The organism is Inquilinus sp. 2KB_23, from assembly GCF_052115705.1.
GTDB lineage: Bacteria > Pseudomonadota > Alphaproteobacteria > DSM-16000 > Inquilinaceae > Inquilinus > Inquilinus ginsengisoli_A.
Map to the genome: position 1 here is coordinate 1 of NZ_JBFRHF010000002.1, position 114,345 is coordinate 114,345.

The 114,345-nt window shown below is 66.7% G+C and carries 103 protein-coding genes and 1 pseudogene; 67 read left to right on the top strand and 37 right to left on the bottom strand.

The window, feature by feature from the left end:
• Positions 1 to 204 (top strand): hypothetical protein (locus tag AB4112_RS02270; protein WP_441716919.1); only part of this gene is annotated, 204 nt, incomplete at its 5' end.
• Between the two features lie 370 nt (positions 205 to 574).
• Here AB4112_RS02270 and AB4112_RS02275 read toward each other — a convergent pair.
• Positions 575 to 1,126, bottom strand: coding sequence for a TetR/AcrR family transcriptional regulator (locus tag AB4112_RS02275; RefSeq protein WP_441716921.1), 552 nt, complete (start codon positions 1,124 to 1,126; stop codon positions 575 to 577).
• Between AB4112_RS02275 and AB4112_RS02280 the strand changes: the two genes are divergently transcribed.
• The 7 genes from AB4112_RS02280 to AB4112_RS02310 all read left to right on the top strand — a co-directional run bounded on the left by AB4112_RS02280 (position 1,125) and on the right by AB4112_RS02310 (position 9,449).
• A complete protein-coding gene (locus AB4112_RS02280; protein ID WP_441716923.1) occupies positions 1,125 to 2,963 on the top strand; it encodes an ABC transporter substrate-binding protein in 1,839 nt (612 codons plus the stop codon). The genes AB4112_RS02275 and AB4112_RS02280 overlap by 2 nt on opposite strands.
• Positions 2,964 to 2,969: 6 nt before the next feature.
• On the top strand, positions 2,970 to 3,902 hold the full coding sequence (locus AB4112_RS02285) for an ABC transporter permease (protein WP_309796760.1): 933 nt from the start codon (positions 2,970 to 2,972) through the stop codon (positions 3,900 to 3,902).
• Positions 3,899 to 4,771: an ABC transporter permease gene (locus tag AB4112_RS02290; RefSeq protein ID WP_309796758.1), complete on the top strand. Its 873-nt coding sequence runs from the start codon at positions 3,899 to 3,901 to the stop codon at positions 4,769 to 4,771. The genes AB4112_RS02285 and AB4112_RS02290 overlap by 4 nt, the downstream gene beginning before the upstream one ends.
• Before the next feature lie 4 nt (positions 4,772 to 4,775).
• Entirely contained in the window at positions 4,776 to 5,798 is a 1,023-nt protein-coding gene (locus AB4112_RS02295) for an ABC transporter ATP-binding protein (protein WP_309796756.1), read from the top strand.
• Positions 5,795 to 6,802 (top strand): ABC transporter ATP-binding protein, encoded by a 1,008-nt coding sequence (locus tag AB4112_RS02300; protein ID WP_441716927.1) that lies wholly within the window; start codon positions 5,795 to 5,797, stop codon positions 6,800 to 6,802. Before AB4112_RS02295 ends, AB4112_RS02300 begins: the two co-directional genes overlap by 4 nt.
• Positions 6,803 to 6,838: 36 nt before the next feature.
• Entirely contained in the window at positions 6,839 to 8,200 is a 1,362-nt protein-coding gene (locus AB4112_RS02305) for a serine hydrolase domain-containing protein (RefSeq protein ID WP_309796753.1), read from the top strand.
• 85 nt (positions 8,201 to 8,285) lie between these two features.
• Positions 8,286 to 9,449: a M20 aminoacylase family protein gene (locus AB4112_RS02310; protein WP_309796752.1), complete on the top strand. Its 1,164-nt coding sequence runs from the start codon at positions 8,286 to 8,288 to the stop codon at positions 9,447 to 9,449.
• Between the two features lie 274 nt (positions 9,450 to 9,723).
• Here the strand turns inward: AB4112_RS02310 and AB4112_RS02315 are convergent, their stop codons facing one another.
• The 3 genes from AB4112_RS02315 to AB4112_RS02325 all read right to left on the bottom strand — a co-directional run bounded on the left by AB4112_RS02315 (position 9,724) and on the right by AB4112_RS02325 (position 11,268).
• Positions 9,724 to 10,173, bottom strand: a complete 450-nt coding sequence (locus tag AB4112_RS02315; RefSeq protein WP_309796749.1) for a hypothetical protein — start codon at positions 10,171 to 10,173, stop codon at positions 9,724 to 9,726.
• Between the two features lie 37 nt (positions 10,174 to 10,210).
• Entirely contained in the window at positions 10,211 to 10,399 is a 189-nt protein-coding gene (locus AB4112_RS02320; RefSeq protein ID WP_309796748.1) for a hypothetical protein, read from the bottom strand.
• Between the two features lie 119 nt (positions 10,400 to 10,518).
• Positions 10,519 to 11,268, bottom strand: a complete 750-nt coding sequence (locus AB4112_RS02325; RefSeq protein WP_309796746.1) for an SDR family oxidoreductase — start codon at positions 11,266 to 11,268, stop codon at positions 10,519 to 10,521.
• Between the two features lie 99 nt (positions 11,269 to 11,367).
• Here AB4112_RS02325 and AB4112_RS02330 point away from each other — a divergent pair, with 99 nt between their 5' ends.
• Positions 11,368 to 12,273, top strand: coding sequence for an AraC family transcriptional regulator (locus AB4112_RS02330; protein WP_309796744.1), 906 nt, complete (start codon positions 11,368 to 11,370; stop codon positions 12,271 to 12,273).
• A gap of 962 nt (positions 12,274 to 13,235) precedes the next feature.
• On the opposite strand, the gene AB4112_RS02335 is transcribed toward AB4112_RS02330, so the two are convergent.
• Positions 13,236 to 14,630: an aminotransferase-like domain-containing protein gene (locus AB4112_RS02335; RefSeq protein ID WP_309796742.1), complete on the bottom strand. Its 1,395-nt coding sequence runs from the start codon at positions 14,628 to 14,630 to the stop codon at positions 13,236 to 13,238.
• Between the two features lie 356 nt (positions 14,631 to 14,986).
• Between AB4112_RS02335 and AB4112_RS02340 the strand changes: the two genes are divergently transcribed.
• The 9 genes from AB4112_RS02340 to AB4112_RS02380 are packed head-to-tail and all read left to right on the top strand — an operon-like array spanning position 14,987 to position 22,842.
• Positions 14,987 to 15,469 (top strand): MSMEG_0572/Sll0783 family nitrogen starvation response protein, encoded by a 483-nt coding sequence (locus tag AB4112_RS02340; RefSeq protein ID WP_309796740.1) that lies wholly within the window; start codon positions 14,987 to 14,989, stop codon positions 15,467 to 15,469.
• A gap of 58 nt (positions 15,470 to 15,527) precedes the next feature.
• Positions 15,528 to 16,571 (top strand): Nit6803 family nitrilase, encoded by a 1,044-nt coding sequence (locus tag AB4112_RS02345; protein WP_309796738.1) that lies wholly within the window; start codon positions 15,528 to 15,530, stop codon positions 16,569 to 16,571.
• A complete protein-coding gene (locus tag AB4112_RS02350; RefSeq protein ID WP_441716933.1) occupies positions 16,498 to 17,640 on the top strand; it encodes an MSMEG_0568 family radical SAM protein in 1,143 nt (380 codons plus the stop codon). Before AB4112_RS02345 ends, AB4112_RS02350 begins: the two co-directional genes overlap by 74 nt.
• Entirely contained in the window at positions 17,637 to 18,176 is a 540-nt protein-coding gene (locus AB4112_RS02355; RefSeq protein ID WP_309796734.1) for an MSMEG_0567/Sll0786 family nitrogen starvation N-acetyltransferase, read from the top strand. The genes AB4112_RS02350 and AB4112_RS02355 overlap by 4 nt, the downstream gene beginning before the upstream one ends.
• On the top strand, positions 18,173 to 19,156 hold the full coding sequence (locus AB4112_RS02360) for a sll0787 family AIR synthase-like protein (RefSeq protein ID WP_441716935.1): 984 nt from the start codon (positions 18,173 to 18,175) through the stop codon (positions 19,154 to 19,156). The genes AB4112_RS02355 and AB4112_RS02360 overlap by 4 nt, the downstream gene beginning before the upstream one ends.
• Complete coding sequence (locus tag AB4112_RS02365; protein WP_441716937.1) at positions 19,153 to 20,310, top strand: MSMEG_0565 family glycosyltransferase; 1,158 nt, start codon at positions 19,153 to 19,155, stop codon at positions 20,308 to 20,310. The genes AB4112_RS02360 and AB4112_RS02365 overlap by 4 nt, the downstream gene beginning before the upstream one ends.
• Positions 20,303 to 20,590 (top strand): MSMEG_0570 family nitrogen starvation response protein, encoded by a 288-nt coding sequence (locus tag AB4112_RS02370; protein WP_441716939.1) that lies wholly within the window; start codon positions 20,303 to 20,305, stop codon positions 20,588 to 20,590. Before AB4112_RS02365 ends, AB4112_RS02370 begins: the two co-directional genes overlap by 8 nt.
• A 15-nt stretch (positions 20,591 to 20,605) precedes the next feature.
• Positions 20,606 to 21,898: an MSMEG_0569 family flavin-dependent oxidoreductase gene (locus AB4112_RS02375; protein ID WP_441716941.1), complete on the top strand. Its 1,293-nt coding sequence runs from the start codon at positions 20,606 to 20,608 to the stop codon at positions 21,896 to 21,898.
• A gap of 8 nt (positions 21,899 to 21,906) precedes the next feature.
• A complete protein-coding gene (locus AB4112_RS02380; protein WP_441717254.1) occupies positions 21,907 to 22,842 on the top strand; it encodes a Pnap_2097 family protein in 936 nt (311 codons plus the stop codon).
• Positions 22,843 to 23,221: 379 nt separating this feature from the next.
• Here AB4112_RS02380 and AB4112_RS02385 read toward each other — a convergent pair whose 3' ends face one another.
• The 4 genes from AB4112_RS02385 to AB4112_RS02400 all read right to left on the bottom strand — a co-directional run bounded on the left by AB4112_RS02385 (position 23,222) and on the right by AB4112_RS02400 (position 27,590).
• Positions 23,222 to 24,130, bottom strand: coding sequence for an amidohydrolase family protein (locus AB4112_RS02385; protein ID WP_441716943.1), 909 nt, complete (start codon positions 24,128 to 24,130; stop codon positions 23,222 to 23,224).
• A gap of 487 nt (positions 24,131 to 24,617) precedes the next feature.
• Positions 24,618 to 25,607 (bottom strand): alpha/beta hydrolase, encoded by a 990-nt coding sequence (locus AB4112_RS02390; protein WP_441716945.1) that lies wholly within the window; start codon positions 25,605 to 25,607, stop codon positions 24,618 to 24,620.
• A gap of 84 nt (positions 25,608 to 25,691) precedes the next feature.
• Entirely contained in the window at positions 25,692 to 26,570 is an 879-nt protein-coding gene (locus AB4112_RS02395; RefSeq protein ID WP_309796716.1) for a pirin family protein, read from the bottom strand.
• Between the two features lie 108 nt (positions 26,571 to 26,678).
• Positions 26,679 to 27,590 carry a LysR substrate-binding domain-containing protein gene (locus AB4112_RS02400; RefSeq protein ID WP_309796713.1) on the bottom strand — a complete coding sequence of 304 codons (912 nt, stop codon included), beginning with the start codon at positions 27,588 to 27,590 and terminating at the stop codon, positions 26,679 to 26,681.
• Positions 27,591 to 27,765: 175 nt separating this feature from the next.
• Between AB4112_RS02400 and AB4112_RS02405 the strand changes: the two genes are divergently transcribed.
• From AB4112_RS02405 to AB4112_RS02420, 4 genes are all read left to right on the top strand, one after another.
• Positions 27,766 to 28,383, top strand: coding sequence for an isochorismatase family protein (locus tag AB4112_RS02405; protein WP_309796711.1), 618 nt, complete (start codon positions 27,766 to 27,768; stop codon positions 28,381 to 28,383).
• 240 nt (positions 28,384 to 28,623) lie between these two features.
• On the top strand, positions 28,624 to 30,258 hold the full coding sequence (locus tag AB4112_RS02410) for a serine hydrolase (protein WP_441716948.1): 1,635 nt from the start codon (positions 28,624 to 28,626) through the stop codon (positions 30,256 to 30,258).
• A 149-nt stretch (positions 30,259 to 30,407) separates the two neighbouring features.
• The gene (gene tetH, locus AB4112_RS02415; protein WP_441716950.1) at positions 30,408 to 31,208 is read left to right on the top strand and encodes a thiosulfate dehydrogenase; all 801 of its coding nucleotides are present in this window, start codon (positions 30,408 to 30,410) and stop codon (positions 31,206 to 31,208) included.
• A gap of 2 nt (positions 31,209 to 31,210) precedes the next feature.
• Complete coding sequence (locus tag AB4112_RS02420; RefSeq protein WP_309796705.1) at positions 31,211 to 32,224, top strand: AraC family transcriptional regulator; 1,014 nt, start codon at positions 31,211 to 31,213, stop codon at positions 32,222 to 32,224.
• On the opposite strand, the pseudogene AB4112_RS02425 reads toward AB4112_RS02420, so the two are convergent.
• From AB4112_RS02425 to AB4112_RS02435, 3 genes and pseudogenes are all read right to left on the bottom strand, one after another.
• Positions 32,216 to 32,599 (bottom strand): annotated as a pseudogene (locus AB4112_RS02425) (c-type cytochrome); the annotation flags it as partial. The gene AB4112_RS02420 and the pseudogene AB4112_RS02425 overlap by 9 nt on opposite strands.
• A gap of 142 nt (positions 32,600 to 32,741) precedes the next feature.
• Positions 32,742 to 34,010, bottom strand: coding sequence for a sulfite dehydrogenase (soxC, locus tag AB4112_RS02430; protein WP_441716952.1), 1,269 nt, complete (start codon positions 34,008 to 34,010; stop codon positions 32,742 to 32,744).
• Between the two features lie 42 nt (positions 34,011 to 34,052).
• Positions 34,053 to 34,436, bottom strand: coding sequence for a DUF302 domain-containing protein (locus tag AB4112_RS02435; RefSeq protein ID WP_441716954.1), 384 nt, complete (start codon positions 34,434 to 34,436; stop codon positions 34,053 to 34,055).
• A 407-nt stretch (positions 34,437 to 34,843) separates the two neighbouring features.
• Between AB4112_RS02435 and AB4112_RS02440 the strand changes: the two genes are divergently transcribed.
• Together AB4112_RS02440 and AB4112_RS02445 are read left to right on the top strand one after the other, a co-directional pair.
• Entirely contained in the window at positions 34,844 to 35,815 is a 972-nt protein-coding gene (locus AB4112_RS02440) for an MBL fold metallo-hydrolase (protein ID WP_441716955.1), read from the top strand.
• Positions 35,816 to 36,389: 574 nt separating this feature from the next.
• The gene (locus tag AB4112_RS02445; protein WP_441716956.1) at positions 36,390 to 37,352 is read left to right on the top strand and encodes a phosphotransferase family protein; all 963 of its coding nucleotides are present in this window, start codon (positions 36,390 to 36,392) and stop codon (positions 37,350 to 37,352) included.
• Between the two features lie 812 nt (positions 37,353 to 38,164).
• On the opposite strand, the gene AB4112_RS02450 is transcribed toward AB4112_RS02445, so the two are convergent.
• The 3 genes from AB4112_RS02450 to AB4112_RS02460 form a co-directional block, all read right to left on the bottom strand.
• Positions 38,165 to 39,271, bottom strand: a complete 1,107-nt coding sequence (locus AB4112_RS02450; protein WP_309796695.1) for a PA0069 family radical SAM protein — start codon at positions 39,269 to 39,271, stop codon at positions 38,165 to 38,167.
• Positions 39,272 to 39,373: 102 nt separating this feature from the next.
• Positions 39,374 to 39,649 (bottom strand): hypothetical protein, encoded by a 276-nt coding sequence (locus AB4112_RS02455; RefSeq protein ID WP_441716957.1) that lies wholly within the window; start codon positions 39,647 to 39,649, stop codon positions 39,374 to 39,376.
• A gap of 82 nt (positions 39,650 to 39,731) precedes the next feature.
• Positions 39,732 to 40,223 carry a TetR/AcrR family transcriptional regulator gene (locus AB4112_RS02460; RefSeq protein WP_309796692.1) on the bottom strand — a complete coding sequence of 164 codons (492 nt, stop codon included), beginning with the start codon at positions 40,221 to 40,223 and terminating at the stop codon, positions 39,732 to 39,734.
• Positions 40,224 to 40,378: 155 nt separating this feature from the next.
• Between AB4112_RS02460 and AB4112_RS02465 the strand changes: the two genes are divergently transcribed.
• From AB4112_RS02465 to AB4112_RS02490, 6 genes are all read left to right on the top strand, one after another.
• Complete coding sequence (locus AB4112_RS02465; protein ID WP_309796691.1) at positions 40,379 to 41,152, top strand: SDR family NAD(P)-dependent oxidoreductase; 774 nt, start codon at positions 40,379 to 40,381, stop codon at positions 41,150 to 41,152.
• 95 nt (positions 41,153 to 41,247) lie between these two features.
• Positions 41,248 to 42,384, top strand: a complete 1,137-nt coding sequence (locus AB4112_RS02470; protein ID WP_441716958.1) for an alkene reductase — start codon at positions 41,248 to 41,250, stop codon at positions 42,382 to 42,384.
• Positions 42,385 to 42,481: 97 nt separating this feature from the next.
• Positions 42,482 to 42,991 (top strand): DUF1993 domain-containing protein, encoded by a 510-nt coding sequence (locus tag AB4112_RS02475; RefSeq protein ID WP_441716959.1) that lies wholly within the window; start codon positions 42,482 to 42,484, stop codon positions 42,989 to 42,991.
• Between the two features lie 252 nt (positions 42,992 to 43,243).
• Entirely contained in the window at positions 43,244 to 43,432 is a 189-nt protein-coding gene (locus AB4112_RS02480; protein WP_441716960.1) for a hypothetical protein, read from the top strand.
• A gap of 90 nt (positions 43,433 to 43,522) precedes the next feature.
• Positions 43,523 to 43,696 carry a hypothetical protein gene (locus AB4112_RS02485; protein WP_441716961.1) on the top strand — a complete coding sequence of 58 codons (174 nt, stop codon included), beginning with the start codon at positions 43,523 to 43,525 and terminating at the stop codon, positions 43,694 to 43,696.
• Positions 43,678 to 44,052, top strand: a complete 375-nt coding sequence (locus AB4112_RS02490) for a methylated-DNA--[protein]-cysteine S-methyltransferase (RefSeq protein WP_441716962.1) — start codon at positions 43,678 to 43,680, stop codon at positions 44,050 to 44,052. The genes AB4112_RS02485 and AB4112_RS02490 overlap by 19 nt, the downstream gene beginning before the upstream one ends.
• Here AB4112_RS02490 and AB4112_RS02495 read toward each other — a convergent pair.
• Complete coding sequence (locus AB4112_RS02495) at positions 44,028 to 44,555, bottom strand: TetR/AcrR family transcriptional regulator (protein WP_309796680.1); 528 nt, start codon at positions 44,553 to 44,555, stop codon at positions 44,028 to 44,030. The two genes, AB4112_RS02490 and AB4112_RS02495, sit on opposite strands and share 25 nt — an antisense overlap.
• Positions 44,556 to 44,719: 164 nt before the next feature.
• Between AB4112_RS02495 and AB4112_RS02500 the strand changes: the two genes are divergently transcribed.
• Together AB4112_RS02500 and AB4112_RS02505 are read left to right on the top strand one after the other, a co-directional pair.
• Positions 44,720 to 45,406, top strand: a complete 687-nt coding sequence (locus AB4112_RS02500) for an antibiotic biosynthesis monooxygenase family protein (RefSeq protein ID WP_441716963.1) — start codon at positions 44,720 to 44,722, stop codon at positions 45,404 to 45,406.
• Positions 45,407 to 45,425: 19 nt separating this feature from the next.
• On the top strand, positions 45,426 to 45,683 hold the full coding sequence (locus AB4112_RS02505; protein WP_441716964.1) for a DUF1272 domain-containing protein: 258 nt from the start codon (positions 45,426 to 45,428) through the stop codon (positions 45,681 to 45,683).
• Between the two features lie 287 nt (positions 45,684 to 45,970).
• Here the strand turns inward: AB4112_RS02505 and AB4112_RS02510 are convergent, their stop codons facing one another.
• The 7 genes from AB4112_RS02510 to AB4112_RS02540 form a co-directional block, all read right to left on the bottom strand.
• Positions 45,971 to 47,311, bottom strand: a complete 1,341-nt coding sequence (locus tag AB4112_RS02510) for an MFS transporter (protein ID WP_309796674.1) — start codon at positions 47,309 to 47,311, stop codon at positions 45,971 to 45,973.
• Between the two features lie 63 nt (positions 47,312 to 47,374).
• Entirely contained in the window at positions 47,375 to 47,767 is a 393-nt protein-coding gene (locus tag AB4112_RS02515; protein WP_309796673.1) for a nuclear transport factor 2 family protein, read from the bottom strand.
• Between the two features lie 208 nt (positions 47,768 to 47,975).
• Positions 47,976 to 48,455 carry a DUF4437 domain-containing protein gene (locus AB4112_RS02520; protein ID WP_309796672.1) on the bottom strand — a complete coding sequence of 160 codons (480 nt, stop codon included), beginning with the start codon at positions 48,453 to 48,455 and terminating at the stop codon, positions 47,976 to 47,978.
• Positions 48,456 to 48,501: 46 nt separating this feature from the next.
• Complete coding sequence (locus AB4112_RS02525) at positions 48,502 to 49,293, bottom strand: type 1 glutamine amidotransferase domain-containing protein (RefSeq protein WP_309796670.1); 792 nt, start codon at positions 49,291 to 49,293, stop codon at positions 48,502 to 48,504.
• A 148-nt stretch (positions 49,294 to 49,441) separates the two neighbouring features.
• Positions 49,442 to 50,131: an isochorismatase family cysteine hydrolase gene (locus AB4112_RS02530; protein ID WP_309796668.1), complete on the bottom strand. Its 690-nt coding sequence runs from the start codon at positions 50,129 to 50,131 to the stop codon at positions 49,442 to 49,444.
• A gap of 238 nt (positions 50,132 to 50,369) precedes the next feature.
• Entirely contained in the window at positions 50,370 to 50,900 is a 531-nt protein-coding gene (locus AB4112_RS02535; RefSeq protein ID WP_441716965.1) for an alpha/beta fold hydrolase, read from the bottom strand.
• 132 nt (positions 50,901 to 51,032) lie between these two features.
• Positions 51,033 to 51,926, bottom strand: coding sequence for a LysR family transcriptional regulator (locus tag AB4112_RS02540; protein WP_309796662.1), 894 nt, complete (start codon positions 51,924 to 51,926; stop codon positions 51,033 to 51,035).
• A 220-nt stretch (positions 51,927 to 52,146) separates the two neighbouring features.
• Here AB4112_RS02540 and AB4112_RS02545 point away from each other — a divergent pair, with 220 nt between their 5' ends.
• From AB4112_RS02545 to AB4112_RS02580, 8 genes are all read left to right on the top strand, one after another.
• Positions 52,147 to 53,085: a pyridoxamine 5'-phosphate oxidase family protein gene (locus AB4112_RS02545; RefSeq protein ID WP_441716966.1), complete on the top strand. Its 939-nt coding sequence runs from the start codon at positions 52,147 to 52,149 to the stop codon at positions 53,083 to 53,085.
• A gap of 759 nt (positions 53,086 to 53,844) precedes the next feature.
• On the top strand, positions 53,845 to 54,756 hold the full coding sequence (locus AB4112_RS02550) for a LysR family transcriptional regulator (RefSeq protein ID WP_441716967.1): 912 nt from the start codon (positions 53,845 to 53,847) through the stop codon (positions 54,754 to 54,756).
• A 115-nt stretch (positions 54,757 to 54,871) separates the two neighbouring features.
• A complete protein-coding gene (locus AB4112_RS02555) occupies positions 54,872 to 55,270 on the top strand; it encodes a heme-binding protein (protein WP_441716968.1) in 399 nt (132 codons plus the stop codon).
• Between the two features lie 394 nt (positions 55,271 to 55,664).
• Positions 55,665 to 56,891, top strand: coding sequence for an efflux RND transporter periplasmic adaptor subunit (locus AB4112_RS02560; RefSeq protein ID WP_441716969.1), 1,227 nt, complete (start codon positions 55,665 to 55,667; stop codon positions 56,889 to 56,891).
• Between the two features lie 20 nt (positions 56,892 to 56,911).
• Positions 56,912 to 60,052, top strand: coding sequence for an efflux RND transporter permease subunit (locus tag AB4112_RS02565; protein WP_441716970.1), 3,141 nt, complete (start codon positions 56,912 to 56,914; stop codon positions 60,050 to 60,052).
• Positions 60,049 to 60,231: a hypothetical protein gene (locus AB4112_RS02570; protein ID WP_441716971.1), complete on the top strand. Its 183-nt coding sequence runs from the start codon at positions 60,049 to 60,051 to the stop codon at positions 60,229 to 60,231. The genes AB4112_RS02565 and AB4112_RS02570 overlap by 4 nt, the downstream gene beginning before the upstream one ends.
• A gap of 21 nt (positions 60,232 to 60,252) precedes the next feature.
• Positions 60,253 to 60,711 carry a TolC family protein gene (locus tag AB4112_RS02575; protein ID WP_441716972.1) on the top strand — a complete coding sequence of 153 codons (459 nt, stop codon included), beginning with the start codon at positions 60,253 to 60,255 and terminating at the stop codon, positions 60,709 to 60,711.
• Positions 60,712 to 60,883: 172 nt separating this feature from the next.
• The gene (locus AB4112_RS02580) at positions 60,884 to 61,159 is read left to right on the top strand and encodes a hypothetical protein (RefSeq protein ID WP_441716973.1); all 276 of its coding nucleotides are present in this window, start codon (positions 60,884 to 60,886) and stop codon (positions 61,157 to 61,159) included.
• 354 nt (positions 61,160 to 61,513) lie between these two features.
• On the opposite strand, the gene AB4112_RS02585 is transcribed toward AB4112_RS02580, so the two are convergent.
• Positions 61,514 to 68,257, bottom strand: coding sequence for a hypothetical protein (locus AB4112_RS02585; RefSeq protein ID WP_441716974.1), 6,744 nt, complete (start codon positions 68,255 to 68,257; stop codon positions 61,514 to 61,516).
• Positions 68,258 to 68,671: 414 nt separating this feature from the next.
• Between AB4112_RS02585 and AB4112_RS02590 the strand changes: the two genes are divergently transcribed.
• Complete coding sequence (locus AB4112_RS02590; RefSeq protein ID WP_441716975.1) at positions 68,672 to 68,872, top strand: hypothetical protein; 201 nt, start codon at positions 68,672 to 68,674, stop codon at positions 68,870 to 68,872.
• A 383-nt stretch (positions 68,873 to 69,255) separates the two neighbouring features.
• On the opposite strand, the gene AB4112_RS02595 is transcribed toward AB4112_RS02590, so the two are convergent.
• On the bottom strand, positions 69,256 to 69,882 hold the full coding sequence (locus AB4112_RS02595) for a TetR/AcrR family transcriptional regulator (RefSeq protein WP_441716976.1): 627 nt from the start codon (positions 69,880 to 69,882) through the stop codon (positions 69,256 to 69,258).
• A gap of 121 nt (positions 69,883 to 70,003) precedes the next feature.
• On the opposite strand from AB4112_RS02595, the gene AB4112_RS02600 reads away from it, so the two are divergent.
• Together AB4112_RS02600 and AB4112_RS02605 are read left to right on the top strand one after the other, a co-directional pair.
• The gene (locus AB4112_RS02600) at positions 70,004 to 70,726 is read left to right on the top strand and encodes an SDR family NAD(P)-dependent oxidoreductase (protein ID WP_309796642.1); all 723 of its coding nucleotides are present in this window, start codon (positions 70,004 to 70,006) and stop codon (positions 70,724 to 70,726) included.
• Positions 70,727 to 70,776: 50 nt separating this feature from the next.
• Positions 70,777 to 71,766: an alpha/beta fold hydrolase gene (locus AB4112_RS02605; protein ID WP_441716977.1), complete on the top strand. Its 990-nt coding sequence runs from the start codon at positions 70,777 to 70,779 to the stop codon at positions 71,764 to 71,766.
• Between the two features lie 678 nt (positions 71,767 to 72,444).
• Here AB4112_RS02605 and bcsN read toward each other — a convergent pair.
• The 6 genes from bcsN to AB4112_RS02635 form a co-directional block, all read right to left on the bottom strand.
• On the bottom strand, positions 72,445 to 73,053 hold the full coding sequence (gene bcsN, locus AB4112_RS02610) for a cellulose biosynthesis protein BcsN (protein ID WP_441716978.1): 609 nt from the start codon (positions 73,051 to 73,053) through the stop codon (positions 72,445 to 72,447).
• 17 nt (positions 73,054 to 73,070) lie between these two features.
• A complete protein-coding gene (locus AB4112_RS02615) occupies positions 73,071 to 74,543 on the bottom strand; it encodes a hypothetical protein (protein WP_441716979.1) in 1,473 nt (490 codons plus the stop codon).
• A gap of 8 nt (positions 74,544 to 74,551) precedes the next feature.
• Positions 74,552 to 75,595, bottom strand: coding sequence for a glycosyl hydrolase family 8 (locus AB4112_RS02620; RefSeq protein WP_441716980.1), 1,044 nt, complete (start codon positions 75,593 to 75,595; stop codon positions 74,552 to 74,554).
• 14 nt (positions 75,596 to 75,609) lie between these two features.
• A complete protein-coding gene (locus AB4112_RS02625; RefSeq protein ID WP_441717256.1) occupies positions 75,610 to 78,210 on the bottom strand; it encodes a cellulose biosynthesis cyclic di-GMP-binding regulatory protein BcsB in 2,601 nt (866 codons plus the stop codon).
• 2 nt (positions 78,211 to 78,212) lie between these two features.
• Complete coding sequence (gene bcsA, locus AB4112_RS02630; RefSeq protein ID WP_441716981.1) at positions 78,213 to 80,477, bottom strand: UDP-forming cellulose synthase catalytic subunit; 2,265 nt, start codon at positions 80,475 to 80,477, stop codon at positions 78,213 to 78,215.
• 272 nt (positions 80,478 to 80,749) lie between these two features.
• Positions 80,750 to 82,168, bottom strand: a complete 1,419-nt coding sequence (locus AB4112_RS02635; protein ID WP_441716982.1) for a calcium-binding protein — start codon at positions 82,166 to 82,168, stop codon at positions 80,750 to 80,752.
• Positions 82,169 to 83,039: 871 nt separating this feature from the next.
• Between AB4112_RS02635 and AB4112_RS02640 the strand changes: the two genes are divergently transcribed.
• Positions 83,040 to 83,255: a hypothetical protein gene (locus AB4112_RS02640; protein WP_441716983.1), complete on the top strand. Its 216-nt coding sequence runs from the start codon at positions 83,040 to 83,042 to the stop codon at positions 83,253 to 83,255.
• Positions 83,256 to 83,286: 31 nt separating this feature from the next.
• Here AB4112_RS02640 and AB4112_RS02645 read toward each other — a convergent pair whose 3' ends face one another.
• The gene (locus AB4112_RS02645; protein WP_441716984.1) at positions 83,287 to 83,469 is read right to left on the bottom strand and encodes a hypothetical protein; all 183 of its coding nucleotides are present in this window, start codon (positions 83,467 to 83,469) and stop codon (positions 83,287 to 83,289) included.
• Between the two features lie 1,559 nt (positions 83,470 to 85,028).
• Between AB4112_RS02645 and AB4112_RS02650 the strand changes: the two genes are divergently transcribed.
• A complete protein-coding gene (locus tag AB4112_RS02650) occupies positions 85,029 to 86,255 on the top strand; it encodes a (R)-mandelonitrile lyase (protein WP_441716985.1) in 1,227 nt (408 codons plus the stop codon).
• A 118-nt stretch (positions 86,256 to 86,373) separates the two neighbouring features.
• On the opposite strand, the gene AB4112_RS02655 is transcribed toward AB4112_RS02650, so the two are convergent.
• Positions 86,374 to 88,080: an extracellular solute-binding protein gene (locus AB4112_RS02655; protein WP_441716986.1), complete on the bottom strand. Its 1,707-nt coding sequence runs from the start codon at positions 88,078 to 88,080 to the stop codon at positions 86,374 to 86,376.
• A 91-nt stretch (positions 88,081 to 88,171) separates the two neighbouring features.
• Positions 88,172 to 89,080 (bottom strand): NAD(P)-dependent oxidoreductase, encoded by a 909-nt coding sequence (locus AB4112_RS02660; RefSeq protein WP_309795583.1) that lies wholly within the window; start codon positions 89,078 to 89,080, stop codon positions 88,172 to 88,174.
• Positions 89,081 to 89,378: 298 nt separating this feature from the next.
• Between AB4112_RS02660 and AB4112_RS02665 the strand changes: the two genes are divergently transcribed.
• The 19 genes from AB4112_RS02665 (at position 89,379) to AB4112_RS02755 (ending at position 108,074) form a co-directional block, all read left to right on the top strand.
• Positions 89,379 to 90,515, top strand: coding sequence for an ABC transporter substrate-binding protein (locus AB4112_RS02665; RefSeq protein ID WP_309795581.1), 1,137 nt, complete (start codon positions 89,379 to 89,381; stop codon positions 90,513 to 90,515).
• A 76-nt stretch (positions 90,516 to 90,591) separates the two neighbouring features.
• Positions 90,592 to 92,070, top strand: a complete 1,479-nt coding sequence (locus AB4112_RS02670; RefSeq protein WP_441716987.1) for a sugar ABC transporter ATP-binding protein — start codon at positions 90,592 to 90,594, stop codon at positions 92,068 to 92,070.
• A gap of 14 nt (positions 92,071 to 92,084) precedes the next feature.
• Positions 92,085 to 93,053, top strand: coding sequence for an ABC transporter permease (locus tag AB4112_RS02675; RefSeq protein WP_441716988.1), 969 nt, complete (start codon positions 92,085 to 92,087; stop codon positions 93,051 to 93,053).
• Positions 93,050 to 94,048, top strand: a complete 999-nt coding sequence (locus AB4112_RS02680) for an ABC transporter permease (RefSeq protein WP_441716989.1) — start codon at positions 93,050 to 93,052, stop codon at positions 94,046 to 94,048. Before AB4112_RS02675 ends, AB4112_RS02680 begins: the two co-directional genes overlap by 4 nt.
• A gap of 31 nt (positions 94,049 to 94,079) precedes the next feature.
• Complete coding sequence (locus AB4112_RS02685) at positions 94,080 to 94,883, top strand: glucose 1-dehydrogenase (protein WP_441716990.1); 804 nt, start codon at positions 94,080 to 94,082, stop codon at positions 94,881 to 94,883.
• Between the two features lie 11 nt (positions 94,884 to 94,894).
• Entirely contained in the window at positions 94,895 to 95,662 is a 768-nt protein-coding gene (locus tag AB4112_RS02690; RefSeq protein WP_441716991.1) for an SDR family NAD(P)-dependent oxidoreductase, read from the top strand.
• A 33-nt stretch (positions 95,663 to 95,695) separates the two neighbouring features.
• Positions 95,696 to 96,775: a 2,3-butanediol dehydrogenase gene (locus AB4112_RS02695; RefSeq protein ID WP_441716992.1), complete on the top strand. Its 1,080-nt coding sequence runs from the start codon at positions 95,696 to 95,698 to the stop codon at positions 96,773 to 96,775.
• Complete coding sequence (locus AB4112_RS02700; protein WP_309795572.1) at positions 96,772 to 97,545, top strand: SDR family NAD(P)-dependent oxidoreductase; 774 nt, start codon at positions 96,772 to 96,774, stop codon at positions 97,543 to 97,545. The genes AB4112_RS02695 and AB4112_RS02700 overlap by 4 nt, the downstream gene beginning before the upstream one ends.
• 26 nt (positions 97,546 to 97,571) lie before the next feature.
• Complete coding sequence (locus AB4112_RS02705) at positions 97,572 to 97,856, top strand: YciI family protein (protein ID WP_309795570.1); 285 nt, start codon at positions 97,572 to 97,574, stop codon at positions 97,854 to 97,856.
• Entirely contained in the window at positions 97,856 to 98,869 is a 1,014-nt protein-coding gene (locus tag AB4112_RS02710; RefSeq protein WP_441716993.1) for a Gfo/Idh/MocA family protein, read from the top strand. Before AB4112_RS02705 ends, AB4112_RS02710 begins: the two co-directional genes overlap by 1 nt.
• Before the next feature lie 31 nt (positions 98,870 to 98,900).
• On the top strand, positions 98,901 to 99,887 hold the full coding sequence (locus AB4112_RS02715) for a zinc-dependent alcohol dehydrogenase (RefSeq protein WP_309795566.1): 987 nt from the start codon (positions 98,901 to 98,903) through the stop codon (positions 99,885 to 99,887).
• A 132-nt stretch (positions 99,888 to 100,019) separates the two neighbouring features.
• Positions 100,020 to 101,081 (top strand): SDR family oxidoreductase, encoded by a 1,062-nt coding sequence (locus AB4112_RS02720; protein ID WP_309795564.1) that lies wholly within the window; start codon positions 100,020 to 100,022, stop codon positions 101,079 to 101,081.
• 442 nt (positions 101,082 to 101,523) lie between these two features.
• The gene (locus AB4112_RS02725) at positions 101,524 to 102,207 is read left to right on the top strand and encodes a GntR family transcriptional regulator (protein ID WP_309795562.1); all 684 of its coding nucleotides are present in this window, start codon (positions 101,524 to 101,526) and stop codon (positions 102,205 to 102,207) included.
• On the top strand, positions 102,204 to 103,166 hold the full coding sequence (locus AB4112_RS02730; protein WP_309795560.1) for an alpha/beta hydrolase fold domain-containing protein: 963 nt from the start codon (positions 102,204 to 102,206) through the stop codon (positions 103,164 to 103,166). Before AB4112_RS02725 ends, AB4112_RS02730 begins: the two co-directional genes overlap by 4 nt.
• A gap of 17 nt (positions 103,167 to 103,183) precedes the next feature.
• Complete coding sequence (locus AB4112_RS02735; protein WP_309795559.1) at positions 103,184 to 104,398, top strand: ABC transporter substrate-binding protein; 1,215 nt, start codon at positions 103,184 to 103,186, stop codon at positions 104,396 to 104,398.
• Between the two features lie 16 nt (positions 104,399 to 104,414).
• Positions 104,415 to 105,332, top strand: a complete 918-nt coding sequence (locus tag AB4112_RS02740) for a carbohydrate ABC transporter permease (RefSeq protein WP_441716994.1) — start codon at positions 104,415 to 104,417, stop codon at positions 105,330 to 105,332.
• Entirely contained in the window at positions 105,332 to 106,168 is an 837-nt protein-coding gene (locus AB4112_RS02745; protein ID WP_309795555.1) for a carbohydrate ABC transporter permease, read from the top strand. Before AB4112_RS02740 ends, AB4112_RS02745 begins: the two co-directional genes overlap by 1 nt.
• A gap of 26 nt (positions 106,169 to 106,194) precedes the next feature.
• Positions 106,195 to 107,079, top strand: a complete 885-nt coding sequence (locus AB4112_RS02750) for a sugar phosphate isomerase/epimerase family protein (RefSeq protein ID WP_309795553.1) — start codon at positions 106,195 to 106,197, stop codon at positions 107,077 to 107,079.
• Positions 107,076 to 108,074 (top strand): Gfo/Idh/MocA family protein, encoded by a 999-nt coding sequence (locus AB4112_RS02755; RefSeq protein ID WP_309795551.1) that lies wholly within the window; start codon positions 107,076 to 107,078, stop codon positions 108,072 to 108,074. The genes AB4112_RS02750 and AB4112_RS02755 overlap by 4 nt, the downstream gene beginning before the upstream one ends.
• Positions 108,075 to 108,145: 71 nt before the next feature.
• Here the strand turns inward: AB4112_RS02755 and AB4112_RS02760 are convergent, their stop codons facing one another.
• From AB4112_RS02760 to AB4112_RS02770, 3 genes are all read right to left on the bottom strand, one after another.
• On the bottom strand, positions 108,146 to 109,063 hold the full coding sequence (locus tag AB4112_RS02760) for a hypothetical protein (protein ID WP_441716995.1): 918 nt from the start codon (positions 109,061 to 109,063) through the stop codon (positions 108,146 to 108,148).
• 50 nt (positions 109,064 to 109,113) lie between these two features.
• On the bottom strand, positions 109,114 to 110,178 hold the full coding sequence (locus AB4112_RS02765) for a D-2-hydroxyacid dehydrogenase (protein WP_441716996.1): 1,065 nt from the start codon (positions 110,176 to 110,178) through the stop codon (positions 109,114 to 109,116).
• Between the two features lie 75 nt (positions 110,179 to 110,253).
• Complete coding sequence (locus tag AB4112_RS02770; RefSeq protein ID WP_441716997.1) at positions 110,254 to 110,976, bottom strand: GntR family transcriptional regulator; 723 nt, start codon at positions 110,974 to 110,976, stop codon at positions 110,254 to 110,256.
• Between the two features lie 318 nt (positions 110,977 to 111,294).
• Here AB4112_RS02770 and AB4112_RS02775 point away from each other — a divergent pair, with 318 nt between their 5' ends.
• Genes AB4112_RS02775 through AB4112_RS02785 form a run of 3 tightly spaced genes read left to right on the top strand, consistent with a single transcriptional unit; the run spans position 111,295 to position 114,298 of the window.
• Positions 111,295 to 112,356, top strand: coding sequence for an ABC transporter ATP-binding protein (locus AB4112_RS02775; protein WP_441716998.1), 1,062 nt, complete (start codon positions 111,295 to 111,297; stop codon positions 112,354 to 112,356).
• On the top strand, positions 112,316 to 113,323 hold the full coding sequence (locus AB4112_RS02780) for an ABC transporter ATP-binding protein (RefSeq protein WP_441716999.1): 1,008 nt from the start codon (positions 112,316 to 112,318) through the stop codon (positions 113,321 to 113,323). The genes AB4112_RS02775 and AB4112_RS02780 overlap by 41 nt, the downstream gene beginning before the upstream one ends.
• A 48-nt stretch (positions 113,324 to 113,371) precedes the next feature.
• Positions 113,372 to 114,298, top strand: a complete 927-nt coding sequence (locus AB4112_RS02785; RefSeq protein WP_309795541.1) for an ABC transporter permease — start codon at positions 113,372 to 113,374, stop codon at positions 114,296 to 114,298.
• Positions 114,299 to 114,345 lie beyond the last annotated feature (47 nt).

Genomic DNA, 114,345 nt, shown 5'->3' on the forward strand with positions numbered 1-114,345 from the left:
ATCCCGTTGGACAAGCTGCAGGCATCGACGCCCGCCGAGCGCAAGCATGGCGTCATCGTGGTCCACGAGCGGCCGGACGGCAGCTACGGCGTCGTCATCGGCAAGCGCTGCCTCAGGCTGCTACAAGAGCTTCACGGACGCGACCTGATCCCAGCCGACACCCCGGTTCAGTGCCTGGTCCTGGACGAAGGCGGGGATCGGTGACCGGTGTCCGGCCAGAAGTCCGCCACTCCGAGCTGTCGTTCGGACATGGCCGGAGCGCGCCATAAGGAGACGCCATGCCAGCGCTCCGAATCCGGACATCGGTTTGAGCAGCACAATCCGGCTCCTTCTTCCCAGTCCGAGGAGACCGAAGTGCCAGAAACCGGCCATTGTGGTCGACTCTCCGAGGCGGACTTCGCCGACTTTGATCCGAACGAGCTGGCTGCAAACACCGCAGAGCTACCGCCAGCGGGAGATACCGATATCGCCAGAGGGGGAAGCTGGATAACACCATGCCGTGGCCCTCGCTCCCAGCCGCGCCGATGCAACGTGCGTCCTGTACTCCAACATCAGGATCGCCTGGTGGCATCAACTACGGTGCGCGATCCAACGCTGGCTCGATGAGACGGATCGTCAGAACGATCTGCCTCTCAATGGCGACCGGGTCGCCGGTCTCCCTCAGCCGCCAATAGCTCCATGTCGCGTTGACCAGGGTGTAGATGCTGATGCCGAGGTCGAAGAGCCGCTCGTCGTCCCAGCTCGTGCCCAGCCGGCGAAGAAGACGCACGTAGTTCGACGCGAAGAGCTGCGAATGCGCGCGGGCGATCCGGAGCAGGTCTTCATAGTAGTAGGATGCATCAACGATGGTGCGATCGAGGCCGATGCCGAGTTGGTAGGCCCAGGTCTCGCGAATGAGATCGGCAAGCTGCGCCCGCCAGCCTGCCCTATCGATCCTCTCCGATCCCGCTTCGAGGAAGCCGCGCACCTGGGCCAGCTTCTCCTCGTAGATCTCGGCGATGATCGCTTCCTTGTTGGGAAAATAATCATAGACCGAGCCGATTTTGATCCCTGCCTGCTCCGCAATGGCATTGGTCGTTATCGCCCGGATGCCCCTTTCGCGCATGACGTCGTGCGCCGCCTCCATGATCGCCGCCTTGATCTTGCGCGATCGAGCCTGGACCGGCCTGCGCTTCGCCGTCGCTCCCGTCTTTCCGGGCGTGAAACTTGTCATTCCGGCCACCCTCTTCTTTCTTTGGCAAGAAAATTGCATCCAATTCGCATGGCCATCACCGGCTCTTGCGCACCGCCTAAATCCGAGCAATCATTCGGATATAGGCCGCGCGATCCATCTGTCCAATGGCGGCCGCACAATCACTCTTTTCATAACGAACAGGGAGATTTCGGTGCTGAACCGTCGGCAATTCGCGCTCGCCTCCGCGGCCTCCGTCGGCGCCCTCGCGCTGGGAAGGTCGGGATCGTCTTTCGCCCAGACCGAAAAGGTGGCGCGATTCCGCCTGATTATCGATCCGGAAGGCCTCTATAATGTGCAGAGTATTTCCCTGGCCGTGAGTAGCGTTCTCGGCAACTACCTGCTGGAGTCGCTGGTCTATCTAGACGAGAAAGGGCTGGCCCGGCCCTGGCTCGCCGAATCCTGGCAGGCGGACGCCGAAGGCCGCACCATCACCTTCAAGCTCAAGGGCGGCAAGACCTTCCACGATGGCACCCCGTTCGACGCGGCGGCCGTGAAGTTCCATTTCGACACGATCCTCGATCCGAACAGCGCCTCCCCCTCCAAGGGTATCGTCGGGCCCCTGGAGAAGGTCGACGCCCCGGACGGCGACACCGTTGTCTTCCATTTCACCCGGCCCTTCGCGCCCTTCGTCAACCTGCTCGGCCAGTCCTATTTCGGCTTCAACTCCCCGACTGCGGTGAAGGCCGCGGGGCAGGCCTACGCCCGCCATCCGGTTGGGACCGGGCCCTTCATGTTCGACAGCTGGACCCCCGGCACGCGCATCGAGCTGGTCCGCAACCCGAACTTCAAGCAGTACCGCCCGGATGCGGCCAATCAGGGCCCGCCCTATCTCGACCGGGTCGTCCTCAACGTTATGGCCGAGGAAGGCGTGGTGACATCGGCCCTGCAGACCGGCGAGCTCGACGCCGCGCAGTTGACGGCGGACGCGGTCCGGCCGCTCGCCGACGATCCGCAATTCACCGTCATCAACGACAAGAACGCCAAGAACCTGATGTTCATGGAGTTCGACTACAAGAAGGCCCCGTTCAGCGACAGGGCCTTCCGCGATGCGATCAGCCACGCGGTCGATCGCGAGGCCGTCCTGGCTGCGGCCTTCGGCGGCAACGGCATGATCGCGCTCGGTCCGCTGTCGCGCGGCATCCCGGGCTATGACGACACCGTTGCCCAGAAATACGGCACCCCCTATGACCCGGACAAAGCCAAGGCTCTCCTCGACGCCGCCGGCTGGAAGGACGATGGCGGGGTGCGCGCGAAGGACGGTGTCCCGGCCAAGTTCACCATCCGCAGCTATGCCGACAGCACGACGGAACGGGCGCTCGCGGTCATCCAGGCCAATCTCGGCGATATCGGCATCCAGGTCGATGTCGGCACGGCGGATTGGGGCACCTTCTATCCCGGCCTGCTGAAGCCGGATTGGGACATGGACCTCAACCGTTGGACCTGGTCCGACCCGAGCGTCATGTCGCAGCTGTTCCGGTCCCCCGGCCATCGCCAGCTGCTGCCGCCGAACCCGTCGATCGACGATGCCCTGGTCGCCGCCGACACCGCCCTCGATACGACCAAGCGCATGCAGTTCGTCAGCGACGCGCAGAAGGCCGTACTGGAGGATCGGATGATCCTGCCTCTGCTCACCGACTGGCCGATGACGGTGACCCGCGCGGTGCTGCAGGACTACCGCCTCGACTATCTCGGCTATGTCTATGCCGCCGACCTCAAGGTCGCGGAATAGAGAGCGATGGGCCGGTATGTCCTGAAACGCCTGCTGCTTCTGGTCCCGGTGGTGATCGGCATCCTGCTGATCACTTTTCTGATGAAGGCCCTGATCCCGACCGACGCCGCCACGGCGATATATCAAGGCCAGCTCTCGGAACAGGACGCAGCGCAGGCCATCGCCGCGCTGCGGGCGAAATATCACCTGGACCTGCCCTGGTACCAGCAGTTCGTCCTCTATGTCGGCGATCTCGCGCATGGCGATCTCGGGGAGTCGATCCGTCTACGCAAGCCGGTGATCGACGAGATCGGCTACCGCTACGTCAACACCATCCTGCTCACCGGCGCGGCGCTCGCGATCGCGCTGATCGTCGGCCTCGCGACCGGCATCCTCGCCGCCGCCCGGCGCAACACCTGGCTGGACGTAACCGCGACGACGATCGGGCTGTTCGGCATCTCGATGCCGGCCTTCTTCTTCGGGCTGCTGCTGATCCTCCTCTGCTCGGTCTGGCTCAGGCTCCTGCCCGTGGTCCCCCACGGTCCGCTGGCGATCGTGCTGCCCGCTATCGCGCTCGGCCTGATCGAGGCGGCCCCGCTGTCGCGGGTGGCGAGAAGCAGCATGATCGACGTGCTGAGGCGGGACTACATCCTGGCGGCGCGGGCGCGCGGGGCCAGCGAGACCACGCTGATCCTGCGCCATGCCCTGCCGAACGCCCTGATCGTGGTGCTGACGGTCGTGGGGCTGCAGATCGGCAACCTCCTGGGAGGCGCCTTCATCGTCGAGACCATCTTCAGCTGGCACGGCATCGGCGAACTGGCGGTCAACGCGATACAGTGGCGGGATTTCGCGCTGACGCAGTCGATCATCCTGATCAGCGCGGTCACCTACCTCGTGATCAACCTCGCCGCCGACATCCTCTACGCCTGGCTGGACCCGCGTGTGGAGCTCGTGTCGTGACCGAGACGGTGCTCGAGGAACCGGTCTTCAAGGCCGAGCCGCGCTGGCGGCAACTGCGCGGGCGGCTCCTCCGCAATCCCTCGGCCGTGGCCGGCGGCGCAGTTCTGCTCATCCTGATCCTTCTCGCGGCCTTCGCCCCGCTGATCGCCCCCTACGACCCGTTCAAGATCAGCCCTGCCCAGCGCCTGATGCCCCCGGGGACGTTGCATTGGTTCGGCACCGACGAGGTCGGCCGCGACCTCCTGAGCCGGATCATCCACGGCACCCGCTACTTCCTTCTGATCTGCGCCGTCACCGCATCGATCTCCGCCTCCATCGGCACCGTGCTCGGCCTCGTCGCCGGCGCGGGGTCGGCGCTGACGGACGGGATCATCATGCGGATGATCGATGTGCTCCTGGCCTTTCCCTACATCCTGATGGTGCTGGTGGTGGTCGCCATCCTCGGGCCGAGCCTGTGGACCGGCATGGCGGCGGTCGGAATCGCCGGTATCCCCGGATACGCCCGGCTCGTGCGCAGCACGGTGCTGACGGTGAAGTCCGAGGACTATGTCGTCAGCGTCCGGGCGCTGGGGGCCAGCGAGGCGGAGATCCTGTTCCGCACCGTGCTGCCGAACGTGCTGTCGCCGCTGATCGTCTATCTCTCCTTCGCGACGCCGCTGGCGGCGCTGCTCGCCTCGGCGCTGTCCTTCGCCGGTCTCGGCACCCAGCCGCCGGCCCCCGAATGGGGCGCCATGCTCGTCAACTCCCGCACCTACCTGTTCTCCGCCTGGTGGGCCGTGGCCGCCCCCGGCACCGCGCTGTTCATCTCGATCTTCGGCATGAACATCCTGGGCAACGGGCTGCGCGACGTGCTCGACCCGAGGAGCTGAGGCCATGACGACGCCTTCGCCCCTGCACGACGCGCCGCTTCTCGACATCCGCGACCTGCGCACCCAGTTCGGCTTCGGGCCCGCCACCGTCAACGCGGTGCAGGGCGTGGACCTGCGGATCGCGCCCGGGGAAATCGTCGGGCTGGTCGGCGAGTCCGGCTCCGGCAAATCCGTGCTGGCCCTCTCCATCATGCGGCTCATCCAGAAGCCCGGCCGGATCGCCGGAGGGAAGATCCTGTTCGACGGGCGCGACGTGCTCGCCATGTCGGCCCGCGACCTCGGCCGCTGGCGCGGACGCGATATCGGCATCATCTTCCAGCAGCCCCAGGGCTGCCTGAACCCGGTGCGCCGCATCGGCTGGCAGGTCGCCGAGCCGCTGCGCCAACAGGAGCGCCTGAGCCGGAAAGGCGCGTGGGACGGCGCCGTCGCCCTGCTCCGCTCGGTCGGCATCCCGGCGCCGGAGCAGAAGGCGCTCGCCTATCCGCACCAGCTCTCGGGCGGCCAGGCCCAGCGCGTCATGATCGCAATCGCGCTGGCGCTCAGGCCGCGGCTGCTGATCGCCGACGAGCCGACGACGGCGCTGGATGTGACCATCCAGGCCCAGATCCTGGAGCTGCTGCGCGACAGCTGCCGCCACGCCGGCACATCGCTTCTGCTGGTGACGCACGATCTCGGCGTCGTCGCGAGGCTCGCCGACCGGGTGGCGGTCATGTATGCCGGGCGGATCGTGGAGGATGGCCCGGTCGCGACGATGCTGGACCACCCGGCCCATCCCTACGCGCGCGGCCTGCTGCGGGCCGCGCCGCGGCTCGGGCAGTCGGTCGGCGAGCGGCTGCAGGACATTCCGGGCGGCATCCCGGATCTCAGCCGCCCCACGGCGGGCTGCGCCTTCGCGCCGCGCTGTGGCCGCCGCGCCAGCCTCGCTCTCGCGCGCTGCCGCGAGGAGATGCCGCCGCTCGACCCGGTGGCTCCGGGCCATCGGCTGCGATGCTGGGCGGCGCCGGATGCGACGGGAGACGGACCGTGAGCATTCCACCCCTCCTCCAGGTCGACGGCCTGCATGTCCGCTATCCCGTCCGGAAGGGCCTGTTCGGCGGCGTCGTGGGGACCATCAACGCCGTCGATGGCGTGGGCCTGACGCTGGCCCGCGCCGAGACGCTGGCGCTGGTCGGGGAATCCGGCTGCGGCAAGAGCACGCTGGGTCGGACCGTGATCGCCCTGCAGCGGCCGAGCGCAGGCACGGTCCTGTTCCGCAACCAGGACCTCTTCGCCCTGTCGCCGGACCAGCTCAAGCGGCAGCGGCGCCATGCCCAGCTCATCTTCCAGAACCCCAGGACCTGCTTCGATCCACACCGCACGGTCGGCGCCTCGGTCAGGATGGCTCTCGACATCCAGGAGATGCTGGATCGGCATGAGCGGGACGAGGCCGTGGCCGACATCTTTCACAAGGTCGGGCTGAGGCCCGAGCACCGCTTCCGCTTCCCGCACGAGCTCTCGGGCGGCCAGCTGCAGCGGATCGGCATCGCCCGTGCGCTGATCCTGAAGCCCAGCCTCATCGTCTGCGATGAGCCGGTCTCGGCGCTCGACGTCTCCGTGCAGGCGCAGATCCTGAACCTGCTGCGCGACCTGCGGGCCGAATTCGAGCTGGCGCTGCTGTTCGTGTCCCACAATCTCGCCGTGGTCGAGTACATCGCCGACCGCGTCGCGGTCATGTACTACGGCCGCATCGTGGAGATGGCCCCGGCGAAGCAGCTGTTCCGGGCCCCTCGCCACCCTTACACCAAGGCGCTGCTCGCCGCCGTCCCGTCGCTCGACCTCGCCCGCCGCGACGACCCGGTACCACGGCTCGGCGACCCGCCCGATCCGGCCCGCCTTCCCAGCGGCTGCCGCTTCCGCAATCGCTGCCCGATCGCCCTCCCCCGCTGTTCCGAGCACGAGCCAGCGCTGGCCGGCGTCGATGACGGGCATGCCGTCGCCTGCTGGGCGGCGGAGGGCGCGGCCGTCCCGAAGCGCGCCCTGGCAGGCGGCTGAACCACACTCCGGAAGAAGCGAAAGAGAGACCGTGTCATGACCGAATGGCTCGATGCCGCGCTCGCCTATGCCGGCCGCTGGATGGACTATCAGATGAAGGCGGCCGAGCAGCCCGGCTGCGTTGTCGCGGTGGCAAAAGGCGGGACTGTCTTGTGGGAGCGCGCCTTCGGCGTCGCCGACCTCAGGACCGGCGAGGCGCTGACCGCGGCCCACCGCTTCCGCGTCGCCTCCCACTCCAAGACCTTCACCGCCGCCGGAATCATGAAGCTGCATGAGGCCGGTTGCCTCCATCTGGACGACAGGATCGGGACCCATGTGCCGGGCCTGCATGCGCTGGTGGCGGAGACCACCATCGCCCAGCTGCTCGCCCATGCCTCCGGGACGATGCGCGACGGGACCCGGTCCCCGCACTGGCAGGTCCGCGCCCCCTTCTTCGACGAGGCGGCGCTTCGGGCCGAGCTTGCGCGTCCGCTCGCCATAGACGCCAACAGCCGCTTCAAATACTCCAATCTCGGCTTCGGCCTCCTGGGCCTCGCCATCGAGGCGATCACGGGCGAACCTTACGCGCGCTGGATCACGCGCGAGGTCGTCGGGGCCTCGGAGCTGGCGAGCACTGCCCCGGACATGCCTCTCGCAGCCGGCACGCCCCTGGCGGCGGGGCATAGCGGTCGCATGCCCTTCGGCCGGGGCGCGATCACCGGCGACCAGCCCACCTTCGCCCTTGCCGCGGCGACCGGCTTCGTCAGCACGGCCGGGGACCTCGCCCGCTTCTTCGCCAGCCTCGACCCGGCAGCCGGGTCGAGCGTGCTTTCGGTCGCCAGCCGGCGCGAGATGACGCGCCCCCATTGGGAGGTGCCGCATCAGTCGGAGTCCCGGCATTACGGGCTGGGCACCACGATCGGCCGGGTCGACGGCCATGTGCTGGTCGGCCATGGCGGCGCCTTCCCCGGCTTCATCAGCCGCTCGGCTATGGTGCCGGACTGGGGCATCGGCCTCTCCGTCCTCACCAACGCCATCGACGGCCCGGCCCATGCCTGGCTGGACGGGATCGTCTCGATCCTTCACCGGTTCGCCGGCCATGGGGCTCCATCACCCGCGGTCGCCGGCTGGGCCGGGCGCTGGTGGAGTCTCTGGCGCGCCATCGACCTCGTCCCGATGGGCGACCTGGTGCTGGCCGCCGATCCCGCGGGGCTCAAGCCCTTCGCCGACGCCACGGAGATCGAGGCCACCGGGCCGGACCGGGGCCGCATCACGCTCGCCAACGGCTTTGCCAGCCATGGCGAGACCGTCGAGCGCGGTTTCGATGCCTCGGGCACGGCCGGCCGCCTGTTCCTCGGCGGCAGCGAATGGGTGGCCGATCCGAAGGATCTCGCCGTGTCCTACCAGAAGCCCGTCTAGCCCCGGCGCACGAGATCCCGTCAACGGGCCGCGGCACAGGCCCATCCGCTCGAACCCTGGTTTCCCCGTCTGCAAAGGCCCCGACATGCCGGTCATCAACCGCATCGACAGCTACAAGGACGAACTGACCGCCATCCGGCGGGATCTGCACCAGCATCCGGAGATCGGCTTCGAGGAGGTCCGCACCTCCGGCATCGTCGCCGCAAAGCTGGAGGCCTGGGGCATCGAGGTGCATCGCGGCCTGGGCATGACCGGGGTCGTCGGCGTGATCGAAGGCCGCCGCGGGCCGGGCCGCGCCGTCGGGTTGCGGGCCGATATGGACGCCTTGCCGATGGAGGAGCGCACCAATCTGACCTACGCCTCGAAGATCCCCGGGCGCTTCCACGGCTGCGGCCATGACGGTCACACGACGATGCTGCTGGGGGCCGCGCGCTACCTGGCCGAGACTCGCGACTTCGCCGGCACCGCCGTCCTGATCTTCCAGCCGGGCGAGGAAGGCTGCGGCGGCGCCCGCGCGATGCTGGCCGACGGGCTGTTCCGGCGCTTCCCCTGCGACGAGATCTACGGCCTCCACAACGCGCCCGCCGATGAGCCCTATCGCATCGGCATCAAGCCTGGACCAGCCATGGCGGGCGCCGATTTCTTCGACTTCCGGATCCGCGGGCGCGGCAGCCATGGCGCCATGCCCGAGCATTCGCGCGACCCGATCATCGTCGCCACCGCGCTGGTTCAGTCGCTGCAATCGGTCGTCAGCCGCAACGTCAGTCCGCTCAAGCAGGCCGTGCTTTCGGTCACCCAGATCCACGCGGGCAGCGCCTACAACATCGTGCCGGAGGAGGCCGTCGTCTCCGGCACGGTCCGGTTCCTGGACCGGGAGGTCAATGAGCTCGTGCGCCAGCGGATGCGCGCCATCGCGGCGGGCACCGCCGCCGCCTTCGAGGTCGAGATCGAATGCGACATTCGCAACGTGTTCGACGTCCTGGTGAATACCGAAGATCTGGTCGAGGGCTATCTCGAAGCGGCCCGCGACATCGTCGGGCCGGACCAAGCCTATCTGAAGACGGCGCCGGTGATGGGCAGCGAGGACTTTGCCGACATGCTGCACGCGACGCCGGGCGTCTACTGCACCATCGGCCATGCGGGTTCGGTGCCGGTGCACAATTCCGGCTTCGTGCTGGATGACGGCATCCTGCCGGTCGGCGCGAGCCTGCTGGCGCGAATCGTGGAGAGACGCCTCGCCGCGGCATGAGAGACTGAGTCGCCCGGCCTCGAGTTGCCCTCGCTTGTCGCATCGGTCGTCAGGCATGCGGAACGAGCTGCCCGAGATCCGAATGCCAAATCAAAATCCAATCCAATCTGTGCCAAATATCGGGACAGGGTGGGACTGTTTGGCCATGGCACCGGTGCAGCCTGGTGACCGAAGCATCCTGCTCTCGAGACCAATATTCACTCGCCCTACCGTTCCCGGGGCAGTGAGCCCTGGCTGCGCCAGCTCGGATTAGGCAGAAGAGCGCCATATGCGGTCATCGAATAGTCTCGCCGACAGCGGACATTGACCGAACCCACAGAATACCGGCGCTTTCGGCCGACCGAGCTGGACCAGAGCACCCCAAGTCGGCCGCAGAACGGTGGTGGTCTGAGTCCAAAAAGAGCGGCCCGGCGGCAGGCGAGGCTTCAGCTCGTGTGGCCCGGCCGTAGGCGCTGCCCGGGCAGGCGCAGCGCCTTGAGTTCGTGGCCGCCTCAGGGGGACGAGGGTCCGGGCGCTTGTCGCCATCGACGTCGAGATAGACGCCCTGGCGGCCGTCGCCGAAGTCGATCACCCGCAGTTCGCCCGCCGCGCCGGTGAGGCCGCCGGTGCCGAAGCTGAAGGCGGTGGCGCCAGTGGCATCGTTGCCGTCGGGATCGATACCGGAGAGCTCGGTCCTGTCGCCACTGGCGAAGTCGACGATGGCGTCCTTGCCGGTCGACGCCACCGTGCTCTCGGCTATGGTGCTGCAGATGAAGGTGCCGTTACCGGCGCCGCGTCTTCAGCACGTCGGCCCCGCCGGCGATGACATCGTTGCCCGCGACGCCGCAGAGGGTGTTGTTGCCGGCGTCGCCGGCGAGATCGTCGGCGAAGGCGGAGGCGACCACCTGCTCTACCCAGGTCAGGGTGTCGCCCTCGCCGTCGCCGCCGGCGGTCTGGAGGCTGATGGGCAAGGTTGCCCCGAACCGCTCTCGGATGCGGTGTCGATGCCGGCGCCGCCGATGACAGTGTCGGCCGCGCGGTCACGGTCTCAACAATCCATGGGCAACCGGCGCGCGGCCTTGATCGAGAATCAGGCTGCCTCGGCCATCCACTGCACCGCATCCGCTCCCGCCGGAATCCTGAGCGGCGCATTCGCATCCGTGGCCGCCCGCCAGACTGCCTCCGCCACATCGCCGGCATGCGTGACCGGGCCGCTATCCTCGCGGAAATTGGCGATCATCCCTTCGATCAGCGGCTTGTAGTCCGGATTGTCGAGCCCGCGCAGGTGCGGCATCGCGTTCTCACCAAACTGGGTTTCGGGCGAACGGCCGGGGAGCACGATATGCACGCGCACGCCGAACGGCTCCATCTCGACCGCCAAGCTTTCGGTGAGCGCATTTACCGCCGCCTTGCTCGCGCGATAGACGCTGACGAGCGGCAGGGGCTTGAGGGTCACCGTGGATGTGACGTTGACGATCACGCCCGCCCGGCGCTCGCGGAACTTGGGCAGCACCGCCTGCAGCGTGGCCAGCGTGCCCAGCGTGTTCGTCTCGAACAACTGGCGTGCCGTCTCTGGCTTGATCAGTTCGACCGGCACCGCTGCCCCGAACCCGGCATTGTTGACCAGCACGTCGATCTCACCGGCCTGTTCCATTGCGCTGGCGATGCTCGCCGGATCGGTGACGTCGAGCCGCAGGACGACGAGATTGTCGGACGCCGGCAGGATGTCGGCCTTGGGGTTGCGCATGGTGGCAATCACCTTCCAGCCACGCTCAAGGAACAATTTCGCGGTTTCGAGGCCGAAGCCCGAGGAACAGCCGGTGATGACGACGCTGGGCATGACATTGCTCCGGAATTGTCGAAGGCGATCCGGAGATGGCTCTCGTGCGTGATACCTTCCATGGGTGAACGTCTCGAATCAATTGGCGATAGTCCAGATATGACGGTCGATCCGCTTGCCGAGATCGTGACCCTGCTCCAGCCATCGGCCAGCTTCTCAAAGCTCGTCGACTATGCCGGGCGCTGGCGCATCCGCCGCGATGTCGAGGGCAAGCCCGTCTACTTCGCGGTTCTGGAAGGCGAGTGCCGCGTGGTCGGCGCGAGCCAGCCGCCGATCATCGTAAGCGCCGGTGATTTCGTGCTGTCGCCGTCGACCAATGATCAGGTCATCGAGAGCATCGACGCGCCGCCTCATGGGATAGACATGCTGCCGGTCGAGCTTGGCGAAGGGCGCTTCCGGGTCGGCCGGCCGGACGCGCCGATCAACCTCAGGATGCAGGTCGGGTTGTGCAGCTTCGCATCTCCCGATGCCACCCTCCTCGTATCCTTGCTCCCGACGATGGTGGTGGCGCGCGGCGAGCCGCGGCTTGCGACGCTTATGCAACTGGTCGGCGACGAGACCCGCCGATCACGGCCCGGGCGTGCACTGGTGCTCGAACGCCTGTTGGAGGTGCTGCTGATCGAGGCGCTGCGCTGCGGTGCCGACGCGGGTTCGGTACCGAGCCTGGCGCGCGGGCTCTCCGACAATCGCCTGGTTGCCGCCTTGCGGGCAATGCACGCGAAGCCGGCTCATGGCTGGACGGTCGCCGGCCTCGCTGCCGAAGCCGCGATGTCGCGCTCCGCCTTCTTCGCCCGATTCAGCCGCATCGTCGGACTGCCGCCGATGGAATATCTGCTCGCCTGGCGCATGGCGCTCGCCAAACGCCTGCTGCGCACGCACGAGTTCGCGATTTCGCAGGTCGCGGTCCGCGTCGGCTATGGGTCGGCGAGCACATTCAGCACTGCCTTTACCCGGCACGTGGGCATGCCGCCGGCGCGCTATGCGCGGGATGGAACGGCCAGTTAGCGCGTCGAGAGGATCACTTTTTATCTTGCCTGGTGCGACCCCGGGCTGCGGATTGGCCTCAGCAGCCGGGCTCGGCGGCAATCCGGAATTTGCGCCGACTTTGTTCGCCTTCAGCGCCAGCGCGAGCATTGCGTGGGCGTTGGTGTCGTGGATCCTGAAGTCATCACCGGTGTCATGGTGACCTCGCCAGCCGGCCTCTTGCTTTTGGGTCCCATATCGCACTTCGAACAATCCATGCGGGGAAGTCACGGATCATCGCTGCTAGCGCGGTTCCCGGGATGGACATTGTCCGATTCGGCCCGATGGGCCGGTGCGGCCCGGCTGGAGGGCGCCAAAAAGGAGACGTCGCGCCAGCGTCTCAACAGCAGACATTGGTTAACTCGTTTATCTTTATGAAGGAAACGAAGTTCGGATCTTCCGAAGCTCCCCAAAGGAGACGGGTGCTGCGGTCACGGTAGCATTCGGCAGGGGCCGCATCGCCGCTGGTGGCCGCGGATGGGAAGCCGCGGCCCGGCAGCCGGCGTCCGGCACCGCCCGGTCGTTCAGAATTCGTGCTTCCAGCGCGCCCGTGCCTGCAGCACCAGGGCCGTGCCCTGGTCGCCGGTGATGGTGGTGCTGATGCGGGCGCCCAGGCCGCTGGCAAGGCTCTCGATCGTCATCGCCTCGGCGTCCAGCCCAGGCCGCCGGCGCCGTCCTGAAGCCGTCCGGGCGCAGCCATGATCTGCTCCGGCCCACGCCCTCAGGCTGTCGCCTCCGCCCCGGCCGCCGTGGCCCAGCGCGGCGATGCGCGGGCTGCCGAGCCGGCAACATGGTGGACGAAGGCGAAACCGACCTCTTCGCCATGACGCTATGACCGGGCACGCTCAAAACAGACGTCGCCGCCATCGGCGCGCGCTGCTGCGAACAGCGCTATCCGAGTCAGCCTTGACCGACTTCAATCCACAATCTCGAGCACGATCGGTTCACAGGAACGATGTCGCCACGGCCGGGAGCTCCTCGAGGGCATGCGCCGCGAAGTCGAGCGCGCGCTGCACGGCCGCGCGCGACGCCGGCCCGCCCAGGCAGATGCGGACCGCCTCCGGCGGGTTGCCGGTCACGGTGAAGGGGTCGCTGGCGACCACGCCGATCCCGGTGGTCCGCATGTGCCCAATGAACGCCGAACGCGTCCAGCCCTCCGGCAGCGGAACCCAGATGTTGAAGCTGACCGGATCGCCCCGGAAGCTTCCCGGCGGCAGGGCCTGGCGCGCGATCGCCTGGCGCGCCGCGGCCTCCATGCGGATGAAGCGCAGCAGGCTGTCGGCCGTGCCGTCCTCGATCCAGCGCGTCGCCAGCGCGACGGTCAGCGGAGAGGCCATCACGGTGGCCGAGCGCACCGCCGCGGCGAAGGCCCAGCCGGACCGCGCGTCGGGGGCCACGACATAGGCCACGCGCATGCCGGCGCCGATGCATTTGGCCAGCCCCGCCACGTACCAGGTGATGTCGGGCGCGACCGACGCCAGCGGCCCCGGCGCATGGGACGGGATGAAGCCATAGGCATCGTCCTCGACGATCGGGACGCCCCAGCGCCGCGCGATCGCGGCGATTGTCTCGCGCCGCTTCTGCGACATGGTCAGCGTGGTCGGGTTCTGCAGGGTCGGGTTGAGATAGAGCGCCTTGGGCGACAGTTTCGAACAGGCGGCGGAGAACGCATCCGGATCGATGCCCTCGTCATCCATGGGCAGGCCGACCAGCGACAGGTTGAGCTGCGCGGCGATCGAGCGGATGCCGGGATAGGTGATGGCTTCGCTCAGCACCACCTGGCCGGGCTTGGCCAGGATGCCGAGGATGCCGAGCAGGGCGGGATGCGCCCCGGGCGTGATGAAGATGCGTTCCTGCGCCGGAACCAGCCCGCGGCGGCTGAGCCAGAGGGACGCCGCCTCCTTGTCGATCGGGCCGCCGCCGAAGCCCTGGTACCGCATCAGCGACACCAGGTCCCGCCCGACCATCTCCAGCCCGGCCTGCATGCGCTCGATCAACTGCGGGTCGTCGGGCTCCGGCGGCAGGTTCATCGAGAGATCGACCGCATCGGGCCGGGGCCGTGATGCAGGGGCCGGGACCGCCCTGGCCTTCGGCCCGCTCTGCACGAAGGTGCCCTGGCCCTGGCGGGATTCGATGAGCCCGCGCTTCTGGGCCTCGACATAGCCCCGCGCCACCGTGGTGAAGTCGACACCCAGCCGTTCCGCCAGCTTGCGCTGCGGCGGCAGGCGGTCGCCGGTCACCAGCTTGCCGGACTGGATGTCGGCGGCGATCCGGTCGGCGAGGGCGAGATAGCGGGGCCGGTCGGAGATCGAGAGGTCGGGGGTCCAGTCGTACATCATGCGCGATCGTTGATGAAGGCAGGTTGACTGTATCGTGTTGTCTGCACCGCCGCCACGGCGACGTCGCGAAATTGCCTCATATTATTGACTGCATTTTTGTATGCACATCCCATCTTGATTGCTTTCTGCGACAAGCTAATTTTCGGCCGGGTTGCTCGGAAGATTTCCATTTCATGGAATCAAAATGGGCAGAATCTTGCTCAATCGACAGGCAGAATGACTGTATAATTGAATGCATATAGATCGCGGCAAAATGCGCAAGCGAGGGAATCCAATGACTGGCATATTGCTTGCATCAACTGTCTCCGACGCTGCGGTCGCTGCCGCAGTCCAATCCCGCTTCGGAGAGGTGAGCCATGCCAGCCGTGACCAAGCCCGCGAACCAGAAGGGTGATTTCCTCGTCGATTACGAAACCAAGGTGTTCGAGGACGTCAAAGCCGCCCCGGGCGAGAAGGCTCTCGTCACCTTCCACACCGTCGCCTTCGAAGGCTCGATCGGTCTCGTCAATCTCCTCCAGGCCTCCCGCCTCATCCAGAAGGGGTTCGAGACCTCGGTTCTGCTCTACGGCCCGGGCGTGACTCTCGGCGTCCAGCGCGGCTTTCCCAAGCTCGGCGACGACGCCTTCCCCGGGCATCTCAACTTCAACAACCGCATCGAGAAGATCATGACCGACGGCGGCAAGGTCTATGCCTGCCGCTTCGCCCTGCAGGCGCTGTACGGACATGGCGAAGGCGCGCTCATCCCCGGGGTGATCCCGATCAACCCGCTCGACGTCCTCGACATCGTCCTCCTGCACCGCAGGGACAACGCCTTCATCCTCGACACCTGGACGCTTTGAGCCGCGGACCGATGCGGCCGGCCCCGCGGCCGCATCGGTCATAGGAAAGACAGCCGCAATGGTTGAGACAGCCACGGTCCGCGTCGCCGCGGTCCAGATCGCCCCCGACCTGACCTCGCGCGAAAAGACGATGGCCAAGGTCCTGAACGCGATCGCCGACGCCGCGGACAAGGGGGCCGAACTGCTCGTCTTTCCCGAGACGTTCGTGCCCTGGTACCCCTATTTCTCCTTCGTGCTGCCGCCGGTCCTCACGGGACGCGAGCATCTGCGCCTCTACGAAGAGGCGGTCGTCGTGCCGGGGCCGGAGACCGAGGCGGTCGGCACGGCCGCGCGCCGGCACGGCATGGTGATCGTGCTCGGCGTCAACGAACGCGACCACGGCACGCTCTACAACACCCAGCTCGTGTTCGATGCCGACGGGACGCTGAAGCTCCGGCGCCGGAAGATCACGCCGACCTTCCACGAGCGCATGATCTGGGGCCAGGGCGACGGCGCTGGCCTGCAGGTGGTCGAGACCGCCGTCGGCCGTGTCGGCGCGCTGGCCTGCTGGGAGCACTACAATCCCCTCGCCCGCTACGCGCTGATGGCACAGCACGAGGAAATCCACGTCGCGCAGTTCCCCGGCTCCCTGGTCGGCCCGATCTTCGCCGACCAGATCGAGGTGACCATCCGCCACCACGCGCTCGAAAGCGGCTGCTTCGTCGTCAACGCCACGGGGTGGCTGACGGAGGAGCAGATCGCCTCGGTGACGCCCGACCCACAGCTGCAGAAGGCGCTGCGGGGCGGCTGCATGACCGCGATCATCGCCCCCGAGGGCAACCACGTCGTGCCGCCGCTGACGACCGGCGAAGGGCTGCTCGTCGCCGATCTCGACATGGCGCTGATCACCAAGCGCAAGCGGATGATGGATTCGGTCGGCCACTACGCCCGCCCCGAGCTGCTCAGCCTCACCCTCGACAGCCGTCCGGCCCTTCCCCTGCGGGAAGCGGCCGCCGCCCTTGCCGCCCCCTTCGTCCCCGGGAGACCCGATGATGAGACAGATGACGCCGGCCGCGCTCAGGACGGAAGAGCTGATCAACGAGCTGCAATCCTTCGGCGCTAGGCTGGTCGACCCGAGGGCCGGCACCGAAAGCCGCCGCGGCGGCGCCGGCCCGTCGGACCACAAGGCGATGACCGTCGACGGCATGACCGTGATGGTGCCGGTCCACACCGCGCCGGCCTTCGCCAGCCCGTATCTGATCGAGCAGCCATCCCCCGACGGCCGCAGCCGCGTCCTGCGCGACGGGCTGCCGGTCGGCGACGTCTCCTTCGCTCCGCGCCCCAAATTCTACGATCGGGTGACGGCAGACGGCATTCCCTATTCGAAGATCGCCGTGCTGCACGGGCGCGACGTGCTGGCCACCACCGTGCTGCAGACCTGCATCCGGTACCAGAGCCGGACCAAGACCTGCCAGTTCTGCGCCATCGGCCAGTCGCTCGCCGCCGGCCGCACGATCGAGCGCAAGACGCCGGCCCAGCTGGCGGAGGTCGCCAAGGCCGCGGTCGAGCTCGACGGCGTCAAGCACATGGTGATGACGACCGGCACCCCGCCCGGCCGGGATCGCGGTGCGGCGATCCTGGCGGAAAGCGCCGCGGCGGTGAAGGCCGCGGTGGACCTGCCGATCCAGGTGCAGTGCGAGCCGCCGGACGACGATGCCTGGTTCGGCCGCATGTCCGACGCCGGCGCCGATGCCCTGGGCATGCATCTCGAAGCGGTCACCGAAGACGTGCGCCGTCGCATCATGCCCAGCAAGGCGCAGATCCCGGTCGAGCGCTACATCACGGCGTTCCAGGCCGCCGTCCCGGTCTTCGGCCGTGGCCAGGTCTCGACCTACATCCTCGCCGGCCTCGGCGACACGCGCGACGAGATCCTCGGCACCTGCCAGCGCCTGGTCGATATCGGCGTCTATCCCTTCGTCGTGCCCTTCGTGCCGATCTCCGGCACGCCGCTGGAAAGCCATCCGCCGCCCTCCTCCGGCTTCATGAGCTCCATTCTCGGCCCGCTGGCCGGAATGCTGATCGCGGGCGGGCTGAAATCGGTCGACGTCAAGGCCGGCTGCGCCAAATGCGGCGCCTGCTCCGCCCTGTCCACCTATGAGCGCGGCCAAGCGGCCCAGGGAGCCGGCGCATGATCATCGAGTTGGGGAAACCCTTCATCGCCAGCGAGTACCAGGTCAAATACGCCACCACGGCCTGGGAACGACGGGGCGCCGCTGCCCTGCGGCGGGCGGTGTTCTGCGAGGAGCAGGGCCTGTTCGCCGGCGACGACCGCGACGCCATAGACGAGATCGCGACGCCGATCGTCGCCCTGTCCCTGCTGGGCATCGCCGCCGATGCGGTGGTGGGCACGGTGCGCATCCATGAGGCGGAGCCCGGCCTGTGGTGGGGCTCGCGCCTGGCCGTGGCCGAGGGCCATCGCAAGGTCGGCGCGCTCGGCGCCTCGCTGATCCGGCTCGCTGTCGCTTCGGCCCATGCGCGCGGCGCCATCCGCTTCCTCGCCCATGTGCAGAGCCAGAACGCACCGCTGTTCCAGCGCCTGCACTGGCGGACGCTCGACATCGTCGACCTGCACGGCCGCCCGCACCACCGGATGCAGGCGGACCTCGACTTCTATCCGCCGTTCCGGACGCCGGATGCGGGGTTCCTGGCCTTGAGGAAGGCGGCATGACGGCGGACAGCCTCGACCTGTCCCGCCTCGCCGGGACGCTGCGGGCGAGCCGCGGCATCGCCGCCAAGGCCGAGATCGCGACCGCCGCGGCCCGGCTCGGCCTGTCCGGCACATCCGCGACGCCGGTCGGCGACGACTGTGCCGCCATCCCGGACGGCGACGGATTCACCCTGCTGGCAATCGAAGGCTTCATGAACGCCTTCGTCGCCGGCGATCCCTGGTTCGCCGGCTGGTGCGGCGTGATGGTGAACATCTCCGACGTCGCGGCGATGGGCGGGCGTCCGGTCGCCGTGGTCGACGCGCTGTGGGCCGATGGCGCGGAGAGCGCCGGCGCGATCTTCGACGGGATGCGGGCGGCCGCTGAGCGCTTCGGCGTCCCCATCGTCGGCGGCCACACCAATCTCGGCACCGACCGCAGCCAGCTTTCGGTGGCCATTCTCGGCAAGGCGAAGACGCTGCTGACCAGCTTCGATGCCCGGCCCGGCGACCGGCTGCTGGCGGCGATCGATCTGCGCGGCCGCTACCGTGAGCCGTTCTCGAACTGGGAGGCGGCGACCGACGCGCCGGCAGAGCGGCTGCGCGGCGACCTGGAACTGCTGCCGATGATCGCCGAGGCCGGGTTGTCCCGCGCCGCCAAGGACATCAGCCAGGGCGGCATCGTCGGCACCGCCGCGATGCTGGCCGAATGCTCGGGCGTGGCAATCGACATCGACGTGACGGCGGTGCCGCGGCCGGACGGCGTGCCGCTCGACCGCTGGCTGATGACCTTCCCCAGCTTCGGCTATTTGATCACGGCGTCCACCGAGAATGCCGGGACGATCCTCGAGCTGTTCGCCGCACGCGGCATCGCCGCCGCCGATATCGGCACGATCCGGTCGGGCAGCACGGTGACGATCACCGACGGCACGACGACCGAGCTGATCTGGGATCCGGCGGACAGGCCCCTGCTCGGCTTTTGCCGGGCGGAGCTCGTCGCATGACTCGTCCGCCGCGCATCGCCATCCTGGCGCATTCGACCAATCCGCGCGGCGGCGTGGCGCATGCACTGGCCGTCGCCGAAGCCTTCACCCGCCTCGGCCATGAGGCCGTGGTCCATGCCCCCGACGTCACCGGCGCCGGCTTCTTTCGTCCTACCCTGTGCAGGACGATCCCGATCCCGGCCTCCCCCGTCGGCCCGGCACTGCACGATCTCGTCGAGACGCGGATAGCGGAGTACATCAGGTATTTCGAGGATCCGGCGCATCGCCGCTTCGACATCTTCCATGCCCAGGACGGGATCTCCGGCAACGCACTGGCAAGCCTGAAGCAGCGCGGGCTGATCCCCGCCTTCGTGCGCACCGTCCACCATATCGACAGCTTCACCGATGACCGGATCGCTACCCTGCAGACCCGCTCCATCGTCGAAGCCGACCGGTGCTTCGTCGTCAGCCGGCTGTGGCGCGACGTGCTGGCCCGGGACTTCCGGATCGCCGCCACGCCAGTCGGCAACGGCGTCGATCGCGACGCCTTCTCCCCGACGGCCGGCCCCGAGGACCACGACCTCAAGCAGCGCCTCCGCCTCGGTGCCGGACCGGTGTTCCTGGCGGTCGGCGGTGTCGAACCGCGCAAGAACACCCTGGCCATCCTCAAGGCCTTCGGCCAGATCCTCGCCATCCATCCGGCCGCACAGCTGGTGATCGCCGGCGGCGCCTCGCTGCTCGACCACAGCGCCTATCAGTCGGCCTTCCGGGCTGAGATGGAGCGGTCCGGCGAAGCCTCCGGCCGCGTGGTCCTGACCGGCCCCATCGACCAAGCCGAGATGCCGGCGCTGTACCGGATCGCCGATGCGCTGGTCTTCCCGTCGGTGCAGGAAGGTTTCGGCCTGGCGGCGATCGAGGCGATCGCCTGCGGCACGCCCGTCGTCACCTCGCGCATTCCACCCTTCACCGAGCATTTCGCCGAGGGCGACGTGGTCTGGTGCGACCCGCGCAGCCCAGGATCGATCGCCGACGCCATGGCGCTGGCCGTCCAGCCGCATGCCCGCACAAACCTGGCCCGGCGCATCGATGCCATCCTCGCGCCCCACAGCTGGGCCCGCACCGCGGCAGCGCATCTCCCGGCCTATCGGCAGATCCGCGAGGTCGAGCATGCCTGAGATGATCTTTGCCATCCGCTGGCCCGACGGCACGCGCGAGACCTGCTACTCGCCCTCGCTCGTCATCAAGGACCATCTGGCGCCCGGCGAAGCCTATCCGGTCGCCGATTTCCTCGACCGCAGCCGCACCGCGCTGACCATCGCCGGCGACCGGGTGCGGCAGAAATTCGGCTTCGACTGCCCGCGCGCCGCCGGCCAGATCGCCCGCCTCGAAGCGGCCTGCCGGCGCTTCATCGACCAGCCCGACGCCCTCGTCAGCGTCGAGTCCTTCCAGGAATAGAGGAGGAGATCCGCCATGTCGGATGCCAGCCCGAACCGCATCCCGGTCGCCGTCGTCGGCGGTGGCCAGGCCGGCCTGTCGATCAGCCATTATCTCAGCGAAGCCGGCATCGGCCATCTCGTCTTCGAAAAGAAGACCGCGATGCATGTCTGGCGGGAGCAGCGGTGGGACGCCTTCTGCCTGGTCACGCCGAACTGGCAATGCGACCTGCCCGGCCATCCCTATGACGGCACCGATCCCGACGGATTCATGAAGCGCGACGAGATCGTCGACTATCTCGACCGCTTCCGGGCGAAGGTCGACGCCCCGCTGCGCGAGGGGGTGTCGGTGCTGCGCGTCGGGCGCCGGGCGGACGGCGCCTTCGACGTCGCCACCTCCGACGGCGACTATATCGCCGACCAGGTCGTCGTCGCCTCGGGCGGCTACACCGTGCCGATCATCCCCCGCATGGCCGAACGCCTGCCGGCGCACATCCGGCAGCTGCATTCCGAGCAGTACCGGAACCCGCAGGCCCTGCCCGACGGCGCCGTCCTGGTCGTCGGCTCCGGCCAGTCCGGCGCCCAGATCGCCGAGGATCTCCACCTGGCCGGGCGCAAGGTTCATCTCGCCGTCGGCGGGGCGCCGCGCTGCGCCCGCTTCTATCGCGGCAAGGATGTCGTCACCTGGCTGGCCGAGATGAATTACTACGAGATGTCGGTCGACCAGCATCCGCTCCGCGAGGGCGTGCGGGACAACACCAACCACTATGTCACCGGGCGGGATGGCGGGCGTGACATCGACCTGCGCAAATTCGCGCTCGAGGGCATGCAGCTCTACGGCCTGCTCGACGGCCTCGACGGCAGTAGCGTCACCTTCCGCCCGACGCTGACAGCCGCCCTCGACGAGGCCGACCGCGTCTACAACGGCATCAACGCCGCGATCGACCGGTACATCGCCGAGACCGGCATCGCCGCGCCGCCGGCCTCGGTCTACACGCCGGTCTGGCAGCCTGCAGCGGAACCCACGGCGCTCGATCTCGACGCGGCCGGCATCACCACCATCATCTGGTGCATCGGCTTCCGGCCGGATTTCGCCTGGCTCGACGTCCCCGCCTTCAATGGCGCCGGCCATCCCAAGCATCGCCGCGGCGTCGCCGCCGAGACGGGGGTCTATTTCCTCGGGCTGCCCTGGCTGCACAGCTGGGGCTCCGGGCGCTTCTCCGGCGTGTCGCGCGACGCGCGCTACCTCGCCGACCGCATCGTGGAGAGGCTGAAGGCCCCGGAGGAGGTCCGGTCCGACGGCATCCGTCAGTTTGTCGCGGCGGGCTGATCTAGATGATGAATTGGCCTTTCACTGTCAGCGATCTCGGTGACTCCTGCCGGCTCGGCGTGCACGCGCCGGCCGAGCCGGCGGCCCCACCGTCCCGGTCGGACCGGATTCTCCTTGGCATGCCGCATCTCAGCGGCAACGGCCTGTCGGAGATTTGGCTGCTCAAGGAACTTGGGCACAGGCATTGGCTGCTCCTGGCCGAGAGCGCCGGCAGGCCCGCGCCGGATTTCCGGGACGAGGCGGGCCAGCCGGTCTATGCCGCCTTCTGCGCGCTTTCGATCGAGGACGCCAACTTCGCCGCCGCCCGCGCGAACGACAGGCTCAGGATCACATCGTCGCTCGCGCGCCTGTCGCGCACCCAGATGTCGAGCCGGCACCGTCTGGCGATCGAGGGCCGGGCGATCGGCGTCGTCACCATGATCTCGACCTTCGTGCGCCGCGCGCCCGATGGCGGCAACCATACCGTGGCGCGCGTCGCGATCGAGGGGCTGCCGCCGGTCGGCGAAGGCACGTCCGCCAGCAAACTGGCCGGTCTTGCGGCGGGATTCCGGGCGGGGCGCGTCGAACGCCATATGGGGTTCGACCTGCACCGCGAGAGTGAGCTTGGAACGTGGACATTCAATCCCTGCCCCAGCCTCGATTTCAACGGTGCTGGGTTTCTCTACTTCGCCAGCTTCGTCGTCATGGTCGATCGTGCCGAATGGCGGTTCGAGCCTGTCCTTGCGCGGGCCGTGGCGACGGTCCGGCGCGATGTCTTCTTCTACGGCAATGTGGACCGCTGCGAGACCGTTACGGCTTGCCTGCTGGCGCGCCGCGAGCCGACCGGCGCCCTCATTCATCATTGCCGGTTGCGGCGCGGTTCCGATGGAGCGGTGATCGGCGACGTGTTCACCACGAGAACAGTTGCCGATCGGGTAACAACAGAGACTGTAGGGGGCGTCTGACTGGGCGGCCGGAATGCGCCGATTCTGTTGAAAAAGTCGGAGCGCCATTTCCGCGCGCAACAAAGAGACTAAAAGTAGGCAGCCGGAGCACAAAAAGATGCTAGATGGCGGACGAATCTGCAGCAAACTTGCTCGATTTTACACTCCAAGTAATCGTTCGGGACTTTTTCAACGATATCCGCCATTTCCGGACAGAGATCCGATGCCCCGATAGCGGACATTGCCCGAACCCAAAGGATCCGGACATTTGCGGGCTATCGGGGCGAGCTCGAGCGCTCCACAACCAGACATCGTCCGAGGTTCCCCTGAGCGGACGTGATCGCAGGCGGCCCGTTGCGGACACAAGACTGGGATTCGGAGCCATCCGTTCGGCTTCGCTTTACAGCCTGTAGACGCTCGCGGCCGTGTCGCACATCAGCTGGCGTTTCTCCGAAGGGCTGCAGCCGTCGATCACCTCGAGATAGGCATCATAGAGTTGCCGGAAGGTGCAGGCCAATTTGCAGATCGGCATATGGCTCGCGAACATGCAGCGGTGCGGGCCGAAGGCATCGATGGCCTCCAGGATCCACGGGCGGATTTGGGCGACCGTCCAGCGAATGCCGAAGATGCACTCCATCCCGAAGATCTTAAGCGCAACATTGGGCCGGTCGGCGACAGCGGCGACGCCGCGCTTCCAGGCCGATCGGCCGTCGCTCGTGAGGTCGACAGGCCAGCCCATGACCGGCAGGACGAACTGGATGTCGGGGCAGACGGCGGCCACGGCGGCGAGATCGGGCAGCTGAGGACCGAAGACCTCGATTTCGCAGACGAGTTCGCGGCCGCGGAGCGACGCCACCCCGCGCCGCCACGCGGCATCGGAGAGGAGATCCGGTCCCGGCGCGTAGCGAAGCAGCGGATCTGTCGGATGCCAGCCCAGATGCTGGCGAACGCACCGGATGGGCCCCGCCAAAGCGTAGGCATCCAGCCTGCGCTCCAGATCGGGGCTTCGGAAGTCGGCGAGCCCGATCATGCCGTCCGGCCGGCCCGTCGCCCGCGCCAGCTCCCCGGCCCATCGCACCTCGCCCACCGGATCCTCCGAGATAAACTCGGCCCAGACCGTCTTGACGACGTTCAACCCCGCCGTGTCCTGCGCATAGTCCTCGGGACGGTACACCCTCGGCAATGCACCGTAGTCGCCGACAAGGGCCTCGAAGCCGGCACTGCGCTGCGCGAAGACCGGGTAGCGCAGGCGCCTCGCATCGTAGAAATGCTGGTGGCAATCGAGAATTGGGAGGGCTGCATCGTCCATGGACCAAACCCCCAATCGGCGAAAGACCGGCTGAGCAGCCGCAGGCGCCGACAATCGTACCATGCGGCGTCGCGGATGGGTCGATCCTCGGACATCCCGATCACCAGGTGTGCCGCACAGCCCGAAACGTTCACGAGGCTTGCGGCGCCGGCGGCGAGATCAGGACGCGGCTACTGTTCCCCCTCACATCCGCTGCCCCTCCCGGCCAGCCTGGCTGGCTGGGGTGCGCCATATGCGGTCAAAGAGGCGGCATCCCGATAGCGGACATTGACAGAGCCCGCGGGACTCCGGCACTTCCGGCCAGCCGGGCTGGAGCACGGCGCTCGTGAGCAGCCGTTGCGTTTGGCGCCGGAGAGCGCCCGTAACGGGCTATATCGTGGCTCGTGAAGCAGCAGGACCCGCCGGGCCGAATCCTCGCTCAGCCGGTTGGCGAGCACCGCGCCGGCGGACCCGCCGCCGACGATGACGACGTCGCAAGACGTCTCGGTCATGGTTTCGTATGCCTTGTCGTATCTCCAATGTCCTGATGGGAAGGCCGCGCCCGGGCGGCCTCACGCTGGTGCTGGAACGCGTCGGCAAGGAAGCGGGCGGCCCGGTCGAGCGCGGCGCGGCTGCTGTCGAGATGCGCGACATCGAGCTGGAAGACGTGATGCATGCCCTGCCAGATCTGGAGGGTCACGGGTACGCCCGCCTGCGCCGCGCGATCAGCGTATTGCCGGGAGTCGTCGAGCAGGCGTTCGTCGGTTCCGACCTGGATGAGCAGCGGCGGCAGGCCCCGCAGGTCGCCGAACAGCGGCGAAGCGAGCGGGTCCGTGGCCTCCACGGCACCGAGATAGTTGCGGGCGCAGCCTTGCAGATAATCTTGGGTGATCAGCGGATCCTCCACGGCCGGGTCGGTCATCGACGCCCCGGTGAAGGCCAGGTCGGTCCAGGGGGAGAAGACAACCCCGGCCACCGGTGTCGCGCCTTCGGCGTGCCGGGCCAGTTCCGCCAGCGTCACCAGCGCCAGCCCGCCGCCCGCGGAGTCCCCGACGACGGCGATCCGCCCGAACCCCCGCCCTGCCAGCCACCGCAATGCGGCCAGGGCCGACGCCGGAGCGGCCGGCAGCGTCGCCTCCGGCGCCAGCGGATAGTCGATGATCAGCGCGGGGATGCCGGAGCGGCTCACGATCTGGCTGACGAAGCCGCGATAGGCCTCGGCGGAGCCCAGCCCATAGCCGCCGCCATGCAGGAACAGGATCGCCTGCCCCGGCTCGGCCTGCGCGGGGCGGACCCACCAGCCCCGGATGCCGCCAGCCCGGGCGGGCTCGAGCGACACACCGCCGGCGACAGGGCTTGCGGCGATGAAGGCGTCGTAGACCGTTCTCGGCCCGCCGCTCGCGCTGCTCCAGAAGCGGGCGAACCGGTCGCGCAGGGCGCGCTCCCGCTCGCGCTCTGCGATCGAGATCTCCATCACGATCGTGTCGAGCTTCGGCATGGTCGGCTCCACAAGGCAAGGCTCTGCCGTCCGCGCGGTGCGTCAGCGCGCGCGGCGCAAGGGATGTTGATGAGAAAGGGAGGGCTAGGCCGGGATGCGGCCGAAACTGCCCTCGGCGTAACGAACCAGCGTCCGCCGGACATCCGCCGCCGTGGACATCACCAGCGGTCCATGCCTGACGAAGGCCTCGCGGATCGGCTTCGCCGCGATCAGGACGAAATGGGCGGGCGCCCCGGAGTCCAGGACGATGTCGATCCCAGGCCCGGCCGCGACGGTCGTCGCGCTACCCTCCTCCAGCAGGCGCGCCTCTTCCCCGCAGCGAACGGCCAGCCGGCCCGAGACAGCGTATATCCAGGCCTGATGCCCGTCCGCCAAGCCATGGGAGAAGCGGCCGGCCCCACCCAGGACGCCGTCGAGCATCGTCGTTTCCTCCGGCGTACCGCTGGCTCCGGCGACCCCGCCGCTGCGCCCCAGCAGGACCCGCACGCGGTGCCCCTGCCCTTCGACGACCGGCACGTCCTCCGCCCGTACGAGAAGCGAGCGCGCCGGCTCCGCCTTCAGCCGTGCCGGAAGGTTGACGAAGATCTGCAGGGCATGCGTCCGCGCCCCGGCCTCGGGCCGCTCCTCATGGGCGGCACCGCTGGCCGCGGCCAGCCAGTACAGATCGCCCGCCTTCAGCGCGATGTTATGGCCGAGCGTGTCCCGGTTCAGGAACTCGCCGATCGAGTCCTCGAACATCACTGTCACGGCGGAGATGCCGGCGTGGAGGTGGGGTTCGAAGGTCGGCGCCTTCATGGTGAAGTCATCCACCATCAGCAGCGGATCCATCTCTCCGCCGAACATCTCCTCCGAGAAGTGATGCGCGGTAAATCCCGCCCCGATGGCGTGAGGAATCCCCGCGACTACGCGCCCAAGCCTTTCGGCGAGGACCGGAATTTCGAGATCTCTGTCGATCGCCTGCATCGCCGGCTGCTCCAGCACGATGGTTGTGACGGAGGCCAAACTAGAAGCCGGGCGTATCGACCGGGAAGCCGCCCAGTTTCAAACGCATCGTCCACCAGGACGAACGATCTACATCAGGACGGCCTTCGGGAACTCTGCCGCCAGATGGTCGAGAAAGGCACGCACCGAGGGCAGCAGCCCCTGCCTGTAGGGAATCAGGGCCGTGATGATGGAATCGCCGGCCAGCCAGTCGGGCAGCACTCGCTGCAGCGCGCCCGACCGCACCGCCGCCCGGCACACATATCCCGGCAGCGCGACCACGCCGAGGCCCTTGATCGCCGCCCGCTGCAGGCCGACCATGTCGTCGCCCAGCAGCCGAGGAGCCAGCGGCATCACGATCTCGTTCTTCGCCTGCCGCGCGTGGCGAAGCCGCCAGACCGGGGCGACGCCCGTCCTCATCATGAACAGCGCAGGATGGTTTTGCAGTTCCTGGGGTGTCTTCGGCGCGCCGTGGGCGGCGAGGTAGTCCGCTCCCGCGAAGAGGAACCAGGGGGCCGGGGCGAGCGTCCGCTGCACAAGGTTGGAGTCCGGCAGCGGATCCGAATGCGCCCGGATGGCAATATCATAATTCTCTCCGATGATATCGACCGTCCGGTCCGCCGCATGCGCGACGACATTCACCCTCGGATACTGGGCCAGGAAGTCGGCAATGATGTCCGACATCGCGAACTGCATGGTGGCGACGCCGGCGGTGCACCGCACCGTCCCGGTCGGCTCCGTCAGTCGCTGACGGACCACCGTTTCGGCCTGCTCGGCCTCCCGCAGCATCGCGACCGCGTGTCGGTAGAAATCTTCGCCCGCATCGGTCATTCCGAAGCGCCGTGACGTCCGGTTCAGCAGCCGGACGCCGAGGCCGCCCTCGAGCTGCTGGATGCGCTGGCTGAGCGTCGATTTAGGCACCCGCAGCGTCCGCCCGGCCGCCGTGAACCCGCCCCGGTCGACGATCTGCACAAAGTAGAAGAAGTCGTTCAGATCCAGCATGCTCAGCCCTATCGTTCATTCACACGGACGCTGGGTTCCGATTTTGCCGGCTTCTGGGCCGCTGGGCCAGGAACTAGCTTCCGGTCGTCACGACGGCTGGCCCGGGCGCTTCCACCTCGGAGCGCCAAGCCCCGCCTCATCACACCTTCACAACCGAAGCCTCGCAGAGGATGCCATGTCCGTTCGCAGCTATGAGCCGCTCACCGCCGACAACGCCGCGCTGATCCTCGTTGATCACCAGATCGGCCTGATGACCGGCGTCCGTGATTATTCGACCGGCGAGCTGAAGCACAACGTCGTCGCCCTGGCCAAGGCGGCGAAGGCGCTCAGCCTTCCGATCGTCGTCACCACGACGGCGCGTGACAGCATGTGGGGACCGACCTTCCCCGAGCTCGTCGACGCACTGCCCGGCGTCGAGATCATCGACCGCTCCACCGTCAACGCCTATGACGACGCCCGCGTCGCCCGGGCGATCGAGACCACCGGCCGCAGGAAGCTGATCTTCGCCGGCATCTCGCTGGAGGTCTGCGCCGCTTTCCCGGCTATGACCGCCGTCGCGCGGGGGCTGGACGCGTATGTGGCCGTCGACGCGTCCGGCACCTTCAGCGAGACCAAGCGGCAAGCGGGCCTGCTGCGCATGCTGCAGGCCGGGGTCGTCCTGTCCGACTACGCGACCCTGATGGTCGAGATCCTCAAGGATAACGGGCGGCCGGAGGCGGCCGCGGTCTACGGCGCGCTCGACATGCCCTGGGCCACGCTCGTGGGCCAGATCGCCGCCGCTTTCGGCAAGTAGCCGCTGGCATGCCGACCGGGGACCGGCTTCGCCGGCATGGGCCGATCGCCGGTCCCGATCGAGGTCGCTGCCGAAGCGGGGCAGGCGGATCCGGCGCTCGTCGCGACACGATCGGTTTGATCCGATCGGTCATTTCAATGAGCCCAGGGGGCATCCCGTCCCATCAAGGATCGGATTAAATCTGCATCGGCCGACCGCAGAGCGCCATCCGACATCCACTCGCACCAGCCCCCTCGTTCCTTGGAGTACGCAAGCCTGTTCAGGAAACGTCACCTTCTGGCGGCGACTCTGCTCGCGACCATCTCCAGCGTACCGGTCGCGCTCGCCGCGCAGCCCGACGCGACCGCCCGCTACCCGATCACGCGAGGCAGCGCCGTGCTGCAGAGCCATGGCGAGACCATCGACAAGATGATCGCCGACTTCGTCGCCAAGAACCGCCTGCCCGGCATCACGATGGCGATCGTGCAGGCGCCGTATATTCCGCGCTCAGCCGGCTATGGTCGCATCAACCTGGATAATGACGAGCTCGCCTCCACCAAAACGATGTGGAATGTCGGACCCATCACCCAGGCCTTCACCGCGGTCGCCGTGTTCCAGCTGCAGGAGCAGCACAAGCTCGACATTCATGACCCCATCTCGAACTACGTTGCCGACCTGCCGGCCGAGTGGGGCAAGGTGACCATCCTGCAGCTGCTGCAGCATTCGTCGGGGATTCCGGACTTCCGGGACAACGGCTTCGACGCCGCCAAGCCGTACCAGCCGGCCGATCTGCTGAACCTCGTCCGGGACAGGAAGCTGCTGTTCGAGACCGGGACGGACGCCCGGCTGAGCGCGACCAACTTCATCCTGCTGGGCCTGGCCGTCGAGAAGGCCAGCGGCATGTCCTATCACGACTATGTGACCAGGTATCAGATCGAGCCGCTGGGCCTGACCAGCACCATGTTCGCCGGCGACCTGCCGACCAAGAGCTTCCTCGACCGCCCGGCGCCGCAGCCCGGCGTCAACCAGCACGTCAAGTTCACGTCGCAGGTCGAGTACATCGACCCGGTCGAGCCGGCGACGGGCTACCGGGAGGCCGACGGCCGGATGACCCCGGTCGGAACCGACGCCTCCGCCAGCCTCTACGCCTTCGGCGGCATCTGGTCCTCCGCCGAGGACATCAGCAAGTGGGACATCGCCCTGGCAGGCAGCGTCCTGGTCAAGGACAAGGCCAATCGCGACCTGATCTACAAGCCGGCCACCCTGGCCAACGGCAAGGTCGTGCCGGCGATGGCGGGGTGGGAGTTCACCCATCATCCCGGCTTCATGGAGATCAAGGGCAACTCGCCGGGCTTCAGCTCCTATATGAGCCGGTTCACGGCCGCCGAGGAACTGGTCTGCGTGACGCTGCTGACCAACAAGGAAGGCGTCGACATGACCGGCCTGGCCCGGGAGATCGCGGAGGCCTACAAGGCCGGCCTCGGCCCAGATGTCGACCCGCAGATGGTGGTCGCCCAGGAGAGCAAGTTCGGTGCCGACGAGACGGTCGCACGGATCAAGGCGCAGCTTGCCGCCGACAAAGTTCCAGTCTTCGCCACCTTCGACCACGGCGCCAACGCCAAGGACGCCGATCTGGAGCTGCGCCCGACCCAAGTGATCGTGTTCGGCAATCCGAAGGTCGGCACCAGGATCATGCAGGACAACCAGGGCGCCGGTCTCGACCTGCCGCTGCGCGTGCTCGTGTGGCAGGACCAGTTGAGCCGCGTCTGGATCGGCTATCCCAGCTTCGACAGACTCGCCGCGGACTACGGCCTGACGGATGAGAAGACCCTCCAAGCCGTCGCCGGCTATGTCGAGAAGCTCGTCCGCGTGTCGGCCAACGTCTACGCCCACTGACGTTCCCCTTTGATGCCCGGGCGATGCCGGTCGCCGCCAGGCCGGCGCCGGCGTCGCCGCGGACCTCACGCACAGCATCGAATGCCAGATGCGGCGGCATGGATGCCGCCGGCCTCCGGTGCCGGACTTCCCTCCCGAGGACAGATCTCATGAACAGCATCGTTTCGCCGACAGGCCGCCGAACCGCCCTCCGCCTGATGGGCCAGGCCACTGCCTTCGTTGCCGTGGCGGGCGCCACCCGGCCGATCGCGGCCGGGGCTCAGCAGCTTCCGGCCCCCACCCTGACGATGGGCGAGCTCAGCGAGCTCGCCGTCAGGCTGACCGCGGTACCGCGCCGGCGTGGTTTCCGGACGGTGCCCTTCATGCTGACGTCACCCGACAGCTGGGACCAGGAGGCCGCCGGCGATGTCCTCACCTACCGATACCGGTCGCGCCAGATGTGGGAGGTGACCGAGCTGTCGACACCATGGCTCAACCTGATCCGTGAAGCGATGAACGGTCAGGTCTTCGCCCATGGCAATCCGGAGTTCCTCCCCGTTGCCGCGGTCCATGGCACCGCCCATCTGGCGCTGTTCGACCAGCCGACCTGGGACAGGTACAAGCTGGCCGGCCTGACCGACGGCAAGCCTGCCGCGAACAGCTTCATCCTCGAAAAGCCCGGCGTCTCAGCCGAGGATGACCTGCAGGACCTGGAAGGCTTCTACGGGCCGGCCAACAACAACATCCTCTCGCTGCAGCGCCGCGGCGCGGTGTTCATCGCGTGCCACGATTCCATCCATGCCGTCGCTCGCAGGCTCCACGGCATTCCGGACTTCGCGGCCACGCCCGCCGACGTCATCGCGGCCGACCTGACCAACGGCCTGATCCCCGGCGTCATCCTGGTTCCCAGCGTGGTCGCCTTCATGGTCGAGCTGCAGCGCGCGGGCTTCACCTACGCCAAAGCCGCCTGACCATGGCGCAGCGCCAGGCGGTTCGGGGCACGTCCGCGCCGTCGGAAACACCCGACGATCCGCTGAGCTGCCTGGCGCAGCTCCTGCAGGTCCGCCCCTTCCTCGACGAACTCTGCGACTTCGGCGGCCACTGGGCGTCACCACATCCGGCCGACCGTCATGGCTGGGCTTATTTCCACATGCTGACGTGCGGGGAATGCGAGCTCGAGGTGGTCGGCCAGACGCCCCTGCGGCTCGAGGCCGGCGACGTGGTGCTGCTGCCGCATGGCGATCCGCATGTGCTGCGTGCCCTTCCGGGCGCGACCGGCGCCCAGGCCGGCGTGGTCGCCAAGGCCTATCGCAACTCCATCCGTCGCAAGATCACCCTGGATGCTGAGCCCGACACCCAGGTGATCTGCGGCCGGCTCCAATTCGAATCCGCGACCGAAAGCCTGGTGATCGCCGCCCTGCCCCAGTTGATCCTGCTGCGCGGCCCGGAATGGCCCGACGCGCTGGAGACAAGACCCCTGCTGGAGCGCATTCGAGACGAGCTGGACGCAGACCGACCCGGAGCGGCCGCGATCACGACCAATCTCGCCAGCGCCCTGCTCGTGATGATGCTGCGCGCCTATCTGGCGGCCAGCAGCGCATCCGGCGGCCTGCTGCGCCTGCTCGGGAGCCGCCCCACGGCACGGGCCGTTCTGGCGATGCTGCGCGAGCCAGCCCGACCTTGGACGCTGACGGACCTGGCCGCGCGGGCCGCGACCTCCCGCGCCACCTTGGTCCGGGCGTTCCGCGCCGCGGTGAACTGCCCGCCGCTCGCCTTTCTCACCGATCTGCGGCTCAGCCTGGCCCGGCGCCAACTACTGCGCGGCTCCTCTTTGGGGCAGGTCGCCACCGAGGTCGGCTACCAGTCCGAAAGCGCGCTGAGCCGGGCGATGCACCGGCGGCACGGCGTCCGCCCGGGTGAGATCCGCCGCGCCGGCGAGGCGGCCTCGGCCGAGCGGCGGATCCGGGACGATGCGCGATTATCTTGAGTTGGTGATCGCCCGGAATTCGGGCTCGGGGATGAAGCCGTCCCGGTTGGGCATCCTGATCTTCGGCAGGCTGGATTTGTCCAGCGTCACATCGGCGGGCACGATCCGATTGAGGTTCAGGAGATACGCGACCACCGCATAGGTATCGTCATCGCTCAGGGATCCCGGAGCCGGATACGGCATCGCGCGGCGCACATAGTCGAACAGCGACGTGGCGTAGGGCCAGTAGCTGCCCACGGTCTTCACCGGCTGGCTGGTCGCCAGTGTGCCCTGCCCGCCGACCAGCCGGTCCTTGTAGCCGCCCTGGCCCGCGTCGCCATGGCAGGCCGCGCAGTTCTCGTCATAGACCGTCTTGCCGCGGGCCACCGTGCCGCTGCCGTCGGGCAGCCCGGCCCCGTCCGGCCGCACGTCGATGTCCCAGGCGTTGATCTCGTCCGGCGCCGCCGGGCGGCCGAACTCATAGGCATTCGCGGCCGAGCCGAGCACGCAGACCGCCAGGCACGCCAGCACCGTCTTGCTAATCGAGAACATTGCGCACCTTCCCCGCCGCATCGATGCTCCAGGTCTGCTGGGCGCTGTAGTGGAACAGGGCATTCTCGCCCATGGCCGCGATGAACGACTTGCGGTCGGGCTGGACGTTGCCCTTCTCGTCGGCGGAGCGGCTGACGATCTTGGTGGGCTTTCCATCCCACACCCAGTCCAAGTCGAAGCGGGTCTGGGCCTTCGACAGCACTGGCTCGTTCAGCCGGGCCCGGTTCCAGGTCTTCGCGCCGTCGGCGCTGACCTCCACCCAGTCGATCTTGCCGTAGCCGCTCCAGGCCAGCCCGGTGACGCGGTTGTAGCCGGGGCTGATCTGCATCATTCCGGACGGCGAGGTGATGACGGAGTTCACCTCCTGCCGCAGCTGAAACTGGCGCGCCTTGCCGTTCGTCAGAAGCTGGGTGTAGCGGGCCGTCTCCCACCGCGTCATGAACGGCTGGTCCCCGAATTTGAGGCGGCGCAGCCATTTGATGCTGAGATTGCCCTCGAAGCCGGGGATGAACAGCCGCAGCGGGAAGCCATGGGCGGGCCGCAGCGGCTCGCCGTTCTGGCCGTAGGCCAGCATCGCCTCGCCGATCACCTCGTCGGTCAGCGGGATGCTGCGGGCCACGGCCGCCCCGTCGTCCCCCTCCGCCAGCATCCATCTGGACGCGCGATCGACGCCGACGAGGTCGAGCAGGAAGGACAGCGGCACGCCCGTCCATTCATGCGTGCTGACCAAGCCGTGCGTGTTCTGCACGGTGACGTCGTCCGGCGCGGTCTTCCAGTTTTCCCACCCGTTGCCGGTGCATTCGAGGAAGGCCAAGCGGGAGATCGACGGCATGGCCCGGAGGTCGGCCATGGTCAGCACCAGCGGCTTGGCCACCATGCCGTGCACCAGCACGCGGTGCTTGGCCGGATCGATGTTCGGCGTGCCGGCATGGCTGCGCACATAGTGCAGGTCCGAGGGCGTGATCGTGCCGACGAACTGGTCGAGCGGCGCTTTCGAATTGATCGCATCGACCGGATCGACATTGCGGACCCCTGGCCCGGCCTCGGGAATGCGCGCGATGTGGACGTACTCCGAGCGTTCGCTGTAAGCGCCCAGGACGTCGCCCGGCTCCCGTGCCGGCACATCCACAAGCGTGTCGGCCAAGGCCGCCTGTCCGGCTGCGACCGCGCCGGCCGCGCCCGCCGATGCAACAAGGAAGCCTCGACGCGATACCGAATCGGGCGACGGCCCCGCCGCCTCTTGATCGTTCGTCATTGTCTCATCCTGTTTCGGAAAGCCGGTGACGGCGAGGACGGCTCAGCCCGCGGCCGGCGATGCTACGGCGCCGGCGATCACCGCTTCGGCCGAGGCCAGCCTGTCGGCCATCCCCGCGGGCAACTCATGCCGGCCTTCGAGTGTGGCCGAGGGGTTGTAGGTCACGAAGACCGTCCCGCCCTCCCCCTCGCGCACCAGCACCCGCAGGGGAAGCTCCAGGGCGATATCCGGCGCTGCGAGCATGAGCGGGGTGCCGCCCTTCGGATTGCCGTAGAGGAGGACGGTCGTCGCCGGCATGTCGAGCCCGACCGACAGGGCGGCCGCGCGGTGATCGATCTCCGAGAAGATGCGGAACCCCTTGCCCTCCAGCGCCGCTTGCAGCCGCTGGAGGGTCTCGGGATGGGAATAGGCGCTCTCAAGTCTCATGGCGTCCTCTGGACACGGAGGGCCTGGGAAAGGGCCGACTGCAGCCACCGGCACGGTTGCTGAGCGTCCACGAGATTGCGCTCTGATACGCCGCCCGTTAATGACCGGGCAGCGCTTTCCGATGACCGACAGGATCAATCTGCCGGTCCGACAGACCATCAAAAAGATCCACAGTGATGATCGGGCGAGCGCTCATACCGGACGACGCCCTCCGGTATCGCCGCGGAAGCAGCTGCGGCGCCTCGCTCGGAAGCGGATTGATCCGCCTGGTCATGACGATGCGCCGTCCAGCCATCAACGGGCGCCCCCCGGAAGTGCAGAGTTGGTGGGATTATCCCATTGGGCCTCCCCGACCGACCATGTCCGTTCCGCATCCCGATGCTGTCCCCTCACCCAAAGGATCTCGCATGTCCGTGCCGCATCACTACGTCATGTCACGCCGCGGCTTCTGCACCTGCTGTGTCGTCGCGGCCGGTGCCACCGCCCTGGGCGGCTGGCTCACGCCTGCCCAGGCCTTCGTCGAGGCGCGCGACATCGTGGATCTGGTCCGCGCCGATGCCGCGAAGCGGCGCATCACGGTGCATTCGCTGCGCCGTGGCGTCAGTATCCTCGAAGGCTCGGGCGGCAATATTGCGGTCCTGACCGGCCCGGACGGCAACATGTTCGTCGACGCCGGCATCACCGTGTCGCGCCTACGAATCCTGGAGGCCGTCAAAGGCCTGAGCCGGCAGCCGATCACGCATCTGATCAACACCCATTGGCACTTCGATCACACCGACGGGAATCAGTGGCTGAACCAGGACGGGGCGACCATCATCGCGCATGAGAACACGCACAAGCACTTGCTGGCGGCCCAGCGGGTCGAGGATTGGGACTACAACTTCCCGACAGCGCCGCTGTCGGCCGTGCCGTCGGAGCTGGTAGCCTCGGAGAAGACGTTGAGCCTGAACGGCGCGACGATCGCCCTCCTGCATCCCGGTCCGGCCCACACCGACGGCGATCTGACGGTGACCTTCGGCGAGGCCGATGTGCTGCATTGCGGCGACATCTACTGGAACGGCATTTACCCGTTCATCGACTACTCCACTGGCGGCAGCATTGACGGCACGATCAAGGCGGCGGAGGCCATCTTAGCCGCAGCGACGAGCAAGACGATCATCATCCCGGGCCATGGCAAACCGGTGAGCAACCGGGCCGAGCTCGCCGCCTATCGCGACATGCTGGCCGATATCCGCGGGACTGTCGCGACGCTGAAGCGGCAGGGTCGTCCAGTAGACGACATCGTCGCCGCGAAGCCGACCGCGGCCCATGATGCGCAGTGGGGTCAGTTCCTGATTTCCCCCGCCTTCTTCACCCGTCTGGTCTACCAGGGCGTGTGAGCCGCTCCTCTACGGCCTCTCCTCCCTGCGAAAACCAATGACAGTGAGCCCGTCCGATACGGGGAGCTTGCATCCCGGTCAGGAGGTCGTGCACCACCTGCGAGCAACCGACCTCCTGCCCCAGAGGTGTGTAAAGTCTGGTGCGCTTGCCTAAGGGATGCCACCTGATCCCGGAGGCCCCGAGGCGCCACATCCGGCCATAGCTGAGGCGCCCCTTTCCGGACATCGGTCGGATTGGCGGGTTCCGGCCCCCTCCCCGCCAGTTCACAGCGACTTGGGCGCCCCAAAACCGGCCGTCGCAATCCGGCTCGACGAACCGGCCGTTGCCTCGGTTGCCGTCGAGAGTGTCATTGCCGGCCTCACCGACGAGGACATCGCCGCCGCCGATCCACCAATGTGTCGGCGCCGTCGCCTCCGCCGAAGGCCGTGCGACCGTCATCGCCGGTCAGGCGGTCGCCCAGGCTGGAGCCATAGTGAGAGATTCCCGGTTCGCTCCCGTACTATCCTGGTCGGCGCCGGCGCTGCTGCGAGCCCTCGTCGATTCATCAGACACAGCCGCATCAGGAGAATTCTGATGGCGCCCAACCGAAGGCTGACCTTCGACCTGGATCTGGAGACAGTGCAGCGGATCGTTCAAAGCCTCTATCCAACAAAGGGGGTCCAGGGGTTCGGCCGCCTGGCGGGCGGCAGCACGGAAGTCTACCGCATCGATTTGGCCGGCACGGACACCCGGTCGCTGGTCCTCAAGATCTATCCGGACGAACCCATATGGCAGCCGGCGAAGGAGACGCGGGTGGCGGGTTGGCTCGCGAACTTGACGCCGATTGTTCCGCGTTGGTTGCGGGTGGACGAGTCCCGTGCGATCTTGCCGCTTCGCTTCGCGCTGCTGACTTTGTTGCCCGGCCGGCCGTTGCGCGACCATCTCCGCGACCCCGGCATTGAGAGCGTCTATCGTCAGGCGGGCGAACTCCTTCGCCGCCTGCATGCCATCCCTATGAAGGCCTATGGCTACATCATCGGGGACGGCATCAAAGCTCCACGGATTACCAACGCGGAATACATGGCAGAGGCGTTCGGGGACCTCTTCCGACGGTTCCGCAATCTCGGCGGAGACGCCGATCTCGTACGCCGTCTGGAACAGTTCGTCGAGGCGAGTTCCGATCTGCTCGCAGAAAGCCCGGGCCCGGTGCTGTGCCACGATGATTTCCACCAGGGCAACTTGCTTGCGCTCAGCCCTCCCGGCGGCAACCTTCGACTGAGCGGCCTGATCGACTTCGGCAACGCCCGCGCTGCGGATCGCCTGTTCGACTTGGCTAAGGCCCTGTTCTGCTGCGCGCATGAAGATGCGCTGAGCCGTCAGCCACTGCTCGACGGGTACGGCCCGATCGATCACCCGGAGCCGGAAAGAGCGTTGTGGCTCCACACGCTCTTCCACCGGGCGAGCATGTGGTGCTGGCTCACCAAGCTCGGACATGACGCAACTGCCGATGATGGCCCCGGTGGCCTGCTTCGCGATCTTCACAACATGGCGCGCTAGACCGCTGCTCCCGCCCGCGGCACCGCGTACGCCGCTCCGCGGCACCGCGCATGCAGCGGCTCCACGCCCCGCCCTACTGCACGGCTACGGCGTCGAGTTGCAGGTCGATCGCGGGGGCCTGGTCCTGAACGGCTGGTGGCCGCTGTGCCGCCCATGGTGCCTTTAAGAGCCCGAGAACGACGCAGATCGCCTCGAGCGCCTGACGGCTTGGCGCGGCGCTATCGCGCCATATGCGGTCATCGAATAGTCTCGCCGACAGCGGACATTGACCGAACCCGCGGAATACCGGCGCTTTCGGCCGACCGAGCCGGACCAGAGCACCCCAAATCGGCCGCAGAACGGTGGTGGTCTGAGTCCCAAAAGAGCGGCCCGGCCGCAGGCGAGGCTTCAGCTCGTGTGGCCGGGCCGTAGGCGCTGCCCGGGCAGGCGCAGCGCCTTGAGTTCGTGGCCGCCTCAGGGGGACGAGGGTTTAGGCCACTTTGCCGGTTAGCGGGGAGGAAACGCGGCAATGAATGAATCAATAAATGAACCATGACCGCCGCAAAATTATACGATGGTGTCGGTGTTCACGGACTTCCGTTTGGCAACGCGATAGGCGCAGCGGAGCTGCGTCCTTCCATAGAGTTCAAGCCGCAACTCCCGGTCGTGCCTCGTCAGGCTTCGTCGAGAACGAGCAAGGACCACCTGTTGCCGAGGATCGTGGACAGCACCGTCTGGGACCGCCGCAGCGACGCCCACACCAATCGACCGGGTGTGACCTTCGTTTCAAGAAGGCCCGCGTTCGTGGTGCGGCGGCACGACCCCTCGCGCGATCAGAGAAGGGTGAGCTGGTCGCCAGGCTGCGACGGCACCTGGAACAGGTCCGCGCGCAGGGGCGTGAGCTTCTGGTCGAGGCCGAGACGGCGCCGGGCGAGCCGGAAGCGCGCGATCAACATCTCCGCGACCGGACCTTCTCCGACCATGCGCAACCCGAAGCGGGTGTCGTTCTCCTTCCCGCCCCTCGTTTGGCGGATCAGGGACATGACGTGGCTGGCGCGCTCCGGCCGTTCCGCGGCCAGCCACTGTTTGAACAGATCCCTGAGTTCGTGGGAGAGCCGGAGGATCGAATAATGGGCGTATCGCGCTCCGGCCTCGGCCGCTTGGTCCAGGATCGCCTCGATTTCGTGGTCGGTCAGTCCGGGAATAATGGGCGACACGTTGACGATCGTAGGAATTCCGGCGCGGTTAAGCGCGCGGATCGCCTCCAGGCGGCGACCGGGCGTGGAAGCCCGCGGCTCCATGGCGCGGGCGAGCGCGCGATCGAGTGTCGTGATCGAGATCACCACGATGGCGAGCTTTTTCTCCGCCATCGGAGCGAGTAGGTCGATATCCCGCGTGACCAGATGGTTCTTCGTTGTAATTCCGAGCGGGTGCTGGAACTCCGCCAGAACCTTGATGACTTCGCGCGTGATCTGAAGGCGCTTTTCGATCGGCTGGTAGCAGTCAGTGTTTGCGCCGAGCTGCACACGCTCCGCAACATAGCTCGGCTTCGACAGCTCCTCGCGCAGGAGAGCGGCCGCGTCGGGCTTGAAAAAAAGCTTGGTCTCGAAGTCGAGGCCCGGGGAAAGTCCCAGATACGCGTGCGTCGGCCGGGCAAAACAGTAGATGCACCCGTGCTCACACCCTCGAAACGGATTGACGGAGCGATCGAAGCCGATATCGGGACTGTCGTTGCGTGACAGGATGGTCTTCGCTCGGTCGGCCGTCAGCGTCGTTTCTGCGCGACTCTCTTCGACCTCGTGCTCGCCCCAGCCGTCATCGAATTTTTCTGCCTGCACCGGCTCGAAACGGCCTGACGCGTTCGAGCGGGACGACCGGCCCCGCGCGAGTACCCGGTCGTTCCCGGCCGCGCCACCTGCTCGCTTCCTGCTATCCGTCATCGACAGCTCCGGCCAACCCGTGGATCGCCCCGGCGTTCCAGCGAACGCTTGACGGTGCGGACGTGCAGCATACTGCTTATTCATGCTCGGCCGTGACTGACGTCACCCGTTTCCTTCGGGCTCGAGGTCTTCAAGGCGCACCTTGGCGAGCCGTTCCTTCACCCGGCCGACGATCAGGTCCAGCACCTTCACGTCGCTGCCGAGCTGAAAGCACCCCAGGACAACGCCGACCAGCACACTCTCGCAGAGCACCATCACGTCCGACATGGTGCCACCGGCCGCGATCGGCTCCTTCACGATTTGCTCGACGATCTGTTTGGCATGGCGGTTATGGAACTCGACAGCCGCCTCGTCGTCCAGCCTCGATTCTCCACTCATCTCGTTGCCTCAGCTTTTGTCGAAACGCCTCGACCGTCGCCTCCGCGCGGGCGATCTCCCGTCCGCGCGGAGGCCGAGTGGGTTACAGGAGCCCGTCGGCGGCGTGGTCGAATGCCGTGGTGTCCTGGTAGGCGCGAGCGAGCATCATGCCGCCCTCGAGGGTCGCAATGACCTGGAACGCCCGTGCCTCTGCGTCCGGACCGCCGATGCGCTGGGACAAGTCCGCAATGCACCGACGGAAGAACGACAGGATTTCGCTGGCAACTTCAGGCGACAGCCCACCCGATTCGGCACCGAGAACGCCGAAGAGGCACATCGTGCCATCCTGGTCGAGCGCCGCCTTGAACGCTGAGCGATAGGCGGCAATGACCTCGTCGGCTGTCTCGTCCGGGCTCCGCGCGACCTTTGCAAAAAATCGGTCGGAGTAACGCCGGGCGACGGCGGCAGCCATCGTGGCTTTCGTCGGAAAATGATGATGGACGCTCGCGCTCTTGATGCCGATCTCGGCCGCAAGATCACGAAAGCTGAAGCCGCCATATCCCGCGTGGCGCATATGGCCCTCCGCCAGGTCCATCAGTCTCTCGGCAGTTTCATTCACCCCCATCCTCCTCTTTCTATCGATAGATAGAAATATCTCTACCGGTAGATAGACCTTGACGGCCGGAATAGCCAGGGCTATTTGTGGCGCATCAACCTATCGATAGATAGACTCAGCTGCGGAGAAAAGACATGCGCTTCCAGAACAAGATTGCGATCGTCACCGGCGGTGGTTCGGGCATGGGCAAGGAGGTCGCCACCCGGTTCGTCGCCGAGGGTGGCTCGGTCGTCATCAACGGTCGCAATGGCCTCAAGGCCGAGGCAGCCGCGCGCGAAATCGACCCCACCGGGACGCGCGTCGCCGTCTACACCGGCGACGTCTCGCTACCGGCAACCGGCGAGGCGCTCGTCAAGACGGCACTCGACCGGTTCGGCCGGCTCGATATGCTGTTCAATAATGCCGGCATCTTCGCTCCGAAGCCGTTTCTCGAGGTGACCGAGCAGGAATACGACCATTTCCTCGACAACATCCTGAAAGGCACGTTCTTCACGGCGCAGGCCGCCGCGAAGGCTATGAAGGCGGCCGGCCGTGGCGGCGCCATCGTGCAGACCGGGTCCATGTGGGCTCTGCAGGCGATCGGCGCCACGCCGTCTTCGGCCTATTCCGCGGCGAAGGCCGGCGTCCATGCACTGGTCAAGAATCTCGCGATCGAGTTGGCGGCCGACAAGATCCGTGTGAATGCAATTGCCCCGGCGGTGATCGAGACGCCGGTCTACGACACCTTCCTGACGCCGGAGCAGGTCAAAGAGGTGCTACCGACCTTCAATACGTTCCATCCGCTGGGCCGCAATGGCCAGGTGGCGGACGTGGCCGAGGCGCTGCTGTTCCTAGCCTCGGATCAGGCGAGCTTCATCACCGGCGTCGTGCTGCCGGTCGACGGCGGCGTCATGGCCGGCCGCCAGTGACGGTCGGCATCATCGTCATCTCATCTCAAACATAACAACATGGGGCCGCGCCGACTGAAAAGCGGCGCGGCCCTTCTTCCCCAGGGCGAATCACCATGGCTCGCAACACACTCTTCACCCCGATTCAGATCGGCGCCATCACGCTCAAGCATCGCGTCGTTATGCCCCCGTTGAGCCGCCTGCGCGCTCAGTGGCCGAGCGGCGCTCCGAGCGATCTGAACATCGAATACTATGGCCAGCGTGCCTCGGACGGCGGGCTGATCTTCACCGAAGCCACGGCAATCTCGGCGACCGGCCGCGGCTACCGGGGTGCGCCCGGAATCTATAGCGACGAACAGGTCGCGGGCTGGAAGCGCGTCACGGACGCGGTTCATGCCAAGGGCGGTCGCATGTTCGTCCAGCTCTGGCATGCCGGCCGTACGACGCACATCGCGACGACTGGCGAGGAGCCGGTCACGGCCTCGGTTGATCCGACCTACTGGGTCGACCCGAAAATGCTGGTCGTGACGCCGGACGGCCTTTCGCAGCCGTCGCCGCACCGGGCGCTTGAAACGGCGGAGATCGCCGGCATCATCGAGCAATACCGTGTCGCCGCTGGCAATGCGAAGCGAGCGGGTTTCGACGGCGTCGAACTCATGGCGACCAACGGCCATTTGATCGACCAATTTCTACAGGACAACAGCAACAAGCGGACCGATCGCTACGGTGGTTCCGTCGAGAACCGGACGCGGCTGCTCTTGGAGGTGGCCGAGGCGCTGATCACCGTCATGGGCGCCGATCGGGTGGGTGTGCGCATCGCGCCGAGCGGCACGTTCAACGGGATGGCCGACAGTGACCCACGGAATCTGTTCCGCCACGTCGCTGAGCGCCTCAATGAGCTCAACCTCGCCTATCTCCACCTGATCGAGCCCCGGATCAAAGGCGACGATCTGATCGCCGAAGGCATGGGGCCGGTCGCTGCACAGGAGCTGGGACAGATCTTCAAAGGGCCGATCATCGCGGCCGGCGGCTTCGAGCCGGACACGGCGGAGACCGCCGTCGCGGGTGGCGTCGCCAGCCTGATCGCGTTCGGCCGCCACTTCATCGCGAACCCGGACCTGCCGAAGCGCATCGAGCTCGGCCTGCCGCTCAATCGCTATGACCGGAGCAGCTTCTATGGGTTTGAGGCCCGTGGGTACACGGACTACCCGACTTATGAGGAGGTCGAAGCCGGTGAGGCCGAGGTCGCCTGAGCAAACTGGACAAGGTCGTGGCCTGGTCAGCATCCGCGGCTAGGATTCTCCCATGCCTTGAGGCTTCCACGAACGGAACGGATGGGGGGAAATTCCCATGTACTACCAAGCGATTACGCAATGCGCACAGACTGTGGAGAACGTCGAGACCTGGCTCGATAAGGCAGAGGAGCATGCGGCGGCGAAGCACCTCGACGTCGGTGTGCTGATGAGCGGCCGCCTTGCACCCGACATGAAGCCCTTCATCTACCAGGTCCAAAGCGCGTGCGACTATCTCAACGCAGCCGCAGCCTGGCTCTCCGGGCAGAAGCCGCCCAAGCATGACGATACCGAGCAGACGATCGACGAGGTGCGCGCTCGCATCCGGAAAACCGTCGCCTTTGTGGAGAGCGTGGCGGAGACGCAGTACGCCGATGCGGCCGAGCAACGGGTCAGCCTGTCTTTCGCGCCGGCCGGCAAGGTCCTCGTCGGCCCGAATTACTTGCTGCAACTGACGATCCCGAACGTCTATTTCCACGTCGCCATGGCATATGCCGTGCTCCGGCACTACGGCGTCGACGTCGGCAAGATGGACTTCCTCGGGCCCATTGACTGGGTCGACGCCTGAGGCGTCGCCAACCTTCGCCGCCCCGAGCGTCGGGGTGGGCGAAGCGGAGCCGTGTTGCTGGGACAAGCTCTTGCCCGGGGGCATGGCGATGCTGGGCCCGGCGGCATATCCGCCGAGCCCTTCATTGGGGCCGCGAGCGCGCTCCACTTCGTCGCCCGGGCGCCCTTGAACCTCGCCGGACGGCGCATAGGTTGTAATAGGATCTATCGATAGATAGCTCGCTCAGATGGGTTTACCTACTTAGAAGATGAGATGGACGACAAGCCTGTCACGCGCACGGTTAACGACCTGCAGACGAAAGATCCGATCCACGTCATTGTGGGGCTCGATCGCGGGGAGGAACGGTCTGTGCCGACCAACCGTGAGTTGAAGAGCGGCTTCGAGATGGCCTGGGACCTTTCCCACTGGGCGGGGCGCCCCGACGGCGACCGACGGAGGTGAGACCACCTGCTCCGCCGCGAAGCCGCTGAATTGTCCGGATGGCTCTGCGTGACGATCTTATCCGGATGCTGCCTGCCGAGAATTCCGCTGGTGAACCTGGTCTTCAAATGGGTCGGCTCGCCGGTTGGCGCGCTCAAGCTGGTGGGTCATGACGACGGCCTGGCCCACATCTTGTGGGAGCACGACAACCCGCGTCGGGTTCGCCTCGGCGCTCTACCGAAAATCCTGACAGCAGCCCGCTTGGCGTGGCCGAGCGGCAGCTGACCGAATATTTCCAAGGGAAGTGCAAAGATATCGATGTCCCGCTCGCCTTCGCCGGCACGCCCTTTCAGGCGAGGGTCTGGCAGGCACTCCTGACCGTCTCCTACGGCGAGACCCACAGCTACGGCGACGTCGCGCGCCAAATCGGCCATCCAGCCGCGATGAGCGCGGTCGGCGCCGCGAATGGCCGCAGCCAGATATCGATCATGGCGCCCTGTCATCGCGTGAGTAGCTCGTCCAAGCGCCGAGCGATCCATCTCGTCGGGAACGCGGCTGAAACTGCTAACCTCCCAGCGGGTCCATCACTCCGCGGGAAGGTCAGTGTCGCCGGCGCTCAAGCGAGCGCCGCCTCGCGTTGACGCAGCAGGTCGCTGGTGGCCTGGTCATAGGCGGTCGTGTCGCCGAGGGCGTTGGCCACGACCAAGGCGCCCGTGATGGTCGACAAGAACTCGGCGGCATTGCTCGCCGAAAGCCCTTCGGCAGTCAACTTGTCGAGGCACATCTTAAAGAAGCCCTTGACCTCCCGCGAGACCTCAGGCGGCAGGTCCTGTGACGCGGCGCCCAAGACCGTGCAGGGGCACATATGCCCTTCGGAAACCGCCGTTCCGCGGAACGCCTTCGTCCACACTCGAACTGGATCGGAATCCTTCTCCAGCTCTTCGTCGATGAATTTCGACGTTTCCTCGGCCCAGCGACGAATGACGGCTGCCGCGAGCGCCTCCTTGGTCGGGAAATGGTAATGGACACTCGAGCTCTTGACGCCGACATCGGCCGCAAGTTCCCGGAAGCTGAATCCGCCGAAGCCGCCGACCTGCATGCGCCGTTCGGCGGCATTCATGATCGCGGTCTTGATGTCACTCATGGACCCTCTCCTGTAACTACCTCCCGATAGATAGTCCTTGCCTCCAGAAAGCGCAATGGGTATCTCTCTATCCATCGATAGAGGAAAGTCGAGCCGGACGGGCTGCAACGGGCCGGCGCCTGCACGCGAGCGCCGGGCGATCGTGGCAATCGGAGGAGAAGGCGATGTTCTCGGTGATCTTCGAAGTCCATCCCAGGCCGGAGCGATTCGACCTCTATCTGGACCTCGCGAGGGAGCTGAAGCCGATCCTGGAAGGGATCGATGGCTTTATCGATAACGAGCGTTTCGAGAGCACCCGTCGCCCCGGATGGATCCTCTCACACTCGACTTGGCGCGACGAAAAGTCGGTCGTGCGCTGGCGCACTTTGGCCAAGCATCACGATACTCAAGCGCGCGGGCGGGACGAGGTATTCCAGGACTATCATCTGCGCGTGGGCGAGATCGTGGCGGACACGGCGCCGCCGCCCGGCGCCTCGCTCGTCGAGCAGCGGTTGGACGAGACGGAGATCGGTCCGGCCAAATTCGTGACGTTGACCGAGGTACAGCCTCAACCCGGCGTGACGGCCGCGGCGCTTCCGGACTGGCTGCGGCTCGATCGGGAAGCGAGGAACCTGATCGATTACGACGTTTTTGCCAGCATCTACAACAAGGGGAAGCTGGTGCTCCTAGCGTCGTGGCGGGATCGGCCCGCTGCCGAGCAGTTCACGCCGGCCGTGGGCGCCGGCGCCGATCAATTGCGTCATCGTATTGTGCGCGTGGTCCGGGACTACGGCATGTTCGACCGGCGCGAGAGCCCCCAATACTACCCGGCAATCGGCGACGGGACCGTCCCGCGGCCGAACCATTCCTAACCTCTGCGCGTCAGGAGAGATGAAGATGCTGGAGCTCAGACCCAGTTGCGAATGCTGCAACAAGGACCTGCCGGCTGAGGCCGCCGATGCCATGATTTGCAGCTTCGAATGCACGTTTTGCCGGGATTGCACGGAGGCGACGCTGGGCGGACGTTGCCCGAACTGCGGCGGAAACCTCGTCGCCCGTCCCATTCGTCCGGTCGAAAAGCTGGAAAAGTATCCGGCGTCCACGGTGCGCGTGGTCAGGCAGGATGGCTGCGCGCCTGCCACAGCGTAGGCCGAGACCATTCCCGCCAGAACGCGGCGGCACGCCGGGGGAGATGGCGGGCGGCCGCCTTCCGCCCGGATCTATGGCCTGTCGGTGCCGCCCATCTGGTGATGTCACAAGACGATCGGCGTGGGCTCGCCCCCATTTGCGCGAACCACCTCGCGGAGCTCGACGTAGGCCATCACCAGCGCGTCGAGCATGGAGCTCCCGTTGAGCCCGCTCGGGTTCCGCAGAATCCAGGCCATCATCCCGGCAAACTCGCCGGGAAGCCGGCCCCGGGTGGCGCAGACGATGGATCAAGCAGGTCGTGGCCGACTTCGCACCGCGCAAAGGTGCGTGGCGACAGCGCGAGAGCGGTGTCCGAGCAGATAGGCGAAGATCGCCGCGAGTTGGATGATGATTGCCATGACGAAGATCGTCTGATCGGACCAAAACTGGCGGAACAGGCCGAATACCGTCGGGGCTATGGCGTAAGCGCCCTGCGAAATGGCGACGATCAACGCGACGGCTCTAGCGGCGTCTTTCTCGGAAAATTCGAAGTTGGCGATCACCGGCGGCACGGAGATGGCATTGCCGACTCCAAGACCGAAGAGCACAACCCCAAGCACCAGGAGGGTTGAGCTGTTTCCGTGAGAGAGGAGCAGCACGCCACATCCCAACGCTTGAGCAACGAGGCTGTACGACGCAATGGCGCGCCAGTTAGAGGTGCCGGTTGCGCGCCAACCGACAGCAAGACGCCCGACGACGGCCGCAATTCCGGATGTGCCGGCCGCCAACCCAGCGCCTTGCCTTCCGAGCGCAGGCGTGAGTACAGAAACGAGGTGTGCGACGAGCCCAGTCTGCGCGAACAAGGCCAAAGTCATTCCGATGCACAGCGTCAGGAAGGCGCGATCGTGGAAAAGGTTGAGCCTTGGGGTTGGAGCGGTTGTTTCTGCTGGCGTGTCGACCACAAGAGCCGAAGGGACAAAAGCATCGCCATCGGGAGCCTGGTTCAGGCTTTCGGGTGTCCGGGTCAGCACGAGACCTGCCAACGCGCCGAGAGTCGCGAGCATCGCGACGCTAACGACCAACGCTGCGGCGGGGAAGCCGATCTTGTCGATCAGCGCGACCCAGAAAGGAGAAAAGATGACGCCCCCGACACTGCCGCCGTTGAACGCGACGCCGAGCGCCAAAGGGCGCTTGGCAGCGAACCAAGGGGAAACGATGGCATTGACGGCAACCGCGCCCAGGACGGACCATCCCGCGCCCGACAAGAGTGCGGCTGCGTAGAGCTGCCACGGAGCGCTTGCCAGAGCCCAGCCTAGAAGGCCGATCGCCATGACGACGCTGCCCACGATGGTGACGATCGGCAGTCCGAAACGGCGGTAGAGGGCGGGCAGGTTCGGAATGAGGGCGAGGCCGACCAGGAAATGCAAGGTCAAGGCACCCGAGATGAGCCCGATTGGCCAGCCCCGCGATTGGCGCACAACCTCCAGGTAGACGGGCGGGCCGTAAAAACCGGTTCCCCAACCGAACACCGCGACGGTGAACGCGGCGGCGACGACGCGCCAACCGTAGAAGCCGGGCATGGTGCTCACCGGCGTGGCTACCCCCTGCACCGGCGGGCTTGTCAGGTTGGTTTCTCGGTTGGTCACCATGACATCTCCGCCGTGTCCGCACCTTGTTTCGAGGGCCGTCGGAGCGGCCCTCGCCCCCGGGTGTCAAAACACTTTGTTGCTGTTCTTCGAGGTGTCGGGGATCGGCGCGATGACGTCCCAGTGCTCGACGAGCTTGCCGCCCGTCACTCGGAAAATGTCGACGCCAACGTCGCCATTCGGGCTGATGAGGCCAGTCCAGTGGGCGTGGACAGCAACGAGATCGCCGTCGGCGATGACGCGGCGAATGTCGCCCTTGGCATTGGGAAAGGCTTTCAGGAAGCCGTTGATGTAGGCGCGCAGGCCCTCGACGCCGTCATTGGCGGCCGGGGTATGCTGGATGTACGTGTCGCCGACATAGCGAGCGATGGCGCCATCGACGTCACCGTCGAAGTGGGCCTCCTTGTAAAAGGCCAGGACGGTCTTCTTGTTCTGTTCGGAGATGGTCTCGGTCGTCATGTTGAATTCCAATCGGGTGTGCTGTCGACGGCGTTGGCCATGCGGGGTGAAGGTGGCCTGGCGCCGCGATCGGCTGGGTCCGGTCAGGCCGTTGTCATGCCGTCACCTGCCAGACATGCGGCGCACAGCGGTGGGCGCTGCAATGCGCTGTATGAAGAGCGTCGGTTCGACGGTTCCCTCGGGGGCGTCCGACAGTAGCTCGAGCCGCCTATTCGACCTTGGGCGGGATCTGCGCGTCGAACTTGTTTTGCTGAACGATGTAGATCTCGCACGCCTCCTTGGAGACGCAGGCGGTCGTGTGGGCTTCCTTACCGCGCTGATACCAGTATGAGCCCGGCCCCAGTTTCTCGGGCTTCTGGCCGGGCTGGTAGTTCTCCAGGTCGCCTTTGATGACCACGGCGTAGTAGTCGTAGGTATGGGTGTGGAGCGGGCTCACGAACCCCGAATCGAACCGGAAGAAGGCACCGTGAGCACCCTTCGTCACGTCACCCCAAACGTTCGCGACCTGAATGCCGGTCTTGGGGTTCACGCCTCTCGCGCCGGTGTCGCTGAAGGAATAGTGGCTGGCTGGGTTGGAGACCGACGTACCGCCGTTGGCCGGGGGAAAGGAAGTGTTGTCTTGCGCTTGCGCGGTCGCCGTGACCGCGAGCGCCGCAAAGGCAACGGCCGCCAGTGATCGTAATCTCATGGCTTTCTCCTGAACTTTGTCAGCTGCTGATGATGGCGATGTGATGTCAGGCTGACTTGCCGAGCACCTCGATGAACTTGGCCGCCAGTTCGTGGTCCGACATCGGGTTCTGAGCGGTCACCAGCTCGCGATCGACGACGACGAAGGAGGTGAAGTTCTGGTCGGTGTTGACGACGTTGCCGCCGGCGGCTTCCAGCGCATCAGGCATGTTGAAGATAAGCTTCTTGTGGAAGACGTTGTCTTCCGCATACTCCTCCTCGCCGCGCGAGAAGACAGTCATCCTGTAGCCCGCATACTGCCAGCCCCTGGCCAGCTCGCGCGCCTTCGCCGTGTCGCCATCGATCAGTGCGGCGCGGAACTCGTGTGCATTGTCCAGCGACGCCAGGATGCCGGTCGGGCCGTGGCAGATGGCGGCGGTCGGCTTGCTCTTGGTATGGAAGTAGCGCAGCACCTCGCCGGCGTCCGCGTCCTGCATCACATCGACGACGGGCGCGTGGCCACCCGGGAAGAAGAGACCGACGAAACGGTCGAGGCCACCATCGATCACGGAACGGATCGTGCGGACATCGTTCATAGACGGATGGCCGTTGAAGAAGTCTCGGGCGCGGCTGCGCGCTTCGTCATCGTTGGCGAAGTAGATCAGAGCGTCGGAGTCCTGATCCATATGCGGTTTCTCGCCGGTCGGAGTGGCGAGGACGAAATCGTAGCCGGCGGCCACGAGCGTCATGAGGGGAACGGCGGTCTCGTTCAGGAATTGGCCGATCTTGATCGTGCCGCCGCCCTGTGCCTCAAGCTCGGTCGCGTTCGAGCCGATGACGAGGATAGTGCCCTTACTCATTTGAATCTCCTGTGGTCGAAAAGCTGCTTGTGCTTGCTTGCGGGTGATGCCGGCTGGACGCGCAACGCCAGCCACCGAAGCCTCGGTGGTGCGCCGTGTTCGATTGTCGTTTCTTCGGTGTCGACGGCCCGAGCGGGCCGTGTCGATTTCAGGCGGCTGCCTTGGCCGCCTCGGCCATCCGGCGCACCGTCTCTTCCGTGGTCCACACCGCGTTGGCCATGAAGCGCCAGTTGATCATAGCGGCGTCCAGGCCAGAGCCTTCCTCGTTCGCTGCGGCGGCGACGGCGTCACGGACCATCACGGTCTCGAAGCCGTCTCGAATGAGGTTGCGCATGTGATCTTCGAGGCAGAGGTTCGCCACGGGGCCGGCCATGATAACCGTCTCGATCTTCCGTCGACGCAGCAAATAGGCGAGGTCATTGGTGGGCGCGTATGTGACGTGGCGCGACACGACCGTCGTATTCTCGTCCTCCATGAACTGCCGGAATCGATCGGGAACGTCCGCGCCGCCGCCTGGGACATCATGCGTGTGAAGAGGACTCTCGCGCGCAACGACGCCGCCGTGGAGGGCGAGGTCTTCCATGGGGCTGAGGCGGGTTTTGCCTTTATGATCGTGCGGGAAGAAGTAGTGGGGTGACATGAACACCGGGTAGCCGTGATCCTTCGCGGCGCGAAGCAAGGCTTCAAGGTTGGCATTCACGTTGTTCTTTTTCATGAGGCCCTCGATCATGACGTAATACTTGCCGCCGTCAGTGAGGAAATCATTCTGGATGTCGACGAGCACCAGGGCGGTGCGATCACCACTGATCTCCATATCGACTTTGTGTTCGAACAACATTTTCGGTCCCTTCTATGTGCCAGGCTGACGGGTCAGCCCTGAGCAGCTGATAGCTTTGTCCGCAGATATGATCTATCGATAGGTAGATAAAGCCACCAACTGAGGCCGTCAACCCTCTATCTATCGATAGGCCGCGATCGAGAGGATAAATTCAGAACGCTCCGGCAGATCGCTTCCATCTCGATGTCGCGTAGGCTGGCGCCCCGAAGTGCGGATCTGGATTGGTCATGCTTCTTTCTCATCTCGAACCCCCGGCCTGCCGCATTTGACCAACAGGGCCGACTTTCGGTCGGACGCGAGAGTGTCTTTCTGTGGCCGGCACCCGGATCCGGCCGTGGCGTCCTGCCAGCTCGGCGGCGCGATGCTTGGCCTTCTCGAGATCGCCCATGGCATCGGTGTTCAGCAGTATGGGCTGGAAGCGCAGTTCGTCGATCTCCAGGCGGAACCCCACGGGCGCGCCGGCATCGAACACGACCAGAACGAAGCGGCCGAGCCCCAGCGTTTCCACGAACCGGTCGACCACATGCGTGATGGTCTCGAACCTATAGGCGAATAGGTCCCGCGCCGGTCCTTCGGTGTAGCCGAAGCCGCGCAGGTCCGGAGCGACGACATGATACTGCTGCGCCAAGGCCGGAATGAGATTGCGGTACATGTGCGACGAGGACGGGACCCGTGCAGCAGCAGCAATTGCGGCGCATCGCGCTTTGCCCGCTTCACGGTAGAAGACAACGACGTCGTCGACCGCGACATGACGGTGAAACGTTGCCATGAGCCACCCCCAGGGTGATACGACCATCAGCCGAAGCGATATGGCCCTGGAGATGACACCCTTTATGAATGACGTGGAATTCGAGGAACTTGCGTTTCTCTATTACAGATTCCGCAATAATGGGCCGCTGCCCTATGCGAACTGGCGCCGCAGGTCTCGGCCGATCTCGTCGATGAAGGCGCGCACTTTCGGTGGCGTATAGCGGCCGGCCTGCTGGACGATGTGGAAAGGGATGCGTTCGACGCTGTATTCGGCCAGCACTTCGACTAGATGCCCGGCCGCCAGATGCCGGGCCGCCTGATAAGAGACGAGATAGGCGAGACCGAGGCCGGCCGCGGCGGCGTCGGCCGCAGCCTCGGTCGTGTTGACCACCAGCCGCGGCTTGATCATCACCTGCTGGCTGTTGTCGGGATTGCCGAACGACCAGCGTTCCGGGACCGGATTGAGGGGCCAGGTGGAGATGGTTCGATGGCGGACGAGCTCCGCCGGCGTAGCGGGGACGCCATGGCGTGCGATGTAAGAAGGGCTGGCATAGACGGTCGTCTTCGCCTCGAAGACCTTCGTGGCACGCAGCGAGGAGTCCGGTAGCTTCCCATAGCGGAGCGCGACATCAATTCCTTCCTCCACCATGGAAACCACACGATCGAGCAGCCAGACCCTGGCTTCGACCCGCGGATATCGCTCGAGGAAGGACCAGACCAGCGGCATCAGATGCTGGGCGCCGAAATTCGCGGGGGCGCTGATGTTGAGGACACCGCTCGGCTGGCCGTCTCTCGGGGCGGCCCCTTCGAATTCCGCGTTCGCGGCAAGTAGACCGCGGGCGCGCTCAAGATAGAGCTGCCCTGCCTCGGTTAGGGCGACCGACCGGGTCGTCCGATTGAGTAGCCGGGCACTCAGCCGCGTCTCAAGTTCGGCCACGGCACGCGTAACGGCAGACGGAGTGCGCAGCAGTTTCCGCGCAGCGGCGGCAAAACTCCCCTGCTCCGCCACGGCAACAAAAATGGTCACAGCGTCCAGACGGTCCATTCGGCGCTCCAGGGGATTATTGCACGCTATAACATGATCTCTCCGAGAATCCGGCATAGTTGCTCTTGTCCGTTGATGGCAGCGTATACCGCTCTAGCGACAGGTACGGTTGCGATGAAGGAGTGGGTCGATGGAACCGCCTCCCCGTCCAGAGCCGGGTTGGGACCTACCAGGCTCACCCTTCCACGAAGGCGAGCTCCAGGTTCAAAGTCGCCTGGGGATGGAGGCGAAGATCGACACCGTCGGCCGCCGGTCGGTTCGGCGCTACCTGACGGCCCAGCATCGTGTGTTCTTCCCGCTGCTGCCGATCGCCTTCATCGGCTCGGTTGGGGAGCAGGGCGACCCAGCCGCATCGGTCGTCATGGGAGATCCCGGCTTCGTCAGCGCGCCGGACACGCATCATCTCCGCGTCGATGCCCTGCCCCTCTTTGGCGATCTGCTCGAGGCGAACCTCCATGTAGGGACAGCCCTGGCGCTGCTCGGCATCGAGCTTCCGACCCGCCGGCGCAATCGGGCGATCGGCGTCGTAGAGGCCCTGTCCGCGAACGGGTTCCTCCTGGCGGTGCAGCAGACGATGGGCATCTGCCAGAAGTACATCCAAGCCCGCGAGACGATCTTCGTGGCCACGCCGCCAACATCATCGCCGATCCTCGTCCGGAGCGAGGCCGTGGACGCCGCCGCGGCGTCGCTGATACGCCGTGCCGACAGCTTTTTCATCGCCAGCAATAATCCGTCCGCCACGGACCGCCAACACGGCGGCCCAGACGTATCCCATCGCGGGGGGCGCCCCGGCTTTATCCGAGTAGACGACGCCCAGACTTTGACCGCGCCGGATTTTGTCGGGAATTTCATTTTCAACACGCTCGGCAACATCGCCATCGATCCACGGGTCGGGCTGCTTTTCGTGGATTTCGACAACGGCGGCTTCTTGCAGGTCCGTGCCGAGGCGGAGGTGATCTGGGAAGGCGCAGAACTGGAGGCCTTTGACGGCGCCCAGCGTCTCGTCCGCTTTCATGTGCGCGAGGTACGTCGGGTCGAGAAGGCATTGCCCGGCCGCTTTTCGCCGCCGGACTACTCGCCGTTCCTCGCTCGGACCGGGACGTGGGAGGAGATCGAGGCGCGTCTGCGGTCACCTGTTCCGCCGCCCCCATCAGAGTGACTTCCGCGATCGCTCGTCACCAAATAACGCAACGGGACCGGCGCATAGCTCGCCAGCGCCGCAATGTCGTGGCGTTCCTCGGCACGGTCGCGATCAAGCGTGGGAACGAAAATCGCCGCAGGCCTTGGCGTCGGCTGCTGTCTCGGGGGCGACAAGGACGAGAACTGTGTCGCGGCCGGGTGGCGGCGATCGCCGACCAAGGGCAATGAGCGGTCGTCGTGATGGCCGCTGAGCGGCCTTCCACGGCAAGGCAGTAGCGCCCTGCGTGTGAGCCGAAATCGTCAGGCGCCCCGGGGGCCGCACGGAGAGAAACCGCGCACGGCGAAGCACCAGTGGACGCCTCGCTCATCGAGCGGACGTCCTTGCAGGCCAAACTCGGTTGGCTTCGCTCGCGCGCTGCGCGGCGAAGGAGGATCGCGCCCATCCAGGTGCCCTGGTCCGGGAAGATCTCTGCAGCCTTGAGCTCCGCCCGTTCTGGCGCGAGCCCAGAGGTGCCTGCGCGTCCGGCCGAAATCTGTCTATCGATAGATAGATATTGACTCCCAAGTGAGCTCGCTTTACGGCTATCAATCTATCGATAGATGTACACGGTAAGGAAATGCGTATCAACCAGGCGAGAGCGAGCAGCGCGAGGAGCAGAGCGGCCGACGGCCGCACTAGCTTCGCTGCTCGTCCGCAAGGGCACAGTCGCTGGTGGCAGCACCGCGTCCTGCTCCGCCGACGGCCCGATGGCCGGCCGGCGCCGGTCTGAGATCGACCATGGACCGTCTCGACGCCGTGGCCGTTTTCGTGGCCGTCACCGAGCAGGGCAGTTTCGCAGCGGCAGCGCGCAGGCTCGGACGCACTCCGGCCGCGGTGACCCGCGCCATTGCGGAACTGGAGGAAGGTCTCTCGACACAGTTGTTCAACAGGACAACGCGATCGGTCGCACTTACCGAAGCGGGCATGGTCTATCTGACGCGCGCCCGGATGCTGCTTGCAGCCCATGCTGAGTTCGAAGGTGCGGCGCCGGAAGAAACGGAGCCGAGCGGATTGCTGCGTATCACCGCGCCCATCAATTTCGGCCGGCAGCATCTGATGCCGCTCCTGAATCGTTTCTTGGAAAAACATCCTCAGATCGACGCGCAGGTGATGCTGCTCGATCGGGTCGTTTCGTTGGTTGAGGAGGGTCTCGATGTCGGGGTGCGGCTCGGCAAGCCGCGCGATACATCATTGCGCGTGACGTGGGCCGGGGCAGTGAAGCTCGCGATCTACGCCAACCCAGCCTACCTGGCCGAACACGGCACGCCGGCGACGCCCTCCGAACTGCTGAAGCACAGCACGATCTCGTGCGGCACCTTCAACCCGATTCCCGAGCGCTGGCCGATCAAGGGCCCGGATGGGATGACCCATATATCCGTCAAGCCCCGGCTCGTGGTCAGCTCGACCGAGTCCGCTGCCGCAGCGGCGGCGGCCGGTCTTGGCATCATCTCCCTTGTCTCCTATCAGGCCGCGCCGCACGTGAAGGCTGGGCGCCTGGTGGAGATCCTGCCGGAATGCACCGTCCACGGCGTGCCGATCAACATCGTACAGCCGCCAGGACGATATATTCCCGCGAAGGTGCGCGCGTTCATCGATGAGATCGGTACCGGCTTGCGCACCGAGTTCGGCGAATTGTTGCAAGAATCGTAATAGAGAAACGCATAATCCCCCGATTTTCTGTCTAATCGAAGGATGCCATTCGTGGACCGCACGCGAGCTGGTTGCAGCGTGCTCCAATGACGTCGTTCGTCGATCGAGGGCACCAATGGCAAGTTTGAGAGCAACGTCCCGTGTGGTCACCGATACTGAGGACCGCAGGATTTTTCGCCTGCCGGCGGCAGTCGCCGCAATCGCTCTTATGTTGGGCGCGACGGTCGCTTCCGGGCCGGCGGCGGCACAGGTGTCAAAGAGCGGGTTCATCCTGCCAATGGATCTGGCGCTCGAGGCTTCCCAGGAGGCTGTCCGGACCTGCGCAGCAACTGGGTATGACGTCACGGCGACCGTGGTCGATGTGTCCGGCACCCCGCAAGTCGTCCTGCGCGGCGACAACGCGATGATCCATACCAACGATTGCGCCTATCGCAAGGCGTACACGATCGTCACCATGGGACCGACCTTCCAGGTGACCACGACCAGCCAGTCCCCGGTCGTCCTAACGAAATAACCGCCGCGTACGGCCCAATCCCTGGCATCGACCTCGAACGTCACGGCCCTCCCCGGCGGTGCCGCCATCGAGGCACACAACTAGATCGTGGCCGGGATCTGCGTCGGCGGCTCGCCCGGCGGCGACAAGGACGAGGTCTGTGCCCGTGCCGGCGTGGCGAGGATCCAAGGCAAGCTGCCGCATTAGGGGCGCGGGGTCCTGGAGCCAGGCCCCCGTCCTCGTTTCTCGTGAGCCGATCCCGGCTCAGCCGTTCTGGATGACCGCAGCGTAAGTGCCGCTCTATCGATAGATAGATGTTGACAGCCCCTCACACCGGCATCTATCTATTCTCCATCAACCTATCGATAGATAGTTATCGCGGACTCAACCAGATCGATGAATTAGCGAGGGCAACATGTCGGACGTACTCACTCATCGCCAGGCTGGAGCAGTCAGCGGCCAGCATTCCAAGAAGCCCGGTTTCAAGGCCTGGGGCGTTTCCCTGATCGTCTTGGGCCTGGTCGCGGGCGGGGTTATCGCCGGCCCGCAGCTGATGGCCTCGCAGGCCGCGTCCGTCGCACCGGCCGCTTTGCCGAGCGTCGCCGTCAGCGCCCCGGTGCAGCGCGACGTCGCCGGCCGCCTCGAGTTCCTCGGCCAGTTCTCGGCCGTCCAGAGCGTCGAACTGCGCGCCCAGGTCGGCGGCACCCTCACCCAGATCGGCTTCAAGGACGGCGACATCGTCCACCAGGGCGACCTCCTGTTCGAGATCGACCCCACCCCCTACCAGATCAAGCTGAGCCAAGCCGCCGCCCAGGTCCAAAGCGCCCAGGCCCGGCTTGATCTCGCCAACCAGGAACTCGTCCGCGCCAATTCGCTGAAGCAGACCGGCAACGGCAGCGTCCAGAACGCCGACCAGAAGGCCGCCGAGCAGCGGTCGGCCCAGGCGGCCCTCGACGACGCCATGGCCGCTGTGCGCGACGCCACGTTCGATCTCGACCACACCCGCATCACGGCCCCCTTCACCGGCCACATCGGCACGCACCAGGTCTCGGTCGGCAACCTGATCGCGGGCAGCCGCGCGGGCACCAGCCCCACCACCCTGCTCGCCACCGTCGTCTCCACCGACTCGATCTACTTGAACTTCGACATGAGCGAGGCCGACTACATGACGTTCCTGCGGGATCGTCAGAAGCAGGCCGGCCCGCTCGCCGACAAGGTGCAGATCTCGCTCGCCGACGAGAAGAGCTTCACCCATGAGGGCACGCTCGACTTCATCGACAATACCCTCGACCGCTCGAGCGGTACCATCCATGCCCGCGCCACCGTCCCCAATACCGACGGCCTCCTGACGCCCGGCGGCTTCGCCCGCGTCCGCGTCGACGTGTCGGCCCCCGCGATGGCCATGCTCGTGCCGGACGCTTCCGTCCTGCCCGACCAGTCGAACCATATCGTCCTGACCGTCAGCGACAGCAACGTGGTCACGCCGAAGCTGGTCCAGATCGGTGATCTCCGCGAAGGCCTGCGCGTCATCCGCTCCGGCCTCGAACCCTCCGACCGCGTGATCGTCGACGGCATCCCGACCGTCCGCCCGGGCGCCACCGTCGCTCCTCACGCCGAAACCCTCAAAGTCGCATTCGACTAGGACTGGGGCTGAGCCGAATCATGAAACTCTCACATTTCTTCATTGATCACCCCCGTTTCGCGGCAGTCATCAATATCTTCATCACGGTGTTCGGACTTGCCGCAGCGGCATTCCTGCCGGTGGCGCAGTATCCGAACATCGTTCCCCCAACGGTCCAGATCACGGCCTCTTACCCCGGCGCCGCGGGCGACGTCGTCGCCCGCACCGTTGCGACACCGCTCGAACAAGCCATCAACGGCGTCGAGAACATGGACTACATCAGCAGTCAGTCCACGGGTAACGGACAGCTCAACATTACGGTGATCTTCAAGATCGGCACCGACATCAACACCGCACTCATGCTGACGCACAACCGAGTGCAGGACACGCTATCTCGGCTGCCGCAGGAAGTTCAGCTCCAAGGCGTGCAAGTCAAGAAGACGATCCCGGCTCTACTGCTTGGCATCTTTCCATACTCACCAGACGGATCCCGGAGCGCGGAATACATCTCCAATTACATGATCCTGAATGTCAAAGATGAGATCGCGCGTTTGCCAGGCGTAGCCGACTTCTGGGTCTTGGGCGAACGGCAGTACGCGATGCGCATCTGGATCGATCCGGACAAGGCGGCCGCGAGCGACGTCAGCGCCAGCGACATCCTGACCGTCCTGCGGGCTCAGAACACCCAGGTTTCGGCTGGCGCTCTTAACCAGCCGCCCGTGTTCAGCAACACCGGTGGGGCCTACCAAATCAACGTCCGCGCACTCGGTCGCCTTACCACGCCCGAGGAATTCGGTTCGATCATCGTGAAGACGGACCCCCAGGGTCGCGTCACCCGCATCCGCGACATTGGTCGCGTCGAACTGGGCTCAGCGGACTATGGCTCCAAAGCCTATGCGGATCGCGCCGACTCTGCTCCCTTCTGGGTCATCGCCACCCCAGGCGCGGACGTGGTCCAGGTAGAGCACGCAGTCTGGGACAAGATGGCCGAGCTCAAGAAGAGCTTCCCGCCGGGTATGGATTACGTCAACATCTATGATCCGACCACGTTCGTCAGCCAGTCCATCCACGAAGTTCTGGTCACCATCGCCATCGCGATCCTCCTGGTGGTCGGCGTGGTCTACCTGTTCTTGCAAAGCTGGCGGGCGACCCTCATTCCGGTCATCGCCATACCGGTATCGCTCGTTGGTGCTTTCTCGCTCCTCTCCCTACTCGGTGTCTCGATTAACAACCTGTCGCTGTTTGGCTTAGTACTGGCGGTGGGCATCGTGGTCGACGACGCGATCGTCGTGGTCGAGAATGTCGAACGCAACATGGCCCAAGGCTTATCGCCTCGGGAAGCCGCCCACCAGACGATGAGCGAAGTCTCGACCGCGCTCATCGCCATTGCGCTGACTCTTTGTGCGGTTTTCGTCCCTTCTGCGTTCATCTCCGGCATCTCGGGCCTCTTCTTCAAGCAGTTCGCCACCACCATCGCGGCCTCGACGGTGATCTCCTGCTTCGTTTCGCTGACCTTGAGCCCGGCGCTCGCTGCGGTGCTGCTGAAGCCGCACCACGACCATGCTGAGCGCAGAGGCCTGAACCGGATTCTGCAGGGCGCCTTTGGCCGCTTCAATGCCGGCTTCGAGTGGATGTCGTCGAAGTACGCTCGGATAACTGCGCGCTTCGTTCGGGCGACAGCCCTCATCCTCGTCGTCTATGTCGGGCTGATCTCGCTCACGGGTTTCCAGTTCGCACGGATGCCTGAAGGCTTCATCCCGGAGCAGGACATCGGATATCTCGTCACGGTCATCCAGCTGCCGGCCGGCTCGAGCCTCGCTCGGACCGACGCCGTGGTTCGGGAGGTCAACGACATCATCCTGAAGACCCCCGGCATCGAGCACACGTCCGCGAACGTCGGTTTCGATGTGACGACAAGCACCGTTGCACCCAACTCGGCCACGATCTTTCTCGGTTTGCCCTCGCTCTACGGCAAGCACATCCCAGGCGTGAATGCCTCCACCATGCTGGCCGAGGTGCGCAAGCGCCTGGCTGTCGTCAAGGATGCCTTCGTGCTGGTGATCAATCCTCCCCCAGTCCAAGGCCTCGGTTCCGCGGGCGGGTTCAAGCTGATGGTCGAGGACCGCAACAATTCTGGCCCCCAAGCGCTGGCGGACGCGACAAATACGCTGGTCACGGCGGCCAACAAGGATCCGGCCTTCGGTGGCGTGTTCACACTCTACAATGCAGGTTCGCCGTCGATCTACGCCGACATCGACCGCGAGAAGGCCGAGAAGCTCCAGCTGACGCCAACCGACGTCTTCTCCACGCTGCAGCTCTACCTCGGTTCGCAATATGTGAACGACTTCAACTATCTGGGCCGCACTTTCCAGGTGCTTGTCGAGGGCGATGAAGCTTTCCGGCAGACTCCGGAGCAGATCGCGCGCCTCAAGGTGCGTAACACTAGCGGTGAGATGGTGCCGGTCGGTTCGGTCGCCAGCCTCCACGACGAAACCGCTCCCTATCGTATCCCGCGCTACAACCTCTATCCAGCGGCCGACGTCCTGGGAGCAGCAGCACCCGGCGTCGCGTCAGGCACCGCGATGGCTCGGATGGAGGTCCTTGCAAAGCAGGTGCTGCCTGCCGGCTTCACCATTGAATGGACCGAGCTCTCGCATCAGCAGCAGCAGCAGGGCATCCCGACCATCGCGATCTTCGCAGCATCCGCCGTCTTCGTGTTTCTCGTGCTGGCCGCCCAGTACGAGAGTTGGAAGCTCCCTCTGGCGATCGTGCTGATCGTGCCGATGTGCCTCTTGGCCTCGGCGACCGGCCTCGACTTCCGGGGCATGCCGATCGACATCCTGGCGCAGATCGGTTTCGTGGTGCTCGTCGGCTTGGCAGCGAAAAACGCGATCCTCATCGTGGAGTTCGCCCGGCAAAGACAGGACCAGGACGGTGATACACCGGAGGAGGCGGCCACGGCGGCCGCTCGGATCCGCCTCCGCCCGATCCTGATGACCTCCTTTGCCTTCATCCTCGGCGTCTTCCCGCTCGTCGTGGCGACCGGGGCGGGCGCGGAGATGCGGCAATCGCTAGGGACCGCCGTGTTCTTCGGGATGCTCGGGGTCACGATCTTCGGCCTGCTCTTCACGCCGGCCTTCTACACCTTCATCCGCAAGATCGGCTCCAAGAGCGCGTCATGACCCGGAAACTTCGAACCACCGGCAAGATGGGGCTGAGCAGCTCGCTGCTCAGCACCGCCCTGGCGGCCTGCACAGTTGGCCCGGACTACACCCCTCCCAAGCCTGAGCTCGCGCCGTTCCACAGCGCCGCCGATACTTCGCAGACGCTGGGCCCCGCGGCGCCGCCGCTCGATCACTGATGGACGGGGTTCAACGACCCGATGCTGGTGACGGTCGTCCGACGGGCGCTGAACGAAAACATGGATCTCGACGCCGCCTTTGCACGGATGCGCCAAGCGAGAGCCACGGCCGCCGCCGCACAGCTTCTACCGACCGTCGACTTCAACGCCTCGAGGACCTATAAGCATCTGAGCCTGAACGGTGCGTTCGGTTCCGTCGCCAACGGTTCGCCCGGCTTCCACCGCGACGGTCATGAGGACGTCATCGGGCCCTCGGCAAGTTGGGAGATTGACCTCTTCGGCGGATTGCGTCGGGACGCGGTCGCCGCCTATGCCGAGGCCCAAGCGGCGGAAGCCCAACGGGTGGGGACCCGGATAACGGTCACTGCCGGCACGGCCGACGCCCATCTGCAGATCCGGTGCTATCGGGCCCGGCTCGCCGTCGCACAGAACCAGATCGCCACCGACGAACATCTCGTCGAGCTGGTGCATAGCGCTTGATCGTATGAGCGCGACATTTGGGCTGTTCCCTTTCGATGGGGGAGTTTGGAAGTCGCGTCACTGCCCGGCGCTCTTGGCTCGCGTCCTGTTTCATCGATCACGGATGCAGGTACCACCGAGCGAACTGCAGGGCCCCTTCGGCCACCCGACCGCCCAGTCGGTCCACTAGCGGATGGCCAGAGCAACGACGCTCACGGCGATCGACGCTGCCGTGCGGCAGGTGGAGCACCTGAACCAGACTCTGATGGCGCTGCGCGAGCAGCACGCGGCCGCCGGCGTCGACGAGAGCGCTTGGTGGAAGGCGCCTGCGGGCCGCCTCAATGAGGCCGGCCAGCGGGCCATCCGGCAAATGTTCCGTGAGGGTCTGCCGGACTCGGAGATCGCGCGCCGCCTGAAAATCTCAAGTGCCGCGGCGTCGAGCCAACGACAGAAGTGGCTTAGTCGGTGACGCCGGCCAGGTAGCTATCGCCCCTCGCTCGGAATTCGTAGCGAAGCGGCTTTGTCGCTCTCCGTATTCCCGATCCATGTATCTCGGCCGCGGAGCGCTATAAGCGGCCCTTGCGTTGGCTCCTCAGGACCAGACGTCGCCAAGACCCGAAGAATCCGGCGCTTTCTCGATCACATGGGTCTCAGGGACTGCCCGAAAGCGGTCATCGCAGTTGCCTCTGCGAAGCGGACATGACGGGAGGGACGCATAGCGGTCCGGCCACAACCCAAATCACACCTACTGATATCCCGCCTTGCCGAGAACCGGGCCGGGGGGCATCGACCCCGCGGCCCGATCGTCGCCGATATCCCGCCGTCAGAAGTGATAGGCGAACCGGGCACTGGCGGTCTGGCTGAGGAAGGTGTCGCCGACATCGGCGGTATATTCCCCCTTCAGCTCGAAGCCGCCGGCCCGGAACAGCTGCAACCCGAGATCGATCTTGCCCATCACCTCCGGCGAGTCGATGAAGTCGCTGAAGGTGCCGTCGGCTGAGGACGCGCCGACGAAGCTGGAATGGATCGTCCGCGTGTTGTCCGGGAGGTAGCTGACCCCGAACGCCGCATAGGCCCGCAGCGTCGTCGCCTCGTCCACATCCAGCCGCCCGCCGAACTCCACCATCGGCGACAGCGCCACGCTGGTCTTGCTGCTGCCGCGCACATCCAGCGCGTAGAGGTCGCTGCCCTTCTCCTCGAAGCCGGGCAGGTCGGTGTAGATCACGTCGAGGTCGCCATACGGCCGGATGTACCAGTCGTCGAAGGCGAATTCGTAGCCGGCGCGCAGCCGACCGCCCGCAAGGAACATGCTCGGGTCGCTCTTCACCGTCTCGCTCACCCCCGGCAGGCGGATCTGCCGGTCGGTGTGGAACTCGCCGCCGGCGAAGGCGACCGAGCCGGCGAACTGCCACGGGCCCATGGTGTGCTTCAGGGTGATCGACCCGTCATAGGTATCGCCGTCGCCGGACGACACCTGGTCCATCGTCGCCCAGGTCTTCCCCGCGGCGAAGGAGGCGCCGAGATACCAGTCGGGCAGGATCTCGTGCTGGGCGCCGATCCGGTAGGTGGTGCCGGAAACGTGGTAGCCCTGGGTGTCGCCGCTGGCCCATTGGTCGGTCCAGCTGCCGGTGACCCGGGCCCAGACGCAATTGTCCTCGCCCAGCAGCACGTTCTGGTCGACGAAGACCGGGCAGCTCATCGCCGCACCCAGGATGGTGCCCGCCGAATTGGCCAGCGCGATCGACTGCGCGTGGGTGGCCTTGCTCGAATAGGCGTCGAGCGCCGCCTTGTAGTCGCCGGCATCGCTGATCCGCGACAGTTCGGCGAAGCGGGTGGCGAAGGCGGTGTCGCCGTTGTTCCAGGCCCGCTCATGGTAGCGGGCAAGGGAGGCTTCGCTCTTGCTCAAGGTCACGCCGCTGGGCGAGAAGTCCGACCGCGGCGCCAGGGTCAGGATGTTGCCCGACTGGGCCGTGTCCCAATGGAACAGCAGCGAGTCCAGCCCGTCCGCCGTCGAGACGAGATGGCCGGCGCTGACCACCGGCAGCGCGCCGGGCAGCAGGGTCAGCGCCGTTGGCACGATCTTGCCGTCGAGCTTGGCCGTGCCGCCGACCTGGAGGTGGCCGGCCGCCTTGTTGAGGGAGTCGAAGGTCACGCCCAGCCGGCCATCGCCGGTCTCGGTGAAATCCCCGGTGACATGGACGGCCCGCAATTCGCCGGGTATCCCGAGATTGAAGGTGCCACTGCTCACGACACTTGCGGCTTCGATCATGGGACCGGCGTTGAAGGTGCCGTTGCCGTTGACCTGGCCGCCATTGGTGTAGATCGAGCCGGTGATGGTGCCGTTGATCGGGGTGTTGTCGACGACGCCGGAATTATTGGCGACGGCGACCTGTCCGCCGCCGGTGACCTTGATCGCCGTGCCGTTGGTGCCGTCGGCCGTGGTGATCGTGGCCCAGTCATTCGTCACATAGGCGACCGGGCCGTTCGCCGGCGTGTCAATCCAGACACCCACACTGCCCGATCCGGTGCCGCCGGAGATGGTGGTGCCCTGGTTGTCGTAGTTGTTGATCACCACATCCGCCCGCCCGGTCGGGGCGCCATAGCCCGCGACCTGAGCAAAGATCCCGATCGCGCTCTGGGCCGTGGGCGCTGCCATGACCGAGTCGTTCACCGTCACCGTGACGGGGCCACCCGTGGCTGAGCCACTGGCATGACCGGCGAGGGGGGCGCCGGCATACATGCCGTTGCCATTGGCGATCAGCCCACCACCACCGCCGACGCTCTGCGCGAAAATCCCAATCGAGCCCGCACCGGCGACGTAGATGGAAGAGCCCTGATCGATCGTGACGTTCACCGCACCGCCATTGCCGGTAGAGGGCTTGGACTGGTACGTGTTGCCGTCATAACCGGTCACCAGCCCGGGGATATCGGCCGGATACCCGATGACGCGGAGGGCGCCGCCGCCACCGCCGATCGACTGCGCAGCGATGCCGAAGGCGCCGATGCCCGAGGTGGCGATCTGGCTGCCATTGCCGAGGGTCACATCGACCTCGCCGCCGTTGCCGGTGCCCAGGCCGCCAAGCTTGGTGGTCTGGCTCGTTGTGCTGCGCGTGGCGCTGACCAGGCCGCCGCCGCCGCCGATGCTCTGCGCCAGGATGCCGAAGCTGTTGTAGCCCGATGTCGAGATCGCGACGGGGCCGTTGCTGGAATCGAAGGTGACGGTGTCGCCGTCGCCATTGGCCTTGCCGCCGCCGCCGACACTGAGATTCAGCGGCTGGTTTGGGGACCCGTCCGCGGCCTGGTTCGGCATCTGGGGCCCGCCGTTCAGGGTCCAGAAGGAGGAGCCGGCGCCGCCGATGCCGCCGCCACCCCCGATCGACTGCAGCACCACGCCATCGGCCGCGGCGCCGGCGGTGATGATGTTCGCCGTGCTGCTGTTCGAACTGGTGAAATTCACGGTGCCGCCATTGCCGCCGCCGCCGCCATCATTGCCGTTGGAGGCACCACCCACCGTGATCGTGCCAGTGGCGACATCGGTGCCGTCACCGCCGATGCCGCCGCCGCCGCCGATGCTCTGCCCGACCACACCGGACGCGCCGAACCCGCCGATGACGCTGTTCTGGGCGTTGGGTGCGCCCGTGGCCACCGTAGAGCCTTGGCCGAAATTGATCTGCACGGCGCCGGCATCGCCGCCGCTTCCGCCATTGCCGCCGATGGCATGGTCGAAATTGTCGGAGATCTCGGCGAAGTTGCCGGTGCCGGTCGCGGCCGCGGTGCCGCCCTTGCCGCCGCCGCCGCCGATCGATTGGGCGACGATGCCCTGGGCCCAGTCGCCGGAGGTGGCGATCGGGGCCGACAAGCCAGTGGTGACGGATCCGCCGGTGCCGCCCGACCCACCGGTGCCGCCGATCGACAGGGACATGGTCAGGTTGAGCGCCGGCTGCGAGCCACTGTTGTTCAGGCCTTCGAAGGTGCTCGAGATGTCACTGCCGAACTCACGGCCCTTCAAGGCCGTGACGATCGGGTTGTCGGCCGACCCGTCGGAGCCGGCCGAGCCGCCGACCCCGCCGCCGCCGCCGATCGACTGCGCCAGCACGCCGGTCGCGTCGCCGCCATAGGTGACGATCGGTGCTGCGACGTTGACGTTCACCGTGCCGCCGGTGCCGCCGCTGACGCCGTTGCCGCCCAGGCTGAAACTGGCGCCCGGCTTGATGGTCTTGTCCTCCGCCGAGAAGCTCTGGACCACATTGAACGACCCGCCCTGGGAGGAGCCGCCGCCGCCGCCGATCGATTGGGCGAGCACCCCCATGGCGCCCGATCCGTAGGTCATGATGCCGTTGCCGGCATACACATCGGCGGTCACCGACCCGCCATCGCCGCCGGTCCCGCCCTTCGACCCCAGGGTGACGCTGAGCGACGTGGTCTCCGAGGTGCCGAAGCCCTGGGTGTTGCCGCTGCCGACTCCGGCATTGCCGCCGCCGCCGCCGATCGACTGCGCCTTGATGCCGTCGGCATAGTCGCCATAGGTGACGATCGAGGTCGGGGCACTGCCGCCCTGGTCGGCCCCGCCGGCGACGGTGCCGCCGATCGCGACCTGCACGTCACCACCATCGGTGCCATTGCCACCGGCGCCGCCGACTGTGAAGCTGAGCGTCAGGCCGAGCGACTGCGTGTCTTTCGGCGCGCCGTTCGACCCATAGCCCAGCACCGCCGCCATCGCCGAAGAATCGCCTCCCTCGCCGCCGCCGCCGCCGATACTCTGGACCTGCACGCCGGTCGAGCCCGTGCCGCTGGTGGTAATGGTGCCGCCGTTCGACAGGGAGAATTGCGCGTTGCCGCCCGCGCCGGCCACGCCACCGGCCCCGCCCAAGCCCACGGCGACGGCCATCGCGGCGCTGTCGTCACCCGTCGGCGGGGCGATTGCGACGGCCTCTGCGATCGCCGTGCCGCCGGTCCCGCCGCCGCCGCCGATGCTCTGGACCAGCACGCCGATGCTGTCGATCGGCAGCGCGTTGGAGGACCCACCGCTGCCAACGCCGTTGACAAGCGCCGAGGCCTGCCCCGTGGCGATCGCGCTGTTCACCACCGTGACGGCGGCCGTGCCGGCATCGCCGCCGGAGCCGCCCGCGCCGCCGATCCCCACCGAGACGTCGAGACCCACCCCGATGGACCCCGCGAAGGCCTGGCCGCCGTTGCCACCGCCGCCGCCGATCGATTGCGCGATCAGGCCCGGCGCCTTGGACCCCTGGGTGACGATCGTCGCCCCTGATGTGTCGATGGTGGCGGTGCCGCCACCGCCGCCCTTGCCGCCCGTACCGCCGACCGCGAAGGATGTGAAGATCGACCCGCTGAAGGCGTGGCCGGCATTGCCGCCGCCGCCGCCGATCGATTGCATGACCACCCCGACGCCGTTGTCGCCCGTCGTCTGGATGGCCGTGCCCTGATTGAGCAAGGCACTGACCTGGCCGCCGGCCGACGCCGTTCCGCCGCTGCCGCCGATGGTGATGGAGCCGCCAGTGCCACCGCCGCCATCACCACCGCCGCCACCGATCGATTGGCCCAGCACGCCGATCGAGGAAATGCCGTTGGTCGTGATGCTGCCGCCATTCGACGTGAAAACCACAGTGCCGCCGGCGGCCCCGGCGCTGCCGCTGCCGCCGACATTGGAGATCGGCCCCCCGGCACCGCCGCCGGCGCCGCCGCCCCCACCGATGGATTGGAGCATGGCGCCATGAGCATTCTGCCCGTTCGTGGTGATCGAGCCGGTGTTGGCGACGTCGACTTCGCCCGACGTGCCACCCGTCGCGCCCGCCCCACCGTCGGAGTGGAAGAGGGCCCAGGAGCCGCCTCCGGATCCACCGCCGCCGGCCAGCGACTGAGCGGCGATGCCATGGGCGGTATCGCCGGTGGTGGTGATCGAACCGCCATTGGTCACGCTCACGATGTCCGAATTGCCGCCGGTGCCGCCCGCTCCGCCATGTTCCTCCTGCCCCGCGCCACCTGCACCGGCGGCGCCGCCCAGGGACTGCGCCAGGATGCCGATGGAGCCGGTCTGACTGGTCTGGATCGTCGAGGCGCTGTCGACCGTGACGGTCACGGTGCCTGCGGTCCCGCCATTGCCACCATTGCCGCCGTAGATCTCGCCGGTTCCGGTCGGATTGCCGGCGTTGCCGCCGCCGCCGCCTTCGGACTGAGCGATGATGCCGGGAGAGGCCGTGCCGGTGGTGGTGATGAAAGCCGAGGCCAGGCTCACCGTGACCGCATTGGCATCGCCCCCATTGCCGCCATACCCGGTCGTGCCTTCGCCGCCGCGCGGGTCGAGATAGCCGCCATCGCCGGCCTGGCCGCCCAGGCTCAGCGCATAGATGCCGGGAGAATTGGTCCCGTTGGTCGCCGCCCCAGCGGAACCGGGGGACGAGCCGGTCAGCGAGACCGTGACCGTTCCATTAACGTCGCCGCCGTCCCCGCCTTGGCCGGCATGGTTGCTGAAACCGCCACTGTCCTGGGACCCGCCCTGGCCTCCGACACCGCCCTGGGCGAAGGCCACGATGCCGGGCAGGTTGGTGCCCGTGGTCGAAACGGTCGCGTCGGTGACCGAGACGCCGGCTCCGGCGACGCCGCCGCCGTTCCCGGCGTTCTGCCCGCCGGTGCTGTTGCCGCCGCCAGTCCCTCCGGACGCCAACGCCACCACGCCGCCGCCCGACCCGAGGACGGCCGACGTCGAGCCATTGAGCTGCAAGCTGACATCGCCGCCCTGCGTCAGCGTGATTGACGCGGGCCCGGCATTGCCGCCGGTTCCGACATTGCTGCCGTTGATCGAGCCGCCGCCGCCCGCCGACTGCGCAAGGATTCCGAGAAAGCCGCCATAGGAGTTGACATTGGCGGTGATCGCCCCGCTGCTCGTGATCGACGTGCCCGAGGACGACCCGCCCGAATTTCCATCGGGGCCGTTACCGCCGGCGTCATCGCCCCAGATGCCGGCGCCGCCGCCGACATCGATGCCGGACAGATTGAGGGCGATGGCCCCCGAATTGTTGATGGTGATGCCCGCGGGCACCCCGCTGCCATTGACGCCGATGCTCGACCCACCAGGCCCGCCACCTCCGCCGGCCTGGACCGCCTGGATACCAAAGCTGTAGTCGCCCGTCGAAGCGGCGCCGTTCAGAGTGATCGACCCCTGGTTGGTCATCAGCAGCCCCTGGACATTGCCGCCGCGCCCACTGGTGACATTCTGTCCGGAAGACCCGAAATTCAGCCCGACAGCCTCGTTGGTCTGCACCGGCATCGTGATGTTGCCGGTCGATGTCACCGACATAGGCGCCGCATCGGGAGAGCCACCCTGGAAGCCAGATGTGGAAGAACTGCCGGAATAGGTGCAGGTGGCAACGTTCCCAATCATGACCAGGTTGCAGGGCTGCGCGGCCGCCGTATCCGGCATGGCGAGCCAGGCCGTCGTGCCCAGCAGCCCGGCCATCAGGCCCCGTCCAGTTACGGCGGGCCAGGTCAGATTCACTTTTGAAACAGACCGCGAGCCCGCCTTGGCGCGGGAACCGGACCCTTGTGTCATCGCATCCCCCTAAATCTTTACTCAAATGCTCCCGACGCGGCCCGGCGCGGATGTCCTCCATCGGAAATCTGCGATTTAGTGCACGTCTTGAGAAAGCGTATCGCCATATTTTGCTATGCCATAGGTCCAGATGGGACTTATCGATGGGTCCAGATGCGGTTTGTCGGACGATGTGTATCCGATGACACGCCCGAGAGAAGTGCAACTGCCTGATAAAGATCCACGACGGCGGTGAACTGCCGATCAAATGAATCAATCAGGACTTAACAAATGATAAATATCAGACTCTGGACAATGACCGGGTCGATGGCCATCCGACGTGCCGATCTTCTTGGTGCCAAAGAAGATCGAGGCGATGGGCGCTCTAGATCTCGCGCCGATCTCTTCTGTTGCGGCGGCGTAGGATGATCAGCGTTGACGGCCGCCATGGCGATGGCGGCGAGGCCGATGGTAAGGGCGCTCGATCGACCGGGGCAGGTCGGCACCGTGACGGTGGCGTTGCCGGAATATTCCTCTGAAGTCGGCGTTCCTCAGGGAACCGACGGCGCCCGGCACGCAGTGGCCGACCGTGAAGGTGGTGCCTGTTGCATCCACCGGCTGGACTATGGCCGCTGAATCGTTCGGGTCGGCCGAGTCCGGCCCCGGAGATCGGGTCGGAAGACTAGGATCGCCGCAACCAGCGCCAGACCGGCGACGACGGTATGCTCTAGATCCTCATCGCGTCCCCCCGGTGCGTGAGTGGCGACCACAGAGCCGATGGAACCCACAAATGACGGCCGGAGCGGGATGGGCCTGGGTCAAGGCGCACCGGAAGGGCCGGAGGGTTGGCGATGCAGTAGATCCCGCAAACAATCCCGCTCTTCCCGATGGTGCCGATCGCCTGGGCCCGGCGGGCCGGGTCCTTGATGGCGCGGGTGCCGCAGGCCAATCGTTTATGATTTGCTGAGCATGCAGACGCCAGACGTTTTATATTTTCTGTCGGCGCAAATTCCGGCGGGTCAGTGCTTTGATCTGGCCTTCTTGCGGCGGGCGCCGACGGCCTTTTCCAGAAGGGTCGACGCCACATCCTTCGCCAACAGGAACGGCGCCGTGTCACCCGACGCATGCGCAAGCGCCAGGGCCCCCTGAAGAATCAGGTTGAGCTGCTTGGCGAGCCGCTCGGGCTCGGCAAAGCCCGCCCGCTGGCACAGTTCGAGGAATTTCGCCTCGCCGCGTGAGTTCGCGCTGATCCCGAGCTCGACGATGCCGTCATGCTTGCCGACATAATCCTGGGCCGCCTTCAGCCCCAGGCAACCGCGTGTCAACATGCGGCCGGTCGTCTTTCGGACGTCGAAGAAATCGACGATCTGATCGCGCGGATCGGCGATGTCCGCGACCGGGCCGAAGAGCTCATCCACGACGACCTTGCTGTAGAGCTGCAGCACGGCCGCGATCAGATCCTCCTTCGACGGGAAATACTTATACAGCGTTCGTTTGGATATGCCGCTGCCGGCCAAGGCGGCTTCCATTCCCGTCGCCTGAAAGCCGCCCGCGTAGAACCGGTCGAAGGCGTGTTTCACGATTTCGACCTTCTTGCCTTCGATCTCGCCGTCCTGGCCCATCACCATGTCCCCGCCGCTGTCCATTCCCTGGTCATAGCGAACCCGATTGACCAGGTAAACGACTCCGTTTACACATCCCTCAGGTAAACGACTCCGTTTACCTCTGTGCTGAAGGCGCCGGAATCAAGATCTTCGGGAGAAGGCCATGCCCCTTTCAAACCAAGTCGTCCTGGTGACGGGCGCCAGTCGCGGTATCGGCGCAGCCATCGTGCGGGAAATGCTGAAGGCCGGCGTGGCGAAGATCTACGCCACCGCTCGCGATGTGACGTCGCTGCAGGCATTGCCGGACCCGCGGGTGGTGCCGCTGCAGCTCGACATCACCAGCGATGCGTCGGTGACTGCGGCAGCCCAGCTGGCGGGGGATATCGATGTTCTCGTCAACAACGCCGGGACGCTGGCCTTCGGCGATTACATCAGCAGCCGCCTGGAGACCTTCGAAGACGACATGCGGACCAACTACTTCGGCACCCTCCGGGTCCTGCGTGCCTTCACCCCGCAGTTTGTCGCCCGCAAATCCGGCACGATCGCGAATGTGAGCAGCGTCGTCGGCCTGTCGGCGGTGCCTCTGATGGCCGGCTATTCGGCCTCCAAGGCGGCGGTGCATTCCCTCACGCAATCCCTCCGCGGCACCCTGGAGAAAGACAACATCACCGTCATCGGCATCTATCCCGGGCCGATCGAGACGGATCTGGCCAAACCGGTGCCCTATCCGAAGGTCACCCCGGACCACGCCGCCATCCGCATCGTGCGGGCCATTGCCGAGGGGCAGACCTACATCTTCCCCGATCCCATGGCGCAGCAGGTCGAGCAGCTGTGGTCGACCGACAACCGGAAGCTGGAACACGTCGCACTGCATCTCGGCGGCTGACGGTCTGGCGACATCGCCTCCCTCACTCCAACCTGCAGGACAACCCCTCCATGCACACCCGTCGTTCCTTCGCGGCGAGTTTCCTCGCCGGCTCTGCCGCCATGATTGCGTCCGGCACAGTGTCGGCCAAAGCCAAGACCACTCTGCCGAACAGCAAATCGTCCCTCTCCGGACATCCGGCTGTTCCGACCCACTACCGGACCGTGGACATCGACGGACTTTCCGTCTCCTACCGCGAAGCCGGGGCACCCGGCGCCCCGGTCGTGCTGATGCTCCACGGCTGGCCGTCGTCATCGGCGATGTTTCGCGATCTCATCCGTGACCTGTCGACGGACTACCATGTCTTTGCCCCGGACTATCCGGGTTTCGGCAACAGCGACACGCCCGACCGCTCGCACGCCCCCTATACTTTTGACGCCCTGGGCGAGATCATCGGCAGGTTCGTCGACAAGGTCGGCATCCGACAATTCGCCTTGTACGCGACGGATTTCGGCGGTCTGGTCGGTTATCGGGTGATGCTGAAGTCGCCAAATCGGCTTAAAGCGCTGATCGCGCAAAACAATCCACTGTTCTTTGCCGAAAGCCCCTGGTTCGGGCCGATCGTGCCGTATTGGAAAGACGGAACAGACGAGAGCCGTCGGAAAGCGGGGGAGCACTATCTCACCCTCGATGTGGTCCGCGGCCTGTACGTTACCGGTGTGCGCGATACATCGCTGCTCGACCCGGAACAATGGCAGTCGGAATACGCCTCGCTGCAACGTCCGGGCGCAGGAGACGCCTCGCTCGACCTCCTCTACGACATCCGCACCAACGGTCCAGTCCTCAAGAATGCTCAGGACTACCTGCAAGCGCGTAAGCCGCCGACGCTGGTTGTGAGCGGCAAGAACGACATTCTATTCGCGGGTGAAAATCAGCAGCGGTATCGCGAGGTGGTGCCGAACGCAGAGATTCACATGCTCGACACCGGTCATTGCGCCTTGGCCGACAACGGCGAAGAAATCGCCAGCTGGGTGCATGATTTCCTCGGTCGAGCGCTGTAGCCCAGGCGCGGTGGCTGTCCGTCCAATTCCTGTCTCGTCGCCCCTGTGGACATCAGCATTTCCAGGGGGCAGCGGCCCCTGAGCCGCTCCCGGACGGGATCCGCTCACGATCACGACCAGGCAGCGTAGCAGGGCTGTGGCGCCTGTCGTATCCAATCGCGATCACCGAATCCTATCAAACATTCCTCCAGACTGACGCCTGTGTGGGCCATAAGGCGCTTGGCCAATCGGGCGATCGACAGGGATCGGGTAATGCGGAGCGATGCCTTTCAACCAGGCTGGATAGCGCCAAATGCGGACACTGCCGCAACGCCTGCAGACCGGACTCTACTCATGCTCGGCGGAATCGAGCCTTGCATGCAGTCTGGGCCGGCTACCACGATTCGGTAGCGGACATAGCTCGCCTATCTCGAAAGCGGACATCTTAACGGCCGGCAGAAGTTAACCCGGCTCCGCCGGGTCCGGCTCGGCAGACCGCGCCGCAACATGATCGCCAAGTTCACGATCGACGTCCGCAAGAATGGCGAAATCCATCTGACGGTGAAGCGGTCGAGCCAGATCCCATGGCAATCAAAGTCGCTGCGGAACTTGCAGAAGCTGCTGCCCGATCCGGATCATGCCGTGTCGCCAGGCCACATTCGCCAGGCAATTCGGGCGTCCGGGCGCCATCTCCGTCGATCATTCCGCATTCACCAGACGGGCCGTCGGGTCGCCGAGTGCCGGATCGAACGACCAGCCGCTCATCAGCGGCAGCAGATCATCCGGCGAGGCCGTGGCGTCGCACACGCGCAACGTGATGTCCGCTTGGTCGATATCCTTCGGAAGTGCGGCGCCCAGCGATCTCTGCAGGCGCTGGAGGGCAAAAAGGCAGCCTGGACTGCCTTCGGGACGCCCGGAGACGTAAAGGAATGAGCCGTAGCGGTTCTGTCCCTCTTGAATTGATTTGGCATCCAGCGAGCCGACCGGCACCGTGACAGCGGCTAGAAATTGGTCGCTGGTGATTCGCGTCGCCTTCCCATTCGCGATGATCTTGAGCAGCAGGGAGTTCTCTCCCTCGACGCGCGTGTTGTTCCGCAGGACGTAGCGCTGGTCCAGCGTCTGCCCGCCCCTGCGGTCGGACACGGCCAAAACCATCGCGCGAAGGGGGCCGTCAAGGCGGAGAGCCGCCCGGTTGACCGGCACGTCACGCCACAACATCGTGGTCGATCCGGGGTCGAACGGCTTCTTCGGCGCGCATGCGGCGGCCAGCAGCACAGCCGCCATGACGAGAAGAGAGCGAGTGGGCATGGCTCGAGAACTCATGATCAGCTGAACCCGTAACGTCCGCCACGGGCGATGCGCAAGCCTTCCCGGGTCTCCGGCGTGCTGAGCACGCGGTCGAGCTCCGAGAACAGGTCGAGAGCCTCGGCGAAGCGGCGCACCTTGTAGAGTGCAAAGCCGCGCAGGAGCTGCAGGTCGCGCCGCGGCGCCAAGCCATCCTGATCGCGAGCGTCGAACAGCCGAAGCGTTTCGCGATAGTCGCCGCGTTCATAGGCCGCGGTGCCGAGTTGGGCCAGCACCTCGCCCTGGACTTCGCGGTGCTGTCGACCGGTCAGGGTCGCACCGTCGATCATGGCTTGCGCATCGTCGACGAGACCCCGCCGCAGCGCCGAGAGGATAAGCCCGTATGTGGCGTCCTGGATCTCCGAGCCCCCACCGCCCTGCGATCGGACCGCCGCGAAGAGCGATGAGGCCTCCGTCGGCCGATCCAGCTCGTAGAGACACCACGCTCGAGTCAGCTTCAGGCCGGTCGTGACGGCCGCATCCGTAAGCCGCAGGCAATCGCCAAAGGCGCCGGATTGCTTTGCCGCCTCCGCAGCCGAGGCCTGTGCGGCACCGGCGCCGGTCGGCCCCGAAGTCCCCCGTGGGGCGGGGCCGCGCTGAGCCGGGCGGCGCCCTGCCTCCAGGGACTTCCTGATGTCATCGATGGCGCCGGCATCGCTGCCGGACCGGTCGCGGGCCAGCGCATAGAGCTGTGTCATCTGGTTCGGCGACAGGAACGCGTTCGCCTTCTGCAGCGTCGCGATCCGTTCCTTCAGATTACTGCAGGTGCCGATCACGCTGCGATAGAGGTCGAAGGCCGACGATGTCTGCTGCAGGCGGGCGAACGCTTCCGCGGTTCGCCAGACCGTGTCGGTGCGGGCGCAGTTCAGAAGATCCGGTTGCTGGCGTGCCTGGTCGATGACCGTCTGCCACTGTGCCCCTTCGCTCGCCGCGCCGAGATGCTGCTGGGCCTCGGCGATGTCGAGCTGCCGGAGCAGGTCGGCCGACGGAGTATAGGATGGGTTGCTCTGTTGCAGCTGGGCGATCCGCGCCCGGACATCGGCATAGTGGCCCGTTCCGAACAGGTCCCACAGCTCCTGTTCGTTCACTGAAGGACCGGCCTGCCCGTTTATGAGATCCGCCGGGGGTTCCCATGCTGGATCGACCGAGCGCAACCGTCGAATCTCAGCCTCCACGCGGGTCCAATCCTTGATTTCCACATAGTATCGCAGGGCGGTGAGATCCCGCTCCCCGATGCGATGCGGGGCCGCCGGCGCCGTGTCCGCGGAGGGCCTCGTGGCGGCACCGGGCGGCGATTGCGCCGGGGCCTGCGCCGCGGCCGCCGGACCGACGGAGGCAGGCGGGGCCTGAATCGCCTGCGTCAGGTGCAGCATCGTCGACTGGGCGGCCGATGGCGCCGGGGAGGGCATTGGCCCGAGCGCAACGGCCTGCCCCGACAGGGTCGTCAGGATCATAACGAGAGTCAGAGGGGCGCGCATGTCGGATATCGCTCCCGTTGGACCACGCGGGTCAGCATCAGAAGGGTTGAGGGATAGTATGGTTCGGCGGTGCGCAGGGGCGGTGGATCGCTGAACCCGGCGGTGCTGAGAACGCAGGAGACAAGGGACGGCAGACCGAGAAAGCCGGTATCGAGGCTGCGTTCCAGCACTCTGCCCGAGGCGGCATCGACGATCATCGGCATCCCGGTGGCGCGCGCCGTCCACAGCGAGTCGAACCGCCGGATGGCGGCCTGCTTCGGGAGACCGGCCCAGAGGAGATAGAGCGGAATTCGATAGGCGTTGTAGCCGACCACATAAGGCTGTTTGGACGGGGCATTCAGCCGGCCGTCGGGATGGAGGGCCACCCAGTCGGGCGGCACCTGCCCGCCATCCGCCACCTGGTCGATCAGGGCCAATCCGCTGTCCACCAATGCACCCCAGCGGGCGTCGCCGGAGGCGGCCTTGAAGTCGAGCAGGGCCGGAAACACCCAATAGGACAGGTTGATCACGACCCCGCCGTCCGGCAGGGAAAAGCCCTCCACGCCGGGAACGAGCACGACCCGGCCGGCCACTTCGGTGCTGGCGTGGTCGAGCGCGGCCCGGGCAAGCTTGGCCGACGCGTCCCGATAGGCCGTGTTTCCCCAGGCATTGCCGGCCCGCAGCAGCGCCCAGGCCACCAGGATGTCGCCGTCGGTCGCATTGTTCATGTCGGTGACGCCCTTCCCGCCCGGGTCCCATCGCCAGGCGAGAAGCCCGTCCTCGCGCACCTGGAGATTGGCGCTCGTCCAGCCCCAAACCTTGGCGAACGTCGTCGGATCGGTGTGGGCGACGGCCAGGAGCATGGCATAGCCTTGCCCTTCGGAATGGCTGATGTTGCCGTTGGGCGCATCGATCACGCGGCCATCCACGCTGATATAGGCGCTGCGCCACAGCGCCCACTGCATGTCGTCCTGTTGAGCGACGGCCGCCCCGGGGCGCACCGCCACAGCGAGCGCACCGATCAGAACCAGAAGCAGGACCGTGCGCATCACAGCATCACCCTTCAGCGCTTTTCACGGACGCCGAGGCGCCCCAGCAGCGTGTGCGTCACGCCCGCCGCCGCCGCCGACAGGCCGAGAATGGCGAGCGTCCACGTCATGCCGTTCCGCGAGAACCAGTGGCCCGCCACCATCATCACCGTGTCGGGCCGCACCGGCTGGGTGATCACCAGCGACTGTTCAGCCGGCGCGTGGATATGCCAGCCGTCGTCGAGCAACAAGGCCGCATCGCCGCCGAGCGTGGACCAAACCGCGGGACCGGTGGCCCGCGCGGCGAAGGTCGACAGCGTTTTCGGGTCCAGTGCGGTCACAAGGGTGATGGGCCCGGACGGACCTTGCCACTGGCCGACGTAACCCAGGCCCGGCGATGTCTGGGCCGACAGCCAGTCGGCCACCGGCGGCGAGGATTGCTGCCAGCCCAGCAGCCGCCGGGCGGTTCCCAACGCATCGTCCCAGAGCGAAGATGCCTCCGAGGACATCGTATCGGCATGCTTCTGGCGATCCAGCTGGGTCCGCCACGCCTGCCTGGCTTCGGTCGAACCGCTGGACGGTGCGGCCGGCGTCGACACAGCGCCGGCCTTGGCCGCCTCCTGTCCGCCGCCCGCGAGACGTTCGACGATCCGGTCGGGTTGGTTCCGACCGTCGGCGGCCACGAGATGCGGCGCGATGTCCGCAGGCGACGCCGGCGCGCCGGCGAACAATCCGCTCGGCAATGTGGAGGCCGGGCCGATTGCCAGAAGCGGGCCGGACAGCTTCGCCATCGACAGGATCGGCTGGAGCCGGACCGGGTCGTCGGCAACCGCACCCAGCCGGGCCGACACCGTCAGGGCCGCCGCCACCGTCCCCGGATCAAGGTCGGACAGCAAAAGAGCAACGGGGCCGGAGCCGTCGAAGAGGTAGCCGGACGCCGCCATCAATGACAGGTCGGGCAAGGCCACCATGTGCGGCGCGTCGTCGAGTGTCAGCGTGGTGTCGCCGAATAGGGTTGCGAACGGATGGTTCTCATCCTGCTGTGGACACGCCTGCTGCGGCACCTGTGCGGGAATGCTGAAGTCGAACCGGATCGTGTTCTCCCCGGCATGGAAGAGACGCAACGGCAGCGCATAGTCCTCGTTCTCGACGACCTCGCCACCACTCACATCGAACGGCCTCTGGGCCAGCGCCGTTCCATTCAGGGACAGTGTCAGATGACCGCCCGGCGGCAGGCCCGCGTCATAGGCGAACATCAGCTTCAGATGGGCGACCGAGTCGTTGGTCACGAGGAAGTCGGTCGGCAACCGCACGATGGCGTCCACCTGCCGTCGATACTCGACGATGCGAACATCTCCAAGCCCGAGATCGGTCAGGGTCACCCGCCGGCCACGCCCAATCTCAGCGCTGCGGCTTCCAGCCAGCGGCGTCACGCCCGCCAGTTGCTGCGCGATCAGCTCTCCAGCCTGGCCCTGCAACAGCAGCACGGGGGCGCCATCGGCCGCCTGCCGCACGGAAACGGCGGCGTTGCCGCCGGCCAGGACGATCCGCGGGCGGCCCTCGGCGGCGACCTCGCCCAGCCCCACGGTGAAGCTCGGAGAAGTCTCCGGCATCACCTTCCCCAGCAGCGACGCGAGCGACACCAGCGCACCCGTCGTCTCGGTTGTCAGTGGGGTGCGCAGCGACACGGGCAGGGCGTCCCCCCGCGCGCCGGCAGCGGCGGCGGCATCGATGAAGCCGGCCAGATCGGTGACGGGCGCGAGGCCGCCCGCAGGTACAAGGATGCCGCTTCGGTTCGGGTCCAGCTGCGTCCACAGATCGAAGCCTGCCGTATCGCTGCACAGCACGCGATGGGTCAGCTGGCCGGTGATGGTCACCAGGTTCCGACCGGTCTGCAGCGCGCCTGGCGGGATCGGCAGCCGGGCGTCGCTAGGAGTCGAGAACGCGTCTGGCGAGAAGCTGCCGATCGGCTTGCCGTTCAGGCTGACCGAAAAGGCCGATCGCTCCGGAAGAAGATCAGCGCCGCTGATGTGGGTCAGAGACAGCGTTGCGGCGACGGTCGGCCCCAGTGGCGGCGCGACGACGGCAAACCGGGCCGCCACATGTTCCCCCCCCAGGCGAAGGCCCGTCGTTCCTTCAACCGGGACGAGCGGCAAGCGGACATCGGCCACGGGCTGCACCGCGCCCGCGGCAGCGCTGCGGTTGCCGATATCGGACGCTGCCGGCTGTGACGGGATCTGGGGCGGCGACGCCGGCGCCGGCGCAATCACGACCGCCGGCGATGGCGCCGACGGCACCGGAATCGCGAGTGCCGGTTCGGCTGTCGGGGGCGCGATGACCGGTGGCGTGACGGCGGGAGGCGTGACGGCGTGAGGCGTGACGGGGACCGGCAGCGCTGGAGGGGTCGCAGGCAGGGCGATCCGCTCGCCGTCCCGAGGCGTCGCGGGCGCCGGGTGCTGCCCGGGAATGGGGATGCGACCGCTTTCGGCGGGTGCGGGCTGGGGCACCGGCTCCGCCGGCGCGCTTCCCGGCAACGGGATCTGCTGGGCCGATGCCGCGGCGCTTATGCTGAGAACCGTGAAGGCGGCCGCCCAGGCGGGCCCCGCCCGTCTGCTCGGCTTGCGAAAACCGGGCATCTTCAACCGACCTTCTTGAAAGAGGAGGATTCCTCGTCTTCCGGGAACGCCGACAGGCCTCGATCCCCGAAGATGAAGTCGTGTCCGCCGACCTCCGGCGTTGTCTCCCGGCGCCGTCCGACGCGGATCAGGAACGGGACCGACCGCACCAGCGTCCGGATCGCCAGGCCGAAGAACCAGAGGACGCCCATTACCGTGCCCGGCCCACGACGCTGCTCCTGCCGGCGCTTTTCCCACAGTGTGCTGTCCGAAAACATCAGTCGGCTGACCGTCGCCACGGCTAAAACATCCTGGTCTGTGATAAAGGACAGCCCCAGCACCACGGCATTCCCTTGGACGATCCGGTTGCGAACACGGGATTCGACCGCCGCCATCATCGGTCCGTTCGGGTCGTCCATGACCCGCAGTTGGACGAGGGCCCCGGCATCGAGCCCTGCGGTTTCCGGCGTATAGTCGAGGCGGATCTTGGCGCCGGCCATGGACACGTCTTCGATACGGGCCCGCCGGACCTGGCCATCGAACTCGATCTGGCCCGACCGCTCGATCTCGACGCGCGGGCGGGACCGGCGCTGGCGCCGCTCGCAGACAGCGCCGAGGGCGGCGAACATGATCATGAGATTGAACAATGCCCAGGTGCCGACCACGGACACGACGGTCCGGTCCCCCGGAAATTCGGACCAGCGCCAGATGGCTGCCCCCAACCCCGCGACCAGCAGCAGAATCAGCCCGATGATCGGCCAGGCCATCGGCGACAGGTATTCTTCCTGCAGCAGTTCGTTCTTCGCCGTCACCCGGAAGGTCGGGGAGCGCGGCCGCACGAGCACCGACAGGATCGGCCGGATGAGATAGAGGGCCTGCGCCGTTTCATAGAGTTCCGAAATCAGCATCCAGCGGGTCGTCCGGAACTGGAAGTTTGAGACCAGGAACACACCGGCCATGTACACGAGCGTGTACGAGATGAATTCTTCCGCCGTCGCCCGGTAGATCTCCAGTCCGAAGAAAAGATAGAACAGGGGCGCGATCATGAAGGTCAGCCGCGCGAACGGAAAGAACCAGAACGCGCTGCTCGACAGATAGCACAGGCGCTGCACCAGGCTCAGGCCGCGCTTGAACAGCGGGTTCTTCAGCAGGAAGATCTGGGTCATCCCCTGTGCCCAGCGCGAGCGCTGGCCGATGAAGCTGGCGAAGGTCTCCGGCTGCAGCCCCGCGATCATGGCGTGGTCGACATAGAGACTGCGCCAGCCTCGGGAGTGCAGGTCGATCGCCGTCTCCGCATCCTCGGTGATGCTGTCGCCCGAGAAGCCGCCAGCCTCGTCCAGGGCCCGGCGCCGGAGAAGGGCTGCCGACCCGCAGAAGAATGCGCCGTTCCACTTGTCGAGGCCACGCTGGATCAGGCCATAGAACATCTCGTTCTCGGGCGGAATGCGGTGCGACAATCCGAGATTGCGCTCGATCGGATCGGTGTTGATGAAGTAGTGCGGGGTCTGAACCAGGAAGAGCTTCGGATCCTCGACGAAATAGCCGACCGTCCGCTCCAGGAAATCCGCCGACGGCACATGATCAGCATCGAAGACCGCCACCAGTTCGCCCGACGTGCGGGCCAAGGCTGCGGACAGGTTGCCGGCCTTAGCGGACACGTTCCGCTCCCGGGTCAGGTACAGCGCCCCGAGTTGCACGCAAAGGCGCTGCAGGGTGACGCGGCGCTGCAGGGCCGGGCCGGCGATGGTGGGGTCGCTGTGGTTGACCCGCTGGTCGGTCCCGCCGTCATCCAGGAGATAGACCGTCAGCTTTCCCGCGGGATACCGGATCTGCGTCGCCGCCGCGATGGTGACGGCCAGCATGTCCGCATCCTCATTGTAGGTCGGGATGAAGATGTCGACCGACGGCACCAGCTCCGGTTTGGCGATCGGCTTGGGCGGGCGCCGCCGGATGGGTTCCGCGGTGACGAAGACGCTCAGGAAGAACATGCCGACCGCATATATCTCGGCTGCGAACAGCAGCAGTGCGGCAATGAAAGAGGGAATATGATCGGTCGGCGGCAAGGTGTGGAGCGAGCGCCACATGATGTAGCGCAGCACAATGAAGGCGCCGAGAATAAGGAACAGAAGCCTGCCGTAGCCCTGAACCCGCAGGATTTTCAGCACGACCATGGCCGCCAGCACGACAAGTCCGCTCGCCAACTGCGTCGAAGCGCCGACATTGACGGATCCGAGGATCGCCGCACCCATGAAGAGGATGGCCCACAGGAAAATAAGGACGGCGCTCAATTGTCTCTCCAAAAATCGACGGGGCGAACGAAAGGAGGTTACAAAAGCGTTCTACGAAGCTACAACGCATTCCGATCATCGAGCCCGTCGACGGGCTGTCAAAGTGATCGATTTCTGGCTTGTCGGCCCCCCGAAACAGTTCCTAAAGCCTGGATAGTGATTGCTGTCGCCTATCGTTGGCGAGTCATATTGCCCGATAGGAGAGCTCTATTCCAGAAAGGAGCCGATGATTTGAAATTGATCGATTATTTATAGTAATTTTATTGAACTGATCAGAACAAGAAATCTGCGGCAACCAGGTCCTGAAGGTGGACACCCTTCAAAGTGATGGAGTTAAGCGATACCACCGGCTGGGCGTCATCTAGCACGATCACCACGCCCTGAGCCGTTTCGATCGCGTGCGCCATCACCTGCTGAAAACTGTGGATGGTCGTATGGCCGGTTAGATCGATGAAATCGTGACCGCTTTCCTTCGCTTGGAAGTCGGTGATCGTGTCACGCCCGGTCCGGTCGCCGAAGACAAAGAGGTCGGAGCCCGGCCCCGCGGTGAGCAGATCGTCGCCGATGCCGCCGTCGACCCGGTCGTTGCCGGCGCCGCCGTTCAGGATGTCGGCATCCGCGCCCCCGGAGAGAGCGTCGTTGCCGTCACCACCCTGCAGCTCGTCACGTCCGGTATCACCGAACAGGCGGTCATCCCCGGCCATGCCGATCAGCTTGTCCTGGCCGGCATCGCCATAGAGCTGGTCGTTGCCATCCCCGCCATCCAGCCGGTCATCTTCGACGCCGCCGGACAGGACGTCGGCACCGGCGCCACCGGAGAGGACGTCGTTTCCGGCGTCGCCATAAGCGACGTCCTCTCCGGCGCCGCCGTCGAGCCCGTCATTTCCCGTGCCGCCGTACAGGCGGTCGGCTCCGTCGCCGCCGATGAACTGATCGTTACCGGCCTCCCCGTAGAGGACGTCGGCCCCGGTGCCGCCGTCGAGCCGGTCATTCTCGACACCACCATGGAGTTCGTCATTTCCGGCGCCGCCCGACAGACGATCATCCCCGGCCTCACCGAACACGCGGTCGTCGCCATCATCGCCCGACAGCATATCGGCACCGGTGCCGCCGAAGATCTTGTCGGCGTCGCCGCCACCGTAGATCACGTCGTTGCCGTCGTCGCCGAAGAGCTGGTCGCGTCCCCAATCCCCATACAGCGTGTCATTGTCGCTGCCGCCGTACAGCATGTCCGCACCCGAACCGCCATGCAGCTGATCGACGCCGCTCTCGCCGAAGAGCCGGTCGTCGCCGTCGTCTCCGAACAGCCGATCGTTCCCGGCGCCACCGCTCAACTGATCGGCTTCGCTGCCACCATAGAGCTGGTCGTTGCCGGCATCGCCGTACAGCCTGTCGGTGCTTGCGCCGCCATAACCGATGTCGTCGCCCAGCCCGCCATACAGCAGGTCCTGGCCGACGCCGGCGTCAAGCACATCATTGCCGATATCGCCAAATAGGCGATCATCCCCGGCATCTCCATACAGGCGGTCGTTTCCGGCCCCGCCATAGAGGTCGTCATTGCCCGCGCCGGCATAGATGCGATCGTTGCCCAGGTCGCCATAGAGATGGTCGTTGCCGTTGAGGCCGACGATCTCGTCATCCGCTTGCGTGCCGTAGAGCCAGGACGCTGCCATAAGGCCGATGAACTTCATCCGGACACACATGCGAAAGGGTGAGGGAGGTGTATGTCGGAATTAAATCAAATGCAATATAATTTGATTGGATTTGCAGCCGGGCCCGCCCTTCAACGCGTGGCGTCGCCCTGATCGAGCATCGCACCACACCCCCATTGGAATGGCATCGCGCCGGATGCTGATCATCGGAAACTGCTTCGACATCGGCTCCGATGCGGCATGAAATCCGCGGAAGTCCGCATGACAGACGAACTTCCATTCGAGGCAGTGCCCCGTCCAGAGGAGCCTTGAAGCCCGACGATGGTCGGACAAGGGAGGCCAACCCATCTCGTGAGTAAAAAGGTCCGGTTTCAGGGCCAGCTTGGCCGGCGCCGATGTCCGCTCCGGAGCAACCAAGGCAGCCTCCGAAATCCGCAATGGGGACGAAGCGGTCCATCGGGCATGCGAGATCGAGCTTCCGCAAAAGTCTAAAGCGGTAGCTCAGCCCCGGGTAGCCTCGACAACAGCAGTCCGATGATGGAAGCGATCGGTTTTACGAGATCCGCGAGCGCGGAGCGGAGGAAAGCCCGGGCCGGAGGCATCGCCCCGTCACAATCACCGACAACCTTGGCATCGGTGTTTGAGACCACAGAGCCATGACCCCGCAGACGCGGGACGATTGAGGGGGCCTGCCACCCTCGGCGCAAGGGTCCGCGGCCTCATGGCCGCCAGGGCACCGGGCCTCCCCAGGTTTCGGCCTTATACGCGGCCTGTAGCGCTTCGCCCCTTCGCAAGCGAAAGGCTGAGCGATCCCCCTCCCGCTGCCCAGCCCTGCCCCTGCGCCTTCACCCCCGCGCCTCGCCGACGGGGTGCCTTCGGTCGCATGCGCAACCGAAGCAGGATGAAGGACATGAAACAGATCCCGTTGGACAAGCTGCAAGCCTCGACGCTCGCCGAACGCCAGCATGGCGTCATTGTGGTCCGCGAGCAGGCGCGGATCTGGTCGCGCGGCATCTCGGCTGCCTTTCTCCTGGCGTGGCAAGGCCCCCGCATCCGCACCCTCGACCTTGTACGCGGCGATTTGCGTTCCCCATTGCGACGCAACCGTGGACGAGCGATGGCATGACGCAACGACGCCAACCGGGGATGCAGCGCGCTCAGTGCGCTGCATCCCCGCCCGCAACCCGCAGGCGGGCGGGCTCCGGTGAAAGCTGCCCGAGCCCGCGAATGATTCGGGATCGGACGATCGGTGTCGCGATGACCTGACCGTCCTCGATAGCGACAAGAGTTGCCTCACCGACGTCGGACGACTTCGCCAAACGCGCGATCGGAACGCTCATTCCACCTCGAGCCGACGAGAGCCGCGCCGACGCGCTCGCGTGCGCCTCAAAGGGGTTCAATCATTGGTTTTGTATTCAAGGGAGTCGGGTGGTCGCCGAGATCCCCCTTTAAGGGGGATCTCCAAGGCCATCCTAGGGTGGGTGCTGTGACCACCCATGGCATTCCGATGGGTGGTCGTCGAAGCCACCCATTCGCCTGTCGGGGAAGGTCCAGGCACACACGCCTCCCGATCTGCTTCAGGCTCCGGGCGGCCGGATGTCCATCCGCCACTACCTCCTATCGCAGGCGCGCTCGATCCATCTGCGATCGAACGCATAGACGGCCGTGCTCCGAGGGCCTCGTCCACCCTCCTGCTCAACATGAACAACAGACTTCTCGCGAAGACTCTGGCGCAGGCGCTTGATCGAGCGCTCATCCATGCCCGTGAGGGCAGCGATCGTCGGAACGCTCAGTCAGCTGATGAACGTGCCCGCGTCGTCGTACGACCTGCGATGGATCCGCTCGACCATGAGGAGGGCGAGTCGCCGCTCGCGGTCGGTGAGCTCGACCGTGGTCAGGAGAGCGACCGACGATGCGGAAGAACGCTTCGCCGCTCATGTCTCGCTCCACTCGAAGCAAGGACCGATCTTCAGGGGCTTTGGCAGGCCTCCAGCACCACTGCATAGGCTGACGAGCGACGGAGTGCGCTGGCCCTCCATCGACCGTTTGGTAGAATGCAAATAGCACGCAGCATTCGCACATCCCTGCGAATCCCTGCAGCGGTTTGCCAGTGTTTGCCATGTTAAGCCGTTGTTTTTCTTGCCGTTCCGCCGCAATGGCATTGTAGAGGTCAGCGGTTCGATCCCGCTTGGCTCCACCAAGACGGAAAAGGCTCAGTCGGAAACGGCTGGGCCTTTTTCTTTTCCAGATCGGCGCGGCGTGAACGGCGAGCGCAGCTCGGGCACCGTCGCCGACTTGGCGCCGAGGGCGCGACACGCGCATCGATGACCGGACACACCCTGCCACGAGCTCGGCTGGTTCCGTGAACGTCGCGATGGGAGACGGGTCCGAGGCACCCTCATCGCCGACTATGGCCTGACCGGCATCATCGCGGAACGCTACGATGCCGGCGTCCGCCTCGGCGAACAGGTCGCGAAGGACATGATCGCGATGCGGATCGGTCCGGACATGTCCATGGCGGTCGTCGGGGCGCCCTCCTATTTCGCGCAGCGGCCGCCGCCACATCGGTGACCGCCGTTCCCGGGCTGTCATCTGCGCTATCCCAGCCGCCGGCAATGCCCGCCGGCCCTTTCCGTGCTACTCGACGCGCTGCGCCACCGGGGCTGACGATGCGCCGGATTGATGAGCAGGGTCGATAGCGTCATGCGGACAATGGCCCCTAATCGCCCGACGTCATCCAGCCTATCTCCAGGTCGGACGGCGATCGGAGGCACCGCTTTCCGCCGACCACCGGCTGCGCGATCGCGGCCGCAGCGGCCGATCCGCCACGAGGCCGGCGCGGGTATCCGCCATCGGCTTCATGCCCGTGCCATTGCGCCTGAGATCGGAGAGACCAGCGATGAAGCTGCCCGTTGCCACGCTCGCCTTGTTTTCCGTGGCCGCATCGGCCGAGGCGGAGCCGGGACCGAAGCCCCAGCGTGTCGCCCCTGCCATCGTGCACGAAACCACGCCGGCGCTGGGGATGTACACCGATCACGTTCTCTTCGGGGATGTCTGGAAGCGCCCGGAGCTCGCGCCGCGTGACCGCAGCATCGTCACCATCGCCGCGCTCGTCGCCGGCGGGAACACCGCCCAGATGACGGGCCACGTCAACCGCGCGCTGGACAACGGCGTCGAGCCCGGTGAGATCGCCGGAATCATCACGCATCTGGCGTTCTACACCGGCTGGCCGAAGGCCATGTCGGCCGTCGGCGTCACGAAGGACGTCTTTGCGCAACGCGGGGTCGGGCCCGACCAGATCGCGCCGGGATCGAGCGAACCTCTCCCTGTCGACGAGGCCAGCGAAGCGCGGCGCGCCGCCGCCGTCGAGGCCCAGGTCGGCGACATTGCGCCGGCTCTCGTCCGATACACCAACAGCGTCCTGTTCGGCGATCTGTGGCGGCGCGCCGACCTTGCGCCGCGGGACCGGAGCCTGATGACCATCGCGGCCCTGATCGCTGGCGGCCAGGCCGAACAGCTGCCCTTTCATTTGAACCGGGGGATGGACAATGGTCTGACCCAGCCCCAGCTTTCCGAAGTCGTCACCCATCTCGCCTTCTACGCCGGCTGGCCCCGGGCAATGTCCGCAATACCGGTCGCCAGGTCGGTGTTCGAGGCCCGCGCAGGCTCGCCGGACGAGGCCCCCGCTTCAAACACGCAAGGGGAAACGACATTGGAAATCCTGCGACACGGCTCTCAGCCCTCCGGCACGGGTCCGGCAGAGTATTTCACCGGCTCGGTCCGGATCGACTCGCGGTTCCAGCGAAGCGAGCCCGCGCGTATCGGCGGCGCGATCGTGACCTTCGAGCCTGCGGCACGCACCGCGTGGCACACGCATCCGCTGGGCCAGACGCTGATCGTCACCTCCGGCCATGGCTTGGTACAGCGAGAGKGCGGCCCGATCGAGGAGATCCGGCCCGGCGACGTGGTCTGGATTCCGCCGGGCGAGAAGCACTGGCACGGCGCCACGGCGGCTTCGGCCATGACTCATGTCGCCATCGCGGAATCGCTCGACGGCAGAAGCGTCGATTGGATGGAGCATGTGTCCGATGAGCAGTATGGACGCGGGTCTCCTATCCAAAATTGAGGCTGAGCGATGATCGGGGGAGGTCTCGGAGCCGGCTCTCTGCCGCACCGAATGTCCGCTGGGATCTCATGGATCGTCGGTCGAGATGAAGCCTTCGAATGTCGACCGCGTCCGACGGTCAATGCGCAGCGCGGCGGGATTTCAGGATCTTCTCGATGCGCCCCGATGCATCGGCAAGCGCCTGGGCATCGCTCTTCGTCCGGGTCATGGCGTCGTGGATCTCCTCGCCGAGGACATGTTCGATCCGGGTGTATTGCGGCAGGTTGGGCCGCTGCCAGGTCTGCAGCAGGTTGCGCTTGGCCAGGCGGTCGACGAACCGGACGATCGGGGAGCTGGCGGCGGCCTCGGGGTCGGCGCTGACCGAGAAGCGCGGGGCGATCGGGAAGCCATTCTTCACATGCGCCTTCATCGCCTCGCGCGAGGTCATCCAGGCGATCGCCTCGGCCGCCATGTCGACCCTCTCCTCCGGCAGGTTCGACGGGATCGCAAGCAGGAAGCCGCCGATCGGGGAGACGCGGCTGCCGCCCGGGCCGGCCGGCTGCGGCAGGTATTCGACCTGCCGCTTGACCACGGACTGGATGTCGTATTCGAAGCGGGCGGCGCGCATGGTCCAGCAATAGGCCATCGCCGAGCGGCCGGTGAGGAAGACGTGCAGCGCCCGGTCCCAGGCCATGTCCAGGATATCAGGCGGCGAAACCTCAACCAGCTGGTGCATGTAGTCGAGCACGGTGCGGCCGGCATCCGAATCGATCAGCGGCACCAGCGCCTCGGCTTCGACGCCGTCCAGGGTGAAGCCCTGGCGCGTCTGCCGCAGCGATAGGGGCGGCGACCCGCAGGCGCCCAGGAAGAACATGAAGGTGGAGGCGATCGGCATGCCGCGCGCACCGTCCCAGACGATGCCGGTCATGCCCTTCCTGGGGTCATGGAACGCGCGGGCCGTTCTGATCACCTCGGCGAAGGTGCCGGGGAACTCCAGGTCGGCGGCTTCGAAGAGGTCCCGGCGCGCGGCAAGGATCTCGATCGTGCAGTAGATCGGCACCCCGTATTCCGCGCCGTTCCAGTTGCCGGTCGACCAGATCACGGGATGGAAATCGAGCGCGTTGACGCCGGTGCGGCGGACCAGCTCCGAGATCGGGCGGATCAGCCCCTTCTCCGCGAATTCGCCGAGCCAAGGCATGTTCAGGCTGATCACGTCATAGCCCGACATCTCACGGCGGCCGTTTTCCAGGGCCTTGGCGTGAAGCGCCGGCAAGGGCACGAGGTCGAAGTTGCGGCGGAAGGCAAGGTTGTTGCGGAAATCCGCCCACATGTTCCGCATCGAGGTGAAGTAGTTGTCCTCGTTGAGCAGAAAGCGCAGCTCGAAGTTGTCCTCCGCCCGCATCTGGGCCAGGCGCAGCGGCGGGATGATGGTGGAGCCGAGCGGGGTCCCGCCGAAATAATACTCGCCTTCCTCGGCTTCCGAGACGCGGAGGCCGAGGGTCTCGGCGAGCAGCGCCTTCATCTGCCGGGCGTAGGTGGAAAAGGTGCCGATCAGCGCTTCGCTCGGGTGCAACGCGAAGGTCTTGCCGGTCCGGCTGCGCGGCGTGCGCACGACATGGCCTTCCTCGATCAACCGGCCGACCAGGCGCAGGCCGGTCGCGTAGGGCAGCCCAGTCACCTGCGTCAGCGACGACTGGGTGACGACCTGGCCCTTGATGTGCGACTTGATCAGGAAGGTGACGGCATTCCAGACCGGCTCGTCATCCGCCACCGGCAGCGCCCGGCGCAACGGCGCGCGCGTCCGTTCCAGGAAGTCGATCACCCGAAGCATTTCGTAGTCGTTCACGTCGCCGCGCGCCTCCCCGCGGGATCATCATGGCGGGAGGCCCGAGGGCGCGTCGAGGGCCGCGCCGGCTATCCCGGCGTGCCGCGATGTCTCACTGCGTGCCGGTCTTGGTTTCGTGCAGGCCGGCCAGGCGCTCCGCCTGCTCGACCAGCACGAAGAAGTCCTTCTCGGCCAGGCCCTCGGCGAAGGCGGCTTCGTATTGCTGGCGGATCAGCGCCGTGAGGTGCATCGGCACATGGTCCGACCGGGCGGCGTCCAGGATCAGGTCGAAATCCTTCATCATCTGGCTGACCGAGAAGGCGGGATCGAAGTCCCGCGACAGCAGCAGGTCGCGCTTGTAGGCGATCAGCGGCGACGCGACCGCGCTCTCCGCGATGACGTCGAGCATGGTCTCCATCGAGAGATGGCCCTTCTGCCCCAGCGTCAGCGCCTCGCCCAGCAGGGCCGAGGTCGCGCCGACCAGGGCGTTGAGCACCAGCTTGGCGTAGCGCGCCTCCTCCGCCGGGCCGACGTGGAACTGCCGGGCCGACAGGCTTTCGAACACCGGCAGGCAGGCATCGAACGCCGCCTTGGGGCCGGAGGCCAGGACGGTGAGCTTGCCGGCGCCGGCCGTCGTCGTGCTGCCCGACACCGGCGCGCGGAGGTAGGCCACGCCCCGGTCCGCCAGCGCCGCCGCGACCTCGGCCGAGATCGCTGGCGAGACGGTGCTCATCTCGACGAAGATCTGGTCCTCGCGCAGAAACCGGGCGAGGCCGTCGGGGCCGAGGACCAGGTCGCGCAGCACGGCGTCGTTGGGGATGGTGCTGATGACGATGTCGGCCGCCGCCACCAGCTCCTCGGCGGTGTTGGCGACGCCGGCGCCCTCGGCCACCACCGTGGCCCGGTTCTCGACCAGCGGCTCCAGGACGGTGACCGGAAAGCCCGAACGCAGGACGCGCCTGCTCATCGGATTGCCCATCTTGCCGATGCCGACCCAGCCGACGAGAAGCTCTGATCCCACTCTCGTGTTCCTCCCGAACCACCGAGCGCCGTGTCGAGCGATCCTGCCCGCCGCGCCCTGTCCAATGGTGGCCGAGCCGCCGGGAGAAGCGATGTCGAAAAATATCCAGAATGAACATTATTGGGTTTGGATCGACCGCTATTCTGCACTTAGCGTTGAACCCGGATCGCACCGCGGTCCTTGGGAGGAACAGAAGAAAAAAGATCTTTTTCCTACGCAATCATGTGTCCCGTCGTTTCTGGGCGCAGCCAAGGGAAAGATTTGCCTCCTCCTTATCGAGATCATGGAGGGACGCTCAATGAAGTCTGGGATGCTGGCGCTGCTGCTCGGTGCTGCCGGCCTGATGGCGACATCGTCGATGTCGGTCGCCGAGCCCTATCACGGGGCGCCGCGCACCTTCCTGTTCAATCCTTCGAGCGAGGTCTGTTTCAAGGACACCGCCGCCTACAAGAAGGATCCGCCCTATGTGATCGGCTTCTCGAATGCCGGTCTCGGCGACAGCTGGCGGGTGGTGATGCTGCATTCGCTCGAAACGGCCGCCGCTGCACACAAGGACGTGATTAAGCAGCTGATCATCACCGATGCCGGCCATGACGACGCCAAGCAGGTGTCCGATATCCAGGACCTGATGTCCCGGCAGGTCGACCTTCTGATCGTCAGCGCCAACACCGAGCAGGCGGTCGACCCCGCCGTCACCCGCGCCATGGAACGCGGCATCCCGGTGGTGATGGTCGACCGGCGCGTGTCCTCCGACAACTTCGTCACCTTCGTGACCGCGTCCGACACCATGATGGGCCGGCTGTTCGCGCAGTGGATCGTCGAGAAGCTGAACGGCAAGGGCAATATCATCATGCTGGGCGGCCAGGCGGGGTCGAGCCCCAACGAGATCCGGACGCGCGCGGCGATGCAGGTGTTCAACCAGTACCCCGACATCAAGATCCTCGACACCGTCTATTCCGACTGGAGCCCGGTGAAGGGCAAGCAGGTGATGCAGGCCGCCATCGCCAAATACGGCCACAGCATCAACGCGGTCTGGTCGGCGCATGGCCTGCAGACGCCCGGGTCGATCGAGGCCTTCCTCGATGCCGGCTTCAAGCCCGGCGAGATCCCGCCGCACACCAATTCCGACGTCAATGGCGGCATGCAGATGGCGCTGAAATACCACGTGCCGATGCTCGAGGTCGGATATCCGCCGGCGATGGGCGGCACCGCGGTCGAGGTCGCGCTCAAGGTGCTGGCCGGCGCCCAGGTGCCCTGCACCTATGAGATCAATGCCCAGATCGCGACCACCGACGGCGACGAGACGGCGTCGATCAAGCGGGACCTGCCGATTTCCGAGATGGTGGTGCCCAACGGCCCGCCCGACATGCTGGTCACCGGCGGCATGGGCGCCGATTACGACCCGAAGACCTACAAGGTCGACTACCCGCAATAAGCCGGATGCCGGCCGGCCCCGTGCCGGCCGCACCAAGGCCGTTCGGACGTCCAGGGGAGGTGATCGGATGTTGTCCGTGACCGGGATCAGCAAGGCGTTTCCAGGTGTGCAGGTGCTCTCGAACGTCGACCTGGAGGTCCGGGCGGGCGAGATCCATGCCCTGGTCGGCGAGAACGGCGCGGGCAAGTCGACCCTGACCCGGATCATCGCCGGGGTGCACCAGCCGGACGACGGCGAGATCACCTTCGGCGGCGACCGGGTGGTGTGGAGCGGCCCGGGCGACGCCAAGCGGCGCGGGGTCCATGTGATCTATCAGGAGTTCGTGCTGTTCCCGCACCTGACGGTGGCGGAAAACCTGTTCATCGGCCATGAGCGGACCAACCGGCTGGGCCTCGTCGACCGGCGGCGCACCCGGGCGGACGCCAAGGCGCTGCTCGCCCGCCTGGCGATCGACATCGACCCGGCGAAGCGGGTGTGCGACCTCTCGGTCGCGGACCAGCAGATGGTGGAGATCGCCAAGGCCCTGGTCCATGACGTCAAGCTGCTGATCCTCGACGAACCCACCGCCGTGATCTCGGGGCGCGAGGTCGAGTTGCTGTTCACACGGCTGCGGGCGCTCCGCGCCGCCGGCGTCGCCATCGTCTACATCTCGCACCGGCTGGAGGAGATCTTCAGCCTGTGCGACCGGGTCTCGGTCCTGAAGGACGGGCAGAAGGTCGGCACCTGCGAGGTCGCGTCGGTGACCCGCGACCAGCTGATCGCGATGATGGTCGGCCGGCGCCTGTCCGAGCTGTACCCGCCGCGCCGCGCGCCGCAGGCCGACCGGGCCGTGGTGCTGGAAGCGCGCGACATATCGGTCGCGGGCCGGGTCCGGAACGCCTCGATCACGCTGCGGGCCGGCGAGATCACCGGCCTCGCCGGCATGGTCGGCTCGGGGCGGTCGGAACTCGCCCTGGCGATGTTCGGGGTGCTGCCCCGGACCGGCACCGTCGCCGTCGCCGGGGTCGAGCACCGGTCGCTGACCCCTGCCCGGGCGATCGATCTCGGGATCGGCCTGGTCACCGAGGATCGGAAGGGGCAGGGCCTGGCCATGCTGCTCGATGTCGAGGCCAACATCACCGCCTCCACCCTGCCCGAATTCACCCGCTTCGGCCTGATCGACCGGGCGCGCGAACGTGACGTGGCAGAGGCGGAGATCGCCAATTACCGGATCGTCTGCCGCGGCCCGGAAACGCCCGTGGCCTTCATGTCCGGCGGCAACCAGCAGAAGGTGATCGTGGCCCGCTGGGCGCGGACCAGCCGGCGCGTGCTGATCCTCGACGAGCCGACGCGCGGTGTGGATGTCGGCGCCAAGCTCGAGATCTACCGGATCATGCACGACCTCGCCGAACGCGGCATCGCGATCCTGATGATCTCCTCCGAGCTCTCCGAAATCGTCGGCATGTCCGACCGCGTCGTGGTGATGCGGGAAGGGACGGTGGCCGGCGAGCTCGAGGCCGGGGAGATCACCGAGGAGGCGGTGGTGGAACTCGCCACCCGCCGCCGCGCGGCCTGAGCCAGGAGACACCCATGACTGCCCTCACCCTGTCCGCCTCCCGCCTTCTGGTCGGCACCCGCGCCGGGCTGATCGTCGTGATCGCCCTGCTGCTGCTGATGTTCGGGTTCGGCGCCGCCCTGTCGAGCCGCTTCGCCTCGATCGGCAACATCCTCAACATCTACGAGCAATCGGCCGGCCTGGCCCTGGTCAGCCTCGGCCAGACCGTCGTGATCCTGACCGGCGGCATCGACCTCGCGGTCGGGTCCCTGGTCAGCCTGACCTCGGTCCTGACCTCCGGCCTCATCAACGGCCATGCCGACCTGGTCTGGCCGGTGGTCGCGGGCGTCCTGGTCCTCGGCGCCGCAATCGGGGCCGTCAATGGCGGGCTGATCGTGGGCACCGGCGTGCACCCGCTGATCGTGACGCTGGGCACCGGCGCGGTGATCCAGGGCGTGACGCTGCTCTACACCCGCGGGCCGGCCGGCCGCGTCCCCGCCGGCTTCGACAGCTTCGCCTATGGCGTGCTGCCGGGCGGCATCTCGATCGGCGCCACCGTCGCGCTGCTGCTGTTCCTGCTCGTGTCGTTCCTGCTCAACCGGTCGCGGATGGGCCGCAGGGTCTATGCCGTCGGCGACGACCCCACGGCCGCCACGCTGATGGGCCTGCCCCGGCGCCGCATCATCGTCGCCGTCTATGCGGTCTCGGGCTTCTTCGCGGCGCTGACTGGCGTCTACCTGGTCAGCCGGTTCGGCGTCGGCCAGCCCTATTCGGGCGCCAACTACACGCTGACCTCCATCACCCCGGTGGTGGTCGGCGGCACCCTGCTCAGCGGCGGGCGCGGCGGCGTCATCGGCACCCTGTTCGGCGTCTATCTCGTGTCGATGCTTAACAACGTCCTCAACTTCATGGACGTCTCGACGCATCTCCAGCTCGTGATCCAGGGCCTGGTCGTCATCCTCGCGGTGTCGATCTACGTCGAGAAGCAGCGGGTGTTCCCATGACCGACGCCGCGAACGCCCTGCCGGGAAAGGCCGCCATGACTGCACTCGCCCCCGCCAACCGGGCCGCCGGGCGCGGACCGGCCCTGCTGTCGCGCTACGGCATCCACCTGTTCCTGGTGGTGCTGGTCGCGGCGTCGGGCGCCATCAGCCCGTCCTTCCTGTCGGGCGCCAACATCTCCAACATGCTGATGCAGCTCGCCCCGCTCGGCATCGTGGTGATCGGCCAGGCCTTCGTCATCCTGGTGCGGGGCCTCGACCTCTCGGTGGCATCGGTGATGGCGACCTCCGCCGTGGCGACCACCGCCTTCTCCGGCACCGATGCCGACGTGCCGTTCATCATCCTGGTCGCGATCCTGATCGGCATCGCCACCGGCCTGGCCAACGGCCTGCTGGTCACCAAGCGCAAGGTGTCGCCGTTCCTGGCCACGCTGGCCACCATGATCGTGCTGCAGGGCATCCGCTTCTTCTGGACCCAGGGCGCCCCGTCCGGAAACGTGCCGCCGCTGCTGCGGGCCGTGGGGTCGGGGACCGTGGCGGGCGTGCCCTTCAACCTGGTCATCATGATCGCGGTGGCGCTGGTCTTCGGCGTGCTGCTGCATCGCGCCGCCTTCGGCCGCAGGGTCTACATCACCGGCGGCAACCCGGTCACCGCCCGCCTGGTCGGCATCGCCGCCGACCGCGTCACCATCGCCGCCTATGTCATCTCCGGCGGCCTCGCGGCCGTCGCCGGCCTGGTCCTGTCCGGCTTCGTCGGGGTGGTCGACAACTTCGTCGGCCGCGGCTTCGAACTCGATTCCATCGTCGCCGCCGTCATGGGCGGGGTCGCGCTGACCGGCGGCCGCGGCGGCATCGGCGGCGCCCTGACCGGTGCGGCGATCCTGGTCGTCATCTCCAACGCCGTTCTGATGCTCGGCCTGCCGATCGAGCTGCAGATCATCATCAAGGGCGTCGTCATCATCCTGGCGGCCGCCGTCTATGTCCGGCGCAGCCGCTGAGCCCGACACACAGGAAGGGGAGCACCGCCCGATGTCCGGATCCGTCGCTGAGAAAACCGTGATCGTCACCGGCGCCGCCCGCGGGATCGGGGCGGCCATCGCCCGGCGCCTGGCCGCCGAAGGGGCCGGTGTCGTGGTCGCCGATCTCGACCCGACCGGCGCCGAGACCGTCGCCGCCGCCATTCGCGGCCAGGGCGGCCGGGCTGAAGCCTTGGCGGTCGATGTCACCGACCGGTCGTCGGTCCGCGCCCTGATCGGACGGACGGTCGGGGTCTTCGGCCGGCTCGACGTGATGTTCAACAATGCCGGGATCAGCCAGACCTGCCCGTTCCTCGACGTCACCGAGGCCGATTTCGAACGGATCATGAAGGTCAACGGCCTCGGCGTCCTGATCGGCACGCAGGAGGCGGCGCGCGCCATGATCGCCCAAGGTGGCAGCGGCAAGCGGGGCGGCGGCAAGATCATCAACACCGCCTCGATCGCGGGCAAGCAGGGCTATCCGCTGTTCGCACATTACTGCGCCTCGAAATTCGCCGTGGTCGCGCTGACCCAGGCGGCCGCCCGGGCGCTGGCGGAGCACCGGATCACGGTCAACTGCTTCGGCCCGGGCGTCGTCCGCACCGAACTCTGGCAGCAGCTCGACCGTGAGTTCATGGGCCTCGGCATCACCGAGAAGCCGGAACAGGCCATCGACGAATTCTCCAAGTCGATCCTGCTCGGCCGGCCCTCGACACCCGACGACATCACCGGCGTCACCAGCTTTCTGGCGTCCGATGCCTCCGACTACATGACCGGCCAGACGGTCATGATCGACGGCGGCATGGTTCTGATCTGAGGAGGACGGTCATGGCGCGGCTTGCGAACAAGATCTGCATCGTCACCGGCGGCGGCACCGGGATCGGCGAGGCGACATGCCATCGCTTCGCCGAGGAAGGCGCGCGCGTCGCGGTGTTCGACGTCAACGAGACCGACGGCCGGGAGACGGCGGAGGCGATCCGGGCGAAGGGCGGCGATGCGATCTTCCACCGGGTCGATGTCGCCGAGGAAGGCGACGTCGCCGCCGGGGTCGCGGCTGTGGTCGAGCGCTTCGGCCGGCTGGACGTGCTGGTCAACAACGCCGCGATCACCGGCGTGAACAAATTCGCGCATGAGGTCAGCGTCGAGGAATGGGACCGGATCTTCGCGGTCAATGTCCGCGGCGTGTTCCTGTGCACCAAGCATGCGGTGCCGCACATGATGGCGGCCCGGGCCGGGTCGATCGTCAATTTCTCGTCGATCTACGGCCTGATCGGCAATGACGACCTGCCGCCCTACCACGCCACCAAGGGCGCCGTGCTGGCGATGACCAAGACCGATGCGGTCTGCTATGCGCGCCACGGCATCCGCGTCAACGCGGTCCATCCCGGATCGACCAAGACGCCGTTGTTCATGAAGGCCGGCGAAACCTATCCCGGCGGCCTCGACCACTACATCGCGATGATGAAGGAGAAGCACCCGTTGACCCTCGGCGAGCCGGTCGACGTGGCGAATTGCGTGCTCTTTCTGGCCAGCGATGAAGCCCGCTTCGTCACCGGCTCCAGCCTGGTCTGCGACGGCGGCTACACCGCCCAGTAGGTCGATGGTTCCGACCCAGGAGATCCAAACACCATGAAAGCTATCCGCTACCACACCAAGCGGGATATCCGCGTCGAGGATGTGGCCGCCCCGTCCGACCGGCTGGCCGACGACCAGGTGCTGATCGAACCGCTGGTCTGCGGCATTTGCGGCACGGATTTGCACGAATATGTCGCCGGGCCGATCGTGACGCCGGCCCGGCCGCACGCCTATAGCGGGGCGGTGCTGCCCCAGATCCTGGGGCATGAGCTGTCGGCGCGGGTGCTCGATGTCGGGCGCGCGGTCACCACCGTCAAGGCCGGCGACCGGGTGTCGATCCAGCCCTTGATCTCGCCGCGCGACGACTATTACGGGCGCCGCGGCCTGTACCATCTCAGCGAGAAGATGGCCTGCGTCGGCCTGTCTTGGGCCTGGGGCGGCATGGGCGAGCGCGCGGTGGTCAACGCCTACAACGCCATTCCGGTGCCGGACACGGTCAGCGACATCCAGGCGGCGATGATCGAACCGGCGGCGGTGGCGCTCTATGCGGTCGACCGCGGCGGCATCCGCTCGGGCTCGACCGTGCTGGTCTCCGGCCTCGGCCCGATCGGCGCGCTGGTGCTGCTGGCGGCCAAGGCGTCCGGCGCGGCCCTGATCGTGGTCTCCGAACCCAACCCCAACCGCCGCGCCCTGGCGAAATCCCTGGTGCCCGAGGCGCATGTCCTCGACCCCCGCGCGGAGGATGTGCCGGCCTTCCTGCGCGCCCGCACCGAGGAGGGCGTCGGTGTCGACGTCGCGCTGGAATGCGTCGGCGCGGAGGCCTCGCTCAACATCTGCGCGGCAGCGGTACGGCGGCGCGGCACCGTCGTCCAGGTCGGCCTGCACATGCGCCCAGCACAGATCGACGCGATGCAATGGGCGCTGAAGGACATCACGGTCGAGGCGACCTGGTGCTATCCCACCACGATCTGGCCGCGGATCGCCGCGATGATCGGCGCCGGCATCTTCCCGGTCGAAAAGATCGTGACGGCGCAGATCGCGCCCGAGCGGGTCGTCGCCGACGGCTTCGAGGCGCTGCTCGACCCGTCCGGCCGGCACATGAAGATCCTGGTCGACATGAAGGCCTCGGCATGACCGGTCCCGCAGGCCACACGCTGGCGGGCCGGACCGCGGTCGTGACCGGCGCCGCGGGCGGCATCGGTCGCGCCGCCTGCCGGCATCTGGCGGCGCTGGGCGCGCTCGTGGTCGCCGCCGACCGGGATGACGCCGTCGCCGCGGTGGCCGACGAGATCGCCGCGGCCGGCGGCCGGGCCGACTGGATCGCCTTCGATGTCACAGACTCAACGTCGGTGGAGGCGGCCGCCCGCACGGTCGCGGATCGGCATGGCGGTACCCATGCGCTCTTCACCAATGCCGGCATCGCCTATGAGAAGCCGGCGGCCGACCACACCGACGACGACTGGCGGCGGGTGATGGCGGTCAATCTCGACGGCGCCTTCTGGACGGTCCGGGCCTTCGCCCGCGGCATGCTCGATCGCGGCGCGGGATCGATCGTCGTGACCTCCTCCATCGCCGGCGTCAAAGCGGTGCGGCCGGAGGTGCATGTCGGCTACGACGTGTCCAAGGCCGGCGTCGCCCATATGTGCCGCGTCCTCGGCGTCGAATGGGCGCGCCGGGGCGTCCGGGTCAACGCCGTCGGCCCCGGCTACACCGACACCGAGATGCTGGCCGAAGTGGGCCGCACCCGCCCCGAGGTGATGCGCCGCTGGCTCGACGACCAGCCGATCGGCCGCCTGGTGCGGCCCGACGAAATCGCCGCCGCCGTCGGCTTCCTGCTGTCGGACGCCGCCAGCGGCATCACCGGCCAGCTTCTGATGGTCGACGGCGGCTATTCCGCCGCCTGACCCCCCTTCTGCAAAGGACCATTCCCATGCATTTCATCGTGCACTGCCTCGACCACCCCGCAGCGGTCGAGGAGCGGCTCGCCCATTACGACGCGCACAAGGCCTATCTCGGCGCGGCACCGATCCGGATCGTGATCTCCGGACCCCTGCTGGCCGATGACGGCGAGACCATGATCGGCTCGCTCTTCCTGGTCGAGGCGGCCAGCAAGGCGGAGGTCGAGGCCTTCAATACGGCCGACCCGTTCAACCAGGCGGGGATCTGGCGTGAGATCCGCATCCATCCGTTCCTGAAGCGCATGGACAACCGCTGATGTCCGCCCTGTCGCAGCCGGTCCGCACCGCCATCGTCGGCCTCGGGTGGTGGGGCCGGAAGATGACCGACCTGGTCGCCGCCGGCGGCGCCGGCCTCCGGTTCGTCCTGGCCGTCGAACCGGACCCGAGCGGCGCCGAGTTCGCCGGCGCCCGCGGCATCCCGGTCGCCGCCTCGCTTGACGAGGCCTTGGCCGAGGCGGAGGTCGAGGCGGTGGTGCTCGCCACGCCGCATGCCCTGCACGAGGCCCAGATCGCGACCGCGGTCAAAGCCGGCAAGCATGTGTTCTGCGAGAAGCCGCTGGCCCTGACCAAGGCCGGGGCGGAGACGGCGGTGCGGCTGTGCCGCGACGCCGGCGTCGTGCTCGGCATGGGACATGAGCGGCGGTTCGAGCCGCCGATCGCTGCCATCCTGGCCGATGCTGCGGCCGGCCGGCTCGGGCGGCTGCTGCAGATCGAGGCGAATTTCAGCCACGACAAGTTCCTGACCCTCGATGCCGCCAACTGGCGGCTCCAGGCGAACCAGGCGCCGGCCGGCGGCATGACCGCCACCGGCATCCACCTGACCGACCTGGCGGTGAAGCTGATGGGCCCCGCGCGCGATGTTCGCGTGTCCTGCGAGCAGCTGGCCTCGGCGTTCCCGCAGGGCGACACGATGAGCGCCCATATCCGCTTCACCGGCGGCGGCACGGCTTATGTCTCGGCCACGCTGGCGACACCGTTCATCTCCCGCTTCGCCGTCTTCGGGACCAAGGGATGGGTCGAGGTCCGCGACAAGGCCCATGTCGAGGCGCCCGACGGCTGGGTCGTGACGCGCGGCGATGCCGGCGCCCCGATCGGGGTGGCCGAGACCGGCAAGGCGGAGCCGGTGCGCGACAACCTCGCCGCCTTCTCCCGTGCCGTCCGGGGCGAAGCGCCCTACCCCATCACCGGCGACGAGATGATCGCCAACATCGCGCTGCTGGAGGCGATCGTGCGTTCGGCCGCCACCGGGGCGGTCGAGGCCGTCGCTTGACCGCCGGCCGCAACCCTCAGGGAGGAACGCCATGAAGGGCCTGGTCTTCGAAGCGCCGGACCGGCCGGTGATCGCCGACATGCCGATGCCCGTCATCGCGGACACCGAGGTGCTGGTGCGCACCCGCACCATCGGCATCTGCCATTCCGATTACGAGCTGCTGGCCGGCCGCTACATCATTCCGATCTCCTACCCCGTCACGCCGGGCCATGAATGGTGCGGCGAGATCGTCGAGGTCGGTCGGTCGGCCAAGGGCTTCCGGCCGGGCGATCGCGTCGTCGGCGAATGCGTGGTGCGGACGCCGGAACGCCTGCATCATTTCGGCTTCTCCCTGAACGGGGCGGACCGGGAGTATTTCCCGGTCAATCCGGAATGGCTGCACAAGCTGCCCGACGCCGTCGACGACAAGCGCGGTGCGCTGATCGAACCGTTCACCTGCGGCTTCTACGCCGTGGCCCGATCCGGCGGCACCAACGCCAGCGAGACCGTGGTGGTCTCCGGCGGCGGAACCATCGGGCTGGTGTCGGCCGCCGCGGCGATCGGGATGGGCGCGCGCGTCATCGTCGTCGACCCGATCCGGACGCGCCGGGACGTCGCGCTGAAGCTGGGCGCCGACACGGTGATCGATCCGTCCGACGGCGGGGCCGCGGACCGGATCCGCGACCTGACGGGCGGCAGGGGCGCCGATCTGGTGATCGAGGCCGCCGGCCATGACGCGTCGCTGGCTGCCGCCTTCGATTACGCGCGGGAGGAGGGCCGGGTCTCGATGGTCGGCATCAGCATCGGCCGCAAGATCCCGGTCGATCTCGGCCTGATCCAGATGAAGAACCTGACGGTCAAGGGCTGCATCGGGTCGCCCGGCGTCTGGCCGGCGGCGATCCGCTTCCTGGAGCGCACCGGCCTCGACCTGTCGCCGATCCAGACCCATGATTTCCCGCTGTCCGCCGCCGTGGAGGCCTTTGAGCTCGGCAAGGATGCGCAGCGCTGCATCAAGGTCACCCTGACGAGCGCGGGATGAGGGGGCGCGATGCCCTGACCCGCGGCCGTCGGGCCCTGGGCGGCATCTGGTCGCTGTTGGTCGAATGCGGTGCCGCCTGGGCCGTGAGTCCGCCCATACCCATATCGGGCGGGCATTCCGAGGAGAGGATTGATGACGAACACCGCTTTGGTCGTGGGCACGACCGGGATCGTGGGCAGCGCCACGGCCCGGCTGCTGGTGGAGGGCGGCTGGACCGTGGCCGGGCTCGCGCGCAAGCCGACGGCGCAGGACGGCGTGGTCCCGGTCGCGGCCGACCTCTTGGATAGCGCGTCGCTGGGTGCCGCGCTGGAGCAGGTCCGGCCGAGCCATGTGTTCATGAGCATGTGGGCGCGGCAGGCGACCGAGGCGGAGAACATCCGGGTCAACAGCGCGATGGTGCGCCACCTGCTCGATGCGCTGCGGCCGGCCGGCACGGTGCGCCATGTCGCGCTGGTCACCGGCCTCAAGCACTATCTCGGGCCGTTCGAGGCCTATGGCAAGGGCAGCCTGCCCGCGACGCCCTTCCGCGAGGACCAGGGACGGCTGGACATCGAGAACTTCTACTACGCCCAGGAGGACGAGCTGTTCGCCGCCGCGGCGCGCGACGGATTCAGCTGGAGCGTGCATCGGCCGCACACCGTCATCGGCGAGGCGGTCGGCAACGCGATGAACATGGGCACGACCCTGGCGGTCTATGCGACCATCTGCCGGGAAACCGGCCGTCCGTTCCGCTTCCCGGGGTCGGCGGCGCAGTGGAACGGCCTGACCGACATGACGGATGCGCGGCTGCTGGCCCGCCATCTGCTGTGGGCGGCGACGACGCCCGCTGCGGCGAACCAGGCCTTCAACGTGGTGAATGGCGACGTCTTCCGCTGGAGCTGGATGTGGGGCCGCATCGCCGGCTGGTTCGGCCTCGAGGCCGCGCCGTTCGACGGCGACCTCCTGCCGCTGGAGACGCAGATGGCCGGCGACGCCGGGGTGTGGGCGGACATCGCCCGCCGCCACGGCCTCCGGGAAGCGCAGCTGGACCGCCTGGCCTCGCCCTGGCACACGGATGCGGATCTCGGCCGCCCGATCGAGGTCGTGACCGACATGTCGAAGAGCCGGCGCCTCGGCTTCACCGCATACCAGGCCACGGACGACGCCTTCTTCGCGCTGTTCCAATCCCTGCGCGACGGCCGCCTCATTCCCTGACGGCCCGGTCGGGTGGCGGCGGATTGACCGGGACAGGTTGATCCGCCGCCGCCACAACTGACGAACGGGGGAACTCATGCAAGGCGTCCCGGTTTGCGAAACTGAAAATTGCAGGGCCGTGCGGAGGCGTTGTCCGTGAAGTATGGATGTCCAGTTCAGAGCAACCGATAGATCCGGCGAACGTCTGCATAGGGTGCAGCCGGTCATCGGTTGACAGGCTCCCCAATCGTCGCGGAGCAGAGCCTCAGTGAAATTCTCCAACCATAGGCTCGAGTGCCGCCGGCAGATCCGCGCCACCGTCACGCTCTTCCAGCGCCCATGCTGCACCGCGGCCTCGAGCCGCGCCTTTGTTCATGGCAATACGCCAAAGCCAATATGGGGCTTGCGCATCGGCAAATTATCGATATCGTTATCAATATCGATAATCTAGTCCGAGAACGAGATGCTTGCCATCGCGCAGGACGGCATGCGGCCCGGCAAGAGCGCGGAGGTCTTCGACGGCCTCAAGCGCATGATCATGCTGGGCGAGGCCGCGCCCGGCCTCGCCCTGCTCGAGCTGGAGCTGGCGCAGCGCTTCCAGTGCAGCCAGGGCACGGTGCGCGAGGCGCTGCTGGCGCTGCAGGAGGAGGGGCTGGTCCATCGCCTGCCGCACAAGGGCACCCGCGTCGCCGAGTGCACCGAGGACGAGGCGGTCGAGATGTTCCGGCTGCGCCACGGCATCGAGACCCGCGGCATCGTTCACGCCCTGCGTCGCCCAGACCCTGCCCTGCTGCCGGACCTGACTGCCCTGATCGAGGGCATGGAGGCGAAGGCGCAGGCCGGCGACGAATACGGGCAGACCGAGCTGGACCGCGCCTTTCACCGCCGGCTGTTCCGGCCTGCCGGCCTGCCGGCGGTGGAGCCGCTGTTGCACCGCTGCATCCTGCACAACCACCGCTTCAAGATCACCCGCAGCAGCGAACGGCGTGATCTGACGGCCACGGCCCGGCGGCATTGGACCATCGTCCAGGCGCTGGCGGCGCGCGACGAGGCCGCGGCGGTTGCCGCCATCGGCCATCACATCGAAACCATCGTCGATGTCGGCCCGTCGATCTTCGGCGCGGCTGCGGAGGGGCGCACGGCATGACCGGCTTCGACCCAAGCGACGCGCCGAACCCCGAGATGGCGGCGATCATGGCCCGGCTGGCAGCCGAGGACGGGCATTTGCCGGACCCGACCACCCTGCCGCCCGCCGAAGGCCGGGCCCAGGCCGAGGCGGGCAACCACCGCTGGAACCGGGACCTGCCGCCGATGGAAACGGCGGAGCTGACGCTGCCCGGCGGCATCGCCCCCCGCCCGGCCCGGCTGTTCCGGCCGGCCTCGGCGCGCGGCGCGATCCTGTACATCCATGGCGGCGGCTGGGCCTTCTGCAGCCTCGACACCCATGACCGGTCGATGCGCTGCCTGGCCGAGGCGACGGGCATGGCCGTGATCGGTATCGACTACCGCCTGGCGCCGGAGCATCCCTATCCCGCCGGGCTGGACGATTCCGTGGTGGCCTGGCGGGCCCTGCCGGAGGTTCTGGCAGAGCATGGGCTCTCCGGTCCGATCGGCATTTCCGGCGATTCCGCCGGCGCCAACCTGGCGCTGGCCGTGATGCTGCAAGAACAGGCCGCCGGCCAAAGGTCACCGGACTTCGGGCTGTTGTTCTACGGCGTCTATGCCGTCGACCACGACACCGACTCCCACCAGCGCTTCGGGCCCGGCGGCTACGGGCTGACCACCGCCAAGATGATCCGGTACCGCGACTGGTATGTGCCCGATCCGGCGTCCTGGGCCCAGCCGGCGGTCTCTCCCCTGGCCGCCCCGGATGCCGCGCTGGGGGCGCTGCCGCCGCTCTACCTCAACGCCGCCGGGCTCGACCCGCTGCTCAGCGATACGCTGGCGCTCGGGGACCGGCTGCGGGCGCTCGGCCGGGCCGATCCGGTGCGGGTGCATCGCGGCGTCATCCACGGCTTCATGCAGATGACGAGCGCGCTGGCGGAGGCCCGAACGGCCTTCGCCGAAGCCGGCGGCTGGGTCCGCCGGTTCAACCAAAAAGCATAAACGGAGGAGGAAACGTCATGAGGAAGATGCGAGGCGCGGCCCTGGCCGTGTTGCTGGCGCTGGCCGCCGGGACGGCCCAGGCCGAGAGCACGGTCCGCTTCTGGTACCATTTCGACAATCCGGACAACCCGGTGGCCGATCTGGTCGCCAAGTTCGAGGCGGCCAATCCAGGCGTCAAGGTCGAGGCCGAGAACATCCCCTGGAACAGCTACTACGACAACCTCTACACCGCCATTGCCGGCGGCAATGCGCCGGATGCGGTGATGGTGAAGCTGTTCGCCCAGCCGCGGCTGGTGGAGATGGGGGCGCTGGAGCCGCTGGACGACCGGATCGCCGGCTGGGACGGCAAGGCCGACCTGCAGGACGACCTGCTGAAGATCAACGGCGGGCCGGACGGCAAGCAGTACTACCTGCCGGTCCAGTACGTCGTCTCCTACCTCTATTATCGCGTCGACCTGTTCGCCCAGGCCGGGTTGCAGCCACCGAAGACCTGCGAGGACTTCGCCAAGGCGGCCAAGGCCCTGACCCGCGACACCAATGGCGACGGCCAGCCGGATGTCTGGGGCTTCGGCTTCCGCGGCGGCAAGGGCGGTTACGACCATTGGGGACCCTTCGTGCTGTCGGCAGGTGCGAAGTTCGAGAAGGGCGGGCTGACCACGCCGCAGGTGATCGCCGCCAACACCTGGCTGGTCGATCTCTTCCGCGGCCAGAAGCTGTTCCCGCCCTCGGCCCCGAATGACGGATTCCAGGAGATCATCGCCGCCTTCCAGCAGGGCCGGACGGCGATGACGATCCACCACATCGGCTCCTCCGCCGGCATGGTGAAGGCGCTGGGCGACAAGGTCTCCGCCGTGCCGGTGCCGGAGTGCAACGGCGGCCGCTGGACCTCCTATGGCGACGAATCCCTCGCCGTGCTGTCCTCGGCCGAGGACAAGGACGCGGCCTGGAAGTGGATCGCCTTCCTGGCCAGCGGCGACGCCAATGTCGAGTTCAACAAGGCGACCGGCCAGCTGCCGGTGACCAAGAGCGGAGCCGCGAACTGGACACTGCACGAGAAGCGCTTCGTCGATGCGACGGTCCAGTCCCTGCCCTTCGCCCACAGCCTGCCGGCGGTCTCCCAGACCGCGGATTTCGTCAACACCGTGTGGCCGGCGGCAATGCAGCGGGCCCTGACCGGCGAGATCACGCCGGCGCGGATGATGCAGGAAATCGAGCAGCTCTACGCCCCGTGAGGCAAGGACGAGGCTTATGTCGATGACCCTGGCGACCGCACGGAGGGCCTCGGTCCGCGGTAGACCGCGGACCCGGATCCTGCCCTACGTGCTGCTGAGTCCGGCGGTGCTGGTCACGCTTTTGATCGTGTTCCTGCCGATGCTGCAGGCGGTGGTGCTGAGCCTGCACGACTTCGTGCTGTTCCGGCCGAACCAGATGCCCTTCGTCGGGCTCGGCAACTTCGCCGAGGCGCTGGCCGACCCGGTGTTCTGGACCTCGCTGCAGCATACCGCGATCTGGGTCGGGATCACGGTCCCGGCCCAGCTGCTGCTCGGTCTCGCCACCGCGCTGCTGCTCAACCAGCGCTTCTGGTGGCGGCCGGTGGCGCGGGCGGTGGTCATCATCCCCTGGGCGCTGCCCAGCGTCGTCATCGCGCTGATGTGGCGCTGGATCTACGACCCGAATGCCGGCGTGTTGAACGACGCACTGGTCCGCCTGGGCCTGCTGCAGGGCGCCTTCCCCTGGCTGGCCGATCCCGGCACCTCGCTCTACGCCATCATCCTGACCCTGACCTGGCAGGGCTTCCCGTTCTTCGCGGTGATGATCCTGGCCGGGCTGCAGGCGGTGCCGCACGACCTGTATGAGGCCGCGGCGATCGACGGCGCCGGTCCCTGGCAGCAGTTCCGGCGGATCACCCTGCCCTCGATCGCCGGGGTGATCGCGACCGCGGTGCTGCTGCGCGTGATCTGGGTCGCCAACTCGATCGACGTGATCTTCGTCATGACCGGCGGCGGCCCGGGCTACGCCACCCACACCCTGCCACTCTATGCCTTCATCAAGGCCCGGACCAATCTCGATTTCGGCTACGGCTCGGCGCTGGCGGTGATCTTCACCCTGCTGCTCGCCGGCTTCGTCGTGGTCTATCTCAGGCGCACCACCAGGGCGATGGACTGATGGTCACCCGCAATTCCCCCTGGCGCCGGGTCGCCCTGGTCCACCTGCCGATGCTGCTGATCGCGGTCTTCGCGCTGGGCCCCTATCTGTGGATGGCGCTGACCTCGCTGACGCCGCCGGACGAGATCGTCGGCCGCGGCGTCGCCACCGACCCGTGGGCCTGGACCACCGCCAGCTACGAGCGGCTGTTCGGCCATACCAGCTTCCTCATCAACATGGGCCACAGCCTGATCGTGGCGCTGGGCACGGTCGCGGTCGGGCTGAGCCTCAGCGTCACCGCAGCCTATGCCTTCTCGCGCTTCCGCTTCGCCGGGCGCCGGCTGCTGATGATCCAGTTCCTGGTCATCAACATGTTCCCGATCATCCTGCTGGTCCTGCCGCTGTTCGTGCTGATGCGGCGGCTCGGCCTGCTCGACACCCACATCGCGCTGATCATCGCCAACGCCACCGTCGCCATCCCCTTCGCCATCTGGATGATGACAAGCTACATCGACGCCATCCCGAAGAGCCTGGACGAGGCGGCGATGACCGATGGCTGCTCGCGCCTCGGCGCACTGTGGCGGGTGATCCTGCCGCTCTGCGTCCCCGGCCTCGTCGCCACCGGCATCTACATCTTCATCACCGCCTGGAACGAATACCTCTACGCCCTGACGCTGGGCGGCCGCAGCGTCCGCACCATGACCGTCGCGATCCAGACCCTGATCGGCGAGTACCAGATCGAATGGGGCCTGCTGACCGCCGGCGGCGTGGTCGGCGCCCTACCCGCCACCCTCCTGTTCCTCCTCGTCCAGAAACGCCTGATCGGCGGCCTGACCCAGGGCGCCGTGAAGGGATGACCCTCTCTCGACCGAAAGAATCATCCATGCCGAACCCGATCGGCCTCATCTCCATGCAGGTCGCGCGCCCCTTCACCACCGAGCATTTCGGCTGGTTCGAGCGGATCCGCGCCATGGGCTACGACTTCATCGAGCTCCTGGTGCCCGAGCCGGGCGAGCTGGACCTCCCCGAGACCCGCCGGGCGTTGGACGGCGCCGGCCTGTCCGTCGTCCTCGCCGCCCGGGTCAACCTGCAGCGCAACCTGACCGGCGACGATGCCGCTGCGCGTGAGGCCGGGGTTGCGTATCTGTACTATGCCGCCGACTGCGCCGAACGGCTCGGCGCCGGCATCGTCGGCGGTCCGCTCTACGGCAACCCGCTGGTCTTCGCCGGCCGACCGCCGGCGCCGGTGGCCGAGGATCTGCGCTTGCGTCGCCGCGACTGGTGCGTCGACGGGCTGCAGCGAGCGGCCGATGCGGCGCGCGACCATGGGGTGGTTCTGGCGGTCGAGCCGCTGAACCGGTTCGAGACCGACATCCTGTGCACCACGCGCCAGGGGCTGGACCTGATCGACCTGGTCGACCGGCCGGAAGTGCGGCTGATGCTCGACACCTTCCACATGCATATGGAGGAGGCCGACATCGCCGAGGCGATCCGCCTGGCGGGCAACCGCTTCGTCCATTTCCAGGCGAACGAGAACCACCGCGGCTTCGTCGGCACCGGCGCGACCGACTGGGTGGCGGTGGCGCGGGCGCTGGCTGATGTCGGCTATGCCGGCCCGATCTCGGTCGAGCCGTTCCGCCGCGACGACGACCGCTTCGGCGTGCCGATCGCGCAATGGCGGCCGCCGCATGAGGACGAGACGGAGAAGCTGACCCAGAGCCTCGCCCTGCTGCGCGGCGCATTGGCGATGGGAGGGCACCGGCGATGACGCTGAAGATCGGCTGGATCGGCTGCGGCACCCACGCGACCCAGATGCTGCTGACGCAGCTGACGCGGCACGATGTCGAGCTGGCGGCGCTGTGCGATATCGACGGCGCCAACCTGGCCCGCGCCGCCCGCCAGTTCGGCGTGCGCGCCACCTACACCGACCATCGCGACCTGCTGGCCCATCCCGGGCTGGACGCGGTCGGCATGGCGGTCGGCCCCGCCGCGCACCACGCCATCGGCCTCGCCGCCCTGGCCCGTGGCCTGCCGGTGTTCATGGAAAAGCCGCCCGGCAGCACTCTCGCCCAGGCCGAGGAGCTGCTGGCGGCGTCAGAGCGCGCCGGCAAGCCGCTGGTGCTCGGCTTCATGAAGCGCTGGTCGATCGGCAACCGCATCGCCGGCAACATCGTCCGCAGCCGCGAGTTCGGCCCGGTGCTGGGCTTCTACGGCTCCTACATGACGGCGCCGACCTATTTCCAGGGCGCGGTCGACTATTCCGGATTCTTCCTGCACCACTGCGTCCACTACATGGACCTTCCGGCCTTCCTGGCGGCCTCGCCGATCCGCGAGATCTCGGCCCGCAAGGTCGAGAACGGGCCCGGGCGCCTCCTCATGCACGTCGCATTGGGCTTCGACAGCGGCGCCATCGGCACCATCGTCATGGGTACGGTGCAGTCGCGCGGCACGCCGATGGAGTTCGTCCAGATCATGGGCGACCACCGCCGGCTGGAGGTGCGCAATGTGATCGATGTCACCTATTACCGCGACCCGGCCTTCAAGACCCAGAACCTCGGCGCCACCCTCGCCGGCACCGAGGATGCGTTGACCTGGTCACCCAACTTCACCGCCGCCGCCAATGAGGATTTCAAGGGTTACCATGCCCTGCTGGAGGTGACGCTGAAGGCCTTCCGCGGCGAGGCCGCCGACGCCCCCACCATCCGCGACGGCGTCACCGCCATGCGGCATCTGGAGACGCTGCGCCGACAGGTCGGAGGATAGAGCCTGCGGCCCAGGCTGGACGACCGCCACGCATGGGACAGGCCTGGATTGGCCAGACCCCATCCAGATCTTCACGACCGATCTGGCATTCCAGATCGACCTTCCCGGGCCGTGATCGCATCCGAGAGGGCTTCCAACTGCTCGGTGGCTGGTCCGCGCGACGCTTCGTCCAGGCTCGGCAGGCGCTCGGCCATTCCCACCCGAGCGGCACGGGCCTCGTCCAGCCGACCGGCGGCGCAGTGGGCGTGGCCCAGAGCCTCGAGCGCATAGAAGCACTCCACGCTATCAGCATCGTTCTCGACACAGCCCTGCCAGCAGGCCTCCGCAGCCCGCAGCGCCTCTTCGGCGCGCCCTGCGCCTGCCAGGCAGAGAGCGACCTGATAGTCCGCGCGCTCCCGCTCCAGCCAGCCGCCAGCCCTGTACCAGTTGGCATGGGAGATTCGCGCAGCGTCGATCATCAGGTCGACATAACCGCCGTCGTCCCGATGGTCCCCAAGGTAGAAACGGAGGTCGCCCGCGAGGTTGTTGGTGATGGCGGCCAGCGAGCGCAGCGACGCGGCGTCTCCAGCTGCATCGGCGAGCGCTTGGGCCGAGGACAGGCGTGCGCGAGCCTCGGCCCAGGCGGCGCGCCTGGTCAAGGCCAGCAGGGCATTGCCGTAGGCGCGGACCTGGTCTGCGGCCGTCAGAGAGGACTCCGCGGGCATCCCGGCACCGCCGGCCAGCGCATTGGCCAGACGGGCGCGGGCGAGCGCCGCCGCAAGCTGGCTGTTCCCGGCTGCGAGCGGTTCCAACCGGGCGATCCACCGATCGAGTTCGCGCGCGTCATCCATGTGCCCCAGCACGACGTGTTCGACCAGGCGAGCGAAGGCCTCCGCGTGGTCCGGTGCCGTGAGGAGCATGGCGAAACCATCCGGCAACCGAGCTGCGACCGCGGCGGGATTCGCCGCATGGTCCCTTTGGGCTGCTTCAATGAAGTGCTGGATCGTCACGACTGGCCTTGCGGTTCCGTGAGGCACGAATGGAGCTGGAGGCTCCAGGATCAATGAGTCAGCGAACGGTCGAACAGGTTCGTCATCTCGCACACGCGGCCCTCGATGAAGCATTTCAGGTTGCGGCAGAAGATGTCCGTGATCTTGCCGTTCTCGCTGGCCGCGGTGCTGGCCGAATGCGGGCTGACCAGCACGTTCGGCATGTCCCACAACGGGCTCGTTGGCGGCAAGGGTTCGACCGTGAAGACATCGAGGGCGGCGAATGCGATATGGCCGGTCCGCAGCGCGTCGATCATCGCCTGCTCGTCGACGACCTGGCCGCGCGCGATGTTCACCAGCACCGCGCCGGGCTTGAGGGCGGCGATCGCCGGGCGGTCGATCATGCCCTCGGTCTCCGCCGTGTGGGGAACCACGAGGACCAGCGCATCGGCGATCCCCAGCATCCGGTGCAGGTCCGCACTCCCGAACAGCGCATCGACCTCGAGCGCCTCGGCGGTCCGTGCCGATCCTGGCCGGGCCAGCGCCACCACCCGCATGTCGAACGCCTTGCCGATCCGGATGATCCGTCGGCCGACCTCGCCCACACCGATGACCGCGAGAGTCTTGCCGGCCAGTTCCTCGTCGCAGCGGCGCTCCCAATGATGGCGTTTCTGGTCTGCCTGGACGCGCAGATGCTGCTTCCAGTGGCCGATGAGGGAATGGAAAACGAACTCGGTCAGCGGGCCGGCATGCACCCCGCGGGCGGTGGTCAGCAGTATCGTCGAATCCTTGAGCCCGAGGCGCGCCACCCGGCTTCCGATCCCTGAACTGGTCGCCTGGATCCATTTCACCCGGGGCGCCAGCGAGAGGCCCGTCGATCCGTCCGCTGCATCCGGAGGGAAGTCCCACAGGATATCGGCCTTCGCCAGATGCCGGCGCCAGCGCGCCTCCCGCTCATCGTCGCGCTTGAATCCGGCCGGGCCATTGTGGTCCGCCACATATCGAGTCGGCGGAAGGAGATCGGGCTCGTGGACGACATCCACCCTGTCGGGCGCGACAGCGCGGATGCGGGCGACGTGCTCCTCCTCAAGCGGGCTGGCAATGAACACATTCAACCGATCGCTGTTACGGTCCATCGCTGCACCCCCGCTGTCGTTCACATCCTTGCAGCGCCGGCGCGCAACAGCGGCCGGCACGGAAGAGGAATTCGGTTAGTTGGCTCGGTTGCGGGCACGCGCCGGCGGCGGCGCCTCTCGGCCCACACCGGCGGCCTCACGCTGTTTGAGAAAGTCGAACAGCACGCGCCCCGCGGTTTCATTGTGGTCCCGCAAGATCCCTTCGGCGAACCGGCCGTCGCCGGCGACGATCGCCTCTACAATGGGTCGATGCGTGGCGATGATATCCTCGACGCTGGGCATCAGCCGGTCGCTCCAGATCAGGTAGAGCCTGATCTGCTGCTCGATCAGTCGATACTGCTCCGCAAGACGGCGATGACCGGACAGGGAGACGATCAGCTTGTGGAGGGCCAGGTCCCGGTCAACGATCGCGACCTCGTCGCCCTTCCCACAGGCCACGACCAGCGCATCGAACGCGCGATGGAGCTGGCCCTTCTTGTCGGAATCGAGATTCTCGGCAAGCAACCTTGCGGCCAGCGCTTCGAGGCTGCCCCGCAGCGTATAGAGCTCCCAGGCATCCGTGCTGCTCAGGCTGGTCACCGACCAGCCGGTGTAGGGCAATTGCACGACCAGCCCTTCGTTGGCGAGTTGATGGAGCGCCGTCCGGACGGTGGTCCGGGACAGGCCGAGGGCTTCCGACAGCCGCATCTCGGTGAGTCGCCCGCCGGGAGGAACGCCTCCCCCGACCACATGATTGCGGAGCGCTTCGGCGGCCTCGACCTCTACGCTTTTCTTCTTGATCGGTCTCAACTCCATCATGCGATCCGTCTAACAGGAAAATTAATTGTCGACAATTGAGAACGTCTGCGACATGAATCGCGGCGGAGGCATCCGAGGCAGCCGCACCACTCCTGAAAATAAGAAAGGGAGCGGCGCCGACGAGCGAACAAATTGGCGACATCGACACATGGAACGGACGCTTGCGCCGGTTCTCCGAATGCTGCGAGGCCCGCACGGGTTTGCGCTCCGCGCAGCCACGCATGGTGCCTGCAGAGTGCCATGGGGCGCGGCAATGCGGAGGCCTGACATCCGGCATCGGCACTCCGGCAGGCCGGCCCTGCGCCAGATCGCCGAGGCATGATGCTGGACCGACCGCTCCCGGCCTTGGACCACGATGCGCCTCCGCCCGGGCCGGAGCCTCGCCACAAGCTGCTTGAGGTCCGCAATCTCGCGGCGAAATTCTACACGGTCGACGGCGTCGTGAACGCCTTGAACGGCATCTCCTATTCCGTCGACAAGGGCGAGTGTCTGGCCATTGTCGGGGAGAGCGGCAGCGGCAAGTCCGTCGGCGTGCTCTCGATCCTTCGGCTGATCCCTTCGCCGCCGGGTCGGATCACCGGCGGCAGCATCCGCTTCAAGGGGACCGACCTGCTGACGCTCGATGATCGCGCGCTGCGGGACATCCGCGGCGGATCCATCGCCATCATCTTCCAGGACCCGATGACGTCGCTCAATCCGGTCATGCGGGTCGGGGCACAGATCACCGAAAGCCTTTTGGCGCATGAGAGCCTGACGCGCCGGCAGGCCCGATCGAAGGCGGCGGACCTGCTGGGCATGGTCGGGATCCCAAGGCCGGCGGAGCGGCTCGGCGACTACCCGCATCAATTCTCGGGCGGCATGCGCCAGCGCGTGATGATCGCCATGGCGTTGTCGTGCTCACCGCAGCTGATCATCGCGGACGAGCCGACAACGGCCCTCGACGTGACCATCCAGGCGCAGATCGTCGAGCTGGTGAAGAAGCTCCAGGCCGAACTCGGCACCGCCGTGATCTGGATTTCCCACGACCTCGGCGTTGTCGCCCGTCTCGCCGACAGGGTCGCCGTCATGTATGCCGGCCACATCGTCGAGCAGGCACCGGTCGACGAGCTGTATGCCCGGCCGGCCCACCCCTACACCCTCGGCCTGCTCGGATCGCTGCCGCGCCTGGACGCCGGCGGCAACAAGAAGCTGCAGGCGATCGGCGGACTGCCCCCGACCTTGCTTGGCGATCTGCGTGGCTGCCCGTTCGAGCCGCGCTGCCGTTTCGCGACCGATCGCTGCCGAGAACAGAATCCGGCCCTCGCCGAGGTTGCACCAGGCCACACGGTGGCGTGCTGGCATGATCGGCTGGGCCATCGGGACGCGCCCCATGAACAGTGAGATTCTGGTTCGCGTCAAAGACCTGAAGATGCATTTCCCGATCCGGTCGGGCGTCTTCAGCCGCGTCGTCGGGGCCGTGAAGGCGGTCGATGGCCTCACCTTCGATATCGCGAAAGGGGAGACCCTCGGGCTGGTCGGGGAAAGCGGCTGCGGCAAGACGACGGCCGGGCGCGCCATCCTTCAGCTCTACCGGCCGACCGCAGGAGAGGTCGAGTTCCGCGGGGTCGACCTCGCCAAGAGGGGTCCGGAAGATGTGCGGCGCGCCCGGCGGCACATGCAGATGATCTTCCAGGACCCCTATGCCTCGCTCAATCCCCAGATGCGGGTCGGCGAGATCATCGCGCGGCCGTTGCGCGTCCACGGCGTCGCCAGGAACGCGCGGGAGGAACGGACCCTCGTCACCGAGCTGATGCAGAAGGTCGGGCTCCACCCCTCCGTTCGCGATCGGTATCCGCACGAATTTTCCGGCGGGCAGCGGCAAAGGATCGGCATCGCCCGGGCGCTTGCCACCTCGCCCGACTTCATCGTCTGCGACGAACCCATCTCGGCGCTCGACGTCTCGATCCAGGCCCAGATCGTCAACCTGCTGGAGCGCCTGCGCGAGGAGTTGGGGCTGACCTACCTGTTCATCGCGCATGACCTCAGCATGGTGCGCTACATCTCCACCCGCGTGGGCGTGATGTATCTCGGCAAGATGATGGAGCTGACGACCAGCGACGAGCTCTACGAACGTCCGCTTCATCCCTACACCAAGGCCCTGCTGTCGGCGATCCCGATCCCCGACCCTCCGCTGGAGCGACAGCGGCAGCGCATGCTGCTCGAGGGCGACCTGCCAAGTCCGGCCGATCCACCGGCCGGCTGCCGCTTCAGTTCACGCTGCCCGATGGCGACGGACCAGTGCCGCGCCATCGAGCCGGAGTTCCGCGAAGCCACCGGGGGGCATTGGGTTGCGTGCCATCTTGTCTGACAGCGCCCGAATGGCGTCCTTGCCCCGCGATGGAAGCGTGAGGGGGCCATGCGCTACGTGATCCGGCGGCTCCTGCAGTCCCTCATCGTCGTGTTCGGCGTCAGCGTGGTGGCGTTCGGCATGCTGTTCATGACCGGCGATCCGACCGAGGTCATCCTGCGCGATGCGGCCGACCACATGACCGTCGCCCAGATCGAGGAGTTCCGGGTCAAAATGGGCTTCGACCGGCCGTGGTACGTCCAGTACTTCAGCTTCGTCGGCAACGCCGTCCAGGGAGACTTCGGCTACTCGTTCATCCGCCACCAGCCGGCCTACGAGGTGATCACCGACAAACTGCCGGCGACGATCAGGCTGGCGTCCTTCGCGTTCGTCCTGTCGCTGCTGGTGTCGATCCCGCTCGGGGTGATGTCCGCAATCTGGGTGCGGCGGCCGATCGATCACATCGCGACGGTGCTGGCCCTGATCGGCCAGTCCATCCCCAGTTTCTGGCTTGGCATCCTGCTGATCCTGCTGTTCGGCGTTCACCTGAAATGGCTGCCGATCTCCGGCAGCGGCACCTGGCAGCATCTCATCATGCCCGGAGTATCCCTGGCGGCGTTTCCCATCGCCCGCAACATGCGGCTGACGCGCTCTTCGATGCTCGACTTCATGCGGCGCGATTTCGTCCGCACGGCGCGCGCCAAGGGGATCTCGGAAACTCGCGTCGTCTATGCGCATGTGCTGCGCAACTCCCTGCTGCCGATCGTGACGGCGATCGGCCTCGAGCTCGGCTTCCTGCTGGGCGGCTCGGTCATCATCGAGACGATCTTCGGCTGGCCGGGCGTCGGCCGTGAAATCGTCTCCGCGATCGGATCGAAGGACTTCTACGTGGTCCAGGCCGGCGTGGTCATGCTGGCGCTGATCTTCGCCGCCGTGAACCTGCTGGTGGATCTCGCCTATTCCTGGATCGACCCGCGCATCCGGCACAGCTCATGACCCTCATCGACCGCCCGACTGAAATCGACGCCGGCGCCACGCCCGGA

Coding starts and splice junctions, on each gene's coding strand:
- AB4112_RS02785 (WP_309795541.1), top strand. CDS start 113,372: ATGCGCTACGTGATCCGGCGGCTCCTGCAGTCCCTCATCGTCGTGTTC.
- AB4112_RS02325 (WP_309796746.1), bottom strand. CDS start 11,268: ATGCCCAGCGTCGTCATCACCGGCTGTTCCTCGGGCTTCGGCCTCGAA.
- AB4112_RS02385 (WP_441716943.1), bottom strand. CDS start 24,130: ATGGACGATGCAGCCCTCCCAATTCTCGATTGCCACCAGCATTTCTAC.
- AB4112_RS02750 (WP_309795553.1), top strand. CDS start 106,195: ATGCCGAACCCGATCGGCCTCATCTCCATGCAGGTCGCGCGCCCCTTC.
- AB4112_RS02605 (WP_441716977.1), top strand. CDS start 70,777: ATGCACACCCGTCGTTCCTTCGCGGCGAGTTTCCTCGCCGGCTCTGCC.
- AB4112_RS02775 (WP_441716998.1), top strand. CDS start 111,295: ATGATGCTGGACCGACCGCTCCCGGCCTTGGACCACGATGCGCCTCCG.
- AB4112_RS02765 (WP_441716996.1), bottom strand. CDS start 110,178: ATGGACCGTAACAGCGATCGGTTGAATGTGTTCATTGCCAGCCCGCTT.
- AB4112_RS02535 (WP_441716965.1), bottom strand. CDS start 50,900: ATGGCAACGTTTCACCGTCATGTCGCGGTCGACGACGTCGTTGTCTTC.
- AB4112_RS02575 (WP_441716972.1), top strand. CDS start 60,253: ATGCTGGTGACGGTCGTCCGACGGGCGCTGAACGAAAACATGGATCTC.
- AB4112_RS02470 (WP_441716958.1), top strand. CDS start 41,248: ATGGCTCGCAACACACTCTTCACCCCGATTCAGATCGGCGCCATCACG.
- AB4112_RS02455 (WP_441716957.1), bottom strand. CDS start 39,649: ATGAGTGGAGAATCGAGGCTGGACGACGAGGCGGCTGTCGAGTTCCAT.
- AB4112_RS02275 (WP_441716921.1), bottom strand. CDS start 1,126: ATGGAGGCGGCGCACGACGTCATGCGCGAAAGGGGCATCCGGGCGATA.
- AB4112_RS02600 (WP_309796642.1), top strand. CDS start 70,004: ATGCCCCTTTCAAACCAAGTCGTCCTGGTGACGGGCGCCAGTCGCGGT.
- AB4112_RS02475 (WP_441716959.1), top strand. CDS start 42,482: ATGTACTACCAAGCGATTACGCAATGCGCACAGACTGTGGAGAACGTC.
- AB4112_RS02565 (WP_441716970.1), top strand. CDS start 56,912: ATGAAACTCTCACATTTCTTCATTGATCACCCCCGTTTCGCGGCAGTC.
- AB4112_RS02685 (WP_441716990.1), top strand. CDS start 94,080: ATGTCCGGATCCGTCGCTGAGAAAACCGTGATCGTCACCGGCGCCGCC.
- AB4112_RS02570 (WP_441716971.1), top strand. CDS start 60,049: ATGACCCGGAAACTTCGAACCACCGGCAAGATGGGGCTGAGCAGCTCG.
- AB4112_RS02435 (WP_441716954.1), bottom strand. CDS start 34,436: ATGAGACTTGAGAGCGCCTATTCCCATCCCGAGACCCTCCAGCGGCTG.
- AB4112_RS02440 (WP_441716955.1), top strand. CDS start 34,844: ATGTCCGTGCCGCATCACTACGTCATGTCACGCCGCGGCTTCTGCACC.
- AB4112_RS02645 (WP_441716984.1), bottom strand. CDS start 83,469: ATGAGCGTTCCGATCGCGCGTTTGGCGAAGTCGTCCGACGTCGGTGAG.
- AB4112_RS02335 (WP_309796742.1), bottom strand. CDS start 14,630: ATGATGTACGACTGGACCCCCGACCTCTCGATCTCCGACCGGCCCCGC.
- AB4112_RS02405 (WP_309796711.1), top strand. CDS start 27,766: ATGTCCGTTCGCAGCTATGAGCCGCTCACCGCCGACAACGCCGCGCTG.
- AB4112_RS02340 (WP_309796740.1), top strand. CDS start 14,987: ATGCCAGCCGTGACCAAGCCCGCGAACCAGAAGGGTGATTTCCTCGTC.
- bcsN (WP_441716978.1), bottom strand. CDS start 73,053: ATGCCCACTCGCTCTCTTCTCGTCATGGCGGCTGTGCTGCTGGCCGCC.
- AB4112_RS02530 (WP_309796668.1), bottom strand. CDS start 50,131: ATGTTGTTCGAACACAAAGTCGATATGGAGATCAGTGGTGATCGCACC.
- AB4112_RS02640 (WP_441716983.1), top strand. CDS start 83,040: ATGAAACAGATCCCGTTGGACAAGCTGCAAGCCTCGACGCTCGCCGAA.
- AB4112_RS02730 (WP_309795560.1), top strand. CDS start 102,204: ATGACCGGCTTCGACCCAAGCGACGCGCCGAACCCCGAGATGGCGGCG.
- AB4112_RS02770 (WP_441716997.1), bottom strand. CDS start 110,976: ATGATGGAGTTGAGACCGATCAAGAAGAAAAGCGTAGAGGTCGAGGCC.
- AB4112_RS02560 (WP_441716969.1), top strand. CDS start 55,665: ATGTCGGACGTACTCACTCATCGCCAGGCTGGAGCAGTCAGCGGCCAG.
- AB4112_RS02615 (WP_441716979.1), bottom strand. CDS start 74,543: ATGATCCTGACGACCCTGTCGGGGCAGGCCGTTGCGCTCGGGCCAATG.
- AB4112_RS02700 (WP_309795572.1), top strand. CDS start 96,772: ATGACCGGTCCCGCAGGCCACACGCTGGCGGGCCGGACCGCGGTCGTG.
- AB4112_RS02625 (WP_441717256.1), bottom strand. CDS start 78,210: ATGCCCGGTTTTCGCAAGCCGAGCAGACGGGCGGGGCCCGCCTGGGCG.
- soxC (WP_441716952.1), bottom strand. CDS start 34,010: ATGACGAACGATCAAGAGGCGGCGGGGCCGTCGCCCGATTCGGTATCG.
- AB4112_RS02755 (WP_309795551.1), top strand. CDS start 107,076: ATGACGCTGAAGATCGGCTGGATCGGCTGCGGCACCCACGCGACCCAG.
- tetH (WP_441716950.1), top strand. CDS start 30,408: ATGAACAGCATCGTTTCGCCGACAGGCCGCCGAACCGCCCTCCGCCTG.
- AB4112_RS02595 (WP_441716976.1), bottom strand. CDS start 69,882: ATGGACAGCGGCGGGGACATGGTGATGGGCCAGGACGGCGAGATCGAA.
- AB4112_RS02450 (WP_309796695.1), bottom strand. CDS start 39,271: ATGACGGATAGCAGGAAGCGAGCAGGTGGCGCGGCCGGGAACGACCGG.
- AB4112_RS02365 (WP_441716937.1), top strand. CDS start 19,153: ATGACTCGTCCGCCGCGCATCGCCATCCTGGCGCATTCGACCAATCCG.
- AB4112_RS02620 (WP_441716980.1), bottom strand. CDS start 75,595: ATGCGCACGGTCCTGCTTCTGGTTCTGATCGGTGCGCTCGCTGTGGCG.
- AB4112_RS02675 (WP_441716988.1), top strand. CDS start 92,085: ATGACTGCCCTCACCCTGTCCGCCTCCCGCCTTCTGGTCGGCACCCGC.
- AB4112_RS02690 (WP_441716991.1), top strand. CDS start 94,895: ATGGCGCGGCTTGCGAACAAGATCTGCATCGTCACCGGCGGCGGCACC.
- AB4112_RS02375 (WP_441716941.1), top strand. CDS start 20,606: ATGTCGGATGCCAGCCCGAACCGCATCCCGGTCGCCGTCGTCGGCGGT.
- AB4112_RS02585 (WP_441716974.1), bottom strand. CDS start 68,257: ATGACACAAGGGTCCGGTTCCCGCGCCAAGGCGGGCTCGCGGTCTGTT.
- AB4112_RS02580 (WP_441716973.1), top strand. CDS start 60,884: ATGGCCAGAGCAACGACGCTCACGGCGATCGACGCTGCCGTGCGGCAG.
- AB4112_RS02540 (WP_309796662.1), bottom strand. CDS start 51,926: ATGGACCGTCTGGACGCTGTGACCATTTTTGTTGCCGTGGCGGAGCAG.
- AB4112_RS02445 (WP_441716956.1), top strand. CDS start 36,390: ATGGCGCCCAACCGAAGGCTGACCTTCGACCTGGATCTGGAGACAGTG.
- AB4112_RS02545 (WP_441716966.1), top strand. CDS start 52,147: ATGGAGGCGAAGATCGACACCGTCGGCCGCCGGTCGGTTCGGCGCTAC.
- AB4112_RS02735 (WP_309795559.1), top strand. CDS start 103,184: ATGAGGAAGATGCGAGGCGCGGCCCTGGCCGTGTTGCTGGCGCTGGCC.
- AB4112_RS02305 (WP_309796753.1), top strand. CDS start 6,839: ATGACCGAATGGCTCGATGCCGCGCTCGCCTATGCCGGCCGCTGGATG.
- AB4112_RS02665 (WP_309795581.1), top strand. CDS start 89,379: ATGAAGTCTGGGATGCTGGCGCTGCTGCTCGGTGCTGCCGGCCTGATG.
- AB4112_RS02345 (WP_309796738.1), top strand. CDS start 15,528: ATGGTTGAGACAGCCACGGTCCGCGTCGCCGCGGTCCAGATCGCCCCC.
- AB4112_RS02635 (WP_441716982.1), bottom strand. CDS start 82,168: ATGAAGTTCATCGGCCTTATGGCAGCGTCCTGGCTCTACGGCACGCAA.
- AB4112_RS02705 (WP_309795570.1), top strand. CDS start 97,572: ATGCATTTCATCGTGCACTGCCTCGACCACCCCGCAGCGGTCGAGGAG.
- AB4112_RS02505 (WP_441716964.1), top strand. CDS start 45,426: ATGAAGATGCTGGAGCTCAGACCCAGTTGCGAATGCTGCAACAAGGAC.
- AB4112_RS02740 (WP_441716994.1), top strand. CDS start 104,415: ATGTCGATGACCCTGGCGACCGCACGGAGGGCCTCGGTCCGCGGTAGA.
- AB4112_RS02555 (WP_441716968.1), top strand. CDS start 54,872: ATGGCAAGTTTGAGAGCAACGTCCCGTGTGGTCACCGATACTGAGGAC.
- AB4112_RS02710 (WP_441716993.1), top strand. CDS start 97,856: ATGTCCGCCCTGTCGCAGCCGGTCCGCACCGCCATCGTCGGCCTCGGG.
- AB4112_RS02390 (WP_441716945.1), bottom strand. CDS start 25,607: ATGCCGAAGCTCGACACGATCGTGATGGAGATCTCGATCGCAGAGCGC.
- AB4112_RS02780 (WP_441716999.1), top strand. CDS start 112,316: ATGATCGGCTGGGCCATCGGGACGCGCCCCATGAACAGTGAGATTCTG.
- AB4112_RS02355 (WP_309796734.1), top strand. CDS start 17,637: ATGATCATCGAGTTGGGGAAACCCTTCATCGCCAGCGAGTACCAGGTC.
- AB4112_RS02350 (WP_441716933.1), top strand. CDS start 16,498: ATGATGAGACAGATGACGCCGGCCGCGCTCAGGACGGAAGAGCTGATC.
- AB4112_RS02520 (WP_309796672.1), bottom strand. CDS start 48,455: ATGAGATTACGATCACTGGCGGCCGTTGCCTTTGCGGCGCTCGCGGTC.
- AB4112_RS02495 (WP_309796680.1), bottom strand. CDS start 44,555: ATGAGTGACATCAAGACCGCGATCATGAATGCCGCCGAACGGCGCATG.
- AB4112_RS02510 (WP_309796674.1), bottom strand. CDS start 47,311: ATGGTGACCAACCGAGAAACCAACCTGACAAGCCCGCCGGTGCAGGGG.
- AB4112_RS02295 (WP_309796756.1), top strand. CDS start 4,776: ATGACGACGCCTTCGCCCCTGCACGACGCGCCGCTTCTCGACATCCGC.
- AB4112_RS02380 (WP_441717254.1), top strand. CDS start 21,907: ATGAATTGGCCTTTCACTGTCAGCGATCTCGGTGACTCCTGCCGGCTC.
- AB4112_RS02285 (WP_309796760.1), top strand. CDS start 2,970: ATGGGCCGGTATGTCCTGAAACGCCTGCTGCTTCTGGTCCCGGTGGTG.
- AB4112_RS02515 (WP_309796673.1), bottom strand. CDS start 47,767: ATGACGACCGAGACCATCTCCGAACAGAACAAGAAGACCGTCCTGGCC.
- AB4112_RS02525 (WP_309796670.1), bottom strand. CDS start 49,293: ATGAGTAAGGGCACTATCCTCGTCATCGGCTCGAACGCGACCGAGCTT.
- AB4112_RS02400 (WP_309796713.1), bottom strand. CDS start 27,590: ATGCTGGATCTGAACGACTTCTTCTACTTTGTGCAGATCGTCGACCGG.
- AB4112_RS02395 (WP_309796716.1), bottom strand. CDS start 26,570: ATGCAGGCGATCGACAGAGATCTCGAAATTCCGGTCCTCGCCGAAAGG.
- AB4112_RS02715 (WP_309795566.1), top strand. CDS start 98,901: ATGAAGGGCCTGGTCTTCGAAGCGCCGGACCGGCCGGTGATCGCCGAC.
- AB4112_RS02280 (WP_441716923.1), top strand. CDS start 1,125: ATGATCGCCGCCTTGATCTTGCGCGATCGAGCCTGGACCGGCCTGCGC.
- AB4112_RS02680 (WP_441716989.1), top strand. CDS start 93,050: ATGACCGACGCCGCGAACGCCCTGCCGGGAAAGGCCGCCATGACTGCA.
- AB4112_RS02465 (WP_309796691.1), top strand. CDS start 40,379: ATGCGCTTCCAGAACAAGATTGCGATCGTCACCGGCGGTGGTTCGGGC.
- AB4112_RS02330 (WP_309796744.1), top strand. CDS start 11,368: ATGACGGTCGATCCGCTTGCCGAGATCGTGACCCTGCTCCAGCCATCG.
- AB4112_RS02310 (WP_309796752.1), top strand. CDS start 8,286: ATGCCGGTCATCAACCGCATCGACAGCTACAAGGACGAACTGACCGCC.
- AB4112_RS02370 (WP_441716939.1), top strand. CDS start 20,303: ATGCCTGAGATGATCTTTGCCATCCGCTGGCCCGACGGCACGCGCGAG.
- AB4112_RS02725 (WP_309795562.1), top strand. CDS start 101,524: ATGCTTGCCATCGCGCAGGACGGCATGCGGCCCGGCAAGAGCGCGGAG.
- AB4112_RS02480 (WP_441716960.1), top strand. CDS start 43,244: ATGGACGACAAGCCTGTCACGCGCACGGTTAACGACCTGCAGACGAAA.
- AB4112_RS02500 (WP_441716963.1), top strand. CDS start 44,720: ATGTTCTCGGTGATCTTCGAAGTCCATCCCAGGCCGGAGCGATTCGAC.
- AB4112_RS02695 (WP_441716992.1), top strand. CDS start 95,696: ATGAAAGCTATCCGCTACCACACCAAGCGGGATATCCGCGTCGAGGAT.
- AB4112_RS02420 (WP_309796705.1), top strand. CDS start 31,211: ATGGCGCAGCGCCAGGCGGTTCGGGGCACGTCCGCGCCGTCGGAAACA.
- AB4112_RS02550 (WP_441716967.1), top strand. CDS start 53,845: ATGGACCGTCTCGACGCCGTGGCCGTTTTCGTGGCCGTCACCGAGCAG.
- AB4112_RS02360 (WP_441716935.1), top strand. CDS start 18,173: ATGACGGCGGACAGCCTCGACCTGTCCCGCCTCGCCGGGACGCTGCGG.
- AB4112_RS02720 (WP_309795564.1), top strand. CDS start 100,020: ATGACGAACACCGCTTTGGTCGTGGGCACGACCGGGATCGTGGGCAGC.
- AB4112_RS02460 (WP_309796692.1), bottom strand. CDS start 40,223: ATGGACCTGGCGGAGGGCCATATGCGCCACGCGGGATATGGCGGCTTC.
- AB4112_RS02745 (WP_309795555.1), top strand. CDS start 105,332: ATGGTCACCCGCAATTCCCCCTGGCGCCGGGTCGCCCTGGTCCACCTG.